Genomic DNA, 113,421 nt, shown 5'->3' with positions numbered 1-113,421 from the left:
CCGACGCGGATGAGATGATCGTGCGCGTTGACGACCCCGAGCGCCGCGGGATCCACGTCGCCGTTGATGGTGCGAACGATTGCCATGAGGATGCTCCCTTCTCTCGGACGAGTGCCCGGTGGAAGAGAGTTCTCCTCCCCTCAGACATGACATTCAAGAGAACCGATTCATATTTATGAATGAGCGACGACTAAGCCATTGACATCGCGCTGATTTCTAGTTAAAAATGACATGTTTTTATTACGCTAAACGCAAGAATGTGAATCGAATGATTGATCGGCAACGGGTCGAACTCCTCGTCGCGGTCGCGCGCCGCTACTGGATCGACCGAGCCGACCAGGGGACGATCGCCGAGGAGATCGGCTACTCGCGCTCGATGGTGTCGAGGCTCCTCGACGAGGCCCGGCGCGAGGGGGTCGTCACCTTCTCCGTCGGCCATCCCCTCGAGCGGGCGTTCGAGGCCGAGCGCGGCCTCGTTCGGGCCTTCGGGCTGGCCAGCGCCCGGGTCTGCCTCGCCGATCCCGGAGTCTCGGCGGTCGAGACCATCAGGCTCGGCGCGCAGGTCGTCGACGGCCTCCTCGAGCCCGACAGCGTCCTGTCCGTGACGAACGGGCGCACGGTCTCCGAAATCGCCGGGGCCCTATCGCGCGGCCGCCATCCCCACATGACGGTCGTCCAGGCGCTCGGAGTGATCGCCCACGACAACCACCTCATCGACTCGCCGCAGATCTGCGGCAGATTCGCCGACGCCCTCGGCTCCCCCTACCAGACCCTGCCTGCCCCCCTCGTCGTGTCGAGCAGGCAGATGGCCCGCGCTCTGCGCCGGGAGGGCAGGGTCGCGATGCCGCTGGCGATGGCCTCGCACGCGGACGTGCTCATCACGGGCATCGGCGCGACGACCCCGACCGGGGATGGGGCCATCTTCGACGGCTACATCGCCGCGGACGAGCACCGGGACCTCCTCATCGCCGGCGCGGTCGGGCATATCGTGGGCCACCACATCGACGCGTCGGGCCGGCACGTCGACCTCGACTTCTGCCAGCGTCTCATCGCCGTTCCCTTCGACAGGCTCGAAGCCATCCCGAACGTCGTCGCCGTCGCCTGGGGCGAGGAGAAGATCCCCGCCATCACGGCGTCCTTGCGCTCGGGGATCGTCGACCACTTCGTCACCGATCTGGCGACGGCGAACCGGCTCCTCCTCCACCGCCCCGAGGACTCGGGGCCCCCGCCCCCACCGACGGATCCCGACGACACCCGAAGCGCCCTCGCAGGAGCGCGCCCCGGCGCGCTCACCGCTGGCAGGACGGGCACCAGAAGAGCCGGCGGTTCTGCATGAGGGCCTCGCGGATCGGCGTCCCGCACCTCAGGCACGGGCGGCCCGTACGGTGGTACACGTACCAGCGCGACGCCTCCTGATCCCCCTCGATCGGCGGGACCGGAGCCTCGTCCGGGTCCATCGTCTCCAGCCGCCCGGCCGCCAGCCCCCGGTTCATCAGGTCGCAGATGAGGACCCACAGGTCCTCCAATCGCTTGACGGAGACGTTCGTCCCCTTGCGGTGCGGGGAGATCCCCGCGAGGAACAGGGCGTCGGCCCGGTAGATGTTGCCCACCCCGGCGATGATCGACTGATCCATGACGATCTCCCCGATCGCCCGTCGCTTGGCGTGGGCCACCGACGCGAAACGCTCGCGCGCCCGGGCGTCGTCGCGGGCGCCGGGCTCGAGCGGATCGGGCCCGAGTCGAGCCTCGACCGCCTCGCGCTCCTCGTCCGTGATGAGCTCGCACCGGTTGGGGCCCACCAGGTCGGCGACCGCATGATCGTTGACGAGGCGCAGGCGCACCTGGCCGACCGGTTCGGGAGGCTCCCACGCCCCCGCCTCGGCCGTCCCGTACCCTTCGCCCCAACGGGTCTCCGAATGGCCGTTCCACTGCCCCGAGGGCACGTCCGGGATCCGATGGGCGACGCCGTGCCCCTCGTCGACGAGGGTCTCGTCCCCGTTGAAGCGCCACCACCCGTACAGGCCCAGATGGATGTGGACCCATTGCTCGGGCCGGGATCCCTCCGCCCCCGGGCGCGCGAACCCCATGAACATGTGCTTGCCGTGGACGCGGACCCGTTCGAGCACCGCCCCGTCGAGGCGCGCCGCGGAGGCCGCGAAGCGCCCCTGCGGGGAGGAGGCGCGCACCCCCTCGCCGACGAACAGCTCGTCGAACGTGGCCGCCAGTCGGCGGATCGCATCTCCTTCGGGCATGGTCCCCTCCGTGCGTGTCGCGTACTCGTGCCGTGGACGGCCGACACCCGGATCCGCCGGGCCGGCGCGCTCCCCCTATGAGACCACGTCCCGGGCCCGCCCGCGCGGCCGGGGAGCCGGCGGGCCCGGGTCCGGGTCAGCGGGGAAGGACGACGTTGACCAGGCCGGGCGCCCGGACGATGACCTTGAGAGGCTCGCGCCCGTCGAGGGCCTTGATGATCGGCCCCTGGGCGAGGGCCCGCGAGCGCAACTCCTCCTCGTCGATCGACGGGGGCACGTCCAGCCGGGCGCGGACCTTGCCGTTGACCTGGACGATCGCCGTCACCTCGTCCTCGACGAGGAGCGACTCGTCGTCGACGACGGGGAAGGGCTCGCGGGCGAGCGACTCGGCGTGGCCCAGCCTCATCCACAACTCCTCGCAGATGTGCGGGGCGACGGGCGAGAGCATGAGGATCAGCGCCTCGATGGCCTCGCGCGGCACCGCGTCGAGCTGGGTCAGGTGGTTGTTGAGGACGATGAGCTTGGAGATCGCCGTGTTGATCCGCAGGTTCTCGTACTCGACGGTCGTCTCGGCGATCGTCCGGGCCACGAGGCGGCGCGTCTGCGGGTCGGCGGGCTCGTCGACGACCGTGACCTCGCCGGTCTCCTCGTCGACGGCGTTGCGCCACAGGCGCTGGAGGAATCGCTGGGATCCGACGACCGCGCGGGTGTCCCAGGGGCGCGAGACGTCCAGGGGGCCCATGCTCATCTCGTACACGCGGAAGACGTCGGCGCCGTAGGCGTCGTACATGTCGTCCGGCGTGACGATGTTCTTCAGGGACTTGCCCATCTTCCCGTACTCGCGGGTCACCTCCTGGCCCTGCCAGGTGAATCCGGAGGCCTCGTCGCCGATGACCTCGTCGGCCGGGACGTACTGGCCGCGCGCGTCCTTGTAGGCGTAGGCCTGGACGTAGCCCTGGTTGAAGAGCGTGTGATAGGGCTCGGAGTCGGGGACCTTGCCCAGGTCGAAGAGGACCTTCTGCCAGAAGCGCGAGTAGAGGAGGTGGAGGACCGCGTGCTCGACACCGCCGACGTACATGTCGGTGCCCCCCGATTCCTTGCCCTCGCGCGGCCCCATCCAGTAGTCGAGGTTCGCCTGGGAGGCGAAGGCGTCGGGATTCGTCGGGTCGGTGTAGCGCATCTCGTACCAGCACGAGCCGGCCCACTGCGGCATCGTGTTCGTCTCGCGCCGGTATCGCTTCGGGCCGTCGCCCAGGTCGAGCTCGACGTTCGCCCACTCCTCGGCCCGGCCCAGGGGGGCCTCGGGCGCGGTGTCGGCGTCGTCGGGGTCGAAGGTGCGCGGCGAGTAGTCGGTGACCTCCGGGAGCTCGATGGGGAGCATCTCCTCGGGCACGGCGTGGGGCAGGCCGTCCTCATCCCACACGATCGGGAAAGGCTCGCCCCAGTAGCGCTGGCGGGAGAAGAGCCAGTCGCGCAGGCGGTAGGTGACGGTCGCCCGCCCGTGGCCGCGCGCCTCGAGCCACTCGATCATCGCGGCCTTCGCCCGCTCCTTGTCGAGGCCGTTGAGGCTGATCTCGTCGTTCGCCGAGTCGACGGCCACGCCGTCGCCCGTATACGCGCCCTCGTCGAGGTCGTGCCCGTAGGGGTCGTCGGCCGGGCCGATGGTCCGGACGACGTCGAGGTCGTAGGCCCGGGCGAACTCCCAGTCCCGGTCGTCGTGGGCGGGCACAGCCATGATCGCGCCGGTCCCGTACCCCCACAGGACGTAGTCGGCGACGAAGACGGGGATCCGCCTCCCGTCGACCGGGTTGACGCCGAAGAGGCCGGTGAACACGCCGGTCTTCGCCCGCGCCTCGTCGGTGCGCTCGGCCTCGGTCTTGGCGGCGGCCTGGGCGCGGTAGGCGCCGACGGCCGCGCGCGGGCACGACGCCCCGCCGGTCCACGCCGGGCGCGCCCCCTCGGGCCACGCGTCGGGCAGGGCGAGGGCGGCCTCGTCGTCGGCGGCCCCGGCCGTGGTCCCGCCGAGGATCGGGTGCTCGGGGGCGACGACCATGAAGGTCGCGCCGAAGAGGGTGTCGGGGCGGGTCGTGTACACGTCGAGCCCGGCCCCCAGCCCGTCGTCCCCTGCGGCCCCGGGCACCTTGAAGCGCACGGTGGCGCCCTCCGAGCGGCCGATCCAATTGCGCTGCATCGACCGGACCTTCTCGGGCCAGTCGATGGTCTCCAGGTCGTCGGCGAGCCGCTTGCCGTAGGCGGTGATCCGCATCATCCACTGGCGCAGGCTGCGGGTGAAGACCGGGTAGTTGCCGCGCTCGGAGCGCCCCTCGGCGGTGACCTCCTCGTTGGCCAGGACAGTGCCCAGCCCGGGGCACCAGTTGACGGGGGCCTCGGACACGTAGGCGAGACGGAAGGAGTCGACGACTCGGGCGCGCTCGACCTCGTCGAGGTCGGCCCACGCGCGCCCGTCGGGGACGGCGACGTCGCCGGAGGCGAGTTTGGCGCGCAGCTCCTCGATGGGTCGGGCGGCGCCGACCGAGCCGTCGGGGGCCGTGGCGTCGGGGTCGAACCACGAGTTGAAGATCTGCAGGAAGATCCACTGGGTCCAGTGGACGTAGTCGGTGTCGGTGGTCGCCAGCGACCGGCGGGTGTCGTGCGACAGGCCCAGGCGCCGCAGTTGGCGGCGCATGTTCGCGATGTTCTCCTCGGTGGTGATCCGTGGGTGCTGGCCGGTCTGGACGGCGTACTGCTCGGCGGGCAGGCCGAAGGCGTCGTAGCCCATCGTGTACAGGACGTTGTCGCCCTTCATGCGGCGGAAGCGCGCGAGCGTGTCGGTCGCGATGTAGCCGAGGGGGTGCCCGACGTGCAGCCCCTTGCCCGACGGGTAGGGGAACATGTCGAGGAGGAAGTAGGCGGGACGCTCGGCCAGAGGGCCGGCGAGGTCGCCCTCGGGGTTGTCGGCGTGGAAGGTGCCGCGCTCGTCCCACCGGTCCTGCCACGCGGTCTCGATCCGCCCGGCGAGGTCGGCGGTGTAGCGATGAGCGGGTTCGGCTCCCGGGGTCTGGGTCATCGGGCTCCCCTTTGTCGTTGCGTGCTTCGGTGTTACTGACGGCCTCGCCAAGGATAGGCCATCGCTCGGGGGCCGCCGGGTCCCGGCCGGTGGCCGAGAACGCGCCGCGGGGCGACAATGGTCGCCATGAGCACCGTCTTCGAGAAGATCATCTCCGGCCAGTGGGCCGGCCGCTTCGCGTGGGCCGACGAGGTCTGCGTCGTCTTCGCCACGATCGAGCCGACCGCCCCCGGCCACGTCCTCGTCGTCCCCCGCGCCCCCTACGCCAAGTGGACGGACGCCCCCAGCGACGTCGCCGCCCATCTGATGACCGTCGCCCGCGTCATCGGCCTGGCGCAGGAGGCGGCGTTCGGCGTGGACCGGTCGGGCCTGGTGATCGCCGGCTTCGAGGTCCCTCACGCGCATCTGCACGTCATCCCCCTGCGCGACGAGTCCGACGTCCTCCTGTCGCGGGCCGCCCCCGCCTCGGACGAGGAGCTCGACCGGGCGATGGGCGCCCTGCGCGACCAGCTGCTGGCCTCGGGCCACGGGGCCCACGTCCCCGCGCGGATGTCGTCGGCCGCGCTGAGCTGACCCGTCAGACGAGCGGCTCGACCCAGATCGCCCGGGACGCCTCCTCGGCGATCGTCACGCGGGCGCCCCCGTCCCCGCGCGCGAGGGACACGCGGTCCCCGTCCCGATCGGCGACCTCGACGACGGTGTCGAGGACGAGGCCGGCCTCGTCGAGGTCGCGCAGGATCTGGGCGTCGCCGTCGGACAGGCGCACGATCCTGGCCCGGTCCCCGACGGGGATCTGCGCCAGGGGGACGCGCGGGCGCGCGCAGACGGTTCCGTCCTCGCGGGGGATGGGGTCGCCGTGGGGGTCCCGCGTCGGGTATCCCAGGACCGCGTCGAGACGGTCGAGGAGGCGGTCGGAGACGGCGTGCTCGAGGATCTCCGCCTCGGCGTGGACCTCGTCCCATTCGAAGCCGAGGGCCTGATGGAGATAGGTCTCGAGGAGCCGGTGGCGGCGGATCATCCCGATGGCGAGCCGCCTGCCCTTCTCGGTCAGGTGGACCTTCTGGTAGGGCTCGTGGGAGAGCAGGCCCTGGGCGGTCAGCCGCCGGACATTCTCCGAGGCCGTCGAGGCGACGACGCCGCTGCGCGCGGCGAGTTCGTTGACGGACATGCCCCGCGCCCCGGCCTCGTCGGCCGACCACAGCGCCTTGAGGTAGTCCTGGGCAACCGGCGTCAACCAGCCGTCGACGAGCGCGTCCATGGGCCCTCCTCCTCGGGTCGTCCCCCCTTCACGATAGGGGCACAACCGCCGGCCCGCCACGCGGCGGCGCCGACCGGACGAGGCGCCCGATTGTGGCGATCCCCGCACCCGGGTTTTTTGCGTTCGCCCCGACGAGCGGGTAAAGTTTGAGTCCGGCCGCACGGCCCCCGCGTCATTAGCTCAATTGGCAGAGCAGCTGACTCTTAATCAGCGGGTTGAGGGTTCAAGTCCCCCATGACGCACCGCTCGACATCGGACCTCCGATCGAGGGCGCCCGCGTCATTAGCTCAATTGGCAGAGCAGCTGACTCTTAATCAGCGGGTTGAGGGTTCAAGTCCCCCATGACGCACCAGTCGATTCGGTAGAGCCGGCGGGACAGGAGTCCCGCCGGCTTCGTCGTTCTCGCGCCTTCAGCCCTCGATGCCGAGCTCTCGGCGCAGACGGGCGACGTGGCCGGTCGCCTTGACGTTGTACATCGCGCGCTCGACGACGCCGTCGGGGGAGACGACGACCGTCGACCGGATGATCCCCGTGTATGTGCGGCCGTAGTTCTTCTTCTCGCCCCACGCCCCCCACGCGCCCAAGATCTCGTGATCGGGGTCGGAGACCAGCGGGAAGTTCAACGATTGCTTGGCGGCGAACCGTTCGAGCGCGACCATCGGATCGGCGCTCACCCCGATCACCGAGTACCCGGCCGCGGACAGGGAGTTGAGGGAGTCGCGGAAGTCGCAGGCCTGCCGCGTGCACCCCGGGGTCGAGGCCTTCGGGTAGAAGTAGACGACGACGCCCCTGTCGGACGAGGCCGCCGTCTCGGACAGGCGGATCGTGCCGGCAGTGGACTCGGCGGTGAAATCGGGGGCGGGGGCTCCGGGTTCAAGAACGGTCATGTGATTCATTCTAAGAAGCCCGACGCGGGCCCCGCGCGACGAGCGAGCCCGGGCGCAGCCCCCTAGTGTGAGTCCGTCCGACCGTGCACCTGAATGGAGTCCCGGTGATCGAGTCCGCCCCGATCCTCACCCTCATCCCGCCGATCCTCGCGATCGTCCTGGTCATCACGACGAAGAAGGTCGTCGTCTCCCTGGCGGCCGGCGTCCTCGCCGCGGGCGCGCTCATCCACGACCTCGACCCGGTGGCGTCCCTCGGCGCCGTCTGGGGCGCCTTCGCGCGGATCTTCTGGGACGAGGGGGCCGTCAACTCCTCGAACATCCTCATCCTCGCGTTCCTCCTGGTCCTCGGCGTCATCACGTCGCTCGTCCTCATGTCCGGGGGGACGTCGGCCTTCTCCGACTGGGCGATGACGCGGATCCGCTCGCGGCGCGGGGCGCAGGTGCTCGCCGCCGCCCTGGGCACCGGGATCTTCGTCGACGACTACTTCAACGCCCTGGCCGTCGGCCAGGTCTCCCGACCGGTCTGCGACCGCCAGCGGGTCTCACGGGCCAAACTCGCCTACCTCATCGACTCGTCCTCCGCGCCCGTCGCGGTCCTCGTCCCCCTGTCGTCGTGGGGGGCCTCGATCATCGGGATCATGGCGCCCATCGTCGCCGCGGTCGGTCTCGAGGTCTCCGACGCCGGCGCGTTCATCCGGGCCGCCGGGATGAACTACTACGCCCTGGGCGCCGTCGTCCTCCTGTGGCTCGTCGTCCTCCTGGGGGTCGACTTGGGCCCGATGCGCGGCGAGGAGCGGCGCGCGGTCACGCGCGGGCACGTCTACGACCCGGACCAGCAGATCCCCGGGCAGCTCGCCGACTCCCTCCCCCGCCACGAGCCGGGGGCGATGCGCGCCCTCATCGTCCCCTTCCTCGTCCTCGTCGTCGGCGTCGTCGGCGGGATCGTCGCGACCGGGCGGGCGGCCGCGGGGTCGTGGGACGCCCTCGCGATCCTCTCGGGCACCGACGTCGCCCTGTCCCTGACCATCGGCGGCCTGGCGGGCCTGGCCGCCGCCGCCTTCTACTACGTGCGCTTCACGCGCGCGGACCCGGCCTTCGAAGCGAGGACCTTCCTCACGGGCGCGTGGGAGGGGGCCCGGTCGATGCTCCCGGCCATCGAGATCCTCCTGTTCGCCTGGATGCTCGGGGCCCTGGTCTCCGACCTGGGCACCGGCGCCTACCTGGGCTCCCTCGTCGAATCCGCCGACGTCGCGCCCCGGTGGCTGATCCCGCTGCTGTTCCTCGTGGCCGGCGCCATGGCGTTCGCCACCGGGACGTCGTGGGGGTCCTTCGGCATCCTCCTGCCGATCGCCGGCGACGTCATGGGGGCGGTTCCCGACGGGGCGGAGCTGCTGATCCCCGCGTTCGGCGCGGTCCTGGCGGGCGCGGTCTTCGGCGACCACTGCTCCCCCATCTCCGATACGACGATCCTGTCGAGCACGGGCGCCGGCTGCAACCACATCGCCCACGTCAACACGCAGTTGCCGTATGCGCTCCTGGGCGCCGCGGGCTCCCTGATCGGCTACTGCCTCTTCGCTTTGACGGGATCCGGGCTCCTCGGCGCGGTCGCGTCCATCGCGGTGCTCACGGCGGTCGTCCTCGTCGTCCGCTGGAGGCTCCCCCTCATCGCGGTCGCCTGACCGTCGGGGCTCGCGTCGGCTCGGTGCGCGAGAGGGGATGAGGAGTGAAATTCTCGTCTATGTCGTCGCACAGTAGTCGCGGAGCGCGAGGAGCCTCGGCTCTTCCGCAGAATCCTGCGGCACAGTGTGGTGCGCGAGATGGGACTCGAACCCACACGTCAAGGACACTGGAACCTAAATCCAGCGCGTCTGCCAATTCCGCCACTCGCGCGCGCCCCCAGCATACGGGGCCGGGCCCCCGGGGCGCGCGTCCCCGGGTCGCCGAGCCGATCAGGCGTCGGGCCCCCGCCTGGTCGCCGACGCGATAGTCGCCTCCCCCAGGACCCGCGTCCCGCGGTAGACGACGAGTGATTGGCCGGCCGCGACCCCGCGCGTCGCCTCGGCCAGATCGACGACGAGACGCTCACCCGATCGCGTCAGACGCGCCACGGGGATCGGCTCCCCATGGGCCCGGATCTGCGCCGACAGCCCCTCGGCGCCCTCCCCCGGGTCGTCGGCGGCCAACCACACCGCGCGCTCGCACTCGATCCTCTCGACGCTCAGGAGCTGCGCGGCCCCGACGACGACCTCGTTCGACTCCGGGCGCGTCTCGATGACGTAGCGGGGCGCGCCGTCGGGCGCGGGCCTGTCGAGGCGCAGACCGCGGCGCTGGCCCACGGTGAAGTTCCAGTACCCCTGGTGGCTCCCCAGGACCCGCCCGTCGGGGCTGACGATCCTGCCCGTCTCCTCCCCCAGGCGCTCGCGCAGGAACCCCTGAGTGTCCCCGTCGGGGATGAAGCAGATGTCGTAGGAGTCCGGCTTGTTCGACACCCCCAGGCCCCGGCGCTCGGCCTCGGCCCGCACCCACGCCTTCGACGGGGCCTCGCCCAGGGGCAGGACGACGCGGCCCAGCTCCTGCGGCCCCATGACGGCGAGCACGTACGACTGGTCCTTGTCCGGGTCCGCGCCCCGGTGCAGCTCCGGCCCGGACGGTCCGTCGACGAGGGCCGCGTAGTGCCCGGTGCACACGGCGTCGAAGCCGAGGGCTCGGGCCCTGTCGGAGAGCTCGCGGAACTTGACGAACTCGTTGCAGCGCACGCACGGGTTCGGGGTGTGGCCCGCCCGGTACTGTTCGACGAAGTCGGCGATGACCGCCTCCTCGAACTCCTCGGCGAGGTCCCACACGTAGAACGGGATGCCGATGATCTCCGCGGCCCGCGCGGCGTCGCCCGCGTCCTCGACCGAGCAGCAGCCGCGCGAGCCGACCCGGCACGCGGCCGGCTGGGACGACAGGGCCATGTGGACGCCGACGACCTCGTGCCCCGCCTCCACGGCCAGGGCCGCGGCGACAGCGGAGTCCACTCCCCCGGACAGGGCCGCCAGGACCCTCATGCGCCCGCCGCCTCGCGGCCGCGCCCGTCGAGCCTGAGTCCCGCCTCGATCGCGGCGGGCAGGGCCGCGAGGAGGGCGTCGATGTCGGCCCGGGTCGTATCGAAGCCGGTCGAGACCCGCAGGACTCCGAGCGCCTCGTCCTGGGTGCGGCCCATGCGCATGAGGATCCGCGAGGGCCGGGCGACGCCGGCGTGGCACGCGGAGCCGACGGAGACGAGGACGCCGGCCATGTCCATGCTCATGAGGACCGCCTCGGGACGCGAAGTCGGCACCGTCAGGTGGATGATCGAGGCGAGGGACCGGTCGGCGGGGACGGTGGCGACGACTCCATCGGGCAGGGAGGCCAGCAGCCGGTCGCGCAGGCCCTCGGCCCGGGCGCGGGCCCGGTCGCGCCGGGCGACGACCGTTTCGAGGGCGGCCGCCAGGGCGCAGGCCCCGGCGACGTCCGGCGTGCCCGATCGCAGGCCGCGCTCGTGCCCTCCGCCGGGCCGATCGGTCGTCACCGGCAGGGAGCGCCTGACGAGGAGGGCGCCCGTGCCGACGGGGGCCCCGATCTTGTGGCCGCCGACGCTGAGCGCGTCGACGCCCAGTCGCGCGAAGTCGACGTCGTCGAGGGCAATGGCCTGGGCGGCGTCCGTGTGGATCGCCGGGCCGGAGTGGTCCGCGGCGCCCGCGCCGCCGGCGCGCAGGAGGGAGACGAGATCGCCGACGGGCTGGCGGGCCCCGGTCTCGGCGCACACGAGGGTCATCGACGCGCAGGCGATGGTGGGCGCGAGCCCGGCCAGGGCGGGGTCGAGGACGCTGACGCCGTCGCGGTCCAGGTCCAGGCGCATGACGTCGAATCCGTCGCGGGACAGGACCCGGGCCTGCTCGCCGACGGCGTCGTGCTCGGCGCCGGAGACGACGACGGTCCGTCGGCGCGGATCCCGTTCGCGCGCGGCGCGCGCCGCGCCGACGACGCCGAGGGCGTCGGCCTCGGTGGCTCCGGAGGTCAGGACGACCTCGTGGCGCTCGGCGCCGAGCGCGGCGCCGATCCTCTCGCGGGCGTCCTCGAGGGCGCGCTTGGCGCGCCTGCCGCCCGAGTGGAGGGAGGCGGGGTTGCCCGGGCTGGCGGCCAGGTCGCGCTGGGCCCTGGCCCATGCCTCCAGGGCCTCGGGCAGGATCGGGGCCGTCGCCGCGTGGTCGAGGTAGTGGGTCACTGTCCCGAGCGGATCCGGCGGATCTCCTCGAGCGCCTGCGGGACGACGTCGAAGAGGTCCCCGACGACGCCGAAGTCGGCGATCTCGAAGATCGGCGCGTCGGGGTCGTCGCAGACGGCGACGATGTGGGCGCTCGACTGCATGCCGACCGTGTGGTGGATCGCCCCGGACACCCCCAGGCCGACGTACAGGTTCGGGGACACGGACAGGCCGGTCTGCCCGATCTGGATGGAGCGCGGCACCCACCCCTCGTCGGAGGCGACGCGGGTCGCGCCGACGGCCCCCGACAGGGCGTCGGCCAGTTCCTCGACGATCCCGAAGTCCCCGTCGGTGCCTCGTCCGCCGACGACGACGGTCGAGGCGTCGGCCAGCGCCGGACGGCCGTCCCCCGATCCGGCGGCCCCCACGGAGGAGACGACCTGGATCGCGTCGGCCTCCGGGCTGAAGGCCACGTCGACGGGGACGACGGAGGGGGCGGTGGCGGCGGGGGCCGGCTCGTCCTCGAAGGCGCCGGAACGCACGGCGATGATCGGGGTCCCCCGTGTGATGGACAGCGATGTCGTCCACGACCCCGCCAGGGCGGTCTTCGAGACCCGCAGGCCCGAGTCGACGACCTCGACCCCGGCGGCGTCGACGACCGCGCCGGCCTCCGTCAGGGCGGCGAGCCGCGAGGCGATCTCGCGCCCCCGGTAGGTGGAGACGAGGAGGAGCGCGCCGTAGTCGTCGGCTCCGAGGCAGGCGAGGACGGCGTCCGCGGCGACGGCGGAGGGGCGCGCGGAGCGCCCGCCGAGGCCCGGCAGGAGGATCGTCCTGACGCCGTGGGCCGCGAGGGCCTGGGCGTCGGGGGCATCGACGAGGCTCACCGCGTCGACGGGGCCCGAGGTCAGGGATCGCGCGAGGGCGAGGACCTGGGCGGAGGCGGGTGTCAGCTCGTACCCGGCCGGGGCCTGGACATGGGTGACGAGGACGAGGAGGGGCTGATCGAGTCGGGGCATCGTCACTTCACCACTTCGAGGAGGTACTGGGCCAGGCGGACGCCGGCGTCGCCGGCGTCCGCGATGATCGTCCCGGCGCCGTCGCGCGCGTTCTCATGCGCCTCGACGACACGGGTGGCCGGGATCCGCTCGGCCAGATCGGCTCCTCCCGGGGTCGAGGCGAGATCGTCGAGGCCCCACTGGTCGAGGGGCTTGGAGCGGGCGGCCTTCATGGCGGCGAACGCCGGGTAGCGGGGCTCGTTGAGCTGATCGGTGATCGACACGACGACGGGAGCGGCGGCGCGCAGGCGGTCCTCGTAGCCGTCGGCGCTGCGCGAGACCTCGACGACGCCGGACTGCGGATCGACGTCGAGCGCGTGGGCCAGGCCGAGCAGCGGCAGGCGGAGCCTGGTCGCCAGGGCCGCGGGCAGCATCGAGGTCATCGCGTCGAGGGAGGCCATTCCGGTGATGACGAGGTCGACGGGGGCCTCCTCCCCCAGGCGGGTGATCGCCGCGGCCAGGACCGCCGCGGTGGTGACGACGTCGGATCCGGCGAGCCGGTCGTCGGTGACGAGGACGGCGCGGTCGGCGCCCATCTGGAGGGCGCGCATGAGGGCGTCCTCGGCGTCCTCGGGGCCCATGGTCAGGGCGATCGCCTCTCCTCCGTGCTCCTCGACGAGGCTGACGGCCGCCTCGACGGCGTTCTCGTCGAGCTCGTTGAGGACGTCGTCCTCTCCTCGGACCATCCGGCCGTCTTCGAATCTGCGCTCGGACTGCGCATCAGGGACGTGCTTGACGCACACGACAATTCTCATGCCACTAGCGTGCCACACCCCCGGGCCCCTCCCCCTTTGAGATTCCCCTCACCGGCGGAACCCCGAGTAGCCGCCCCACCAGCGCAGACGGGTATCATCGATGGACTGTACAGTCCTTCGAGGAGTTCCACGATGAGTCAGTCCCCCGCAGGCGGGCCCGCGTCCACGATCGACGTCACCGAGGCGAACCCGGTCCCCAGCCGCCTGGGCGTCCACCTCAACGGCTCCGGACTCGATGTCGCGGTCGTCGCCCGGTGGGCGACCCGCGTCGACTTCTGCGTCCTCGACGACGACGGCGCCGAGACCCACTACCGCCTCCTGGGGCCCGATACGGGGGTCTGGCACGGGCGGATCCCCTCGCTAGGAGAGGGCACCCGCTACGGGTTCCGCGTCCACGGCCCGTGGGACCCGGACAACGGCCTCTTCCACAACCCGGCGAAGCTCCTCATCGACCCGTATGCGCGCGGCCTGGAGGGGGAGGTCGACATGGGGCCGGCCATCTACGCGCACAGCGTCGACGACGACGAGTACCCGACGAGCTACCCCCTGGAGCGCTCGGGCATCGACTCGGCCGGCCACGTCCCGGTGTCGGTCGTCGTCGACTCCGACTTCCCCATCGCCCCCAAGCCCCGGACCCCCTGGTCCGAGACGGTGATCTACGAGATCCACGTCAAGGGGTTCACGAAGAACATGACGCAGATGCCCGAGGAGCTGCGCGGGACCTACGCGGGCCTGGCCCACCCCGCCTCGATCGACTACCTCAAGACGCTGGGGGTCACCGCCGTCGAGCTGCTCCCGGTCCACGCCAAGTGCGACGAGCCCTTCCTCACCGAGCGCGGGCTGACGAACTACTGGGGGTACTCGACCCTCGGCTTCTTCGCCCCCGAGCCCTCCTACGCCACGGCGTCCGCCCGCGAGCGCGGGGCCAGGGCGGTCGTCGACGAGTTCCGCGGCATGGTGTCGATCCTCCACGAGGCGGGCATCGAGGTGATCCTCGACGTCGTGTACAACCACACGTGCGAGGGCGGCGACTCCGGGCCGACCCTGTCGTTCCGGGGGCTCGACTCGGAGTTGTACTACCGGCGCACCCCCGGGTCCCCCAGTCATCCGATCGACGACACGGGCTGCGGCAACACCCTCAACGGGGACCACCCCAAGGCGATCAAGCTGGTCCTGGACTCGCTGCGCTACTGGAGCTCCCAGATGGGCGTCGACGGGTTCCGCTTCGACCTGGCGGCGACGCTGGGGCGCTTCGCCAGCGGATTCACCCCCCTGCACCCCCTGCTCATCGGGATGGCCACCGACGACGACCTGTCGATGGACAAGCTCATCGCCGAGCCGTGGGACATCGGGCCGGGCGGCTGGCAGACCGGGAACTTCCCGGCTCCGTTCTCCGAGTGGAACGACCAGTACCGCGGGAGCCTGCGGGGCTTCTGGTTGACGGACCTGCGGGCGATGGTCGAGGGCGGCCACCCCGCCGGGCCGACGGGGCTGGCGACGCGCCTGTCGGGGTCGCAGGACGTCTTCGACCACGGCATCGGGCGCCTGCGCGGCCCCCGCGCCTCGATCAACTTCATCACCGCTCACGACGGGTTCACGCTGGCGGATCTGACGGCCTACAACGGCAAGCACAATCTGGCGAACCTGGAGGACAACCGCGACGGGAGCGAGGACAACCGCTCGTGGAACCACGGGGTCGAGGGGACGGTCGCCGCGACGACCGACGGGCCGGACCCGGATCTCGACCTGTCCCCCAGCGGCCTCAACGAGACCGAGATCGCGGCGCTGCGCGCCAGGACCCGGCGCAACATCCTGACGACCCTCATGGTGTCGGCCGGCACGCCGATGCTCCTGGGCGGGGACGAGTTCGGGCGCACCCAGTACGGCAACAACAACGCCTACTGCCAGGATTCCCCGATCTCGTGGGTCGACTGGGATCTGGCCGCCGACCAGCGCGACTCGATCGCCTTCGTCTCGTGGCTCATCGCCCTGCGGCGCGCCCACCCGGTGCTGCGCCCGGTGGATTTCGCGACCGGCGAGCCGACGCTGTCCGACACGATCGCGGACCTGTCCTGGTACACGGCGGACGGGTCGGGCATGCCCGAGGACGGGTGGCACGACCCGGCCCACCGGGTCTTCCAGATGCTCCGGTCGGGGGTGCCCGCCGGCGACCACGACGCCCTCGTCGTCATCAACGCGACCCTCGACGACCAGGAGGTGCGCCTGCCCGCCGGCCACGGACTCGACTGGCTCGTCGCCGTCGACACCGCGTGGTCGTCGCCCGCCGACGGCGGCATCCTGCCCGACACGGATCCGCGCCGCCTCGGGGAGGGCCTGAGGAGGGTCCCCACCGGGTCGGTCCTCGGCGTCGAGGCCCATTCGATGCTCGTCCTCCTGTCGGACATCCCCACGCGCGCCCTCGACTGACCGGGGCGGCGGCCGGCTCCCGCAGCCCGGTAGGATCGGCCCATGAGCACTGCTGAAGACGCCCTCGCGAACTCGACATCCGACGCCTCCCTCGCGCGCTCGAAGGCCCGGTCGGCCCAGATCGACCTCGCCATCGACGAGGACCCCTCGAAGTTCCGGATCCTCACCGGGGACCGCCCGACGGGGCACCTGCACCTGGGCCACTACTTCGGGACCCTGCGCAACAGGGTCCTCCTGCAGGACCGCGGGGTGGAGACGTGGGTGCTCGTCGCCGACTACCAGGTCATCACGGACCGCGACGGGGTCGGCCCGATCCGCGAGCGCGTCCTGGGCCTCGTGGCCGACTACCTGGCGGCCGGCATCGACCCGGAGCGCTCGACGATCTTCAACCACTCGGCGATCCCGGCGCTCAATCAGCTCATGCTCCCCTTCCTGTCGCTCGTCACCGAGTCCGAGCTGCACCGCAACCCGACGGTCAAGTCGGAGCTGGAGGCGACGAACGGGCGGGCGATGACCGGCCTCATGCTGACCTACCCGGTCCACCAGGCGGCGGACATCCTCTTCTGCAAGGCGAACCTCGTGCCCGTCGGCCAGGATCAACTCCCCCACCTGGAGCAGGCCCGCGTCATCGCCCAGCGCTTCGACAAGCGCTACGGGCGGGCCGATGCCGATCGCCCCGTGTTCCCCAGGCCCGAGGCCCTCCTGTCTGAGACGCCCCTCCTGCTGGGCACCGACGGGCAGAAGATGTCGAAGTCGCGGGGCAACACCATCGAACTGGGGATGAGCGCCGACGAGACCGCGCGGATCCTCAAGAAGGCGAAGACCGACGCCGAGCGGGTCATCACCTACGACCCGCAGGGGCGTCCCGAGGTCGCCAATCTCCTGATGCTCGCGTCGCTGGCCTCGGGGCGCTCCCCGGAGGAGATCGCCGAGGGCATCGGGGACCGGGGGGCCGGAGCCCTCAAAGCCCTCGTCACCGAGGCCCTCAACGAGATGCTCGCGCCGATGCGCGCGCGCCGCGGCGAGCTCATGGCCGACGAGGCGCATCTGCTCGACGTGCTGCGCGCCGGCAACGCGCGCGCCGCCGAGCAGGCCGAGGCCACGCTCGACGAGGTGCGGCGGGCGATGCGGATGGACTACTGAGGGGCCGCCTGCGGGCGCACGCCGGTGGCGGGTCGGTTCCCGCCCCGGCGGCGGTCAGGGCGCCCCAACACGGGGCAGGAGAGCGTTCCCCAAGCCCGTTCAGGACAGCGTTCTCTTCGTGGAATCGTTGAGATTCCACGGTTATCGTGAGGCCATGGCACTCCTGGAACTCCCCCGTCCGGCATCGTCGGCGCCCCTGCGATTCGGGACCGGCGCTGCGCGGGCCGAGGACCGCCCGCCAGAGGCGGCGCCGGCCCGCTCCGGCGGCTCGCTGGCCGGCAGGCTCAATTGGCTGCGCGCCGGGGTCCTCGGAGCCAATGACGGGATCGTGTCGATCTCGGGGCTACTCGTCGGGGTCGCCGCGGTCGATCCGTCGAACACCCTGGCCATCGCGATCGCCGGTCTGGCGGGCATCGCGTCGGCGGCCGTGTCGATGTCGGTCGGCGAGTACGTCTCGGTGTCGACCCAGCGCGACACCGAGCGCCAAGTCGTCGCCTCCACGCGACGGCTCCTCGACGAGGACCCCGTCGGCCAGGAGCGCAGGCTGGTCCGGATGTGGCGGGACAAGGGGCTGAGCGAAGCGACCGCGACGGCCGTCGCCCGCGAGCTGGGGGCCCGCGACGCCCTCGGGGCCCACATGGCCGTCGAGCACAACATCGACGCGGAGGACCTGACGAACCCGTGGGCGGCCGCCCTGTCCTCCTTCCTCGCGTTCCTCGCCGGCTCGCTCCTGCCCCTGGCGACCATGCTCCTGCTGCCCCCGGGGCTTCGGATCGCGGGCACGATGGTCTCCGTGGTCGTGGCGCTGGCGGCCACGGGGTGGATCAGCGCCGTCCTGGGCCGCGCGCCGCGGGCGCGCGCCGTCGTCCGCCTCGTCGTCGGCGGGGCGGCGGCGATGGCGCTGACCTACGGCGTCGGGCACCTCTTCGGGGTGTCGGTCTGACCCGTCCGGCGTCCGCCCCGCCTCACGACCCACTACCCTGGGTGCTGTGAGCGACACTCTCCTGCCCCGCATCCCCGCCGTCGAGCTCTTCCCCGTCGTCGAGGACGGGACCCTGCCCGCCAAGGCCGCCGAAGCCGAGCCCTTCCCGATCCGGGCGACCGTGTTCCGCGAGGGCCACGACGCCTACGCCGCCGAAGCCGTGCTCATCGATCCGCGGGGGCGCGAGCACTCGCGGACGCCGATGGCCGACATCGCGCCGGGCCTGGACCGCTACGAGGCGTGGGTCGTCGCCGACCGTCCCGGCCCCTGGCGGTTCCGCGTCGACACCTGGTCCGACCCCTACGCGACGTGGCGCCACGACGCGACCGTGAAGATCGACGCGGGCGTCGACGTCGAGCTCATGCTCGAGGAGGGCGCCCGCCTCATGGACAGGGCCGCGGCCGGCCGGGCCCTCGGATCGGCCGCCCCCTCGCGCCCGAGCGCCGAGGACGCGAGCGTCCTGCGGGCTGCCGCCTCGGCGATGCGGGACCGCTCCCGATCGGACCAGCAGCGCCTCTCGGCCGGGGTCGCCTCGCGGGTGCGCGACGTGTTCTCGCGCCATCCGCTGCGCGACCTCCTCGGGTCGACCCGCTCCTACCCGCTGGCCGTCGCCCGCGAGAGGGCCCTGACGGGCGCCTGGTACGAGATCTTCCCGCGCTCGGCCGGCGCCTTCCAGCGCGCCGACGGCTCGTGGGAGTCGGGCACGCTGCGCACGGCGGCCGCCCAGCTCGACAGGATCGCCGCCATGGGCTTCGACGTCGTCTACCTGACGCCGATCCACCCGATCGGCACGACCCACCGCAAGGGCCGCAACAACTCGCTGACCGCCGGCGCCTCCGACCCGGGGTCCCCCTACGGGATCGGCTCGCCCGACGGCGGCCACGACGCGATCCACCCGGATCTGGGCGGATTCGACGACTTCGACGCCTTCGTCGCCGCCGCCCGCGGCCTGGGCCTGGAGGTCGCCCTCGACCTGGCCCTCCAGTGCTCGCCCGACCACCCGTGGGTCGCCGAGCACCCCGAGTGGTTCACCTCCCGGGCCGACGGGACCATCGCCTATGCGGAGAACCCCCCGAAGAAGTACCAGGACATCTACCCGCTGAACTTCGACAACGACCCCGAGGGCATCTACGCGGCCATCCGCGAGGTCGTCGAGGTGTGGATCGACCACGGGGTGACGATCTTCCGCGTCGACAACCCCCACACGAAGCCCGTGCGCTTCTGGCAGCGCTTCATCGCCGACGTCCAGGCCGATCATCCCGAGGTGTTCTTCCTCGCCGAGGCCTTCACCCGGCCGGCGATGATGCGGACCCTGGGCGCGGTCGGCTTCGACCAGTCGTACACGTACTTCGCCTGGCGCACCGGGAAGGAGGAGATCGAGGACTACCTGCGGGAGGTGTCGACCCGGACCGCCCACCTGCTGCGCCCCTCGTTCTGGCCGACGACCCACGACATCCTCACGCCGCAAATGACGACCGGGGGGATCGCGATCCACGCGATCCGGGCGATGCTCGCGGCCCTGGGCTCGCCGACGTGGGGCGTCTACTCCGGGTACGAGCTCGTCGAAGACGTCCAGCGGCCCGGATTCGAGGAGCACAACGACAACGAGAAGTACGAGTACCGTCCGCGCGACTGGAGCGCCGCCGAGCCCCTCGGCGTCTCGCGGCTGTTCTGCCTCCTCAACGCCGCGCGCGCCAAGCACCCGGCGCTGCGCCAGCTCCACGACCTGAGGATCCACCCGACCTCCCACCCCTCGGTCCTGTGCTTCTCCAAGAGGGTCCCGGCCCGCTTCACCGAGTCCGGCATCGCCGACGCGGTGATCTGCGTGATCTCCCTCGACCCCCACGCGGGGGTGGAGGCCACGGTGGACATCGACCTGTCCTCCCTCGGCGTGGAGACCACCGGAGGGCTCGTGCGCGTCGTCGACGAGCTCGATGGGATGAGCTACACGTGGGGGGCGAGCAACTGGGTGTCGCTGTCCCCCCTGACCAGGCTCGGGCACGTGTTCGCCGTCGAGCCGCTGACCGGCCCGCGCGCGGGGGCGTGATCCGGCGCCCAGATCGCCGATCGACCATGAGTCACGTCACACCGCCACGGGGATTCGTGCGACACTGAGGGCATGGAATCCGACCTCTCCCCCATCCCCGTCCCCCCCGACGTCCTCGACGCCATCGGGGCGGGCGCCCACTACTCGCCCCACTCGGTCCTCGGAGCCCACCTCGGCGAGTCCGGGGTGACGGTGCGGACCGTCCACCACCTCGCCGACGCCGTCGAGATCGTCACCGCGACCGGGGCCCATCCGGCGGTCCACGAGCGCGGCGGCGTGTGGACCGCCGTCCTGCCCCTCGACGAGATCCCCGACTACCGCGTCCGCGTCACCTACGGCGACCAGATCACCACGCTCGACGACCCCTACCGCTTCCTGCCCACGCTCGGCGAGATGGACATCTACCTCATCACCGAGGGCCGCCACGAGCAGCTCTGGAAGGTCCTCGGCGCCCACGTCAAGCACTACGAGGGCGAGATGGGCGAGGTCGAGGGCGTCGCCTTCGCCGTCTGGGCCCCCAACGCGCGGGCCGTGCGCGTCGTCGGCGACTTCAACTACTGGGACGGGACCGGATCGGCGATGCGCTCCCTCGGGTCGTCGGGCCTGTGGGAGCTGTTCATCCCCGGGGTCGGCGTCGGGGCCCGCTACAAGTTCGAGATCCAGGGCCCCGGCGGCACCTGGTTCCAGAAGGCCGACCCCCTGGCGCGGGCCACGGAGATCCCCCCGGCGACGGCGTCGGTCGTCACCGACCTCTTCCACGAGTGGACGGACGACGAGTGGATGGCCGCCCGGCGCGCGCGCAACCCCCACGTCGGCCCCATGTCCGTCTACGAGCTCCACGCCGGGTCGTGGAAGCAGGGGCTGGGCTATCGGGGGCTGGCCGACGAGCTCGTCCCCTACCTCAAGGACATGGGGTTCACCCATGTGGAGTTCATGCCCCTGGCCGAGCACCCCTTCGGGCCGTCGTGGGGCTACCAGGTGACGTCGTACTACGCGCCGACCTCGCGTTTTGGCACGCCCGACGACTTCCGCTACCTCGTCGACGCCCTCCACCGCGCCGGCATCGGCGTGATCCTCGACTGGGTGCCCGCCCACTTCCCCAAGGACGATTGGGCCCTCGCCCGCTTCGACGGCACCCCCCTGTACGAGGATCCCGACCCGCTGCGCGGCGAGCACCCGGACTGGGGCACCTACGTCTTCAACTTCGGGCGCCGGGAGGTCCGCAACTTCCTCGTCGCCAACGCCCTGTACTGGCTGGAGGAGTTCCACATCGACGGCCTGCGCGTCGACGCCGTCGCCTCGATGCTCTACCTCGACTACTCGCGTAAGGATGGCCAGTGGCGGCCCAACCAGTACGGCGGGCGCGAGAACCTCGAAGCCATCGAGTTCATCCAGGAGGCCAACGCGACGGCCTACCGCCTCCACCCGGGCATCGTCATGATCGCCGAGGAGTCGACCGCGTGGCCCGGCGTGACCGCGCCGACCAGCGGCGGCGGCCTCGGATTCGGCCTCAAGTGGAACATGGGGTGGATGAACGACACCCTGCGCTACCTGCAGGAGGATCCGGTCAACCGGCGCTGGCACCACGGGGAGCTGACCTTCTCCCTCGTCTACGCGTTCTCGGAGAACTACCTCCTGCCGCTCTCCCACGACGAGGTCGTCCACGGCAAGGGCTCGATCGTCTCGAAGATGCCGGGCGACGACTGGCAGCGGCTGGCGGGGGTCCGCTCCCTCTACGCCTACCAGTGGTCCCATCCGGGCAAGCAGCTCCTCTTCATGGGCCAGGAGTTCGCCCAGGGCCAGGAGTGGAACGACTCCTACTCCCTGGATTGGTGGCTCACGGACGATCCGCGTCATGCCGGGGTCCAGCGTCTCGTCGCCGCCCTCAACGACATCTACGTCCACGAGCCGGCCCTGTGGGACGACGACTACACGGGCTTCGAGTGGATCGACGCCTCCGACGGCGATCACAACCTCATCTCCTACATCCGCAAGGGGGCGTCGCACGACGGGGAGCAGCGCCTCCTCGTGTGCGTCTCGAACTTCGCGGGCACACCCCATGAGGGTCTGCGCGTCGGCCTGCCCTTCGCCGGCGTCTGGGAGGAGGTCCTCAACACCGACGCCGAGGAGTTCGCCGGTTCCGGGGTCGTCAACATCGGGCCGATCCTCGCCGAGGAGATCCCGTGGAACGGCCGGCCGGCGTCCGTCGAGCTCAGGGTCCCGCCCTTGGGGGCGCTCTGGCTGCGGCCGGTGCGCTGACGGCCCGCACCTCCACGACGCGCGGGGCCCGCAGCCGATCGGCTGCGGGCCCCGTTTGCTCCGGCATGCGGCTCCGCCGCCGGGGGTCAGACCATGAGGAGGCTGGCCAGGCGCATGCGCGCCCGGGCGACCTGCGGGGAGGGCCCGGCGACCCGGAAGAGGTCGAGGAGGCGGATGCGGGCCGCGTCCCTCTCCTGCTCGTCGGCGGTCCGCTCCATGATCCCCAGGAGGGCGTCGAAGGCCTCCTCCTGACGCCCCTCGGCGAAGAGGGCGTCGGCGCGCGCCGCCGGATCGGAGTCGTCGGCCTCCGCCGACCGCAGGGCGATGCGCACCCTGGCCAGATGCGATTTGGCGTCCTCGTCGCGGGGATTGAGGTCGATGAGGCGCTCCCAGGCGGCCCTGGCCGCGTCGAGGTCCCCCGCCTCCTCCAGGGCGAGGGGGCCCTCGTGCTCGGCGGGCGTGGGCGCGGCGACCTGCTGCTCGGTGACGGCGATGCGCCCGACGACGCCCATCTGGGCGGCGCCCTCGAGGAGCTGGGCGATGAGCGCCTGGATCTGCTCCTTGGTCGCCGGCCCCTGGAAGAGGGGCACGGGGCGCCCCGAGAGCAGGGCGACGACGGCGGGCACCCCTTGGAGGCCGAAGGCCTGGGCGATCTGGGGCGCCTGGTCGACGTCGATCTCGACGAGCTGGAAGGCGCCGGCGCCGGCGCGGGCGGCCTCCTCCATGAGGGAGACGACGGGCTTGGATTCGAGCGACCGGGACGACCACAGGGCGACGACGACGGGAACGACCTGGGAGGTCTGCATGACCGATTCGAAGGTCTCGACGCCGGCGGTCGTGATGAGCGGCAGGTCGAGTCCCGTCGCCTCGGGGGCCTCGGGGGAGGCGGCCGCGGGCGCCTGGGGGCCGGCGGACAGGTCGATCGCGCCGTGGCTATCGGCCGGATGGATCGTCGGTGAGTCGTTCATCAGTGGGGGTGCCTTTCCTTCGTTTGACGCCGGACGATGTCGCGGTCGACGCTCGGGAGCCAGTTCCCGCTAGTGGTCGGGGGTGGACGAGTCGTCCATCGTCACGGATTCGAGGACGCGCTCGGCGCCGACGACCTGCATGGCCCCGCCGGTCTGGGCGCTGGGGATCTGCAGGAGGACGGTGACGAGGTAGGTCGCGGCCGCGGTGCCGGCCACCGTGTCCTCGTCGCCCGGGTTCATCGCCGCGGTCTGCCCCGCCAGGCGCATGGTCGAGCCGGCGACGGTGCGCGCGTAGGTCAGCGTGTAGGTGAGGTTGGCGGCGAGCAGGGCGGAGCCGTCCTGCATGCGGATCCCGATGAGGGGGTCCTCGGTCCGTTCGGCGGCGGCGGTCACCGATCCGGCGGCGGCCAGGCTCGATGAGAGCTTCTCCGTGGTGTCGAAGTAGGTCTTCGTGAATTCGTCGCTCGCGAAGTCCTCGGATTGCCCGCTCCCGGAGTTGAGGAGGTCGACGTAGGCGGTGACGGCCGCGTCGGGGGTCATGACGTATCCGGTAGAGTCCGCCTCGACGACGCTCGCGCCCTGGTCGGCCGTGGGCAGGGTGATCTGGGTCCCGCCGAGGAGTCGGGCCCAGGAGCTGAGCTGGTAGGTCGATCGGGCGTCGTCCTGGACGACGACCTCGACGACGGGCAGGTTCGACGAGCTCGACTCGGTGATGTTGAAGACGGCGCGCGGCCAGGTCCCCGAGTTCGTGATGGCCACGGCCTGGGGGGTCAGGTTGAGGGCGGGAACGGAGTCGCCGGTGGCGGTCGCGTACGCGTACTGGGCCGCTCGGGTCCGGGCCGCCGCGTCGGAGACCCGGTCGCCGAGCAGTTCCGCGTCCTTCGCCTCGTCGGCGTCGGCCAGGGCCTCCTGGATCTCGGTGAGGACCGCGTCGATGCGCTCCTCGTCGAGGTTGGGCCCGGCTGCGGACTGGGGCGCGGCCTCGTCGACGACGATGGGGTCGGCGGCGCAGGCGGTGAGCGCCAGGGCGGTGGTCGCGGCGAGGGCGGCGGCGAGGGGGGCGACGGGCCTCATCGGTCTGCCCCCTTGCCCCGGGAGAACCAGGAGGACAGGACCGAGGTCCATCCGCCGCGGGCCGTGGACTCGGCGTCCTCGTCGGCGGTCCCGGCGGCGTCGGGCGTCTCCTGCGGGGTCGGGGTCTCGTCGCGGGAATCCTTCGACGGGGAGGGGACCACGGGGATCAAGCCGGTGTCGAATTCGTGGCCGTCGATAACGATCTTCTCCTCGCCTTTCTCCCGGGCCTCGCGCAGGGCGCGCCGGGTGGGCAGGGCGGCGCCGGGTCGGACCGCGGACAGGTCGATGATGCCGGTGTCGGTGGGGACCGTCTCCGGCGGGTCCTCGTCGATCGGGCCGTCGGTGGAGCCGTGACGGCCGCGGACCGTCGGCGGTTCGCCGGTCCGGCCCCTGTCGGGGTGCTCGTCCCCGCCGCCCGCGGCGGCCTCGCCGGCCGGCTCCCCTACGGGCCCGGTCGGCTCGTCGACGTGCTGGGCCGCCGGGGCGTCGATCGCGGGGAGGTCGGCGACGGGAGTCTCCTCGCGCTGCTCGTCGATCGGCTCCCCGACGGTCGGCTCACCGTTGGCGAGCGCCTCGTCGCCGGCGGCCCCGGCTCCTGCGGCGGGACCGTCCCCGGCCCGGTTGGCCCGCTCGGCCTCGGCCATCGCCGCGACCTGCGCGGTGTTGATCGACTGGGTGTCGGTGATGTCGGCCCCCGCCCGCCGGGCCAGGCGGTCCGCCCGATCGGCGCGATCGGCGAGGGTGCGGCGCCGACCGACCGCCAGGAGGACCGTGGCCAGGGCGAAGACCCCGGCCAGGAGGAAGGCGACGATCCCCAGGGTGTTCGGTCGCTCGACCGCCCACGTGAGCCGGAGCGTGAGGTCGCCGTCGCCGGCGGAGGACATCGCGATGATCGAGCGCCCCGCCGGGATGCTCCGCAGGTCGAGCTGCGCCGAGCCCGCTCCCGAGGCCCGATCGAGCCACATGTCGGACGCCTCGAGCTCCTCGGCCAGCGCCGCGGCCCGCGGACGAGGACCGGATCGGTCTGCTTCCCCGGACCCGGACTGGGGCTCTCCACCCGACTGCGGGTCAGCCCCCGACTGAGCCGCCTGCCCGGACTGGGCCGCCGACTGCGGGGCCCCGGACTGGGCCTCGCCGGACTGGGCCTCCCCCGACTGAGCCTCCCCCGACTGAGCCTCCCCCGACTGGGCGCGATCTGCGCCCGGACGCGAGGAGTGCTCCTGGAGCTTCAGGCTGTCGCGATCCGCGTCGATCCCGATGACCTCCGTGTACGAGTCGTCGCCGATCCAGCCGACGACATCGCTCGACGTGCCGAGGATCAGGTGGACGTCGGCGCCGCTGGCCGACTCGGCGCTGACCCGGACCGCATCCGAGAGCAGGGGGAGGACCCCGTCGCGGGTCATGACGAGCGTCGTCGGGACGAGCGCCCGGGAGCCCTGCTCCTGAGGGGGCGCGAGAACCGTCAGGGAGAGGACCCCGACGACCGCGGACACCAGGGCGACCAGTGCGGTCAGCGCTGCGGCGGAATACTGCTTGATGAGCTTCACGGGCGCCCACTCCTCATCCGGGAACGATCGAGACCCTTCGATTTTACGGGCATCGCCGGTCGGCGGGCACATCCTCGTCCGAGCCCGTGATGCATCGCATGGGACGGCGTGCTCGCGCGGACGCCGTCGCGCCGCCGATCACCCGGGGCTCAGCCGCCGCCTCCAGCACTCCGAATGCCAGTGCCGACGCGCCTCGACCCCCTGGGGCAGGCCGTAGGCGGCCTCCTCCGGCCAGGCGACGACATGGACGCTCCCCACGGGCACCGGCCGCAGGCACGCCGGGCACGTGTACTCCTTCGACGAGGAGCGCAGATGACGCACCTGGTACGACGACCCGTCCGGCCCCCGCTCCGAGTGGGGGATCGACGCGAGCGCGCCCATGCTCAGTTCCCGATGAGGGCCTCCCCAGGGCCTTTTCGAATGCCGTCTGGCCATCAGACGAGGACGCCCCGGCGCCACACCCTCAGCGGGCGCAGATCGGAGTCGACCTCGACGACGTCGGCGCGGACGCCCGCCTCGAGACGGCCGATCGTCTCGTCGGCGAGGATCTTCGCGCCCTGGGCGCTCGCCATGTAGACGGCGTCGACGAGGGGGATCCCCCCCTCAGCGGTGGCGACGCGCACGCAGTCGAGGAGGTGGGCGGTCCCGCCGGCGAGAGTCGTCGTCCCGGCGATGTAGGCGAAGCCGTCGGCGACGTCGACCCTCTGAGAGCCGAGCTCGTAGGTGCCGTTGGGCATGCCCGCGGCCTCCATCGCGTCGGTCACGAGGACGCAGGCGTCGCGCCCGAGCATCTCGTACACGTCGCGCACGAGGGTCGGGTCGAGGTGGACGCCGTCGCAGATCATCTCGGCGATCGCCCCGCCGCGCGTCGCGTCGGACAGGAACTCGGCGATGGGGCCGGTGTCGCGGTGGTGCAGGGGGCGCATGCCGTTGAACAGGTGGGTGATCGTCGCGTGGGCGCAGCGGGCCCCCGGGGTGGCGGCGATCTCCTCGCGCGAGTACTCCAGGGCCGCGCGCGCCGGGGCCGACCCCGAATCCGTGTGGCCCCACGAGGGCAGGGCGCGCCCGCGGATGAGGACCTCGGCGACCGAGCCCGGACCGTAGGCCCCGTCCTTCTCCGGGGCGAGGGTCATCGACAGGGCGTGGCCCTTGCAGATGTCGAGGAGCTCGCGAGTCAGGGCCGGATCCGGGTCGATGATGTACTGCGGGTCCTGGGCCCCGCAACGGGCGTGGGAGACGAACGGCCCCTCGAAATGGATGCCGGCGAGTTCGCCGTCCTCAGCCAGTTCGGCCAGGAGGGCCGCCCGTTCGCGCAGGACATCCGCATGAGCGGTGACGAGGGAGGAGACGAGCGTCGTCGTCCCGTGGCGGCGGTGCTCGTCGATGGCGACCTGGGCCTGCTCGCGGCTGGTCGAGTTCGGGAAGGAGCTGCCTCCCCCGCCGTGGCAGTGGACGTCGACGAGGCCCGGCAGGAAGGTCGACGAGGACGGGGCGGCCTCGTCGAGGAGGCGCTCGGCGCCGGCCCCGGGCTCCCGGGCATCGAGGACCCGGGTGATCGTGTCGCCCTCGAGGACGAGGACGCCGTCGTCGATGATCCGGTCGACGAGGACGAGCCGGCCGCGCAGGAGGGTCTGATGAGTGGACATGCCCCCATTGTGCCACCGCCCCGATCGCGCCGGCCTCACCTCCGCAGACGCGCCTCCATCCGGGCGATCGCCGACGCCACGTCGCGCTGCAGGCGCGCCGAGGGGGCCGGGGCGGCCATGATGAGGCCCTCGGCCACGGGGCGCACGCCGACGAGCCGCCCGGAGTCGACGAGCAGCGGGCGGAACATCCCGTTGCGCGCCGGGCAGATGAGGAGCTCCCCCGCCTCGTCCGTCAGGCAGGACCGGTCGCGGTAGCCGACGTGGAGCTCGTCGAAGGAGGCGAGGAAGAACGTCGCCGACGCGGCCCTCCGATGATCGGCGAGGAGGTCCGCCCAGTCGGCTCGGGCGTACAGGGCCTGCGGGTCGGGCCGGCGGACCGCCTGCGCCCGGTCGACGAGGCGCCCCCGCCCGCGGGGGTCGACGCCCAGGCGCGCGAGAGCGGGCGCTCCCCCGACGGCCCCGGATTCCACGGCGTCCTCGAGAGCCCCGTGGGCCGCGCCGACGGCCAGCCCCGTCCACCGGGCGAGGTCGTGGGCGCTGACCGGGCCGTGCCCCAGGGCGTAGCGCCGGGCGATCTCGGCGAGCGCCTGGCGGTGCCCCGGCTGCCCGTGACGGACGCCCTCGGCCCCTCCCGCCCCGGTCGAGGACGCCGGCAGGGCGGAGGCATCGACGATCAGGTGCTCGTTGGCGCCGACGGGCCCCTGCGCGAGAACGCCGGACAGATGGAGCCGGACGATCAGGTGACGCCGGTTGATCCCCTCGGGCCGCGGCCCGCCGCCGCTGGGGATCCATTCGGGCGAGGACGAGGCGAGTCCGGCCTCGCCCCACGCGCCGATGAGCCTCGCGCGGGTGACGGGCCCCTCGGAGGCGATGAGGTCGAGGGCGAGGCGAGCGGCCCGGTCGAGCGCCTCATCGCTCGTCCCCGCGCGCCGGGTCGAGTCGATCCACGCCCCGTAGCGGTGGACGAGGGCCTCGCGCAGCCAGTGGTGGTCGGCGCGGGTCGTCACGTGGACCGTGCCGCGCATCGGCCACGACCGGATGAGAGCCGACTGGTTGAAGGCGGCGGCGACGTCGGAGCCGGCCCCGTCGCAGCGGGAGAGGATCGCGTGCGGGATCGCGCCGACCTGCTGGCCTTGAACGGCCAGGAGCGAGGAGACGGCCTCGACGGGGCCGGGCGCCCGGGTCGGGCGGATCAGGCCCTGGCTGATGATCCGCACGAGGGAGGCCTCGCGGGGCAGGGGCGATTGCGCGCCCATGTCAGAAGAGCCTCGACTCGGGGTCGTCGAATCCGCGCATCGCGTCGTAGTCGAGGACGAGGCACCGGATCCCCCGGTCCTCGGCGAGTGTCCGGGCCTGCTTGGAGATCTCCTGGGCGGCGAAGACCCCGCTGATCCCCTCGAGGAGCGGGTCACGCCCGAGCAGCGACAGGTAGCGGGTCAACTGCTCGACGCCGTCGATGCCGCCGCGCCTCTTGACCTCGATGACGACGGGCGCCCCCCGGGGGGTGCGGACCATGAGGTCGACGGGGCCGATCGGGGTCGGGTACTCGCGGCGCTCGAGGGACCAGCCGTCCCCGAGGATCTGCGGGACCTGCTCGGCGAGGAGCTGCTGGAGATGCGTCTCGACACCGTCCTTGACGAGGCCGGGATCGATGCCGAGGTCCTCGACGACGTCGGCGACGACGTCGTGCAGGCGGATGACGAGGCGGTCGTCGCTCTTGGCGGCCTGAACGGTCCACACCTGGGTGACGCCGTCGAACTCCTCGGACTCCCCCGGCTCGTCGACGGCGATCGAGCACGGCGCGTTCATCCAGTTGAGCGGCTTGTACGACCCCCCGTCGGAGTGGATGAGGACGGAGCCGTCGGCCTTGACCATGATGACCCTCTTCGCGGGGTCGAGGTGGGCGGACAGGCGGCCGGAGTAATCGACCGTGCACGTGGCTATGAGGACTCGCACGGCGCGAGCCTACCAGTGCGGCTCCCCCGTTCAGCGCACGTGGGGAGGACCCGACTCGATCCACGACACGAGGCCGTTGTAGCTCTCCTGCGTCACCGCCATCTCGTAGCGCCGGTCGGCGTACTTCAAACGGATCTCGACGATGAGCCCGTCGGGCGAGTGGTCGATGGGCGCCGACAGCTCCAGGCCCCGGCGCGGCAGCGTGTACACGGCCCGGCTCGTCAATCCCACGAGCCGGTACCAGCTCAGCGTCTCGACGCCGTACATCCCGATGCCCGAGGTCCACCCCGAGTGCGTGTCCGGCCTCGACCACGCGCGGAAGGAGCCGACGTGGGAGATCAGCCGATTCGCGCGGATGTTGATGTACGCCCACAGGAGGACGCCCACGGCGGCGAGGACGACGAGCGCCCAGACCAGGACCGAGATCCATCCCGACATGCCGTCCTCCCTCCTCCTGACGCGGCTCCTGTGGCGGCGCCCCCGTCCGGGAGCGGACGGGGGCCTCCCGTGTCAGTGAAGTGTAGCGTGATCGGCCACGACGGTGACGAAATCGGAGTCGACGGACACGATGCCCCCGTCGACGTCGACCCGGGTGGGACGACCGCCGTCGGTCAGGACGACGACGCTGCCCGACCCGAGCATCGCCAGCAGCGGCTGGCGCCCCGGCAGGATGCCGAGCTGGCCGTCGACGGCGGGCACCTGGACGGACGCGGCCGCCCCGTGCCACAGGCGCCCCTCGTGGGAGACCACCTCGACCTGGAGATTGCCGCCGGCCATCAGGCGTCCTTGCTCAGTTCGTGCCAGCGCCGCTCGAGGTCCTCGATCCCGCCGATGTTGTAGAACGCCTGCTCGGGGACCTCGTCGTAATGCCCGTTGGCGATGCGCTTGAAGGCCTCGATGGTCTCCGACAGCGGGACGGTCGACCCGGCCACGCCGGTGAACTTCTCGGCCATGTACGTGTTCTGCGAGAGGAACTGCTCGATACGGCGCGCGCGGGCCACCGTGACCTTGTCGTCCTCGGAGAGCTCGTCGACGCCGAGGATCGCGATGATGTCCTGGAGCTCCTTGTTCTTCTGGAGGATCGCCTTGACGTGCGTCGCCGTGTCGTAGTGCTCGCGACCGACGATCGCCGGATCGAGGATCCGCGAGGTCGACGCCAGCGGGTCCACCGCCGGGTAGATGCCCTTCGCGGCGATCTCTCGGGCCAGCTCGGTCGTCGCGTCGAGGTGGGCGAAGGTCGTCGCCGGCGCGGGGTCCGTGTAGTCGTCGGCGGGCACGTAGATCGCCTGGAGCGAGGTGATCGAGTGCCCCCCGGCGGAGGTGATGCGCTCCTGGAGCTGCCCCATCTCGTCGGCCAGGTTCGGCTGGTAGCCGACCGCCGAGGGCATGCGGCCCAGCAGCGTCGACACCTCCGAGCCCGCCTGGGTGAAGCGGAAGATGTTGTCGATGAACAGGAGGACGTCCTGGTGCTGGACGTCGCGGAAGTACTCGGCCATCGTCAGGCCGGTCAGGGCGATGCGCAGGCGCGTGCCCGGCGGCTCGTCCATCTGCCCGAAGACGAGGGCGGTCTTGTCGAAGACGCCGGCCTCCTCCATCTCGCGGATGAGGTCGTTGCCCTCACGGGTGCGCTCGCCGACGCCGGCGAAGACGGAGACGCCGCCGTGGTCCTGGGCGACGCGCTGGATCATCTCCTGGATGAGGACGGTCTTGCCGACTCCCGCGCCGCCGAAGAGGCCGATCTTGCCGCCCTGGACGTAGGGCGTCAGCAGGTCGATGACCTTGATGCCGGTCTCGAACATCTGGGTGCGCCCCTCGAGCTGGTCGAAGGCGGGGGGCTGGCGGTGGATCGGCCAGCGCTCGGTGATCTCCAGCGTCTCGCCGTCGGCGAGGTTGAGGGGATCGCCGGTGACGTTGAAGACGTGGCCCTTGGTGATGTCGCCGACGGGCACCGAGATGGGGGCGCCCGTGTCGGTGACGGGGGCTCCGCGCACGAGGCCGTCGGTCGGCTTGAGGGCGATGGTGCGCACGAGGTTGTCGCCCAGGTGCTGGGCGACCTCCAGGGTCATCGTTAGGGCTCCCTCGCCCTCGCCCTGGCCGGCCAGATCGACGGTGACGAGGAGCGCGTTGTACAGCGGCGGGATGCGGTCGGGCGGGAACTCGACGTCGACGACGGGTCCGACGACGCGCGCGACGCGGCCTTCGGCGACGGTGTGTGCCTGGGTCATGGTGTTCTTCTCCGTATCCATGGGTCAGCTCGCGACCAGGGCGTCGGCCCCGCCGACGATCTCGCTGATCTCCTGGGTGATCTCCGCCTGACGGGCCGAGTTGGCCAGGCGCGTGTACTGGGTGATGAGATCCTCGGCGTTGTCGGTGGCCGTGTGCATCGCGCGCTGGCGCGACGCCAACTCGGAGGCCGCCGATTGGAGGAGGACGTTGTGGATGCGGCTCTGCACGTACAGGGGCAGGATCGCTCCCAGGACCGCCTCCGGCGAGGGGATGAACTCGTACTCGGGAATCGCCGACGACGGGTCGTCCCTGAATCCCCGCTCCTCGCCGCGCTCGCCGTCGCCCTGGGGGGCGTCGACGACGGTCAGCGGCAGCATCTGGCGCACTTGCGGGACCTGGGTCATCACCGTCTGGAACCGCGTGTAGACGAGATGGACCTCGGACACGCCGGATTCCTGGGACGGATCCGTGAACCGGTCGAGGAGCTCGCGCCCGATGGCGTGAGCCGTGGCCGGCGTCGGGGAGTCGGATTCCCCCTCCCACGACTGCTGGATCGGGATCGACCGGAAGCGGAAGTAGGCGCTCGCCCGTCGCCCGTAGGTGTAGACCACGGGGGTCTTCCCCTCCGATTCGAGGCGGGCGATGAGGCGCTCGGACTCGCGCAGGATGGTCGCCGCGTAGGCGCCGGCCATCCCCCGGTCGGAGGCGACGACGAGGACGGCGACGCGCGACGTGTCGTGGCGCTCGCGCGTCAGCGGATGATCGAGGTCCGTGTGGATCGCGACCGCGGCGACGGCCTGGGTCAGGGCCTTCTCATAGGGGCCCAGTTCGGTCGCCGCGCGGCGCGCCGCCCCGATGCGCGAGGCCGCGATCATCTCCATCGCGCGGAAGACCTTGGCGAGCGTGCGCGTCGAGGCGATGCGCTGCTTGTAGATCCTCTGCTGGCCGCCCACCGATCAGGCCTCCGCCCCGGGGCGGGCGCGGGTGATCTCCTCGCGCGCGTGCTCGGCCGAGACGTCCTCGGCGTCGAGGGGGCCCGTCGCCCGTCCGGAGACGATCCACTGGTCGTGGTAGGCGCGGACCTGCGCGTCGAGCTCGGCCTCCGTCTCCTCGTCGAGGAGCCCCGTGTCGCGGATCGTCGCCAGGGCCGTCGACTGGGCCCGCAGGTGGTCGAGGAGGCCGCGCTCGAAGTCGAGGACGTCGGCGACCTCGATGTCGTCGAGGTAGCCGTGGGTGCCGGCCCAGATCGACGCCACCTGGTCCTCGACGGCGTAGGGCGTCGACTGGGGCTGCTTGAGGAGCTCCATGAGGCGCTCGCCGCGGGTGAGCTGCTGGCGGGTCGCGGCGTCCAGGTCGGAGGCGAACATGGCGAAGGCCGCCATCGACCGGTACTGGGCGAGGGTGAGCTTGAGGGTGCCCGCGACCTTCTTCATCGCCTTGATCTGGGCGTCGCCGCCGACGCGCGACACGGAGATGCCGACGTCGACCGCGGGCCGCTGGTTGGCGTTGAACAGGTCCGACTGGAGGAAGATCTGCCCGTCGGTGATCGAGATGACGTTCGTCGGGATGTACGCCGACACGTCGTTGGCCTTCGTCTCGATGATCGGCAGCCCGGTCATCGAGCCGGCGCCGAGCTCGTCGGAGAGCTTCGCGCAGCGCTCGAGGAGGCGCGAGTGCAGGTAGAAGACGTCGCCCGGGTAGGCCTCGCGCCCCGGCGGGCGGCGCAGGAGGAGGGAGACGGCGCGGTAGGCCTCGGCCTGCTTGGACAGGTCGTCGAACACGATGAGGACGTGCTTGCCCTGGTACATCCAGTGCTGGCCGATGGCCGACCCCGTGTAGGGGGCCATGTACTTGTACCCGGCGGGGTCGGAGGCCGGGGAGGCGACGATCGTCGTGTACTCCATGGCCCCGGCGTCCTCCAGGGTCGAGCGCACGGAGGCGATCGTCGAGCCCTTCTGGCCGATGGCCACGTAGACGCAGCGCACCTGCTTGGACGGGTCGCCGGACGCCCAGTTCTCCCGCTGGTTGAGGATCGTGTCGAGGGCGATCGCGGTCTTGCCGGTCTTGCGGTCGCCGATGATGAGCTGGCGCTGGCCGCGCCCGATCGGGATCATCGAGTCGATGGCCTTGAGGCCGGTGGCGAGCGGCTCGTGGACGGACTTGCGGGCCATGACGCCGGGGGCCTGGAGTTCGAGGGCGCGGCGCCCCTCGAGGCCCTGGATCTCGCCGAGCCCGTCGATGGGGCGGCCCAACGGGTCGACGGTGCGCCCGAGGTAGCCGTCGCCGACGGGGACGGACAGGACCTCGCCGGTCCGGTGGACGGCCTGGCCCTCCTCGATGCCGCCGAAGTCGCCGAGGATGACGGCGCCGATCTCGCGCTGCTCGAGGTTCATCGCCAGGCCGAGGGTGCCGTCCTCGAAGCGCAGGAGCTCATTGGCCATGGTCCCGGGCAGGCCCTCGACGTGGGCGATGCCGTCGGCGGTCTCGGTGACGTGGCCGATCTCCTCGGTCGCGACCTCGGAGGGGCGGTAGGAGTCCATGAAGGAGTCCAGCGCTCCGCGGATCTCCTCGGGACTGATGGACAGGTCTGCCATGAGCATTCCTTCTGTCGGTGGGGCGAGTAGGCGGTGGTGGGGTCAGCCCACGAGTCGGCGGCGCATGTCGGCCATGCGGGTCGCCAGGGAGGCGTCGACGGCGGTCGTGCCCGCGCGCACGCGGAATCCGCCGACGACGTCGGGGTCGATGGACACGGACAGGGCGATCTCCTGCCCGAAGCGGCGGGCGAGGATCGACCGGAGCCGGTCGATCTGCTCGGGGGTCATCTGCGCGGCCGATTCGACGGTGACGAGCAGACGGCCCTCGAGGACCGCGGCCCACCGGGCGAAGCGGCGCAGGTTGTGCAGGAGCCTGCCGTGCTTCGAGCGGCCGACCGCCCGTCGCACGAGGCGCATCGTCCACCCGGTGATCCTGCCCTCAAGGAGGGCCTGGGCCAGGTCCCCTCGCCGGTGGGCGTCCCCGGTGGCCGGGTCCGCCAGGCGCAGGCGCAGCTCGCGCTGGTCGGCGAAGAGGCGGCGCACGTCGAAGAGCTCGTCGGAGACCTCGTCGAGGCGGCCGGCCCGATGGGCGTCGGTGAGGACCGACACGATCCCGAGGACCTCGAGGGCGTCGTGGACGTCCTCCGGGTGGGACCAGTGGGAGCGGGCCATCGCCTCGATCACGGACAGGGTCGCCTCCTGGACGTGGTTCCCGAAGGCGTCGCGTGCCAGGGCCGCCTTGTCGTCGCCGCTGCGAGCCGGATCGGTCAGCGCCCTGCGCAGGCGCGAGTCGGCCCGGATGAGGTCGGCGAGGCCGAAGAGGTCCTCGGCGACGCGCATGGCGTCGGTCCCCGGCCGCGCCAGCGCGCGGTCGAGGTCGGCCGCGTGGGCGACGGAGTCGATCCTCGTGGCCTCGGTCATCGCTGCGCGCCCCCGGGGACGGGCTGGGATTCGAGGTCGTCGAGGAACCGGTCGACGACGCGCGCGGTCAGCCCGGCGTCGGCGAGGTGCTCGCCGACGATCTTCTCGGCGAGCTCGGTGGCGAGCAGGCCGACGTCGGAGCGCAGGGTGATCTCGGCCGCCTGCTTCTCGGCGAGGATCTGGCGCTGGGCGTTGTCGAGGACCCGGGCCGCCTCGGCCTGGGCCTCGGTCCGTGCGGCCGCGACGATCCCCTTGGCGTCCTCCGCGGCCTGACGGCGGATCTCGGCGGCCTCCGCCTGCGCGACGCGGAGGATCTCGTCGCGTTCGCGCGCGGCGGCCGCCTGGTCGGCCTTGGCTCGCGCGGCGGCGTCGAGGCCCTCTTGGATCGCGGCCTGGCGCCGGTCCATCGTGTCGTAGAGGCGGGGCAGGGCGTAGCGTCCGACGACGAGCAGGACGACGAGCAGGACGAGGGCCGACCAGAAGATTTCATACAGCGGCGGCAGGACGACGGCGAGTCCGCCGGCCTCCTCGGCCGCGACGAGCATCTGGCGCATGCCGGTCACTTGACGATCAGCGGGAGGACGAAGCCGATGAGGCCGAGGGCCTCGACCATGCCGGCGCCGATGATCATGTTGGTGAACAGGCGGCCCGCGACCTCGGGCTGGCGGGCGGTGGCCTCCTGGGTCTTGCCGACGAGCATGCCGATGCCGAGGGCGGGGCCGAGGGTCGCCAGGCCGTAGCCGATGTACGCGAATGCTGCGGTTGCCATGTGTTTTCCTTCTGTTGGGTCGCCCGGGGGCGTGGGTGTGGAGGATGAGGGCTCAGTGGCTCTCGACGGACAGCTTGATGTAGACGGCGGTGAGGATCGTGAAGATGTAGGCCTGGAGGAAGGCGACGAACACCTCGAAGGCCGTCATGATGAACATCGCGGCCCCGGTGAGGACCCCGGCGGCCGACAGGGCCGACAGGTGGTGGAGGAGGATCGCGGTGCCGAAGTACGTCATCCCGAGCAGGAGGTGCCCGGAGATCATGTTGCACAGGAGTCGCAGGGTGAGGGTCACCGGTCGGATGACGAATGTCGAGAGGAACTCGATCGGCGTGATGAGCAGGTAGATCGGCGCGGGCAGGCCCGGCGGGAGCAGCTGCGACTTGAGGTATCCGAGGAGGCCCTGGGCGCGGATCCCCGCCCCGATGAAGACGGCGTAGGAGATCAGGGCGAACACCATCGGCACGGCGACGACCGAGGAGGCGGCGATGTTGATCCCCGGCAGGACTCCGGCCAGGTTCATCGCGAGGACACCGAAGAAGCAGAAGCCGATGAATCCCGCCCAGGCCCTGCCCCGCGCCGGCCCGAGCATCTCCAGCGCGACGTTCGATCGCACGTAGTCGGCGAGGAGCTCGACGGCCATCTGGCCGCGCCCGGGGACGAGCCGGGGCTTGCGGGCGACGAGGACCATGACGAGGCACAGGAGGGCGCCCATGATGACGCGCGCGAGGGTCAGGCGGGTGAACTCCAGCGGGGTTCCGCCGCCGGCGATCGCCTCGGGGAAGAAATCGGCCAGGCCCGGCTGATGGGGGTGCTCCGTGAATGCGGGCACCGCGGTCGCCGCGATGACCGCGACGAGGAGGACGAGGAGGACCCGGTACCACAGGGGTGTGGAGCGACGGCGGATCGCGCGGGCGGTCGGCGCGGACTGCACGGCTGTCATGGGCGACGCGTCCTCCTGCGGTGTGGGTATCGACGATCGGCTGTGGGCCGCGGCTGCGGCAGCCGGTTCATCGTATCAGTTGGTCGATCGGATGCCCGCTTGCGCAGGGGCCGGGAGCGGGCAGAGGCCATCGCCTCATCGGCCCTCTGGCGCCGGGTCGACGGCGGAGACTCGACTGCGGGCCAGGACGACGACCTCGACGAGCACCGCCACGAGGATCGCGGCGACGGCGGCCAGCGCGGGGACGCGGATGCCGAGGCCGACCGCGTCGGGGATCCTCAGACCGGCGACGAGGATCGTGATCTTCGCCGCGTAGGAGGAGGCGACCCAGGCGACGACCCGGCCGGGGTCGGCGACCTGTCTGTCGAGGAAGAACCACTGGGCGGCGAGGACGGCGCTCGTCAGCGAGACCCCGAGCCAGGCCTCGGCCCATTGCGAGGACGCCCAGGCGGCCCAGCCGATCTGAGCGGCGGCGAGGACGAGGGCGGCGGCGGCGAGGGCCCGGGCGGCTCGTCGCGGCGCCGAGGCGAGTCCCGGCTGGGTCATCTGCTGTCCTCCTGGTGGGCCTGGATGGGGAACTCGGTGGCGGTGATGATGCAGGCGACGACGACCGCCGGGAGGGCGAGGGCGACGACCCTCGTCCAGTCGACGATGAGGAGGCCGACGGCGGGAACGCACACGATCGCCGTCCACATCCACAGGATCGCGACGACCCCCCGGTGCGAGTGCCCCCGCAGGAGGAGGCGGTCGTGGAAGTGGGAGCGGTCGGCCTTGAAGGGGCTGTGCCCGCGGATCATCCGGCGGATCGAGGTGATGACGAGATCGGCGACCGGCATGAAGATCACCGACAGCGGCAGGACGAGCGGCAGGACGGATACGAGGATCTGCTGGCGCCCCAGGAGGGCCGGGTCGACCTGGCCGGTGACGATGATGCCGGAGGCCGCCAGGACGAGTCCGAGCGTCTCGGCCCCCCCGCCCATCATGATCGACGAGGGGTGGAAGTTGTACCAGAGGAACCCGAGGCACACGCCGAACAGGGCGATGACGATGAGCGAGGCGGTCGTCGCGTAGGAGGCCGCCCCCATGAGGCGGGTGAGGACGTAGGAGTAGACGAAGAACGCGCCGGCGCCGATGCCGACGACGCCCGCGGCCAGGCCGTCGAGCCCGTCGATGAAGTTGACGGCGTTGACGATCCCGACGACGAGGAACACGGTGACGATGAGGGATAGGCGCGACGATCCGATGGTCACCCCGAAGATCGGGAAGGTGACGAGCTGGACGCCGTTGAACGCCATGGCCCCGGCGATGAGGACCTGGCCGGCGAGCTTGGCGAGCCAGTCGAGCTCGACGACGTCGTCGATGACGCCGAGGACGCACATGCCCGCGGCCGCCCACATGACGGCCCAGGGGACGGAGTCGGCGAAGAGCGGGGCCATGTAGGGCACGCGCGAGGCCAGGGCGATCGAGACGAGGAGGCCGATGGTCATCGCGACGCCGCCCAGTCGGGGGATCGGCGTGCGCTGCAGGTCGCGGCTCCTCAGCTCGGGCAGGATCCCCCACCGTAGGCAGGCCCATCGGACGACGGGCGTCATCACCAGGGTGACGCCCATCGCGACGAGCATGAAGAGGAGGTAGACCTTCATCCGGCGTCGGCCCCCGGGGTCTGGGGGGCGGGGGCGATGGCCTCGCCCGCGGAGGCGCTGAGCTCGTCGAGGGACAGGGCGCCCAGGCGGATCGCCCGGGGGGCTCCGTGCGCCACGTCGATGATCGTCGAGGGCGTCGACGAGGCGGTCGGCCCGGCGTCGATGTAGGCGTCGACCGTCTCGCCGAAGGCGGCGATGGCCTCGTCGATCGAGGTGGCCGGGGGCCGCCCGGTGAGATTCGCGCTGGTGACGGCCATGGGGCCCGTGGCGGCGAGGAGGTCGAGGGCCTGCCGGCAGTCCGGCATTCGCAGGGCGACGGTCCCGCCGGTGTCCCCCAGGTCCCAGCCGAGGCCGGGGCGGGCGGGGAGGATCAGGGTGAGGCCGCCCGGCCAGTGGGCCGCGGCGAGGCGACGGGCCGCGGCGGGCGCGTCGACGGCGAGCCGGTCGATGGAATCGGGGTCGGCGACGAGGACCGGCGGGGGCATCTGGCGCCCCCTGCCCTTGGCCCTCAGGACGGCGGCGACGGCCGCGGGGTCGTCGGCCCTCGCCCCGATGCCGTAGACCGTGTCGGTCGGCAGGACGACGACGCCGCCGGTGGCGACGATCCGGACCGCGGCCCGAAGATCGGCCGGGGCCCACGCGGGCGTGCAGGCGAGGACGGGGACGTTCACCGGGGCATTGTCGCACGACGGGCGACGAGGGCGCGCGAGGCCCCCGCGAGGTCCGGCTCGGTGCGCGCGTCGGCGAAGCCGGCGGCCCGGGCCTCGCGGCGCATCTGCTCGGCCTGCGAGGGGGAGTGCTCGACGACGACGACGCCGCCGGGGCGCAGGAGTCGGGCGGCCGTGGCGAGGATCCGGCGGGGCGCATCCATCCCCTCCTCCCCGCCTCCGTACAGGGCCAGCGGCGGGTCGACGAGGGCCTCGGGCTGGACGGGGGACTCGGCGGCGGGGACGTAGGGGGGGTTGGAGACGACGACGTCAACGGTCCCGTCGAGGTCGGCGAGGGTCTGGGGATCGGCCGCGTCGGCCCGGAGCAGGCGGACCCGCCCGGGAGCGAGGGCGTCGATGTTGATCCGGGCCAGCGCGGCGGCGGCCTCGTCGATCTCGACGGCGACGACCTCGCACGAGGGGGCCTCGGTCGCCACCGCCAGGGCGATCGCCCCCGATCCGGTGCACAGGTCGACGACGCGCGGGCGCGGGCCCATCGCCCGGGCCGCGTCGACGGCGAGCCCGGCGACGACCTCGGTCTCCGGACGGCAGATGAAGACGCCGGGCCGGGCGGCCAGGACGAGCCCGCGGAAGTGCATCCTCGCGGTGATGTGCTGCACAGGCTCTCGCGCGGCGCGCCGTTGCACGCCGGAGAGGAATCGCTTCCGCGCCTCGTCCCCGACGGGGTCGGGCATCGTCCATCGCGAGGCGCCGGCGGCCCATTCGAGGAGCTCGACGGACTCCTGGGCGGGATTGGACGCCTCGATCCCGGCCAGGCGGGCGCGCGCCCATGCGAGGAGGACGGCGACGCGGGAGGAGTCGGGGGCGGTCGTCATGTCAGGAGGAGGCGGCCCGGGCGAGGCGCTCGGCCTCGTCGGCCTCGCGCAGGGAGGCGATGACCGGCCCCAGGGCGCCGGCGAGCACCTGGTCGAGGTTGTGGGCCTTGTAACCGGTGCGGTGGTCGGCGATGCGGTTCTCGGGGAAGTTGTAGGTGCGGATGCGCTCGGAGCGGTCGACGGTGCGCACCTGGGAGAGGCGCTGGGCGGAGGCCTCGGCCTCCTTGCGGGCCCGGGCCTCGGCGGCCAGGCGGGAGGCGAGGACCCTCAGGGCGGCCTCCTTGTTCTGCAGCTGGGACTTCTCGTTCTGCATCGACACGACGATGCCGGACGGCAGGTGGGTGATGCGCACGGCGGAGTCGGTCGTGTTGACGGACTGGCCGCCGGGCCCGGATGAGCGGTACACGTCGATGCGCAGATCGGCGGGGTCGATGACGATCTCCTCGTCGTCCTCGATCTCGGGCATGACGAAGACTCCGGCGGCGCTCGTGTGGATCCGGCCCTGGGACTCGGTGACGGGGACGCGCTGGACGCGGTGGACGCCGCCCTCGTACTTCAGGTGGGCCCACACCCCCTCGTCGGGCGCGGGGCTGCCCTTCGCGCGGATCGCCAGGGTGATGTCCTTGCAGCCGCCGAGGCCGGTCGGGGTCGACGACAGCTCGACGGCGCTCCATCCCTGGGATTCGGCGTAGCGGGCGTACATGCGGGCCAGGTCGGAGGCGAAGAGGGCGGACTCCTCGCCGCCCTCGCCGGCCTTGATCTCGACGATGGCGTCGAGCCCGTCCTGCGGGTCGCGGGGGGCGAGGATGGAGACGAGGGCGTCGTGGGCGGAGCGCTCGGCGGCGGCGAGGGCGGGGATCTCGTCGGCGAAGGAGGCGTCCTCGTCGGCCAGTTCGCGGGCGGCGCCCAGGTCGTCGCGGGCGGCGGCGAGGCGGTCGGCCGCGGCCTTGATCCGTCCGAGCTCGGCGTAGCGACGGCCGATGCGGCGCATGGCCCCGGGGTCGGCGAGGACGTCCGGGTCGGACATGCGGGCCTCGATCCGGGTGTACTCGTCGAGGAGGGGTGCCAGGGCTGTTGCTTCGTCGTCTACGGGAGGATGGGGGGTCATCGGCTCTCCTGGATCGGTCGGGGCGGATGCAGTGCGGCGTCGGCGACCAGAGGATCACCGACGCCGCAGCGGCCGTTGGCGCGGAGCGCGCCCTGCGATCAGGGACGGGTGCGCTTGCCGTAGCGGGCCTCGAACTTGGCGACGCGGCCGCCGGTGTCGAGGATCTTCTGCTTGCCCGTGTAGAACGGGTGGCAGGCCGAGCACACGTCGACGCGCATCTCGCCGGAGGCGAGGGTCGAGCGAGTGGTGAAGCTGTTGCCGCACGTGCAGGTCACGTGGGTCTCGACGTACTCGGGGTGGATGTCCTTCTTCACGGAGTCTCCTGGGTTCGTTGGTGCCCCGGGTCCCCCACGCGGAGTCCCCCGCATCTGACGGGGGCTCTCCTGCCGCCCGGCCGGGGCCGTCGGAGGCGAGGAGGTGAACCGGAAGCCGATGGGCCCATTGTGCCACCTGATGCGCCTTGACCCCCAACTCCGCCGGGCCCGTTCCCGGTGACCTCGCCGACACCGGGGCGCCCGGGTGCACGTGCGCGCCGGCCTCCTGCGTGCTTGTGCTCGTGTCGCACGCGGCGGGGCGCCGCGGGGAGTCGGGGCTCTCCGACGGGGGCGCCGCGCCCCGCATCCATCGACACCCCTCACAGTGGCGTCTCGGGGTGCCTCCCCGTGGCCTCCTGATGCCGCTCAGCGTCGCCGTGTTGGAAGCCGGGCGGGATCGGCTGGGGCTTGTGGGGGCCCGATCGTCGCGGGAGAATGAACGAATGGAATGCGGAGGGACGATGAGGGGCGATCGGAGGATCGCATGGGCGGCTGCGGGCAGCGGCATCCTCATCGTCGGGGTGGTCGTCGCGATCGTCGTGTTCCACCTGCCGTGGCACGTCCTGCCGGTCGGCCTCATGGTCCTGGCGGGCCAGTGGACGGGACTGCTGGTGGCGCGCCGTTCCAGTCGCGGCGGGACAGAGTAAGCCGACTCCCCCGCCTTCCGTGGGAGACGGCGAATCGTGCCCCGTGAGCGTCCGCCCACCGCGGCTTCGGAAGAAGCATCGTGGCGGGCGGACGCGGGCCGTTGAGCCTCTTCTAGCACTATTGGGAACGCGTTGTCCCGACGAGGAATCCGATGAGGGCGATTCCCATCAGGAGCGTCCCGATACTGGTCGCCAGGCGCCCGTAGGGGATGGACTGCGCGAGCACCACGCCGAGCGCCCAGCAGGCGGTACCCGCGCCCGCGATCATCACGACGAGCCACTTCGCCTTCTTGTTCTTCATGCCGATCACCGGCTCCAGCGCACCGGGAACCCGGCGGGTGTGGCATGAATACCGATTCCTCGCGCCCAGGAATTGCACAGCGAGCAGACGCTGCCGTGCACGGCGAGCACCCCTGCTCGGGTGCGCCCCGGAGCTAGGCTCCGGGGCGCACCCGTTGTACGGCGAGTGTCAGTCGACGCTCGGGGTCGTCTTCTGCACGAGCATGAGGAACTCGGCGTTCGACTGGGTCTCCTTGAGCTTGTCGAGGACGAGCTCGAGGGCGGGCTGCTGGTCGAGGGTGCCCAGGACGCGGCGCAGCTTCCACATGATCCGCAGTTCCTCGGGGGCGAAGAGCATCTCCTCGCGGCGGGTGCCCGAGGCATTGACGTCGATCGCGGGGAAGATCCGACGGTCGGCCAGCTGGCGCGACAGGCGCAGCTCCATGTTGCCGGTGCCCTTGAACTCCTCGAAGATCACCTCGTCCATCTTCGACCCGGTCTCGACGAGCGCCGAGGCGATGATCGTCAACGAACCGCCCTCCTTGAGGTTGCGGGCGGCTCCGAAGAACTTCTTCGGCGGGTACAGGGCCGAGGCGTCGACGCCGCCCGACAGGATGCGCCCGGAGGCGGGGGCCGCGAGGTTGTAGGCGCGCGACAGGCGGGTCAGGGAGTCGAGGAGGACGACGACGTCCTGGCCGAGCTCGACGAGGCGCTTGGCGCGCTCGATGGCCAGCTCGGCGACGATCGTGTGGTCGGAGGCCGGGCGGTCGAAGGTCGAGGCGATGACCTCGCCGTTGACGATCGAGCGCATATCGGTGACTTCTTCGGGGCGCTCGTCGACGAGGACGACCATGAGGTGCACCTCGGGGTTGTTGAGCTCGATGGCCTTGGCGATCTGCTGGATCACCATCGTCTTCCCGGCCTTGGGCGGGGAGACGATGAGGCCGCGCTGCCCCTTGCCGATGGGGGCGACGAGGTCGATGACGCGCGGCGTGTAGGCCTTCGCGGAGGTCTCCATGCGCAGCTGCTCGGCCGGGTAGAGGGGCGTGAGCTTACCGAACTCGCGGCGGGCCTTCGCCTCGTCGACGCTCATCCCGTTGACGGAGTCGACGCGCACGAGGGCGTTGTACTTCTGTCGCTGCTGGCGCTCGCCCTCGCGGGGCTGGCGGACGGCGCCCATGACGGCGTCGCCCGCGCGCAGGCCCCATCGTCGGACGTTGCCGAGGGTGACGTAGACGTCGTTGGGGCCGGGCAGGTAGCCGGAGGTCCGCACGAACGCGTGGTTGTCCTGGACGTCGAGGATGCCGGCGATGGGGGCGAGCTGCTCGTCGTCGCGCAGGGGCTGCTCGTCGCGCCCGTCTCGCTCGCGGGGGCGGTCACGGCGGTTGCCCTGCCGATCGCGGTCGCGCTCGCGACGGTTGCGCCGCCCGCGGTCGCGGCGTCCCCTCCCCCGGGAGTCGGAGTCGTCGCCGTCGGGCAGTTCGATGGAGTCGAGGGCCTCGGCGGGGCGTTGGGCGGCTTCGGAGCGGGGTTCCGGCTCCGAGGGCGGCACGGGGGCCGGCAGGTCGAGGGTCAGGCGCGCGGGGTCGACGACGTCCTGCGTGGCGGCGCGACGACGCCGCGACTTGCGGGGCTCGGGCGCGGGGGCGTCGGCGGGGCCGGCCTGCGCGGCCTGCTCCCCGGAGGAGGCCGCGGGCGCCTCCTGGGCCGGGGCACGGCGGGGCGCGCGTTCGGCGCGGGCGCGGGCGGGGGCGGTCGAGGCGGGAGCGGCGTCGCTGAGGGCCTCGATCAGTTGGGACTTGCGCATCTTGGAGATGCCCTTGAGGCCCCGGGACGAGGCCAGCGCCTGGAGCTCGGCGAGCTTCATCGCCGAGAGCGGGCTCTTCGCCTGGGTGGCGCCTTGTTCGTTGCTCACGAATGATCCTTACTGGATGTGCCCGATCCGGGCAGGTGAAAGCCCCCTGGAAAGCGGGGAAGGCGGACGCGGAGGAAAGAGGATCGTCCGACGTCGTGGGGATGCCGCTGGGCGGCCGGTCACGAGGACCTGTCTTCGGATCCTACCAATCCCGGGGCCTCATGCAAACATCGCCGGGGCCCGTGGGGGCGCGGCTGCGGACAAGATCACAGGCCGACTGATTCAGTCGGCGGCCCCCGTCGGGCCCGCGAGGCGCCCGCGGGTGATCCTCACGCCCGACGCGGCCACGGGGGCGTCGAGGACCCGCCACCCGGCGGCCTCGGCGTCTCGGCGCACGCTCGCGGGGACGGCCTCCAGGCTGACAACGGTCGGCCCCGCCCCGGAGACGACGGCCGCCATCCCCGCCCCCCGCAACCAGTCGACGAGGGCGAGGGAGGGCTCCATCGAGGCCCGTCGCTGCTCCTGGTGGAGCCGATCGAGCGTCGCCTCCATGAGCAGGTCGTGGAAGGAGACGGGGCCCGCGGGCCGGGCCGCGCCCGTCAGGAGGGCCGTCAGGAGGGAGGCGCGCGCGAGGTTGAACCGGGCGTCCTCGTGGGGCACGACGTCCGGCAGGACTCGACGGGCCGTCGAGGTCGGCAGGTCGAAGCCGGGGATGAAGGCGACGGGGGCGATGCTCTCGGGCGGGTCGACGCGGACCGCGCCCGCTCGGTCCCCGTCCATCCACGAGACCGTCGCCCCGCCCAGGACGGCGGGCGCGACGTTGTCCGGGTGCCCTTCGACCTGGGATCCGAGGTCGAGGATCTCCTGGGGGCTCAGGACCTCCTCCTCGCCGACGAGGGCGCGGGCCAGGGCGATGCCGGCGACGATCGCCGAGGCCGACGACCCCAGCCCTCTCGAATGGGGGATGCGGTTGAGGCAGCGCATCCGGATGCCGATCTGCGGTGCGCCGATGCGATCGAGGGCCATGCGCAGGGAGCGAACGACGAGGTGGTCCTCGCCGTCGGGGACCGATCCGGCCCCCTCCCCCTCGACGGTCACCGCGGTCGCGCCCGCGGTCGCGTGGACGCTGATCTCGTCCCACAGGTCGAGCGCCATGCCCAGGGAGTCGAACCCGGGGCCGATGTTCGCCGTCGACGCGGGGACGCGGACGGCGACGAAGTCCTCGCGCAGGCGCATGCTCACTCCCCCTCGACGCGGATCGCCGAGGCGACCTCCCGAACCGCGGGCGACTGGCCGAGCGCGCGGGTCACGGCCCGCAGGTCGGCCTCGCGGGCCAGGTGGGTCGTCGCGACGATGACGCAGGCGCCGGGCTCCTTGTCGTCGCGCTGGTGGACGGAGTGGATCGACACCCCATGGCGGGCGAAGATCCCGGCGACGTCGGAGAGGACCCCGAGGCGGTCCTCGACCTGGAGACGGATCTGGTAGCGGGTCCGCGCGATCCCCGGGTCGAGGATCGGGAGGCGGGCGTAGACGGATTCGCGCGGCGCGTGCCCGCCGTAGGCGCGGTGGTGCGCGGCGGCCACGAGGTCGGAGAGGACGGCCGAGGCCGTCGGGGCCCCTCCGGCCCCCTGCCCGTAGAACATCAGGCGCCCGGCGGCCTCCCCTTCGACGAGGATCGCGTTGAAGGCTCCGTCGACGCTGGCGAGCGGGTGGTCGAGCGGCAGAAGGGCGGGGTGGACCCGCATGGCGACGCCCTCGGCCCCGTCCTCGCCGATCCGGCGCTCCGCGATGGCTAGGAGCTTGATCGTCCGGTTGAAGAAGGCGGCCTCGGCGATGTCCTCGGCGGTGATCGAGGCGATGCCCTCGACGGCGACGTCGTCGAGGCCGACGCGCGAGTGGAAGGCCAGGGACGCGAGGATCGAGCACTTGGCGGCGGCGTCGAGGCCGTCGACGTCGGCGCTGGGGTCGGCCTCGGCGTAGCCGAGCTCCTGGGCTCGCGCGAGGGCCTCCTCGTAGCTCAGGCCCTGGGCCGACATGGCGTCGAGGATGAAGTTCGTCGTCCCGTTGACGACGCCCATGATCCGGGTGATCCGGTCGCCGGCGAGCGATTCGCGCAGCCCGTAGACGACGGGGATCGCCCCGGCGACGGCGGCCTCGTAGTAGAGGTCGGCGCCCGAGGCCGCGGCGGCGTTGTAGAGCTCGGGCCCGTGGGCGGCCAGGAGGGCCTTGTTGCCGGTGATGACGGAGATCCCCTGCTCGAGGGCGCGCAGGACGTGGGAGCGGGCCGGTTCGATCCCGCCGATGAGCTCGATGACGATGTCCATTCCGTCGATGGCCTCGACGGGGTCGGTCGTCAGCAGCGCCGGGTCGATCGGGACGTCCCGGGGGGCGCCGGGGTCGCGCACGAGGACCTTCTCGACGCTGATCGCCACGCCGGAGCGGGCGGCGAAGTCGTCGTGCTGGTCGTGCAGGAGGCGGATCACCTGGGACCCGACGGTTCCTGCTCCGAGGACGGCGATGCGCAGGGGGGCGGGGGACTCGGGCACGCGGGCTCCTCGGGTTGTTCCATCGGGCGGGGGCGCCCCGAGTCTACGGCTTCGCCGCGTCGTCGGGGACCGCTCCCCGCCATGCGGTCATCACCGCGCGCGGGTCGGCGCGGCGGGCTCGTCGGCCGGGTCGGGGTCGATGGCCCTCCTGAGCGCGGCGACCTGTTCGCGCCAGCGCGTTCTCGACTCGCGGCGCTCTTTCCTGCCCATCGCTCGCCGGGCGCGCCGGGCGTCCCTCCACGAGGAGAAGGGCAGGCCGGCCTCCTGGGCGCGGGCGGCCAGACCGCTCCCCTCGTCGGCGTTGACCCAGGAGGCGAGGACGAAGAAGGCGGCGAAGACGAGGACGGCCTTGACGAGGATGAAGAGCGGGTCGATGAAGGTCTCCGTCGGGGAGTTCCACAGGAAGTGGAGTCCCCAGCCGGTGAGCATCAGGGCACCGCCTCGGACGGGTGAGCGGCGCGCGAGGACGAGGGCGATCCCTGTCCCCACGAAGGCGGAGAACACCCAGTGGGAGCACAGGCTGGTCGCCAGGCGGATCGCCGAGACGAGGAGGGCTCCCCTGATGTCCGACGTCAGGTTGGAGCTCATGCCGGCGATCGCGTAATAGAGGTCCTCGGAGATCTGGAATCCGAGGCCCGCGAAGGCGCCGACGAGGAATCCGTCGATCGTGCGGATCCGCGAGCGCCCGATGAGCAGGAGGACGGCGAGGATCCCGACCCCCTTGATCCATTCCTCGTCGAGGGGGCCCATGATCGCCGGCCCCCAGGTCGAGGCGGTGCGCTCGCCGAGGAGGCGCTTGACGATCGTCTCGAACGAGTCGTTGGCGAAGGACGACAGCCATGGGGCGAGCGTCCCGCCGATGAGCGCGCCCAGGACGAGGGCGCTCCAGCGGCGCGCGCGGTAGACGTCGACGCCGACGATGATCCCGATGAGGAGGAGGCCGAGGAGGACGACCGCGGTCGCGGCGAGGATCGGCCAGGAGAAGCCGTGGGCGATCGAGCTGAGGACCCAGGACAGGCCCGCCGTTCCGACCAGGACGAGGCAGCAGTAGGTGATGGCCAGTGCCGGGGCGTTGCGCCACGAGTCGAGCGTCATTCCGTTTCCTCCTCGATTGCGTCGGAGTCCTCGCTGATCTGCGCGGTCTCGACGAGATGCTCGCCGACCCCGGCGCTGTCGGCGCCTGAGACGAGGGCGACGAGGAGGGCCGACCCCTCGATCCTGCGAGCGCAGGTCCCCTCCTCGTTGTTCGCGGGGTCGATGGTGACGCACCGGCCCGAGGCGTCGTCGTAGTAGACGGCGAATCCGGTGGCGGCGAGCTGGGCGACGTGGCGCGGCCATGCGGTCTGCGGATCCTCGACGGTTCCTCGCAAGTTGACCCGCGCGTGGACGCCGTCCTTGACGAGGGTCACCCAGTCCTTCCCGTGGTCGCCTTCGACCTGCCACCCGTCGGCGGGAACGATGGTCGCGATCGAGCTGGCGTCCTCGAGCGTGATCGAGTCGACGCTCCGGGCGGTCGCCTCGGGCTGGGGGGTCAGGGCCGCGCCGATGCCGAGGATCGTCGGCAGGAGCGCGAGGAGTCCGACGATTCTCACGGCGTCCGCGATCCCCTCGCGCCGTCGCCCGGCTCCTTCCGTCCCCCCTTTCACACCGAGGGGGGCGGGCTCGGCGTCGGCGCCGGGGCGTCCGTGCCCGAGTGCTCGCATGTGCTCCATCCGTTGTGCTCTCCGTTCTCGTTCTTTCGTTGCGCGGGTGCCGTGTCGGCACGACGGGATGAGAGTTGTATCGCCTCTTCCTGAATGTTTCATGCATACCCGGGCTCATCGGGGCCTCCTTCATCGCGCGGTCGCGTTCGGCGCCTCCCGGCGCGCTCGCCGAATCGGCGGGGCCCGCGGTCTCGTGCGGGGATCGAATGGAGCGAACGATCAATCAAGGACCTAAGTCCCATCACTGAGGGGTCGCGCGCGCCGATCAACGACTCCTGAGAGGTACCGCATAGGACACTCGACCCAGCCGCCTAGCGGATTGTCAACAGCCGGAGGACAATGGACCCAGATGCCCACGAGGCACGACGACGGAGTCCCGATCCTCCGCCCGCCGCCCCGGACCGGGGAGGCGCCACCACACCGAGAAGAGGAAACATGACGAACGAGCAGACCACTGCCGACGACCTCACCGCGGAGGCCTGGGCCGGATTCGACAGGGGCGCGTGGGACCACGAGATCGACGTCCGCGACTTCATCCAGCGCAACTACACGCCCTATGAGGGCGACGCCTCCTTCCTCGCCGGGCCGACCGACAAGACCCTGCGGGTCTGGGACGTCCTCGAGAAGGAGTACCTGTCCGAGGAGCGCAAGGTCCGCATCCTCGACGTCGACACCCACACGCCCGCCGACATCGACGCTTTCAAGCCCGGCTACATCTGCGACGACGACGATGTCGTCGTCGGCTTGCAGACCGACTCCCCGCTCAAGCGCGCGATGATGCCCAACGGCGGCTGGCGCATGGTCGAGACCGCGATCAAGGAGGCCGGCAAGGAGGTCGATCCCGAGGTCAAGAAGATCTTCACCCAGTACCGCAAGACCCACAACGACGCGGTCTTCGACATCTACACCCCGCGCATCCGCGCCGCCCGCTCCTCGCACATCATCACCGGCCTGCCCGACGCCTACGGCCGCGGGCGGATCATCGGCGACTACCGCCGCGTCGCCCTCTACGGCGTCGACCGCCTCATCGAGGAGAAGCAGGAGTCCAAGGACCGCTACGTCGACCAGCCCTTCTCCGAGCACTGGGCCCGCTACCGCGAGGAGCACTCCGAGCAGATCAAGGCCCTCAAGAAGCTCAAGAAGATGGCCGCCGACTACGGCTTCGACATCTCCGGGCCGGCCCGCACCGCCCAGGAAGCGGTCCAGTGGACCTACTTCGGCTATCTCGCCTCGGTCAAGTCCCAGGACGGCGCCGCGATGTCGATCGGCCGCCTGTCCGGCTTCTTCGACATCTACTTCGAGCGCGACCTGAAGAACGGCGTCCTCGACGAGTCCGGCGCGCAGGAGATCATCGACGCCCTCGTCATCAAGCTGCGCATCACCCGCTTCCTGCGCACCATCGACTACGACCAGATCTTCTCCGGCGACCCCTACTGGGCGACCTGGTCGGACGCCGGCTTCGGCGACGATGGCAGGACCCTGGTCACCAAGACCTCCTTCCGCCTCCTCCAGACGCTGCGCAACCTCGGCCCGGCCCCCGAGCCGAACATCACGATCTTCTGGGACGAGAACCTGCCCAAGGGCTACAAGGAGTTCTGCGCCGCGATCTCGATCGAGACCTCCTCCATCCAGTACGAGTCCGACGGTCAGATCCGCGAGCACTGGGGCGACGACGCCGCCATCGCCTGCTGCGTCTCCCCCATGAAGGTCGGCAAGCAGATGCAGTTCTTCGGCGCGCGCGTCAACGCCGCCAAGACCCTGCTCTACGCGATCAACGGCGGCCGCGACGAGATGAGCGGCAAGCAGATCGTCACGGGCATGGACCCCGTCGTCGGCGACGGCCCGCTCAACTTCGACGAGGTCTGGGCCAAGTACGAGGACATGCTCGACTGGGTCGTCGGCACCTACGTCGAGGCCCTGAACATCATCCACTACTGCCACGACCGCTACGCCTACGAGTCCATCGAGATGGCCCTGCACGACTCGGAGATCATCCGGACGATGGGCTGCGGCATCGCGGGCCTGTCGATCGTCGCCGACTCCCTGTCGGCCATCAAGTACGCGAAGGTCACGCCGGTGCGCGACGAGACCGGCCTCGTCGTCGACTACACGACCGAGGGCGAGTTCCCGACCTACGGCAACGACGACGACCGCGCCGACGACATCGCCGCGACCATCGTCCACACGATCATGGACAAGATCCGCGCGATCCCGATGTACCGCGACGCGATCCCCACCCAGTCGGTGCTGACGATCACCTCGAACGTCGTCTACGGCAAGGCCACCGGCAACTTCCCGTCCGGGCACCGCGCCGGCACCCCGTTCGCGCCGGGCGCCAACCCGGAGAACGGCATCGACACGCACGGCATGGTCGCCTCCATGCTGTCGGTCGGCAAGCTCGACTACAACGACGCGCTGGACGGCATCTCGCTGACCAACACGATCACCCCCTCGGGCCTGGGCCGCACCAAGGACGAGCAGGTCGCCAACCTCGTCGGCATCCTCGACGCCGGGTTCGTCCCCGACGACGAGTGCGCCGTCGAGATGACCCCCCAGCACTGATCCCCGGGCTGCGGGGCGGCCCATGCGCCCCGCAGCCCCTCCCGCCTCGATATCCGCACCACCCAACCACTGAAGGAGAAGCACCATGGCCACCAAGACGTACGAGGAGCGCCTCGCCGACATGAAGGCCGCCCGCGCCGAGCGCGGCGATTCCGACGGCCTCTACCACGCCAACATCAACGTCCTCGACCGCTCGACCCTCGAGGACGCGATCGAGCACCCCGAGAAGTACCCGAACCTCACCGTTCGCGTCTCCGGCTACGCGGTCAACTTCGTCAAGCTCACCCGCGAGCAGCAGCTCGACGTCCTGTCGCGTACCTTCCACCACTCGGCCTGACAGGCCGCGGCGCGCAGCCCGCTCGATCGGGGCGCGGGACGTATCGTCCCGCGCCCCGATCCGCGCCCCACCCGGAACTTCGCACCCCTACCCGGAAGAGGACCCATGTCGCAGACCGAGACCGTGATCCCCCTGGGCGACGGCTCCAGCATCGTCCCTCGCACGAGCGCGGACCCCTCGTCGGCCAGACTGCGCGACCAGGACTTCCAGGCCCCGATGTCGCGCGCCGTCGGGCTGGGGACCGCCGGCCTCGTCGAGCTCACCGATGTCGAGCGCCACGAGCGCCTCAGGCGGATGCACGACGGCACCCTCGGCTCGGTCCACTCCTGGGAGCTCGTCACCGCCGTCGACGGCCCCGGCACCCGCCTGACCGTCTTCCTCAACGGCTGCGGCCTGCGCTGCCTGTACTGCCACAACCCGGACACCTTCCTCATGAAGGACGGTGCCCCCGTCTCCATCGACGAGATCCTCGGGCGGATCCGCCGCTACCGCAGGATCTTCCGCACCACCGGCGGAGGCGTGACGATCTCCGGCGGCGAGGCGATGATGCAGCCCGAGTTCGTCCGGCGCATCGTCCACGGCGCCAAGGAGATGGGCGTCCACACCTGCCTCGACACCTCGGGCTTCCTGGGCGCGGCCTGCGACGACGACATCCTCGACCACCTCGACCTCGTCCTCCTCGACGTCAAATCCGGCCTCCCCGAGACCTACACGCGCGTGACCACCGGCGACCTGCAGCCGACCATCGACTTCGGCGACCGGCTCGCCGCCCGCGCAGACACCCGCGTGTGGATCCGGTTCGTCCTCGTCCCCGGCCTGACCGACGCCCCGGAGAACATCCGCGCCATCGGCGACATCATCATCAAGTGGAAAAACGTCATCGACCGGGTCGAGGTCCTCCCCTTCCACCAGATGGGCCGCGACAAGTGGAAGAACCTCGGTCTGGCGTACGCCCTCGACGACACCCTCCCCCCCACCCCCGAGGCCACCGAGGAGGTCCGCGACTACTTCCGCTCCCTCGGCTTCGAGGTCCACTGATCCACCCGCCCTTCGCTGCACTTTTTTCCACGCGAGCCAAACAGATGCTCAATTTGGGCCTAAGGTCCCGATGTGTGATCTTTTCGACGTAGGGTGACGCCGAGCCTGACGCAGAGGTCAGGCCATCCCCCACACGAACGAGGTCATCGCCCATGGCTCGAGTGATCGTTCTCGGCGCCGGGGTCGCCGGGCACACAGCGGCCCAGCACCTGCGCCGAATGCTCCCCCGACAACACGACGTCATCGTCGTCAGCCCCAACTCCCAATGGAACTGGATCCCGTCGAACATCTGGGTCGGAACCGGCCGGATGACGAAAGACCAGGTCCTCTTCCCCCTTGCCCCCGTCTACCGGAAGAAAGGCATCGACTTCCACCAGGCCAAGGCCGTCGCCATCTATCCCGAGGGGCTCGGCCCCGATTCCACCCCGCACGTCGAAGTCGAATACACCTCGCCCGAGCAGAAAGGCCGGACCGCGAGGATCGGCTACGACTACCTCATCAACGCCACCGGCCCCAAACTCAAATTCGAGGCCACCCCCGGCCTGGGCCCCGACGCGGGCCATTCCCTGTCGGTATGCACCGCCGCCCACGCCGAACAGGCCTCTCAACGACTCGCCGCGATCATCGACGCCGCGAAATCCGGGCGCAGGCAGCGCCTCGTCATCGGCATGGGCAACGGCACCTGCACCTGCCAGGGGGCCGCATTCGAATACACCTTCAACGTCGAGTTCGAACTGCGCGAAGCCGGGGTGCGCGACGCCTGCGAGATCGTCTACCTGACCAACGAGGCCGAACTCGGCGATTTCGGCGTCGGAGGCATGCGCTTCAAGCAGAACGGGTTCTTCACGACCTCCCAGCTGTGGACCGAATCCCTGTTCCGCGAACGCGGAGTCAAAGCGATTTCGGGCGCCGCGGTGACAAGGGTCGACGAGGGCGAGCTCGTCTACGAGACCCTCGACGGCGTCGAGCACGCGCTCGACTTCGATTTCGCGATGCTCCTGCCTCCCTTCTGCGGCCAGCCGATCGCGGCCTACGCCAACGACGGCACGGACATCACCGACACGATCTTCGCGCCCTCGGGATTCATGAAAGTGGACGCCGACTACTCCAAGACCTCCTACGAGGAGTGGTCGGCCGAGGACTGGCCGAGAACGTACCAGAACCCGACCTACGACACACTCTTCGCCGCGGGGATCGCCTTCGCCCCTCCCCACCCGATCTCGAAGCCGCGAGCATCAGCCGGCGGAACGCCCATCGCTCCGGCGCCCCCGCGCACGGGCCAGCCCTCGGGCACGATCGCGCGCGCCGTCGCCGAGACGATCGTCGACCGCATCAAGGGCCGTGACAAGCCGGCCCATCAGGCGTCGATGGCCGACATGGGCGCCTCCTGCGTCGCCTCGACCGGCGCCGACCTCATGCACGGCTCAGCGGCGGCCATGATCATGTACCCGGTCGTCCCCGATTACCGGAAGTACCCGCTGACTGGACGCCACCCCCGCCACACGCGCGGCGAGATCGGCCTGTTCGGGCACTGGGTCAAGCACATGCTCCACTACCTGTTCCTCCACAAAGCCAAGGGCCGCTTCGGCTGGTCCCTGATCCCCGAGTGACGTCCACCAGCCCCCTGAGGAGAGAGCATGACCACCACCCACCGCGCATCGATCGACGAACTCGACCCCGAGCAGCAAGAGCGCATCGCGCGAGCACCCCTGCCGACAGCAGGAACCCTGCGCGCCCGCTCGCTCATCCCGCTCCAGCTCGGCAAGTTCGCGGTCATCAACCTGCGCATCATGGACATCGTCCTGCGCGAGAGGCTGGCAGCCACCGCGCGCAAGGCCCGATGAACAGCCGCGCGACCCTCCCATGATCCCGGAGGGTCGCGCGACCCATCGGGCCGATCGGCGTCAGTTCTCGGCGAGGAAATCGTCGAGCCGGCCGATGAGACGGGCCCGCTCGTCCCCGTCGACCCACGCGACCTCCAGGGAGTTGCGGGCCAGACGCGCCAGGTCGTCGCGGTCCAGGCGGCAGTGCTCGGCCAGCGCGAGGTAGTTGTCGGCGACGTATCCGCCGAAGTACGCCGGATCATCGGAGTTCACGGTGACGTTGACGCCGCGGCGCATGAGATCGACGATCTGAGCGCCCTTCATGTCCTCGGTGACGAAGGAGTTCGACATCGGGCAGCACGTCAGGCCGATGCCCCTGTCGCGCACGAACTCGACGAGGGAGTCGTCCTCGACAATGTTCGTCCCGTGGTCGAGCCGCTCGGCGCCGAGCTCGGTGAGGGCCCGGCGGATGTTGTCGATGGACCCGACCTGGTCGATGTCGCAGTGCATCGTCACTCGCAGCCCGTTCTCCCTGGCCAGGTCGAAGACCTCGGCGAATTTCTCCGGCGGGTTGTCGCGCTCGTCGGAGTCCAGGCCCACGCCGATGAACATATCCGCGTAGGGCAGGGCGGCGCGCAGCGTCTCCATCGCGGATTCGGCGGGCAGATCGCGCAGGAAGCACAGGATCAGATCCGCCGACAGCCCCTCTTCTCTCGCCTCCTCGACGGCCCGGTGGTAGCCGCGGATCACGGTCTCGATCGCGACGCCCCGGGAGGTGTGGGCCTGCGGGTCGAAGAAGCACTCGGCCCGAACCACCCCGTTGCTCCTGGCCCGGGCGAAGTAGGCGGCCGCCAGGTCGTGGAAGTCGTCCTCGTCCTGGAGGACCTCCATCGCCGGGTAGTAGACCGCCAGGAAGGAGGTCAGGTCGTTGAATCGGTACGAGGCCTGGACCTCCTCGATCGTCGACTGGCCGATGTCGACGCCGTTCTTGGTGGCCAGGGCCAGTTTGAGATCGGGCTCAAGGGTGCCCTCCAGGTGCAGGTGGAGCTCGGCCTTGGGCAGTCCATAGGCGAATTCACGGGTCACGGGTGCGGTCACGTTTCCTCCAGGTGCTCACGGGCTGTTCGGGCACGTCCCCGCCCCCTCCTCGCATGCGCGAGGATTCGTCTCCCGGACGTGTTCCTGGCGGAGGTGCGTCCCCGCCCCATCCTCGCACGCACCAGTCCCCCGCCGCATCGGGGTCCCAGGCGTCCCCGCCCGCGCGGGCGGGGACCGCCCCCGGTCAGGCGAGGGTGCCCATCGGGTCCCACGCCGGCAGGTGGACCGGCTCGTCGCCGAGAACGGCGCGCAGCTCCTCGGGCAGGGCGTCGACGCGGACGACGACCTCGAACACGTACTCGGTGAACCACGCGTCGTCCATCGTGAAGAAGCCCTTGTCGCCGGGCTCCTCCCCCCACGAGTTCTCCACCCGCCAGCGCCTCGGCGCGCCGTCGTCGCCCAGGTCGACGCCGGTGAAGAGCATCGCGTGGTTCATCGCCGATTCTCCGGTGACGACCCGCTGCTCCTTCGTCGTCGACAGGTCGACGCCGAAGAGCCCGGAGTAGTCGTGGAGCCCCTCGACGAACAGGCCCCGGTCGCGGTCGGACTGCTGGGAGCAGTCCGCGCCGAACCAGACGGGCTCACCGGCGCGCAGCGCATCGGCGGCCAGGCGCTTGATGAGGTCGATGTCGACGTTGAGGTAGCGGATCGGGCGCCCGCCGACGACGTTGCCCAGGTGGTCGACGGTCATCATCGTGCCCTTGGGGTGCTCGGCGCGCGGGTCGTCGACGAGGCACACGTAGTCGGTCAGGTCGATGTCGACGTAGCGGGCGTAGAACTCGCGGGGGGTGAGGACGCCGTCGCGGTGGAAGGCCCCCTCGTCATCGCGCCACTGCCACTCGACCTGCGTGGGGGGCTCGCCCAGGCAGATCGACAGGATCCTCCACACCGCGGCCAGGGCCTCCTCCTTGGCGGCGCGCACCCGGGCGTCGTCGGCGCCCGAGGCGATGAGGTCCCGCAGCTCGACGGCGGTGCGGCGCAGGAGGACCTGGAGTCGGCGGTTCATCGGGTCGGTGTTCGACGAGGACTCCGTCTCCGGCATCGCGTCCTTGGGGACGAGGCCGTGAGCGAGGTAGAGGGACACGGCCATATCCCACTGGCCGCCGTCGCCGAGGACGTCGGCGAGGAGGAACTGGAGGAGCCGCCCGTCCAGGGGCTCGTCGGCGGTGGCGATGACGTCGGAGAGGAACCAGTTGGCGCGCTCGAACTTGTCCCAGAACAGGACGTAGTTCTGGGAGAACTCGAAGTCGGTCAGGCCCATTTTCGTGCGGGCGCGCGAGCGCAGGAGGTTGAGGGACGAGAAGAGCCAGCAGCGGCCGGACTTCTTCTGCCAGGTGGCCTTCCAGTCGTCGATCTTGTCGGAGACGCAGGTCGTGGCGGCGACGACGGCCTCGCGGTCGAAGGAGGACGGGTCGACGCCGGAGACGGTGACGGCGTTGCGGGCCAGGCGGGCCGTGGGGTCCAGGGCGGCGGAGCGCACGTCGGCGAGGAGATCGTCGGTGACGGCGTGGCGGATGTCTGTCATGGGTGTCGGGTCCTTTCTCGTCGGATGCCGGGCGGGCGCGAGTCGCCTCGATGGTACTCGCCTCGCGCGGCCTGGCCGCCCGGCGGGTACTAGGCTGGTCGTCGCCACCCCATCGAGTCGAGGAGGACGCATGAGCGCGCCGAGCGCATCGGGAACCCAGATCACCCTGGCATCGGGCAGGTACGAGGCGAGGATCGTCACCGTCGGCGCCGCCCTGGCGGGCCTGCGCTTCGACGGCCACGACCTTGTCGTCGGGCACGGGGTCGACGAGATCGCCACGTCCTACTCGGGCAAGACCCTGATGCCCTGGCCGAACCGGATCGCCGGCGGGGTCTACCGGTGGGAGGGCGAGACCCACGAGGTCCCGATCAACGAGGCGTCGACGGGCGCCGCCCTTCACGGGCTCATGTGCTGGACCGACTGGACGGTGATCCACGCCGACCGGGACTCGGCGACGCTCGGGGCGTTCATCGCCCCCCGCTACGGGTACCCGTGGGCCCTGTCGGCCTCGGCCACCTACGCCCTGGACGACGTCCGGGGGCTGACGGTGTCCCTGACGGCCCGCAACGTCGGGTCACGGCCGGCCCCCTACGGCGTCTCCTCCCACCCCTACCTCACCGTCGACGAGGCGCCCTCGGACGTCTACGAGTTGACGTGCCCGGCGTCGACCGTCCTGGAGACCGACGAGCGCCTCTCCCCCATCGCCTCGACGCCGGTCGACGCGGCGGGCATGGACTTCCGGGGGACCCGGGTCATCGGGAGCCAGCACGTCGATCACGCCTTCGGCGGCCTGCCCGACGGGGAGTGGACGACGACGCTGCGCGACCCGTCGACGGGGATCGCGTCGAATCTGCGCGCCGACGCCCGGTGGGTGCAGGTGTACACGGGCGAGAACCTCGGGCGCCGCGGCGTCGCCGTCGAGCCGATGACGTGCCCGCCCGACGCCTTCAACTCCGGGGACGACGTCGTCGTCCTGGAGCCCGGCCAGGAGCACACGCTGACGTTCAGGATCTACGGGACGCGGGACTGACTGCCCCGTCGTCGCCCGCCGATCACATCCTCCCGGCGGCGGCGACGACGAGCGTCAGGGCGACGGCCCCGGCCGTCGATGAGCGCAGGACGGTAGGGCCCAGGCCGATGAGGCGCGCGCCGGCGCCCGTCAGCGCCTCGACCTCCTCCGGGGCGATCCCGCCCTCGGGGCCGACGACGAGGAGGACCCGGGGGCAGTCCGGGCCGATGGGGGTGTCGGCGAGGAACCGGGTGAGGGATCCGGTCGCCTCCTCGTGGCAGACGAGGGCGAGGCCGCCTCCGTCGACGCAGTCGGCGACGAGACCGGCCAGGCCCCGCGAGTCGACCGCCTCGCGCACGCGCGGGACCCGGGCTCGTCGGGCCTGCTTGGCGGACGCCCTGGCCACGGCCTCCCACTTGGCCCGTCCCTTGGCGGCTCGTTGGCCCTCCCACTTGACGATCGCGCGCGTCGACTGCCACGGGACGACCTCGTCGACGCCGATCTGAGTGCACACATCGACGGCCTGCTCGTCGCGCCCGCCCTTGGCGAGGGCCTGAACGAGGACGATGCCGGGTGAGGGCGCGCCCTCGTCGACCCGGTCGAGGACCAGCAGGTCGAGGCCCTGCTTGTCGGCGCCCTCGACGCGACAGGTCAGCCTCGTTCCCTCGCCGTCGACGACATCGACCTCCTCACCGACGCGGATGCGTCGGACCTGGGCGGCGTGACGGCCCTCGTCGCCGTCGAGTCTGACGCGGTCCCCGGCCGTCCGGTCGGCCGTCCCCTCGCGCTCGTCGGCGAGGAACACGGGGCGGGTCATTGGCCGGTGAAGGTCTCGCGCAGGCGCTCGAAGAACCCCTGCTCGCGGTGGTGGGGCTGGACGTGCTCCTCGCCGCGGATCTCGGCGAGCTGCTCGAGGAGCTCGCGGGAGCGGGCGTCGAGCTTCGTCGGCACCTCGACCTCGATGTGGACGTGGAGGTCCCCGCGCCCGGGCCGCTGGAGGCGGCCGACGCCCAGCCCGTCGAGGACGATCTCCTCGTGGGGCTGGGTTCCGGGGCGGATCGTCACGGCGGTCGGCCCGTCGAGAGTGTCGAGCTGGAAGTCGGTCCCCAGGGCGGCGGTCGTCATCGGGATGGTGATCCACGTGTGCAGGTCGTCGCCGTGGCGGTCGAAGACCGGGTGTTTCTTCTCGCGGATGACGATGTACAGGTCGCCGGCGGGGCCCCCGCCGGGGCCGACCTCCCCCTGGCCGGTCTGCCTGAGCTGGACGTCGGAGGCGGCCCCCGCGGGGATCTCGACGCTCAGGGTCCGGGTAGTCCTGACCCTCCCGGTGCCCGAGCACTCGTGGCACGGGCTGGGGATCGTCGTCCCGTACCCCTGGCAGGCGGGGCACGGGGCCTGGGTCTGCATCCGCCCCAGGAGGGTGTTCTGCACCTGGACGACGACGCCACTGCCCCGGCAGTTGGCGCAGGTCGCGGGCTCGGTGCCGGGCTCGCACATGGAGCCGGAGCAGGCGTGGCACAGGACGTAGGAGGGGATCGTGATCTCCTTGACCCCGCCGAAGGCCGCTTCCTCGAGGGTGATCTCCAGCGCGACGCGCTGGTCCTTGCCGCGCTGGGTGCGCGACGGGGGTGCGGAGGAGCCGAATCCGGCGGAGAAGCCGCCGCCGAACATGGCGTCGAAGAAGTCCCCGAATCCGAAGCCCGCACCCTGGGCCCCGCCTCCGCGCAGGGCATCGGGGCCGCCGAGGTCGTACATCCGGCGTTTCTCGGGGTCCGAGAGGGTCTCGTAGGCGACCGACAGCTCCTTGAAGGCCTCCTCTGACTCCGGTCCGGCGTAGTCGGGGTGGAGCTGTCGGGCCTTCTTCCGGTAGGCCTTCTTGATCTCGGCCTGGTCGGCGTCGCGATCGACGCCGAGGATCTCGTAGTAGTCGTTCACTCGGGGCTTTTCCTCATCGGTGGGCGCACTCGGTCAGTGCGCGAGGTAGCGGGACAGGTAGGCGGCGACGGCGCGCACCGACGACATCGTGCGCGCGTAGTCCATGCGGGTGGGGCCGACGACCCCGAGGTGGGCCCGGGGCCCGTCGGAGGCGCCGTAGGTCCCGGTGACAACGGAGGCCTGGGCGAGCGCGTCGTGGGGGTTCTCCGCGCCGATCGTCACGCGGACGCCCTCGTCGGAGTCGAGTTCGGCGAAGAGCCGCATGAGGACGACCTGCTCTTCGAGCGCGTCGAGGACGGGGGCGATGTCGCGGAAGTCGACGGCCCCCCGGGCCAGGTTCGATATCCCGGCGATGGCGATGCGCGACGAGGCGGCGGGGCGCATGAGGTCGAGGAGCGTCTCGACGACGACGGGGATTCCTACGCGGGTGGGGGCCTGGGCGGCGAGCGCGTCGAGGGCGGGCCGCATCTCGTCGGAGGTCAGTCCCTCCCCCGCCTCGTTGAGCCGGGTCCTCAGATCGTCGAGGTCGTCGGGGTCGAGGTCGTCGAGGCCCTCAACGATGCGCTCGTGGACGAGACCGGCCTCGGTGATGACGATGACGAGGAGGCGCCCCGGGCCCATTTCGACGATCTCGACGCGGCGCAGCCTCTGGGCGTCGGGCGTCGGGTACTCGACGACGGCGACCTGCCGGGTGACTTGGGCGAGGAGGCGGACGGTGCCGGTGACGACCTCGTCGAGGTCGGTGCTGCGGGCGAGGAAGGATTCGACGGCCCGGCGCTCGGGGGCGCTCATCGGCTTGAGGGCGGAGAGCCGGTCGACGAAGACGCGGTAGCCCTTGTCCGTGGGGACCCTCCCGGCGCTCGTGTGGGGCTGGTAGATCAGGCCGGCCTCCTCGAGGAGGGCCATGTCGTTGCGGATGGTGGCCGAGGAGACGCCCAGGTCGTGGGATTGGGCGATGACCTTGGACCCGACGGGCTCACGGGTGTGGACGTATTCGCTGACGATGGCGCGCAGGACGTCGAGACGGCGCTCCTCGCTCATCTCGTCCCCCTTCCCGCCGGCTGCGGCCCGCGCCTGGCACTCGATTTATTCGAGTGCCAATCGTACTCCTCGTCGGAGGCCGGAGCGCGCCGATCGGCTATTCCAGGTCCGGTGCTGTGACGAAGTCGATGAGCTCCTCGACCCGTCCCAGCAGGGCCGGCTCGAGGTCCTTGTAGGTGCGCACGCGCGAGAGGATCCGCTTCCACCCGCGGGCGATGTCCGCCTGGGTGGCGTGGGGCCATCCGAGGGCGTCGAGGGTGCCGTGCTTGATGTCGGTACCGCGGGGGACATCCGGCCAGGAGGCCAGTCCGAGGCGCTCGGGCTTGACGGCCTGCCAGATGTCGACGTACGGGTGACCGACGACGAGGACGCCCCCGCCCCATCGCCGGGCGGCCGCCTCGGCGATGCGGGACTCCTTCGACCCGTCGACCATGTGGTCGACGAGGACGCCGGCGCGGACCGCGCCCGTCGGGCGGAACTCCTCGAGGACCTCCTCCAGCCGATCGACGCCGTCGAGGAGCTCGACGACGATGCCCGCTTCGGCTAGGTCGTCCCCCCACACGTGCTCGACGAGCTCGGCGTCGTGGCGTCCTTCGACCCAGATCCTGCTCGCCCGCGCGACCCGGGCCGGGCCTCTGGGGGCGGCGATGGACCCGGAGTTCGTCAGGGCCCTGCCTCCCGGCGTCGTTCTTGTCGGCCGGGCGCCCGCGGGCGGGGGGCCGACCGGGGGCAGGGCGATGATCGGGCGGCCGTCGAGCCAGAATCCGCCGCCCAGGGGGAAGGAGCGGCGGACCCCCCGCCGATCCTCCAACTCGACGAGGTGGATGCCGCCGGATTTCTCGACGCGGGTGACCGCTCCGACCCATCCGGAGGAGACGTCCTCGAGGACCATGCCGATCTCGACGCGGACGTCGCGCGAGCGGGGGCGCCGGGCGTTCGGCCCGTCGCGGTGGGGGTCCTCGCGAAGGACGTCGGCGCCGTAGGGGTCCAGGGGGGTGAAAGGCACCTGCTTACCCTAGGGGAGGCGCGCATCCGGGGCTCGCCACCCCGCCGGCCGCGCGCGGATCCGGGGATAGCCCTAACCGCGCCGCCTCGGCTCTAACGCACCCCGCCGGCCGCGCGCGGATCCGGGGGATCGGCCGAGTCCAGTCGCTCGTGCCCGGCCCCACCCCGCTGTCGCGTGCGCGCCGATCGGGGCGGGCCGGGGCGCGGCCGCCTACCGGCGGGAGCCGTCGCGGCGCATCCGCGAGTAGAGGGTGGCGACGATTCCGGCGAAGAGGATGACGCCGATCCACCGACCCGCGGCGGCGAACGACTCGGGGACGAGGGCGAGCGGGGCGTCGGACCCGGTGAATCCGACGATGCCGGCGTAGACGACCCCCCACAGGGACTCGCCGACGATGAGACCCGTGGCGACGAGCGTGCCGATGCGCCTGGCCCGTTCCGGATCGTCCTGCCGACCGGCCCACCGGTCGTGGAGCACCCCCAGGAGGGCGCCGATGGGGACCATCACGGTGACGGACATCGGCAGGTACATGCCCATCCCGACGGCCAGAGCCGGCAGGGACAGGTTCCTCGTCGTGCGCGTGAGGACCTCGTTGACGGCGATGACGACGGCCCCGATGAGGGCGCCGATCCCCAGGAGGCGCCAGTCGAGGTCCCCGCCGAAGACCCCCTCGATGAGACTGGAGATCAACGAGGCCTGGGGGGCGGCCAGCGCGTTGGGCCCGGCCCCGGGGGCTCCGACGAAGCCGAACGCGGTCTGCATGAGGTTGAGGACCGGGGGGATGATGATCGCCCCGAAGAGGACGCCGATGACGAGCGCGACCTGCTGCTTCCAGGGGGTCGCGCCGACGAGTTGACCGGTCTTGAGATCCTGGAGGTTATCGTTCGAGATCGTCGCGATCCCGAAGACGACGGCCGCGGTGAACAGCGTGTAGGCGACGAGGGCGGAGAGCTGATCGCCCTCGATGGTGCCGTGGACGGCCTTGACGACGAGGGCCGCGGCGATGGCGACGATGATGCCGACCCCGGAGATCGGCGAGTTCGACGCCCCGATGAGGCCCGCCATGTAGCCGCACACGGAGGCGACCGCCAGTCCCGTCACGAGGATGAAGAGCACGGAGATCGCGACGAGTCCGAGCCTGTGGTCGGCGAGCGCCGAGTCCTTGAGGAAGAGCCACAGGAGCACGCCGATGGGCGGCATCGAGGCGAGGGTCACGCCGATGACGACCCGGCCCGACAGGTCCTGCTCGGTCAGGGGCAGCGCTTCACCGGCGCTGCGCCGCGCCGAGGACGCCAGGGAGTCCCGGATGCCGCCGATGATCGGGACGATGAGCTTGATGAGCGTCCACACGGCGGCGACGGCGATGGCGCCGGCGCCCATGAGGCGCACCTGAGAGCGGAACGCCCCGGAGACCGCGTCGGCGAACGCCGCGGAGTCCCCCACCGGGACCGACCCCCAGGTCTGCATCGGCAGGAGGACCCCGTAGGAGATGAGGACGCCGACGATCATCGCGACGCCGACGCCCAGGCCGACGAGGTGGCCGATGCCGATGAGGGCGAGGGACAGGGAGCCGGAGAGCATCGTCCCCCCGGCGCCGACTTTGATGGTCGCGCCGATCTCGGTGCCGATCGCCCGGAGCGATCCGAGAACGGTGAAGGCCGTGGATGACAGGGCGCCCCAGATGATCGCCATGAGCCCGCGGTGGGATTCCTCGCCGGCCTCGGCGGCGTCCCCGACGCGCAGGACCTCGGCGGCGGCCACTCCCTCGGGGTAGGGCAGGTCGGATTTGGACACGAGGGCGCGTCGCAGCGGCACGGAGTACATGACGCCGAGGACGCCTCCCAGGGCGATGACGAACACCGACTGCCAGTAGGGGAAGCCCTGCCACCAGCCGACCATGACGAGGCCCGGCAGGATGAAGATGATCGCCGACAGGGTCCCGGCAGCCGAGGCGATCGTCTGGACGATGTTGTTCTCCTGGACCGTGTGGTCCTTGAAGGAGCGCAGGACCGCCATGGAGATGACGGCCGCGGGGATCGACGTGGCGAAGGTCAGGCCCGCCTTGAGCCCGAGGTAGACGTTCGCGGCGGTGAAGACGAGCGTGATGAGGCCGCCGATGCACACGCCCCGGAGCGTGAGCTCTTTGACGGAGGGGGCGGCGGCCTGGGTCGGGGCGGACATGCGCGGATCTTTCGTCAGGGACTGAGGACGCCTGTCAGGCTACGCCGATGTATCGCTGACGGCATCACGAGAGTGACCGAAGCCTTAGAATCCCATGGCCTCGCGAACGACGTGATCGGCGAGGAGCCTGCCCCGCAGCGTGAGGACGAGGCGCCCGACCCCGGCGGCCGCCGGGTCGACGAGGCCCTCCGCGACCATCCTCCCCACCGCCTCGGGGCGGGCGATCTGGGAGACGTCGACGCCCTCGGCGGTGCGCACGGCGAGCATCACCCGTTCGAGACGGCGCGTCCGGTCGTCGAGGACCTCCCCCGCGGCGCCCGGCGATCCGGCCCGCGCCCGGGCGGCGTACGCCCGGGGGTGCTTGACGTTCCACCACCGGTACCGCCCGACGTGGGAGTGGGCGCCGGGCCCCAGTCCCCACCAGTCCCAGTCCCGCCAGTACGCGAGGTTGTGGCGCGACGCGTGGGCGAGGTCGGCCCCGGCGTCGCCGCCCTCGCCGTCCGCGAGGCGGGCGAAGTTCGAGATCTCGTACCAGCGGTAGCCCGCCGCCCCCAGGGCGGCGTCGGCGGCCTCGTATTTGGCGGCCTCGTCGTCGGGGTCGGGGTCGACGAGCTCTCCTCGGGCGATGCGGGCCGCCATCCGGGTCCCCTCCTCGACGACGAGGGCGTAGGCGCTGATGTGGTCGGGGGCCAGGTCCAGGGCCGCGTCGAGGGAGGCCCGCCAGTCGTCGAGGGACTCGCCGGGCGCCCCGTAGATCAGGTCGACGCTGACGTCGAGGCCCGCGTCGCGGGCGGCGGCGACCACCTCGGGGACCCTCTCGGGGCGGTGCGTCCGATCGAGGATGGACAGGACCGAGGGGACCGCCGACTGCATGCCGAAGGACACGCGGGTCGCCCCGGCCCGCGCCAGGCGGGCGAGCCCGGCGGCGTCGACGCTGTCGGGATTGGCCTCGACGGTGACCTCGGCCCCGGCGGCGACGCCGAGGGTCTCGCGCAGTCCGTCGAGGATCTCGGCGAGCTCATCGGCGTCGAGGAGGGTCGGGGTCCCCCCGCCGAAGAACACGGTCGAGGCCGGTCGCGCGGGCAGCCCCGCGTCGGCGAGGACCCGGACGGCCGTGCCGGCCTCGGCGAGGACCGAGGGGGCGTAGGACCCGGGCTCGGCGCCGGGCCCGAATCCCGTCGTGTACGTGTTGAAGTCGCAGTAGCCGCAGCGCACCGAGCAGAAGGGGACGTGGACGTACACGCTCAGGGGGCGCCCGGCGTCGGCCTCGACGAGGGCGGGGTCGAGCCGCCCGTCGTCGGGCCAGGGCGTGCCCTCGGGCTGGGCGGGGCTCACGGGGCCTGCTCTTCTCCGGCCAGTGCCGACACGTCGATCGGCCGACGGGCGATGACCTGGGAGCAGGCCGTCATCACCGTCAACGAGGCGATCAGGGCGAGGAACGACGCTCCCCAACCCCCCGTCGAGGCCCGCAGCCAGCCGACCGCCACCGGTCCGACGGCGGCCGCGCAGTAGCCGACGGACTGGACGAAGGCGACGATGCGGCGGTTGACGTCGATATCCGGGGCGGCCTCGATGACGAGGGTGAAGAGCGCGGTGAACAGGCCGCCGTGCCCGATCCCGCACAGCGCCGACCACAGGGGCCACCACCCGTCGGCGAGCAGGAGCCCCACCGGCATCGACAGCCAGCATCCGCTGATGAGGAGGAGGACCCGCCCCGGGCGCCAGCCGAATCGCCCCGCCAGCAACGGCGGCACCAGGGAGCCGACGATCCCCGTGAGATGGAACACCGAGGAGGCCGCGCCGGCTGCGGCCTCGGTCATCGTGCGCAGCGACAGGAGCATCGTCGGCAGCCACGACGCGAACGAGAAGTAGGAGAAGGTGTGCCCGGCGAAGGAGACCGCCAGGAGCCACACGACGGGGGATCTCCACACCCGCCCGCTCCGGGAGGAGGCGGGGGGCTGCGGGCCCGGCGCCGACGGCGGGAACGCCCGGCGCCACGCGAGTCCGACGACGAGGATCGGGACGACGACCCACACGAGGGACGAGCCCCTCCACCCCAGGACGGCGGCCGTCGGCACGGCGGCGGCCGTCACCAGGGTGACCCCGACATTCGTCGACACCGTGTACAGGCCCGTCATCGTCGCGGCCCGACGGGCGAAATCACGGCCGATGATCATCGGGACGACGAGGTTGCCGACGGTGATCGCCAAGCCCATGAGGATCGTTCCGGCGAAGAGCGCTCCGACTCCTCCCGTCGAGCGCGCCACCGCCCCGACGGCCAGCAGGCCCAGGCACCCCACGGCGGCCCCGTCCGGACCGGTCCTGCGCACCCACGCCGATCCCATCGGCGTCAGGAGGCCGAAGCACAGGACGGGGGCCGCGGTCAGGGCGCCCTGGCCGACCCCGTCCATCGACAGCTCCGAGCCGATCCGGCCCAGCAACGGCGGGACGACGGCGATCGGCGAGCGCAGGAGCATCGCGAATCCCAGGAGGACGAGGGCCGCGACGAGCGCCTGACGGGCGGTGCGCCGATCCCGCGGGTCGACTCCCCCGCCCCGGACCGCAGCAGCCTCCCCGCCCCCGGTCATCGGGGCCCCGGCCCCGCGGGGTCGTCGCCGGGGCGCGCGCCCCCGCGCGGCAAGCGGATCGCGAGGACGTCGTGGACGGCCCGGCCCGCGTCGATCCCCCGGGTCTCGAAGTGGGTGACGACCCGCCCGGCGAAGCGGGGGGCGAACCCCCCGCGGCCCGGCTCGGGGTCGGCCGCATCCGGGCGCTCGCCCTCGTGGGGGTTGGCCAGCGGCGGGCAGTCCTCGACGACGTCGCGCATCTGCCACGCGTAGTCGTCCCAGTCGGTCGCCAGGCGCCACGCCCCGCCGTCGACGAGGACGCGCGCGGCCTCGCGGGCGAAGGGCCTCGACACGAGGCGGCGCTTGTGATGACGGGTCTTGCGCCAGGGGTCGGGGAAGAACGTCCACATCTCGTCGACGCTCGCCTCGTCGAGCAGATGGGGGATCGCCTGGGCGGCGTCGGCCTCGACGACCCGGATGTTCGACGCCCCCGCGTCCACGGCCTTGGAGATCAGCTTGGCGATGCCCGGGACCCACACCTCGAGGGCGAGGTAGTCGCGGTCGGGGTGGGCCGCGGCCGCGGCGACGAGCTGCTCGCCCGTTCCCGAGCCGATCTCGACGGTCAGCGGGGCGGACCTGCCGAAGAGGGCCGCAGGGTCGAGGCGGACCCCCTCGGCGACCGTCGTGTAGCCGATGCCGCGCTCGACCTCGACGACGTAGTCGCCGGCCCATCGCTCCCACGTGCGCCGCAGGTTCGCGGGCAGGTCCCGCGAGCGCCTCGTGAAGGACTTGGTGCGCGCGAGGTACACCTGCCCCTCGGGGGCCTCGCCGGCGCGGGAGGGGCGGGCGGGCACGCCGGGCGCGCTCACTTCTTGCCCGTGGGCACGTCGGACGTCAGGGCGGCGATGAAGGCCTCCTGGGGGACGTCGACCCGTCCGATGGACTTCATGCGCTTCTTGCCCTCTTTCTGCTTCTCGAGGAGCTTGCGCTTGCGGGTGATGTCGCCGCCGTAGCACTTGGCGAGCATGTCCTTGCGCAGTGCCTTGATGGTCTCGCGCGAGATCACGCGGGCGCCGACGGCGGCCTGGACGGGGATCTCGAACTGCTGGCGGGGGATCAGGTCCTTGAGGCGCTTGGTCATGCGCACCCCGTAGGCGTACGCCTGGTCCTTGTGGACGATCGCGCTGAAGGCGTCGACGCGGTCGCCGTTGAGGAGGATGTCGACCTTGACGAGGTCGGCGGTCTGGCTGCCGGACTCCTGGTAGTCGAGGGAGGCGTAGCCCCGGGTGCGGGACTTGAGCTGGTCGAAGAAGTCGAAGACGATCTCGGCCAGCGGCAGCTGGTAGTGGAGCTCGACGCGCTCCTCGGACAGGTAGTCCATGCCTTTCATCGTTCCGCGCCGCTCCTGGCACAGCTCCATGATGGTGCCGGTGAAGTCCGTGGGGGTCAGGATCGTCGCATTGACGACGGGCTCGTGGACCTCGGAGATCTTGCCCTCGGGGAAGGCCGACGGGTTGTCGACGCGCACGCTGGCGCCGTCCTCGGTGACGACCGTGTAGACGACGTTGGGGGCGGTGGCGATGAGGTCGAGGCCGAATTCGCGTTCGAGGCGCTCGCGGATGATCTCCAGGTGGAGGAGTCCGAGGAATCCGCAGCGGAATCCGAACCCCAGGGCGGCGGAGGACTCGGGCTCGTAGGTCAGGGCGGCGTCGTTGAGCTGGAGGCGCTCGAGGGCGTCGCGCAGGTCGGGGAAGTCGGTGCCGTCGACCGGGTAGATCCCGGAGAAGACCATCGGCTTGGGGTCCTGGTAGCCGGCCAGGGGCTCGTCGGCGCCGCGGACCTGGGCGGTGAGCGTGTCGCCGACCTTGGACTGGCGCACGTCCTTGACGCCGGTGATGAGGTAGCCGACCTCGCCTGCGCCGATGCCCTCCGCGGGGACGGGTTCGGGAGAGATGACGCCGATCTCGAGGAGCTCGTGGGTGGCGTTCGTCGCCATCATGCGCACGCGCTGGCGGGTCGACAGGGAGCCGTCGACGACGCGCACGTAGGTGACGACGCCGCGGTAGGTGTCGTAGACGGAGTCGAAGATCATCGCGCGCGTGGGCGCGTCGGGGTCTCCGTCGGGGGCGGGGACGACCTCGACGATGCGGTCGAGGAGCTCGGGGACGCCCTCTCCGGTCTTGCCGGAGACCCGCAGGACCTCGGACTCGTCGCAGCCGATGAGCTGGGCGACTTCGCGCGCGTACTTCTCGGGCTGGGCGCCGGGCAGGTCGATCTTGTTGAGGACGGGGATGATCGCCAGGTCGTTCTCCATGGCCAGGTAGAGGTTGGCGAGGGTCTGGGCCTCGATGCCCTGGGCGGCGTCGATGAGGAGGACGGCCCCCTCGCAGGCGGCCAGGGAGCGGGAGACCTCGTAGGTGAAGTCGACGTGTCCGGGGGTGTCGATCATGTTGAGGGCGTAGGGCTGGGAGTCGACGGCCCAGGGCATGCGCACGGCCTGCGATTTGATGGTGATGCCGCGTTCGCGTTCGATGTCCATGCGGTCGAGGTACTGGGCCCTCATCTCGCGCTGCTCGACGACGCCGGTGAGCTGGAGCATCCGGTCGGCCAGGGTCGATTTCCCGTGGTCGATGTGCGCGATGATGCAGAAGTTGCGGATGCGGGCCTGCTCGGTGTGCGCGGGGCGGATGAGCGCGCTGTGCGCCGGCATGGGGATGGGCACGGGTACCTCCATCGGACTGGTCGTCCCCATCGTCCCATTGTCGACGGCTCCGGCGCCAACCCGGGTGCTGACGGGTCGCGCACACCGGCGGGGGCCCGGCCCAACCCCTATCGAGAGTCTGCCCGCCGTCGTCGCGGGCGCCGGCGGGGGAAGCGCCCCCTGTTGCTACCCTGGCGGCATGTCGGTGTCGGATCTGTCGGCGAGCAGCCAGAACTACCTCAAGGCCGTGTGGACCCTGCGCGAGTGGTCGGACGAGCCGGTGACGGCCTCGACGCTCGCGGCTCGCACGGGGGTGCGCCTGTCGTCGGCCTCGGACGCGGTCCGCAAGCTCACCGATCGGGGGCTGCTCTCCCACTCCCCCTACGGGTCGGTGGAACTGACCGCCGAGGGCGAGCGCCTCGCCGTCGAGATGGTGCGGCGCCATCGCCTCATCGAGGCGTTCCTCGTCGAGGCCCTGGGGTATTCCTCCGACGAGGTCCACGCCGAGGCGGAGGTTCTCGAGCACGCCGTGTCGGACCTGCTCGTCGAGCGGATCGACGAGCGGCTGGGTCGTCCCGAGCGGGATCCGCACGGGGACCCGATCCCCTCTGAGTCCGGGCGGGTTCTTCTGCCGGCGACGATCCTCCTCGCGGATCTGGGCGTGGGGAGGCGGGGGCTGGTCGAGAGGGTCTCCGATTCCGATCCCCTGCTCGTGCGCTTCCTGGACGAGCGCGGTATCCGCTTCGGCGCCGAGGTCGAGCGGGTGGCCTCTCCCCCGTTCTCCGACACGATCGAGGTTCTCGCGCCGGCCTCGGCGGAGGCGTGCTCCCTGGGGGCGGCTGCGGCCCGGGCGGTGCGGGTGCGCCCCCTCGGCGACTGAGGCCCCGATCTCGCGCCGTCGTTCGGCCGGACCCCTCCCCGTCATCGGCCGGCATCGACGCCCGGCTCACCGTTCTCCCGCCCCTTCCCGATGGGCCCTGCGGACGACGGCGCCCCCGCCCGTGATGGGAGGCGGGGGCGCCGCGGCGCGAGCCCTCGTCGGGCCGCGGGTCCGTCAGCCCTCGTCGGACTCCAGTCGGGCGGCGATGGCGTCGTGGACGGCGCTGATCGCCTCGGGCAAGGAGTCGAAGGCGTCGAGGTGGGCCTTGCGGTGGGCCATCTCCTCGCGCCAGCGCGCGGTGTCGATGGTCAGGAGGCGCGCGAGGTCGTCCTCGGCGATGTCGAGGCCGTCGAGGTCGAGCTCCTCGACCGCGGGGACGACGCCGACGGGAGTCTGGACGCCGGCGGCTTTTCCGTCCTGGTAGTCGATGAGCCACAGGAGGGCGCGCAGGTTCTCCCGGTACCCGGGCCAGAGGAAGCGCCCGTCCTCGGGGTCGCGCTGGAACCAGTTGACGTGGGCGAAGACCGGCGGGGCGCTCAGGCGTCCGAGGACGTCGAGCCAGTGGGCGGCGTAGGCGCCCTCGGGGTAGGACATGAAGGGGCGCATCGACATGGGGTCGTAGCGCAGCTTGCCCTCGACGCCCTCGGCGGCGAAGGTCGCCTCGGCTCCGAGGGTGAGGCCGTCGTAGACGCCCTCGGCCGGGTCGGTCATCGCGCGGATCAGCGGTTCGCGGTCGCGGGTGCGCCCGCCGAAGATCACGGCGTCGATGGGGACGCCCGCGGGGTCGGCGATGTCGGGGGCGACGGTGGTGACGTTGGTCAGGGAGGTGGCGAAGCGGCTGTTGGGGTGGGCCCAGGGCGCGCCGATCTCGTCGCCGGTGCGCTCGTCGATGCGCGCGCCGGTCCAGTCGCACCAGCCGTCGAGGTCGGCCGGCGGCTCGGGGGTCTTGCCCTCCCACCAGACCTCGCCGGTGAGGGCGTTGTGGGCGACGTTGGTGAACAGGGCCCCCGATCCCTCTCGGATCGCGCTCAGGGCGGCGGGATTGGTCGTCTCGTTGGTGTCCTTGGCGACGCCGAAGACGCCGTTCTCGGAGTTCATGCCGTACAGGCGCCCGTCCTCGCCGACCCACAGCCAGGTGATGTCGTCGCCGTAGAACTCGACGCGATAGCGGTCGCCGAGGGCGTCGGGGGGCAGCGTCATCGCGAGGTTCGTCTTGCCCGAGGCCGAGGGGAAGCCGCCGCACACGTGGTAGGTGCGGCCGGTCTGAGTGTCGACGATGCCCAGGAGCATGAACTGCTCGGCGAGGAACTCTCCGGAGGTCCACCCGTCGTAGGCGGATTGGCGCAGGGAGTGGGCGATCTTGCCGAGCATCGCGTTTCCGCCGTAGGCCGAGCCGTAGTGGAGGATCAGGCGCTGGTCGGCGATGGTGGCGAAGAGCCGGGAGTCGGCGTCGGTGCCGTGGGCGATGGCGTCGAGGTCGCCGGTGACGTGGACGGCGCGCACGAAGTACGAGGGGTCGTCGAGCCCGTCGAAGAGGTCGAGTCCGACGCGGGCCATGCGGATCATCTGGAGGACGACGACGCGGTTGTCGGAAAGCTGGACGCCGGCGGCGTACTTGGCCAGGGGGGAGCCGGGGACGGCCATGAGGTACGGGATGACGTACATGGTCTTGCCCTCCAGGGCGCCGGTCATCTTCTCGCGCTGGGAGGCGACGACCTCGTCGGAGGGGCGCCAGTTGTTGTAGACGCCGCGATCGGCCGGGTCCGCGGTGGCGACGACGGTGCGCTCCTCGGAGCGGGCGGTGTCCTTGACGTGGGAGCGCGAGTAGTAGCGTCCGGGGCCGGCCGGGAGGATCTCCCCGGCGTCGAGGGCCTCGGCGAGGAGGCGCTCGTCGTCGGCGGCGCCGATGACCTCGATGCGCTCGGGTCGGGTGATGAGGGCCCATTCGCGGACGAAGTCGCGGATGGCCTCGTTGGAGACTCCGGCGTCGTCGAGCGCGCTGGTGATGGCGTCGTCGGTCATGTGTTTCCTCCTTGTGTCGGACGGGACCGGTTCGGCCCCGCTTCTGGACAGAACTCTAACTACGTTGGGGCGTAATCATGAATGACGTTGGTCCGTACTCGGCTTTTCCTCGCACCTCGTCACGTGCGAGAGCGCGCGTGCGCGCACGCCCTCGGACGATCGCCTACAGTCGTCTGCGTCTGCGATGCCGCGAACCGACGGCTCGACCGAACCTGTGGGAGGACTCATGGCCTCACCGAGCGAACGCCTGGTGGCCCTCGCGGTCTCAGTGCTGCGCGACCTCGTCGGAGCGAGCGCGAAGCCGCGCCCCCTCCGGGAGCGCGATCGCGATGGGCGCCCCCGTCCCGAGCCCCGCACGGCGCGCGCCGGCGCGGCGGAGCCGACGCCCACCGGGCAGCGGCGGATCCGTCAGGTCGAGGTCGCCGAGGCCCTGACCCACGCCCGGTACGCCCCGCAGGCCGATGGCGCCGCCGATCCCGGAGAAGTCGTGTGGACATGGGTCCCCTACGAGGAGGACGCGAGCCGCGGGAAGGATCGTCCGGTCGTCGTCATCGGGCGCGAGGGCCGGGGCGTGTACGTCGCCCAGTTGACGTCGAAGGATCACGACCGGGACGCCGCGCAGGAGGCCCGGTGGGGCCGGCATTGGCTCGACATCGGCTCGGGACCGTGGGATCCGCGGGGGCGCCCCTCCGAGGTCCGCCTGGACAGGGCCCTGTGGGTGCCGGTCGAGGAGGTCAGGCGCGAGGGCGCGGCGCTGCCGCGCGCGACGTGGGAGGCCGTCGTCGAGGCGATGCGGGCCCGCGCGTAGCGGACCGGCGGGGCCGGGGCCCGACCGCCTGGGCGTGAGCGCCTTCACTCCCGAAGGGCCGTGCGCGATTGGAGAGGACGCGGCGGTCGCTGGTATCGTTAGCGGTCGGACTCCCGCGCCTGGTCGGGCAGGGGGTCTGGTCTGAGCCGTTCACGGATGTCCCCACGTCCCAGTCCCGGCTCCGACACAGCCCTCACCGACCCTGTACGTTTTCCAATCAAGGAGTGACCCGACTGTGGCGAATATCAAGTCCCAGATCAAGCGGATCCGCACCAACGAGAAGCGCCGCGTGCGCAACCAGGCGGTGAAGTCCGAGCTCAAGACCCTGGTCCGCAAGACCCGCGAGGCCGTCGAGGCCGGCGACAAGGAGCAGGCCCTCGAGGCCCTGAAGGTCGCCTCGCGCAAGCTCGACAAGGCCGTTTCGAAGGGCGTCATCCACAAGAACCAGGCCGCGAACCGCAAGTCGAAGCTCGCCAAGCGCGTGTCGAAGCTCGGCTGACCGAACAGTCCTGTCGACGTCGGGCCGCCCCCAGTGGGGGCGGCCCGACGCGTTGTACGAGGACCGCGAGGCCCCGTTCAGGAGGTGAGCCGGCGGGTCGGCTTGTCAGCGGGCGCCGCGCAGTCGGCAGATCGTGATGACGGCCTTCTCGACGGCCCTGTGGGGGTCGCGCGACGCCCCTTTGGTCTCCTCGTCGGCGACGGCGAGCGCCCGGATCGCGCCGGCGAGCGATTGGTCGGTCCACCCGCGCAGCTCGCGCCTAGCCCGGTCGATCTGCCAGGGAGCCATCTTGAGCGCCCCGGGGCCCTTGGAGCCGGCGACTGAGACCTTCGCCAGGGCCCGGAACTTCATCGCCAGGGCGATGATGATCGGTTGGGGGTCGACCCCGGTGGCGTAGGCGTGGCGCAGGAGGGTCAGGGCCCGGGCCGTGTCCCCCAGGACGGCGGCGTCGGCGACGTCGAACCCGGTGGCCTCGATGCGGCCGGCCTGGTAGCGGCGGACGTCGTCGATGGTGATCCTCCCCTGGACGTCGGACAGGAGCTGGGACACGGCGGCGCACATCGAGCGCAGGTCGGAGCCGAGGGCGTCGACGAGGGCCTGCATGGCCTCGGCGTCCATCTGGCGTCGGGCGGCGCGCACGTCGGCGCGGACCAGGTCGAGCTTCTCGGAGTCCCGTTTGATCGGATCGGCCGGGATCACCGGCCATCGGGCCTTGGCGACGGCGTCGACGACCTTCTTGCCGCGGGCGTTGCCGCCGGGGTGGACGAGGAGGAGCCAGACGTCGTCGGCGGGATCGGCGATATAGGCGAGGAGGTCCTCGGCGAGGGCGTCGCTCATCGCCTCGAGATCGGGGACGATGATGAGCCTCGACTCCCCGAAGAGGGACGGGGAGGCGATGACGCCGAGTTGGCCGGACTGGTAGGAGGCGGCCGACAGGTCGGTGCGCTCGACGGCGGGATCGGCCTGGAGGGCCTGGGCGCGCAGGGAGTCGAGGGCGCGGTCGACGAGGACGCCCTCGGATCCCTTGACGAGGACGACGGGGGCGAGCCGGATCTCCACCGGGCCGCGGTCGGCCTGCTTCCTCGTCGGCATCTGTCCCCTCCGGATCGGTGCGCCCGGTACCGGGCCCGTCAGGGCACCAGTGTCCCACGCGCCTGCCTCGTCTGCGTCACCCGCGCCGGCCGGGGCCCCGCCCGTCAGTCCCGACTCCCGCGACCGCCGCGTCCCCTGTCGATCACGGCTCCGCGCGGCGTCGGCGCTCGGCGGCACGCCGCCTCCTGCGCGTCGCCGAGCCGACGAGGACGAGGACCGCCGCGGCGGCGTATCCCGCGAGAGCCCCGGCCGGCCCCCCGGGGACTTCGACCTCAGCCCCCGGCCATTCGGCGAGGGTTCGGGCCACTCCCGCCACCCATCCGGTGAACAGCGACGCGATCCCCGCGAGTGATTCGGCCGCGCCCGGCGCCACGGGCGAGACGAGGGCGCACGCCAGGGCGAGGATCGTCGCCGGGGCGACGGCGGGCCCGGCGAGGACGTTGGCGAGGACCGACCAGACCGGGGCGCGGTTGTCGAGGGCCAGGAGGATCGGCAGGACGCATCCCTGGGCGCAGACGGGCACCGCGATGAGGCCGACGAGGCGCCGGCAGGCCCTGCCCGGGGCCGTGTCGTCCCGGAGCCTCGCGTCCGCCCAGGCGGTCAGTCGGGCCGCCGGGCCGACGACCCCGGCGGTGGCGCCGACCGACAGGGCGAAGCCGACACTGCGCGACGCCCAGGGGCTCCAGACGAGGGCGGCGACGACCACGGCCGCCAGGGCCGTCATCGACTGCCCCGCCCGTCCCAGGGCGAGGCCGGCGACGCCGACGGCCGCGACCGCGACCGAGCGCAGGACCGACGGCTCGGGGCCGACGAGGGCGACGACTCCGGCGAGCACCACGAGGGTCGCCGGCGCCCGCCACGCGCGCCGGGACGGCAGGAGGTGGGTCACCGCCCCCAGGACGACGGCGATGTGGGAGCCGGAGACGGCGACCAGGTGGGTCAGGGAGGTGCGGCGCATCGCGGTCGCCAGGTCCCCAGTCATCGCCCGGTCGTCCCCGACCGCCATCCCCGCGACGAGGGCCCGCCCCTGGTCGGGAAGCCCGGCGCACGCCCGGACGAGCCCCGAGCGGGTCGCCCTCGCCCACGACTCCCATCCCTGTGGTCGTTCGATCAGTGTCTCCGCTTGCGCGCGGAGCTCGCCGATGAAGGGCGCGTCGGAGTGGAAGGAGGGGTCGACGCGCCCACGGACGCGCAGTCGGTCCCCGCGCGCGTAGGGCCCCCAGTCGCGCGCGCGGATCCGGACGAGGGCGCGCGAGGGCCGCCGCAGGCCCGACCCGTCGACGACGGCGAAGACCCTGGCGTCCGCGGAGAAGAAAGAGGCGTCGATGGGGCGCCCGCCCGGCGCGGGGTCCCCGGCCAGCTCGACGAGGAGGTCCAGGCCTCCCCCGCCCGCGGCGGCGACGACGGCGGGGTCGGCGTCGTGGCGGGCGCGGGCAGCCGCCCCCGTCAGGGCGCAGCACAGGGCGACGGCGCAGGCGAGGGCGGCGGCCATCCGGACGGATCCTCCCGGCGTCAGAGCGTGAGCGCCTCCGCGGGGCCCGCGCCCGGCCGTCGCCCACGCGCACAGGACGAGGCAGACGACGGCCAGGCAGGCGCCGATCCACAGCGACGCCCTCCCGTCGACGAGCGGGGACGTGGTCGTCCACGACGCCGCCCACCCCAGGCACGCGGCGGGGACGAGGCGCAGGTCGATCATGTCGGGAACGGGGCGCGGCGGGGTCATGGGCAGGCCCCCGCCCCGATCCGCTCGACGAGGGCCGGTCCGATCCCGGGGACGTCATCGACGTCCCCGACCGACGCGAAGGGCCCGTGCGCCTCCCGATGGGCGACGATCCGGGCTGCCAGGGCCGGCCCGACTCCGTCGAGGGACTCGAGGGCGGCGGCGTCGGCCGTGTTCAGGTCGACGCACGGAGCAGGCGCCCCTCCTACCCCGCCTCCCGGGGCGCTCGGCGCGGCGCCCTCCTCGCCGGCCGTGGGGACGACGATCTGCTCCCCGTCGACGACCGGCCGGGCGAGGTTGATGGCCGCCGTGTCCGCCTCGGGCAGGGCTCCCCCGGCCGAGGCGATCGCGTCCTGCGCCCGGGACCCGGGGGGCAGCCGGACGACGCCCGGCGCGGCGACCGCCCCGACGACGTGGACGACGATCCCCTCGGCGCCGGACTGCTCGGCGGCAAGCGGTTCCCCTCGCGGCGATGGGGGCGCCGGGCCCCGGTCCCGGGCCGTCGGCTCCGCCGCGTCCTCGCCCGCCGAGTGCGGGGCGTCGGCGACGGGCTCCCCAGGTGCTCCCGACAGGCGCCACAGGGACAGGAGGCAGAGCCCGGCCACGACGGCCAGGAGCACCATCACGGACCGCGCCGAGGGGAGGAGCCGATGGATCCGGTCCGGCCGAGGGGCGGCCGACGGGGAGGAGTCGTAGACGGCGCGCGTCAGGGCGCGCAGCCTGATCCTCGTCGCTCGATCCATGCGGGCACAGTAGGACGCGGGCCGCCGACACGACGAGCGGGTCCCGGCCCCCTGTGGATCGAATGGGCCCACCGCCGCCTGTGGAGGCCACTGCGGCTGCGCAGTCAATCGGCCAGATCGTCGATGAGGACCGCCCCTGTGAGCGGACCCGCCCCGCGAGCACCGCGCATCGCCCGCGAAGAGGGCGAGCCTCCGGTTCTTGCCCGTCCGCCCCGGCGTCGGGCGCCGCGGCGGCCCCGTGGGGCCAGACTCCTCTAGGATCGTCCCAGCACCACCGACCCGAGGGGAACACGATGAGCGAGGACATCGAGGAACTGCGCGCCCAGCTCGCCCAGGCCGAGGCCGAGGCGAAAGCCGCCCAGGCCGAAGCGGCCCAGGCCAAAGCGGAGGCCCTCCGGGCCCGGCTCGCCGCCGCCGACCACGCCTCGGCACCCGCTGGGGACTCTTCCGCGAGCGCGGATCCCGCGCCCCAGGACCCGGCGCCCGTCCCGGAGCCCCACGCCCCCCTGTCCCCGTTCGCCGAGGGGATCCGCGGCGCCTACTCCTTCGAGAGGCCCTCGATCACCCTCGGCGCGCTCATCGAGGACGGCGCCCGGCTGCCCGGCGTGACGACCTCGATGCCCCTGTCGACGGTCAACCGCCACCTGCTCGTCGCCGGCGCGACCGGCACCGGGAAGACCCGCACCCTCCAGCTCCTGACCGAGGGTCTGTCCGCGGCCGGCTCGTCCGTCGTCCTCTGCGACGTCAAGGGCGACCTGACCGGCTTGTCCGAGGCCGGCTCCCCCTCGGACAAGCTCCTGGCCCGCACCTCGGCGAACGGGCAGGCGTGGGCGCCGGACTCCTTCCCCCTCGAACTCCTCGACCTGGGAGGGCTGTCCGTCCAGTTCCCCGGCACCCCGATCCGCGCCCGCGTCTGCGACTTCGGCCCGATCCTCCTGTCACGCGCCCTTGGCCTCAACACCACTCAGGAGCAGGCCCTCCAGCTCGTGTTCTCCTGGGCGGACGAGCGAGGCCTGGAGCTCGTCGATCTGGCGGACCTGCGCGCCGTGATCTCGTTCTTGACCAGCGCCGACGGGAAGGCCGAGCTCGAGGGGATCGGCGGGGTCTCCAAGGCCACCGCCGGCGTTATTCTGCGCACCCTGACCGCCCTCGAGTCCCAGGGAGCCGATCGTTTCTTCGGCGATCCCGGATTCGACACGGCCGACCTGCTGCGCGTCGACGCCTCCGGGAAAGGGGTCGTCTCCCTCCTGGGCGTCGGCGACATCTCCTCCCGCCCGGCCCTGGTGTCCGCGGTCATCATGTGGCTCCTCGCAGACCTCTTCTCCACCCTCCCCGAGGTCGGCGATCCCGACAGGCCCCGCCTCGTCTTCTTCTTCGACGAGGCCCACCTCCTCTTCGCCGACGCGACGAAGGAGTTCCTCCGCCAAGTCGTCCAGACCGTCCGCCTGATCCGTTCGAAGGGGGTCGGCGTCGTCTTCGTCACCCAGACCCCCAAGGACATCCCCTCCGATGTCCTCGCCCAGCTGGGGTCGCGCATCCAGCACGGGCTGCGGGCCATCACCCCGGAGGACCACAAGAAGCTCAAGGCCACCGTCCAGACGTTCCCGCAGACCGACCTCGTCCTCGACGAGGTCCTGACGAACCTGGGCACCGGCGAGGCCGTCGTCACCGTCCTCGGGGAGGACGGCCGCCCCACCCCGGTGGCGCCGACGGCCCTGTGGGCCCCGGCTTCCGTCATGGGGCCGGCGACCGAGCAGACGATCGCGCGCCTGAACGCCTCCTCGTCGCTGATGCCGCGCTACGCCGACGCCGTCAACCCCGAATCGGCCGAGGAGAAGCTCGCGGCGCGCGCCGCCCTCGCCGAGGAGGAGCGCCGCCGGGCCGAGGCCGCCGAGGCCGCACGCAAGCAGGCCGAGAAGGACGCAGCCGACCTGGAGAAGCGCCTGGCCAAGGAGCGCGCGGCGGCGGCCAAGGAGGCCGAGCGGGCCGCCCGCGACGCCCAGAGGCAGCGGGAGAAGGAGGAGGCCGCCCGGCGCAGGGCCGCCGAGCGGCGCACCCGACAGGTCGAGTCCGTCCTCGGGTCGGTTCTGCGCACCGCGGGCCGCGAGATCACCCGGTCGATCTTCGGCACCCGCAGGCGCTAGGGGCGGCGGGCCGGCATGCCCCGGCTCGGCGCCCGCAGACGCGGGTGGCCGGACGCTCCGACGAACCCCTCCCCCATCGGGTTAGATTGGCCCATGCGGGACCTGGTCAGGACCCATCACGACGAGGAGCGGAAATGCGCATCGGATTCATCGGCGCGGGCCACATGGCCGCGGCCATCGCACGGGGAGCCGTCTCAGCGGGGCTTGCGGCATCGGATCTGACGTTCACGAGCCTGAGCGGGGACTCCGCCCAGCGCCTGGCGGACGAGCTCGGCGCCCGGACCGCCCGTTCGAACGGCTCGCTCGCCCACCAGGTCGACATGCTCGTCCTGGCCGTCAAGCCCGGCGTCCAGCCCGCGGTCATCGAGCAGGTCTCCCACATCGTCCGCGATCGCCCCGAGATGTTCGTCGTCTCGCTGGCCGCCGGGCGCACCCTCGACGCCATCTCCGACGACTTCGGGGCCCGAGTCCCCCTCGTCCGCGTCATGCCCAACGTCAACGCCCAGATCGGCCAATCGATGAGCGCGATCTGCGCGGCCGGCGCCTCCGAGGAGCAGATCGAGGCCGTCGCCTCGCTGATGGCCTCCGTCGGCTCCGTCGCCCGCATCGCGGAGCGGGATTTCCCCGCGTTCCAGGCCATCGCCGGCTGCTCGCCCGCGTGGGTGTTCCAGATCATCGAGGCCCTCGCGCGCGCCGGGGTCAAGCACGGCCTGACGAAGGCCGCGGCCACCCAGTTCGCGGCCCAGTCCGTCCTCGGGTCGGCGGGACTCGTCCTGGCGGCGAGCCGCGACGGGGAGATCCCGTCCCGGCTCATCGACCAGGTGTGCTCCCCCGGGGGCACGACGATCGCGGGCCTCCTCGCCGCCGAGGACGCCGGACTGTCCTCCGCCCTCGTCGCCGCCGTCGATGCCGCGGTCGCGCGGGACGCCGACCTCGCCTGACCCGACGCCCGTCCCGTACCATCGCCTCGGCCCCGCGCTCCCGCGCGGACCGCCCGCTGCCGTCACACGATCCAGGAAGCCATGAACGCCGTCCTCCTCTCCGTCATCGTCATGCTCGTGCTCTCCGTCGCTCGGGTGCACGTCGTCATCTCCCTCTTCGTCGCCGCCCTCCTCGCGGGCCTGACCGCGGGGATGGGTCTGGAGGGGACGATGGTCGCCTTCCAGGACGGCCTGTCCGGGGGCGCCCGGATCGCCCTGTCGTACGCGCTCCTCGGGGCGTTCGCGATGGCCGTCGCCCACTCGGGCCTGCCCCGACTCCTCGCGGACTGGCTCATCGGCAGGACCGGGGGCTCCGACGGGGCCTCCGGTCGCGCCGCGCGCTGGACCCGCTGGGGGATCCTCGGCGGCACCGTCGCCATGGGCGTCATGGCCGAGAACGTCATCCCCATCCACATCGCCTTCATCCCCCTGCTGATCCCCCCGCTCATCGGCGTGATGACCGCCTTGCGGATGGACCGTCGGGCCGTCGCCTGCGCGATCACCTTCGGCGTCGTCACCGCCTACATGTTCCTGCCCGTCGGATTCGGCCGGATCTATCTGCACGACATCCTCTTGAAGAACATCGAGGACGCGGGCATGGACCTGACGGGGGTGTCGCCGGTCTCGGCGATGGCGATCCCCGCGGCGTCGATGCTCGTCGGCCTGCTCATCGCCCTGTTCTTCTCCTACCGCAGGCCCCGCGACTACGCGGTCGTCGACGGTGAGTTCTCGCGCCGGACGGACGAGCCCGTCGAGATGCGCAAGGTGTGGGCGGCGGTCGTCGCCCTCGTCGCCTGCTTCGTCATCCAGACGTGGCTGACCCTCATCGGCACTGAGGCGGACCCGCTCCTCGTCGGCTCGCTCGTCGGCCTGTGCCTCCTCCTGTTCATGCGGGTGGTCCCGTGGGCCAGGGCCGACGACGTCTTCACCGGCGGGATGAAGATGATGTCCCTCATCGGCCTCATCATGATCACCGCCCAGGGGTACGCCTCGGTCCTCAAGGCGTCGGGGGACATCGACCCCCTCGTCCAGCACACGGCGGACCTCTTCGCGGGCTCCCGACTCGTCGCCTCCTTGGCGATGCTCCTCGTCGGGCTTGTCATCACCATGGGCATCGGCTCGTCGTTCTCGACGCTGCCGATCATCTCGGCGATCTACGTGCCGCTGTGCGCCTCCCTCGGCTTCTCCCCGCTGGCGACCGTGGCCCTCATCGGCACCGCCGGCGCCCTGGGCGACGCGGGGTCGCCGGCCTCGGACTCGACGCTCGGCCCGACGACCGGCCTGAACGTCGATGGCCAGCACGATCACATCCGCGACACGGTGATCCCGACGTTCCTCCACTTCAACGTCCCCCTCCTCGTCGGCGGGTGGCTCGCGTCGATGGTCCTGTGACGCCGACCGCTCCGGGTGTGGACGGAGGCGGCACCTCCTCCTAGTACGCTGGGCGGGTACAGGTCCACGACTCGGATGGAGAGCACACGACATGGCACAGCGCCCCGACATCACCCCCACGACCGTCGCCCCTCCGCAGGTTCCCGATCGGGTCGGGGCCGAGGGCCTGGAGGCCAAGTGGGGCGAGCAGTGGGATGCTCAGGGGACCTACGCCTTCGATCGGACGGCCGATCGGGCCGACGTCTACTCGATCGACACTCCTCCGCCGACCGTCTCGGGCTCGCTGCACGTCGGCCACGTCTTCTCCTACACGCACACCGACGTCATCGCCCGCTACCAGCGGATGACCGGGAAGTCCGTGTTCTACCCGATGGGCTGGGACGACAACGGCCTGCCGACCGAGCGCCGCGTCCAGAACTACTACGGGGTCCGCGTCGACCCGACCCTGCCCTACGTCGAGGGCTTCGTGCCGCCGCACGAGGGCGGTGACGGCAAGTCGATCAAGGCCCGCGACCAGCAGCCGATCTCGCGCAAGAACTTCGTCGAGCTGTGCGAGCGCCTGACCGTCGAGGACGAGGCCCAGTTCGAGGCGCTGTGGCGCCACCTGGGCCTGTCGGTCGACTGGACGCAGAACTACCAGACGATCGGGCGGCGCGCCCGCAAGGTCGCCCAGGCCGCCTTCCTGCGCAACCTCGCGCGCGGCGAGGCCTATCAGGCGGAGGCCCCGGGCCTGTGGGACGTGACCTTCCAGACGGCGGTCGCCCAGGCCGAGTTGGAATCCCGCGAGTACCCGGGCTTCTACCACCGCATCGCCTTCCACCTGACGGATGCGGACGCCGCGGCTCGCGCCGCTGCCGCCGGCGCGCCGGTCGAGGACGGCGTCGACGTGTGCATCGAGACGACCCGTCCCGAGCTGCTCGCCGCCTGCGTCGCCCTCATCGCCCATCCCGATGACGAGCGCTACCAGCCCCTGTTCGGCACGACGGTCGCCTCGCCGGTCTACGGCGTCGAGGTGCCGGTCCTCGCCCACCCGGAGGCGGAGATGGACAAGGGCGCGGGCATCGCGATGTGCTGCACCTTCGGCGACACCACCGACATCGACTGGTGGCGCGACCTGGGGCTGCCGCTGCGGGCGATCCTGCGCAAGGACGGGCGCATCCAGGGCGACGTCCCGGAGTGGATCGTCTCCGACGAGGGCGCCGCCGCGTTCGCCGAGATCGCCGGGAAGACGACGTTCTCGGCCCGGGAGGCGGTCGTCGAGAGGCTCCGCGCCTCGGGCGAGCTGCGCGGCGAGCCGACGAAGACGCTGCGTCAAACGAACTTCTTCGAGAAGGGCGACAAGCCCTTGGAGATCGTCACGTCGCGCCAGTGGTACATCCGCAACGGCGGGCGCGAGTGGACGAACCCGGCGACGGGCGGGGACCTCAACGCCGAGCTCGTCGAGCGCGGGCGCGAGCTGGATTTCCACCCGGACTTCATGCGGGTGCGCTACGAGAACTGGGTGACGGGCCTGAACAACGACTGGTTGATCTCGCGCCAGCGCTTCTTCGGGGTCCCCTTCCCCCTGTGGTACAGGGTCCGCGAGGACGGCGAGGTCGATTACTCCGACATCCTCACGCCCTCGGAGGACTCGCTTCCCGTCGACCCGTCGACGGACGCCCCCGAGGGGTTCACGGAGGATCAGCGCGGCGAGCCCGGCGGTTTCGTCGGCGAGCTCGACATCATGGATACGTGGGCGACCTCTTCCCTGTCGCCGGAGCTGGCGTGCGGTTGGCTCGACGACGAGGATCTGTTCTCCCGCACGTATCCGATGGATCTGCGCCCCCAGGGCCAGGACATCATCCGCACGTGGTTGTTCTCCACCGTCGTGCGCGCCCACCTGGAGTTCGGCGCCCTGCCGTGGCGGCACGCGGGCATCTCCGGGTGGATCCTCGACTCCGACCACAAGAAGATGTCGAAGTCGAAGGGCAATGTCGTCACCCCCATGGGACTGCTCGACACGTACGGTTCGGACGCCGTGCGCTACTGGGCGGCGTCGGCGCGCCTGGGGCTGGACCCGGCGTTCGACGAGTCGCAGATGAAGATCGGGCGGCGCCTGGCGATCAAGGTGCTCAACGCCTCGAAGTTCGCGCTGACGATGGGCGGGGAGGGCGTCGCCCTCGACCTGGATCCGTCGCATGTGACCGAGGCCCTGGACCGCTCGGTCCTCGCCGAGCTGCGCGAGGTCGTCGCGTCGGCGTCGGCGTCGTTGGCGTCCTACGATCACGCGCGGGCCCTGGAGGTCACCGAGTCGTTCTTCTGGACGTTCTGCGACGACTACCTGGAGCTGGTCAAGGAGCGCGCGTACAACCGCGAGGGCGCGTGGTCGTCCGAGCAGGCCAGGTCCGCTCGCGCGGCGCTGGCGATCGTCATCGACACCGTGGTCCGCCTCTTGGCGCCGTATCTGCCGTTCGTCACCGAGGAGGTGTGGAGCTGGTACCGGCCCGGCTCGGTGCACCTGGCGGCGTGGCCGACCGTCGAGGCCCTCGACGAGGCGGGCGGGCAGCGGGAGGTCCTGGCGGCGGCGTCGGGCGCTCTCATCGCCCTGCGCCGCGTGAAGTCGGAGGCGAAGGTCTCCCCGCGCACCCCGTTCCTGTCGGTCACCGTCGAGGCCCCCGAGTCCCATCTCGACGCCCTGGCGACGGTGGTCGCGGACCTGGAGGCGGCCTCGAAGACGGTGCCGGGGGCCCTGGTGCTGACGGCGGCGGGCGATTCGGACGATGCCGATCAGGCGGCCCGCGTCAGCCTCTTCGAGTTGGGCGAGGCCCCGGCGAGGAAGAAGGGCTGATCCGTCGGATCGTGCGCCCGCGGGGCGTCCATGAGGGACTCCCCGCCCCGATTCTTCTCATCGCATAGGCGCGCCCTGCGGGGTTAGCCTGGACGCGGACCGATGACCGACCCGGATAGGAGCGACGATGAGCAGCGAAGACACCACCGACCGCGCCGAGTGGCCGACCGACGAGACACCCGCCCCGGCCGTCCCGCAGGAGGGGGCGGGCGCCGACGAGGAGGTGGGCACGACTGCCCTCGAATGGCACGCCCCCACCCTCGTGCGCATCGACGAGTCGACGACGATCCCCCTCCTGCTCAAGCAGCGCGTCCAGCGCTCGGCGCGGCGCCCCCTGATCCTGCGCAAGCAGTCCCTGTCGAACACGTGGCAGCCCGTTTCCGCCCGCACCTTCTACGAGGAGGTCCAGGCCGTGGCGGCGGGCCTCATCGGGATGGGCCTGGAGGCGGGCGCTCGCGTCGCCATCATGTCGCGGACCCGGTACGAGTGGACGCTCCTCGACTTCGCCTGCTGGAGCGCCGCCCTCGTCCCCGTCCCCATCTACGAGACGAGTTCCATCGACCAGATCGAATTCGTCCTGACCGACGCCGACGTCGACCTCGTCGTCGCCGAGACCGTGACGATGGCCGAGCTCGTGCGCGCCGCCGCCCAACGCTGCGGACGCGACCGCCTGACCGTCCTGTCCCTCGACTCCGAAGCCGTCGAGACCATCACCGACACGGGAGCGACCGTCGCCCGAGCCGAGGTCGCGGCCCGCACCGAGTCCCTGACGACCGCGTCGATCGCCACCATCGTCTACACGTCGGGCACGACCGGGGCGCCGAAGGGGACGGTCCTCAACCACGGCAACTTCACCGAGCTGTGCGTCAACTCGCACGCGTGGATGCCCGAGATCGCTATGCACGACGGGTCGCGCCTGCTCCTGTTCCTCCCCCTGGCCCACGTCTTCGCCCGATTCCTCCAGGTGTTCCAGCTCACCGGGCACGGCGTCCTCGGCCACGTCCCGAACATCAAGTCGCTCCTGCCCGACCTGGCGTCGTTCCGCCCGAGCTACCTCCTCGTCGTCCCGCGCGTCCTGGAGAAGATCTACAACTCCGCGGACGCCAAGGCCTCGCGCGGCGCGAAGAAGAAGGTGTTCCGCTGGGCCGCCCAGGTCGCCATCGACTACTCCCGGGCCCTCGACACGCCCGAGGGCCCGTCCCAGGCGCTCAAGGCCCAGCGCGCCCTCGCCGACCGCCTCGTGTACCAGACGATCCGGGGGCTCGTCGGGGGCAACGCCGAGTACATCATCTCCGGCGGCGCCCCCCTGGCCCCCTGGCTCGCCCACTTCTACCGGGGGATCGGCATCCCCGTCCTCGAGGGCTACGGCCTCACCGAGACGGTCGGCCCCGTGTCCGTGTCGACTCCCCGCCTGGCGAAGATCGCGACGGTCGGCCCTCCCCTGCCGCCGATGTCGGTGAAGATCTCCGACGAGGGCGAGGTCCTCCTCATGGGGCCGTCGATCTTCGTCGGCTACCACCATGATCCGGAGGCCACCGCCCGCGCGTTCACCGAGGACGGGTGGTTCCGCACGGGCGACCTCGGCTCCCTCGACCGGGACGGGTACCTGCGGATCACCGGCCGCGCCAAGGAGATCATCGTCACCGCCGGCGGCAAGAACGTCGCTCCCGCGGCCCTGGAGAACCACCTGCGCGCCCACCCGCTCATCAGCCAGGCCCTGGTCGTCGGCGATCAGCGTCCGTTCATCGCGGCCCTCATCAGCCTCGACGCCGAGATGCTCCCGACGTGGCTGCACGCCCGGGGGCTGCCGTCGATGTCGGTCGGCGAGGCCGCGACGAACATCGAGGTCCTCGCCTCCTTGGAGAAGGCGGTCGAGGCGGCGAACACCCACGTGTCGCGGGCCGAGTCGATCCGCAAGATCAAGGTGTTGACGACGGACTTCACGGAGGCGAACGGCCTGCTCACCCCCTCGTTGAAGGTCAAGCGCACTACGGCTCTGGAGCGCTTCGCCGCCCAGATCGACGAGATCTACGGCGGGCCGCTCGAGGAGTCGGGGCGCTAGCGGTTCATCGGCCGGGCGGCTGCGCCGTCGTCGGCGGCGTCCGGGCGCTCGCGTCAGGAGTCGGAACGGTATTCGGCCCGAATCGCCTCGTGGTGGCGGATCACCTCGGTCACCATGAACGCGAGGAAGGTCTCGGCGAAGTCGGGGTCGAGGCCGGACTGGGCGGCCAGGGCCCGCAGGCGCTCGACCTGCCGGGCCTCGCGGGCGGGGTCGGCGGGCGGCAGGCCGAAGGCGGCTTTGATGTGCCCGACCCGCTGGGTGCAGCGGAAGCGCTCGGCGAGGATGTGGACGAGGGCGGCGTCGATGTTGTCGATGGTGCGGCGGGCCTCGGCCAGTTCGGCGGGCACGTCGACCCCCGCGGGGTCGGCTGGGCCCGCGACCTGCGCGTCGTTCATCGTGGGGCTCCCTGGCTCAGGCGGTGAGGACCTCGGCGGAGCGCTCGGCGTACAGCTCGGCGGCGCCGGTGCCGGCGACGTGCTCGGCGGTGATGACGACGCGGGCGACGTCGTCGCGGCTGGGCAGGTCGAACATGAGGTCGGAGAGGGTCTGCTCCATGATCGACGAGAGGCCGCGGGCGCCGGTCTTGCGCTCGTTGGCCTGGGAGGCGATCGCCATGAGCGCCTCGCGGGTGAACTCCAGGTCGATGCCGTCGAGTTCGAAGAGGTGCTGGTACTGGTGGACCAGGGAGTTGCGGGGCTCGGTGAGGACGCGCACGAGGTCCTCCTCGGTGAGCTCCTTCGTCGAGGTGAGGATCGGCAGGCGTCCGATGAACTCGGGGATCATGCCGAACTTGTGGAGGTCCTCGGCGGTGATCGCCTCGTAGAGGTCGCCCATTTCGGCGGCGGACTTCAGGTCGGAGCCGAATCCGGTGGAGCGTTGGCCCAGGCGGGCTTTGACGATCTCCTCGATGCCGGCGAAGGCGCCAGCGGCGATGAACAGGATGCCGGAGGTGTCGATTTCGAGGAACTGCTGATGGGGGTGCTTGCGCCCGCCCTGGGGCGGGACGGAGGCGACGGTGCCCTCGATGATCTTCAGGAGGGCTTGCTGGACGCCCTCGCCGGAGACGTCGCGGGTGATCGAGGCGTTCTCGCCTTTGCGGCCGATCTTGTCGATCTCGTCGACGTAGATGATGCCGCGCTCGGCCTTCTTGATGTCGCCGTCGGCCTCTTGGATGAGGCGCAGGAGGATGTTCTCCACGTCCTCGCCGACGTAGCCGGCTTCGGTCAGGGCGGTGGCGTCGACGATGGCGAAGGGCACGTGGAGGAGGCGGGCGAGGGACCGGGCGAGATGGGTCTTGCCGGTGCCGGTGGGGCCCAGGAGGAGGATGTTCGACTTGGTGCCGAGCATGTCCTCGTCATTGCCGGCCTCGCGCGAGCGCACGCGCTTGTAGTGGTTGTACACGGCGACGGCGAGCGCCCTCTTGGCGCGGTCCTGGCCGATGACCCACGAGTCGAGGAAGTCGTTGATCTCCCGGGGCTTGGGCAGGGGCGTGGCGGCCGTCTGGGCGGGCTGATCGCCGAGCTCCTCCTCGATGATCTCGTTGCACAGGTCGATGCATTCGTCGCAGATGTACACGCCGGACCCGCCGATGAGCTTGCGGACCTGCTTCTGGCTCTTCCCGCAGAAAGAGCACTTGAGCAGTTCCGCTCCGTCGGTGAGCCGTGCCACTCGGGCCTCCATCGTTTACTCGTCGACACCCCGTTTCGGGCATCATCACAGGGGTCAGGATATTGCAGGCGAGTTCGGTCCGCCATTGGGCGCGCGGCAGCGTCGCATCGACGATGCATGCCGGTACTTCCACGCCATTGGCAGAGCGCGAGGCGTGCGAGCGCCCCCATCTACTCCTCACCTCATTCGCCCATCCCCCACACGTGATTCTCAGCCTGGACCGATGGTACCCGCCCCTGGTCGAAACACAGATCGCTCCCCGCCACCGACGTGGACGGGGAGCGATCGTCGATCCGAGGTCAGGCCCCCTTGCGGGAGTCGAGGACCTGGTCGATGAGCCCGTACTCCTTGGCCTGGGCGGCCGTGAGGATCTTGTCGCGCTCGATGTCGCGCCGGATCTGCTCGACAGGGGTCCCCGAGTGGCGCGAGAGCGTGTCTTCGAGCCACAGGCGCATCCGGTCGATCTCGTCGGCGACGATCTGGATGTCCGAGGCCTGCCCGTGCATCCCCTCCATCGCGGGCTGGTGGATGAGGACGCGCGCGTTGGGCAGGGCCAGGCGCCGACCCGGGGAGCCGGCCGCGAGGAGGACCGCCGCGGCGGAGGCCGCCTGTCCCAAGCACACCGTCTGAATGTGCGGCTTGATGTACTGCATCGTGTCGTAGATCGCGGTCAGCGCCGTGAAAGAGCCGCCGGGGCTGTTGATGTACATCGTGATGAGCGAGTCCGGGTCCTGGGACTCGAGGACGAGGAGCTGGGCCATGACGTCGTCCGCGGAGGCGTCGTCGACCTGGACGCCGAGGAAGACGATCCGGTCCTCGAAGAGCTTGGCGTAGGGGTCCTGGCGCTTGAACCCGTAGGCGGTGCGCTCCTCGAAGCTCGGCAGGACGTAGCGGGCCTGGGGCATCTGGCGCGCGACTGCCTCGAAGTAGGGGGCGGTGCTCATCGGTTCTCTCCGTCCTGGTGGGTGCCGATCTCCTGGGGGGATTCGATGACGCGGTCGACGAACCCGTAGTCGAGGGCCTCGTAGGCGCTGAACCAGTGGTCGCGGTCGGCGTCGGCCTCGATCTGCTCGACGGACTTGCCGGTGCGCTCGGCGGTGATCTCGGCGAGCTCCTTCTTCATCTTGAGGATGAGGTCGGCGTTGATGCGGATCTCCGTGGCCGATCCCCCGGCGCCGCCGAGGGGCTGGTGGAGGAGGACGCGGGTGTGCGGGGTGATGAAGCGCTTCCCGGGGGCGCCGGCGGTCAGGAGGAACTGGCCCATCGACGCGGCCAGCCCCATGGCGACGGTGACGACATCGGGCTTGATGTACTGCATCGTGTCGTAGATGGCCATTCCCGCGGTCACGGATCCGCCGGGGCTGTTGATGTACAGGTAGATGTCCCGGTCCGGGTCCTCGGCGGCGAGCAGGAGCATCTGGGCGCAGATCGCGTTGGCGTTCTCGTCGCGGACCTCGCCGCCGAGCCAGATGATGCGCTCTTTGAGCAGGCGCTGGTACACCGAGTCCCCCAGGCCCATCGGGGTCTGGTCGCCGCCGCCGGCGGTCGTCTGCACGTCGTTCACGTGCCCTCCTCCATGTCCGGGTCCGCCTACCGGACCCCACTGGCCTCCAACCTAGCCGGTGGTGGGCGGCCCGGCCTCGTCCAACCGGGCCTTTTCGCTGTCGGCGCACCGCCTGCGCCCCCGAGCCCCGCGCCCCGCGCTCGCCAGGCACGTCGGCCCGCCCAGCGGGAACGACGAGAGTGGAGAGGGGCCCGGGCCCCTCTCCACTCTCGTTCGATCAGGCGATCAGCGAGACGCGCTCACTGCTCGTCGGCGGTATCCTCGGCGGATTGAGCGGCCTGCGGGTCGGCCTCGTCCTGCGCGTCCTCGTCCGCGTCGACGGCGTCCTGCCCGAGGAACGCCGACAGGTCGACGTCGTTGCCGTCGGAGTCCTTGACGGTGACGACGCGCAGCGCCTCGATGAGGGCCTTGGCGCGCCCCAGGTCGGCGACGACGTTCGCCATCTGCTGGGAGGAGGAGAAGAGCTGGTTGATGTCGACGCCGAAGTTCTGCGACATCTGGATCGCGTAGTCGATGAGCTCCTGCTGGGAGACCTGGACCTCGAGCTTCTTGGCGATGGCCTCGGACAGCAGCTCGGTGCGCAGCTCCTTCTCGACGGCCTCGCGGGCCTCCTTCTTCTCCTTGGGCTTGGCGCCCTCGTCGACGCGGTGGCCGACCTCGTGCTCGACGACGGACTCGGGCAGGAGGATCTCCGTCTTGTCGAGGAGGAGCTCGACGAGCCGGTCGCGGGCCTGGAGGGCCTGCTGGGAGGTCTTCGTCGCCGCCGCCTGGGTCCGCAGGTCGTCCATGAGCTCGTCCATGGTGTCGAACTCGGAGACCATCTGGGCGAAGTCGTCGTCGGCCTTGGGCAGTTCGCGGGCCTTGACCGACTTGACGGTGATCGTCACCTCGGCCTCCTCGCCCTCGTGGTCGCCGCCCTTGAGGGTCGATGCGAAAGTGACGACCTCATCGGCCTTGGTGCCGCGCAGCGCCTTGTCCTGCCCGTCGAGCATGGTGCCCGAGCCGATCTCGTAGGAGACGTCGGAGACCGAGTCGATCTCCTCGCCGTCGATGGTGGCGACCATGTCGATGGTCGCGAAGTCGCCGGTCTTGGCCTTGCGGGTGATGGTCTTGAGGGTCGCGAAGCGGCCGCGCAGCTCGTCGAGCTCCTTGTCGACGTCCTCGTCGGTGACCTCGGCGGTGTCGACGGTGACGACGGTGGACTCGTCGAATTCGGGCAGGTCGAAGTCGGGGACGACGGGGACCTCGGCGGTGAACACGAGCTGGCCGGAGAAGGCGCCGGTGACGGCGGGGATCTCGGTGACCTCGATCTCGGGCTGGGCCATGGGGCGCAGGCCGTTCTCCCCGACCGCGTCGGAGTAGTGGCCGGGGAGGACCTCGTTGACGACCTGCTCGATGACGGCGGCGCGGCCGAAGCGCTGGTCGATGATGCGCGCCGGGACGTGGCCCTTGCGGAAGCCGGGGATGGTGACCTGGCCGGCGATGTCCTTGTAGGCCTTGTCCATCTCGGACGCGAGGTCCTCGGCGGGGACCTCGACGGTCAGGCGAACCTTGGTCGGTTCGAGAGTCTCAACGGTGCTCTTCACGGGCGTGCACTCCAAAACGTCGGCAAATGGGGCGCCTCACCGGGCGCATGACAACTCGCCCAGTCTACGCCAGGCGATCGACGATGTCGCCGCCCTCCCGGTGTCGGGCCTCACACGGGCCGCCCTCCCCTCGCCTGGGCCCGTGCTCCGATTCTCGTGCGTCGAGGTCGCGGATCGAGCACACTGGGGCCATGGGAGCAACGACGCTGATGTTCCTCGGGGGCGCGGGCACCGTCACCGGGTCGAAGTACCTCGTCGAGGTCGACACGGACGCCGGCCTGCGCCGCATCCTCGTCGACGCCGGCATGTTCCAGGGGGTCAAGAGGCTCCGTCTCCTCAACTGGTCGGATTTCCCCGTCCCGCCCTCGTCGATCACCGACGTCCTCGTGACTCACGCGCATATGGACCACACGGGCTACCTCCCGCGCCTGGTGAAGAACGGGTTCTCCGGCTCGATCTGGGGGACGGACGCGACCCTGGCCCTCGCCGAGATCGTCCTGAGGGATTCGGCGTTCCTCCAGGAGCGCGACGCCGACTTCGCCAACGCCCACGGGTTCTCCCGGCACGCTGTCGCCCAGCCGCTCTACCGGATCGGCGACGTCGAGCGGACCCTGCCCCTGATGCGCTCGGTCGAGTTCGACCGCCCCCTCGACCTGGGGGACGGCGTGGAGGCGACGTGGACGCGCGCCGGGCACATCCTCGGTTCGGCGTCGATCCGGGTGGCGACCCCCGACGGGGCGATCCTCTTCTCCGGCGACCTGGGGCGCGCGTCCCACCCCGTTCTGCGTCCGCGCGAGGTGCCCGAGGGCGCCGACGTGCTCCTCATCGAGTCGACGTACGGGGACCGCGAGCACATGGATCCCGAGGGGCCCGCGCATGAGGCGTTCGCCTCGGCGATCAACGAGGCGGTCTCGTCCGGCGGATCGGTGCTCGTCCCGGCGTTCGCCGTCGACCGGACCGAGGTGGTGCTCCTCGCGCTCGACGAGATGGTCGCCGAGGGGAGGATCCCGAGCCTGCCGGTGTACGTCGATTCGCCGATGGCGTTGGCGTCCCTGTCGATCTATCGGGCGCGCGGTCAGGCCGGGGAGTTGAATCCGCAGGCCCGGGGGCTGACGATGCCCCATCTGGAGGTCCACGAGGTGCGCGGCGTCGAGGAGTCGAAGGCGCTGAACTCTCTGGGGCGCAGCGCGATCATCATCTCCGCGTCGGGGATGGCCACGGGCGGGCGGGTCCTCCACCATTTGGAGCGGATGCTGCCCGACCCGCGTCATTGCGTCGTCTTGACCGGATACCAGGCGGTCGGCACCCGCGGGCGGGCGCTCGCGGACGGGGCGACCTCGTTGAGGATGCACGGGATGGAGGTCGCGGTGCGGGCGAGGATCGTGCGCGACGAGGAGTTCTCCGTGCACGGGGACGGGTCGGATCTGACGCAGTGGGCGGCGGCGCTGGAGCCGCGGCCGAGCCGGGTGTTCTGCGTCCACGGGGAGGAGTCGGCGCTGGCGGCGCTGGCCGGACGGTTGAGTAAGGAGCTGGGGGTCGAGTCGGTGGCGGCCGAACCGGGCCAGCGGGTCGACGTCGGGGCGATCTCGGCGTCTCGGGGCTGAGGCCGGGGAGGCGGGCGCCGGGTCGGCTCGTGATGGGCCCGATCAGTCGAGGAAGGCGCTGCGACCGGCGCGGACGAGGGCGAGGCGGGCCCGTGGGACGTCCGCGACGGCGGCGACCGCTCGGAGGAGGTCGGCGTGGGTGCGACGAGCGGTGTACTCGTCGGGCGCGGTGAAGCGGAGGATGATTCTGGCCTGGCCGGAGGCGACGCCGATGTCGAAGGAGTCGAGGCGCGTGGTCGCCCGGGCGGCCTTCTCGACGTCGCGGGGCCTCTCGTGGGGGCCGCCGGGCTCGCGGCCTTCACGGCTGCCGGCCGGACGAGCATCCCCGGCCTCGTCCTCGTCCACGTCGGCGCGGGGCTCACGGGTCTGGGGATCATGCTCCATCAAGCCCTTGCCGCGGGGCTGCGACAAGCGCTCGCCCCGGCCTCGGCACGGGGACGAGTCCTCGGGACCCTGCGCTTCGCCGAGTGGGGCGCCATGCCCGCGGGCTCCCTCCTCGGCGGCTTCGTCTCCGAGCGCTGGGGGCTCGGCGTCGGCCTCCTCATGGCGGCGACGGTCGTCGCCTGCGCGGCCCTTCCCGCACTGGCCACTCCCCTGGCGTCGATGCGCTCCATACCGACGCCGGCGAACGACGCCGCACCAGCGGTTCCGTGACAGTTGACGAAGACGAGAAATGGGGCGGTGGGCGCTCCCGTACGAAGCGCCCACCGCCCCATTGGCATCCGGCGGATCAGATGGTTCGCTTGATCCGCAGCGAGGCGAATCCGACGAGGGCGAGCAGGCACGCCCCGGTCAGGACCAGCCACACATCATTCGCGCCGGTCGACGCCAGGCTCGGGTCCATGCCGGCGGCCAGGAGGTCGGCGGCGGTGGGGACGCAGGGCTTGCCGTCCTTCGTCTTCCACACGATCGACGAGCCGGCGGCGCCGACCTCGGGCCCGAGGTCGAAGTGGCCGTCGGTGACGCCATCGCCCGAGCCGACGTTGAAGGTCAGCGTCGTCGAGCCGGAGAGCTCCTTGCCGTCCTTCGTCGTCGCGCTCATGGTGATGCCGACCGTGTAGGTGCCGGCCTTGGTGAACACCCAATTGGGGTGGACGTGGGTGTTCGCGGGGATGGAGACCGATCCGGAGCCCTGGCCGCCGTTGCCGGAGAACCAGTGGTCTCCGACGGCCATGCCGAGGGTCCCGGAGGTGAAGACCTCCATGGTGCCGGGTCCGGAGAAGGAGGTGACGGACATCGTCATCGGACCGGAGACCCGTTCGAGGTAGCTGGGCGACTGCGTGTTGGCGCCGAGCCACGGGATGCCGGACTTCTGGGCCGAGCCGATCATCCACACGGTGGTTCCCGAGGGGATGGATCCGGCGGCCTGGTTGGTCGTCACCTTGCTGGCGTCGCCGACGGCGAATGCGAGTCCGGCGGGGTCGACCCACTGGGCGGGGACGGTGCGATCGTCCTTAACACGGGGCAGGAGCGTCTCCTCGCCGGAGCCCTCCGTCTTCGTCGGGAAGCACTGGGCGGCGGCTGCCGAGCCCGCGCGCCCGGCGGCCGCGGTCGTCGGCTTCGCGCCGGCGTTCCCGGTCGGGGCGGAGCCGGCCTCGGAGGCGGTTCCTCCGGGCTGCTGCGTGTTCGTCGACTGGTCCTTCTTCCCGTCGGAATCGGCGGCCGCGTCCTTCTCCTTCTTCGCGTCCGCGTCATCCTTGTCGGACTCGGCGGGCCCTTGGCCGCCGACGACCCAGGTGTACGTCGCGGGCTGCGAGGAGACCTTGGGTCCGCCGTTGACGGGGGTGGCCTCGGCCTGGACGGTCATCGTGTATTCACCGGGGGCGGTGAACAGCCAGCTGGCGTGGACGTGGCCGGGCGTGTCCTGGTGGATCATCTCCCCGGAGGCGAGTTCGTAGGACTTCGAGGCGAGGACCGGCGAGAGCCCTTGGAAGACGATGTCCTTGAAGAGGTAGGCCTTGCCTCCTTCGGGGGCGGTGACGTTGAGGAACTTGATGTCGACCGCGCCGAAGTCGGGGCGCACCCCGTTGGTGTCCCATCCGGGCCACAGCATCTTGCTCGTGTTCTTGACGCTCTCGGGCAGGTAGTAGCCCGAGGGCGCGAGGTTCTGGTGGAGGTTGTCGGGCAGGTTCGCCTTCGACGCCTCGGTCACTTCGAGGATGAGGTTCTCGGGACGGTGCGTCTTGGGCGTTCCGGTCGTGTCCTCCTTGGCGTTGAGGAGGATCTTCCCCTTGTCGGCGACGACGTTGAAGAGGTCGAAGTGCCCGGCGGAGAAGCGCTGCTTGCCGGTGTCCTTCGGCTTCTCCGGCTCACCCTTGGGGGCCTTGCCGGTGTTGTCGTCGTTGGTGTTGTCTCCCGCGCTTCCGGGCTTGTCAGCCCCCGGCTTGGAGTCGGAGGAGCTGTCGGTGCCGAATCCGGGGGGCAGTGGCGTGTTGTCGCCGACGACCCAGGTGAAGGTCTCGGTGTTCGACGTCGCAGGCGCGGCCAGGCCGCTGCGTCCCAGGAGCTTCTCGCCCTCGGAGACGCGCACCGTCATCGAGTACACGCCCGGGTCGGTGAAGAGCCAGTGCGCGTGTTGATGGCCGGGCTCCTCCTGGTGGATGAACGTGCCGGGGCCGATCTTGTAGGTCAACGCCTGGTCGGCATCGCGCAGAATCTGGGTGGGCGAAGAACCCGCGTTGTCGAAGAGGAATGCGCTGCCGGGGCCGGAGACCGACAGGAACTTGATATCGATGGGCGGGCAGGACTGCGGTGCCTTGGGGCACAGCATCTGCCGCAGGGCAACGGTATCCCACCCGGGGTAGGGCAATCCCTTATCGCCGTTCTTGTCGAGGAAGTACCCCCGAGGGGCCAAATTCGACGCGTAGTCGCCCGGAAGATCCATCAGGGCTCGATCCGACACCTTGATGACGACATCGGAGGGCTTGTGTATCGCCTCGCGAGTGGGGGTGTCCTCCTTGACGGCCAGTACCATCTTCCCATCGACCGGGGTGACGTTGAAGAGGTCGATATGTCCGCTGTCGAGGACGACTTTCTTCGTTTCCGTCGGCGGTTCCGGCTTGGGCAGGACGGGGCCGGTGGACGGGGGCACCGGCTTGTCGCCAGGGGTGGCGCCGGGCTTGCCGCCCCGTCCGTCGGGCGTGTCACCGGGCGTGTCCGGGGGCGCGGGAGCCGAGGGGGAATCCGCCGGGCCCGCGGGATTGGGGTCCTGGTCGTTGTGCTCGACCTCCCACGTGTACGTCACCTCGGGCGAATAGCCGGTTGTGCCATCGGGGTCGGTGCCGACGAGTCGGGCCTTCATCGTGTAGGTGCCGGCGCGAGTGAAGAACCACGTCGGATGCTTGTGGCTATCGATCTTCACCTTGGTGCCAGTCTCGACGTAAGGACGCCCGTCGTCGAGATACGAGAAGAATGTGTTATCGATGGTCCGAGAGCCCAGGACGATCTTCCCGGGACCCGAGACCTCAGTGAATTCGACCTTCGTCGTCTGATACCCGTTGCCACTGGTGCTGTTGAGGGTCCAGCCGGGCGAGAAGCTCGCCTTCCTGCTGCCAGCCGTCGTGTAGCCGGCGGTCTCCGGGACCGTCCCTCCGAAATCGAGACCGGTCTCGTACGTGAACGACTGGATGACGAAGACGACGTCCTCGGGCCTGCGCAGCACATTACCGCTGGAATCGTCCTTGACGAGCAGGCGCATATCGTCGCGATTGTTGTAGAGGTAGAAGGCGTCCACGTGCCCGTCGCTCAGGCGGCGAATCCCATTGGAGGGCGCGATGTACAAACCGGAAGAACCCGCATCGCCATTGGGCTCAGCCGGCTCTTCAGCGTCGGAGTCCTCATCGTCGGTATCGGCATCGCCCGGGTCGGCGCCCTCGTCCGCGCTCTTCTCGACATGGAACCGAAGAGTGATCGTGTCCCCCTCGCCGGTGACGGGGGAAAGATCGACCTCGTAGTCGCCGCTCGCCGAGAAGAGCCAGACAGAACTCGCCTCCTGAGCGGACAGGGTGAGAACCGCCCCTTCCTCGACGATCGTCACCGGCTTGCCGTCCTTGGTGAGGATCTGCTGGTTATCGCCTTCCTCAGTCTGCCCGTAGACAGCGAGAGAGGCATCATCGGAGGGGCCGCGCACCTTATCGAAGCGCAGCGACGAGGCGTCCGCCTCGTCGAGTCCCCGCGCGCTGTAACGGATGTATCCGGCGTATCCAGGACCCGTCTGCTCGGGCAGGTCCTCGCGAGTATAGGTCGACGCCGGAAGGACGATGCGGACGTTCTGAGCGGGATGCTCCTGCTTGGAGGCGCCGACCCCCGTCGAGACGAGGAGGCCGCTGGTTCCGCCTTCGGAGGTCATCGTCAAAGTGACGGGAGTCTTTACGTCGACCGGTTGAGGGTCGGCGGCATGAGCGATAGGGGCGACGAGGGCGAGCAGGATGCCTGCTACGAGCGTCACCACCGCAGATCGCACGGAGCGGTGTTTCATCTGAATCTTTCCGAATCAGTGCGGCCTCGGCCGCCGACGATGGTGCGGTCGCCTCTGCTGGCACGTCGAGAGTCGCATCAGGCTGATATGGGCACGCTAATCTTAACTGATAATCATTCCCGATTTCAATCGGCGAGGCTCTCCCCCGCCCACCACTCATGCGCCGCTCATGTGCCGCCGCAACACCGCGAGACCTCATGCGCACCGCCGTCCTCACGTGCGAGCCCCTCGCCATCCGGACAACCCGCCTGCGCGCTGAGGAAGTCTCGCCCGAACCCGCTTCGCGGTGGCAGTCCGGGACAACGCCGCCTCCACCCGCGCGCCCGAGAAAGCCTCCGTCTCGCGCGCCGCCAGCGGTTCTCACCGCTTACCCCACCAGCACCGCCCAAGAAAGCCTCCGAGTGGTCGGAAGCGCACGACTGGGCACGAGAACCCCACCTACGCGCCCGAGAAGACCTCACGTCAACAGGATCGCCGTGTCGCTGAACAGTCCCGCCCGCGCGCCCGAGGAGCCTCGATCACGGGCCAGGCCGAGGAAACCCTCGCACCACCCCATCCACACGCCCAAGAAACCCTCCGCCTCGCGCGCCCGAGAAAGCCTCCGTCTCGCGCGCCGCCAGCGGTTCTCACCGCTTACCCCACCCGCACCGCCCAAGAAAGCCTCCGAGTGGTCGGGAGCGCACGACTGGGCACGAGAACCCCACCCGCGCCAAGTCACACAAGAACGGCCCCGCACCGGCTATCGGCTCTGTCTGGTAAACGGTGTGTGGGGTCCGACGGTTTTATCAGCGAGTGGTTCTCTCGAAGCGTCCGGCGAAGGTGATCGCGAACGCGTCCAGTGCGGGCTTCCACCTCATCACCCCGCGCGCCCTGCCGCCGCCGGGAGAGCCAAGCGACCGAGTCACGAGGCAGAGGCGCTTGAGAGCCGCGGCCTCGTTCGGGAAGTGCCCGCGGGCGCGAACTGCTCGGCGATACCTCGCATTGATCGTGCAGATCACGCGGCGGACCTCGACGGCGTACTCCAGGAACAGCACGAACTCCGCCCAGGAGGCCCGCCATAGCTGCACGATCGCCGGATACCGGTCACCCTACTTCGGCCCGAACTCCTCGAACCGATCCTTCGCAGCCTGCTCGGACGGGTCCGTATAAACGGGGCTTGAGGGACTTCACGATCGCATCACGATGCTGCCGCCCGGCGTAACAGAACGAGTTGCGGATCAGGTGCACGATCCACTGCTACACGACCGCCTGCCCCCCACGTAATGGTCATCGCCTCCGACAGCCCCTTCAACCCGTCACAGACCGCGATGAACACGTCCTCGACACCGCGGTTCTTCAGCTCGGTGAACACCCTGCAACCAGAACCGGGCGCCTTGCGCCCCGTCACCAGCCCAGATCCGAGGATGTCACGTTCCCCATTGGTGGTGACGCCCATGACGACATAGAACAGGGTGTTACGCCCCTGCCCCCCATCACGGACTTTCACCACGATTGTGTCAACGAAGAACATCGGTGAGAATCGCATCCAGTGGCCTGCTCGCCCACTCGGCGAGCTCGCCGGCGATTTTCTCGGTGATCCGACTGGTCATGTCCTTGAAGACCTTCGCCCCATAGACCTCCTCGACGTGCGCGGCGATCTCCCCGGTCGTCAAACCTCTTACTCTGAGGGAGAGCACGATCTGGTCAATGCCGTCCAGACGCCGCTTCCGCTCAAGCACGATCACCGGCTCGAACAAGCCGTCACGATCCCTGGGGACCTCGATCTCGACCGGGCCGATCTGCGTAAGCACCGTCTTCACACGGATTCCATTGCACATGTTCTGCGCGATCGGGGTGCCCCGTGATCGTGTCCGAGGCGCTCGGCCAGCTCGGCGTCCAGCGCGGTCTCAAGGACGTTCTTCGTGAGCTGATTCAGCAACCCTCCCGGGCCGACCAAGCTCACGCCCTGTTCCTTCGCCTGCGCGAGCCGCTCGGCGAGTTCTTTCCGATCAATAATCTCCCCAGTCACAGGATCGATCATCTCGCCGTCCAATAGTTCGGTCGCGTCAGCCACGGCCATCTCCTCTCGGATCAAGCCAAACCCTCACACACCGTTATTCAGACAGACCCGATGCCGACGGCTACGAATGCGCCTTCTACGAGAAGGACTAGGCCGGGTTGCGTCGGATTACTTCACTCACGGTAGAGGTGGTCGCGATGTAAGTGGCCAGTTCGGGCAGGAGCATCTCGGCGACCTCGATGATCGCATCCTCTGCCCGGACAACCTCTGCCTGGCGACGCACGTCAAACATCTGCTCGTGGTGGGAGGCACGGTTTCGCACGCTGTTGATCAAGGTGAGCTTGCGTTCAATCTGTCTGCGATCCGCGCGGTGCGGAAACGCCCAACTCAGAATCGGAATCCACAACGTCTTCTCATGGGCGGCATCGGTGAGATGCCTCCAGAATCCAAACGGAAGCTCAGTAATCACCTGCCCAGGCGTTGGTGACGACGAACGAACCCGACGGGTAGCATCACTGATGCTCGCTCTATTCCGCGCATTCAGGTCGAGGGTTCTGCCGCCTCGGCTTCGCAGCAGTGGAGCGTTTACCGGAGATGCGCCGTCGAACAGCCAATGCCGATTGCCCTGCCAACGGGAGCTGATGGTTTGGTCGTAGACGTTGCGGAGCGCAACTTCGATGTGCGCGATATCGTGCATCACCGCGCCCGACAGGCTGACGTTCCACTCGTAGAGTTCCAGCGCCTGATCGGCATCGCCGCCGCAGTGGTCAAGGTAGCGCTGCCAGCGCCCCGGTGACAGCCACGCCTGAACCCAGTCGATAGGCTCAGCAGCAGCGGGCACCTGTGGCTCCTCGCAGTCTGGTAGAAACGTCAATGCCCCGGCGAGAATACCTCGTCAGTCGAGACTGACAGGTAGCGCTCCACCGGGGCTTCACGAAGATTCTAGCATGTGTGGGCTGGTATCTGAAGTTACAGTCGGGAGACTTGCCTCTGAGTCAACACGCTGGTAGCTCCTCACTCCTAACCAGCTTCCACACCTAGAAACTCGTTGATTCGCGTAGCGATGAGTTCGAGTCGTCGGTCGATGAACTCCTCATAGTTGTCTGGTTGATCCTTGCCGTCAGAGAAGTCAATCAGCTGGGCATCGAAATGGTGCTCGGCAAACTTGGAGCGGTACGCGCTCGGTGCGCTCGCTGAGATCTTCTTATTGGTTCCAGCGCCGATGAACGCCATGTTCCCGATCTGGTTGATCTGTTGGCTATCGAGGTGTGGACGAACTTTCTCGAGGTATGCCTTCGGGAAGATGTGGTGGTACTCGATCTTCGAGGTCTTGCCCTTGTGCGTTGGGGCAATGACCAGGTCGGAAGCCCAGTCTTTTGCGCCGTCAGAGCGATCGGCAGCCCGACGCAATGACCAGCCCTCCTCGACGACAATGACCGCAAAAGGACCGCAAGACGGCGACGCCCTTCAGGTGTCAACGGTGCATTAGCGTGAACCATGAAGACCTCCGGTTTCAGATTGTGAGTGTGCTAACCCATAACCTGTCGGAGGTCTTCACTCACCCGCGAACCGTTCACAACCTCCCAGGAAAATACAACTAGGGCGCACGACCTCACCACTAGAGGGCGGGATAAACCAACTGGTCAAAGAGCTTCTGCGCAAGCATCGCGGGCTCAGTGGCGACCACGCTCGACGCGCTGCGGAATGGCTACTGAACACCAAGAGCGAACACCCCTACCGCATCGAAGACCTCGCCCGCCCCGAACACGTCAACCCACCCCGCACCCGCCAGCACCACGAACCCGAACCCAAACCCCAACCACGCTACGGCACAACCCTCAGCTGGGAAGACGGAGGCCGCATCCAACACGGCTGGGCAGGACACTCACTACGATGACAAGCCCACGACACGTCGAACCCATGCACACATTCCGGCCTTGAACCCGAAAACCGCTTGATTTCAACGAAAACCCGGTATCCATGCCGGTCAGAAGAACAACAACCGCCTTGTATCCAAGGCGGTGTCCACGTGGAGCGGATGACGGGAATCGAACCCGCGTGATCTGCTTGGAAGGCAGAGGCTCTACCATTGAGCTACATCCGCAGCGCCCATGGGCACGGGACGATCATAGCCAGTGCTCATCGGGATCGCGAATCCTGCCCCGCACCGTCTATGATTTTGAGCGCGGTCGTCGTTCGCGCCGCGCCGGGGTGTGGCGCAGTTTGGTAGCGCACCTGCTTTGGGAGCAGGATGTCGCAGGTTCAAATCCTGTCACCCCGACTTGTGTGAAGTCCCAGGACATCCTTCCGGTTGTCCTGGGACTTTTGCCTGTGTTGGGTGTTCATGTACTCGGAGTTTTCACGTGCCCGGCTGAAGCCGGCGAGTCGTCCCGCAGCGGCGCTCAGGGGCCTCGGTGGCATGGGTGTCCTGGCCACCGCCTAGCGGTTTCCCCGGAAAACGAAATTCTGGGCCCGTTTTCCGCAGGAAATGTTCGTTTTCGGGGGAAATGAGGGCTGGGGCGAATGGTGGCGACCACGACACGTTCGTTTTCGGGGGAAATGAGGGCTGGGGCGAATGGCGGCGACCACGACACGTTCGTTTTCGGGGGAAAACGCGAGGAGAGAACGCCGCCTCACCCGCCCAGATCGCGCCCATCGAAGACTCGCAACGACACGATGAGGCAGGCTCCCACCACGGCCGCGCTTGAGGCGACCACCGCCCATGCTCCCTCGCCCATCCCGGCGCCCGACGCCAGGTCCTCCATCAGGAGCGGCAGCCCCACCGGGCTGGTCTTCGCCGCCGCCGACCACATCGACCCGACGACGATCAGCAGGTAGGCGCCGAACGCCGCCCCCGCCGAGGACGCCACCCGAGGCGAGACGACCGCGGCGAGCACCGCCGCCCCGACGACCACCGACGCCTGGAGGAACCAGGCGAGCGAGGCGCCCAGGACCGCCGCAAACGAGCCGTCGCCGAAGACCAGGAGCGTCACCGCCCACGCGGCGCACGCTCCCCCGACGGAGACGATGAGGAGGCTCGCGTGCAGGCCGAGGACCCGACTGGTCAGGAACGCCCTGCGCGAGACGTCGCGGGTCAGAACGAGCAGGAGGCTTCCGCGCGTCAGGTCGGCGACGATGCTCGTCGCCGACACGATGATGACGGCGACGGACATGATCTGCATGAGGTTCTTCACCCACTGGGCGTTGGCCTCACGCCAGGACGGGTCGGGCAGCGCCGTTTCGAGGACCTGGGCGAGGCCGTCGCCGGCGAGCGCGGAGAGGATCCGTTGGGAGTGGGCGGCGGTCAGCGGGGAGGCGACGGCCAGGAGGAGGCCGATGAGGATGAGGAATCGAATCGGGCCGCTGGCCAGCGCGCGTTCGATCCCGTTGATGATGACGAGCACGCGGGTCGATCGGGGGTCAGTCATCGCGGCCTCCTCTGGTCAGGTCCTCATAGATGCTGTGGAGGGTCGAGGTCTCGACGTCGAGGCGCGCGTCGACGCCCTCGTCGATCAGGAGGGCGTCGATCCTCCTGCGCAGCCGATCGGCGTCGGCCGCATCGGCGGTCACTGTGATCGTCGCGCGACGGCCCCGGTGGGCGGCGAGGAGCTCGGCGGTGGGGCCTTCGAGGAGCAGTCGGCCTTCGCTGAGCATCCCGACGCGGTCGCACACGTCCTGGACATCGCCGAGCAGGTGGGAGGTGAAGACGATGGTCGCCTGGCCGCGCAGGGCGCGGATCAGGGCGAGGACGTCGGCTCGTCCCAGGGGGTCGAGGGCGCTCGTCGGCTCGTCGAGGATGAGGAGGCGCGGCGCTGCGACGAGGGCGGCGGCGATCCCCAGGCGCTGCTTCATCCCGCGCGAGAACCCTCCGATCCGGCCCCGCGCCCGGGACAGGCCCACGGCGTCGAGGAGGTCGGCGGCGCGTTGGCGGGCGAGGTCGGGGGCGGTGCCGCAGAGCCTTGCGAGGTAGACGAGGGCGTCGTCGGGGCGCATCCACGGGTCGAGGTCGGGGACGTCGGGCAGGTAGGCGATGTCGGGGCTGGGCCGGGGCGGCAGTGTTCCGCGTTCGAGGTCGAGGACGCGGGCCGTCCCGGAGGTGGCGGCGATCAGTCCGAGGAGGATCCTGATGGTCGTCGTCTTGCCGGCCCCGTTGGCTCCGATGAGGCCGTAGGTCGAGCCGGTGGGGACTTTCAGATCGATCCCGTGGAGCACGTCGACGCGCCCGTAGCGCTTGCGCAGCGCCCGGGTCTCGATGGCGAGGTCAGCGCTCATAGAGTCCCTCGACGATCCGGTCGACGTCGACGCGGGCGGCGCTCCGGCGGGCGCTGCTCTCCCATTGGGCGCGTTCGCGCTGTTCGCGCAGGGCGCGGTGCCGCAAGGTGAGGAAGACGAGGGGCCCGATGATCTGCCCGAGGATGATGATCGCGGCCCATGCGATTGCGGGGAGCGCGGCGACGCGAGGTTCGGGCCGGCGGATCAGGAGGATGAGGCTTCCGGCTTGGAGGAGGAGTTGGCAGCAGACGAGTACGGCGAGTCCGATCTGGGCGGGCCCGGGGAGTGCGCTCCACGCGGTCAGGGGGTCATTCATCGGGGTTCTCCTGGGGAGTCGTGCGGACTGGGGCCTCGTCGGTGGCGTCGTGGCGGGCGCGTGCGAGGTCTTCGGCGATCTGGTCGAGGGCGCTGGTGACGGTGGCAACGAGGAGTCCGGTGGTGACGACGACGGGGGCGACCATGGCGACGGCGGCGAGGACGGATGGGTGGTCGGTGGTCGGTTTTCGGGCTGCTCGTGCGGCGGCGAGGAGCAGGAGGACCGAGGAGGAGTGGAGCCCGGCGGTCAGCGCTGAGGCGACGGGGTCGACACGGCCGTCGGTCTGGTCGGCCCATTCGGCCCATGCGGCGAGGAGGCCGGCGACGCCGAGGTGTTGGAGGCCGACGCGGCGCGCGGGCTTCCAGGTTTTCGGTCGGAGCGTGGGGGTCCATCGGCTGGGGAGCTCGGGGTGGTTGTGCGCGGCGAGGACGGTGCCGGCGACTGCGCACAGCCCGAGGACGGGGGCGAGGGCGAGGGCGCGGGAGACCCGTTCGGGGATGTGGTCTCGCAGATCGGGCAGGGAGTCGTCGGGGCGGATCAGTCCGAGACGGACGGCGAGAGCCCCGAAGTTGAGGTCCCATCCGACGCCGACGGTCCGGGGGACGAGGAGCCGGGGGTTCTCCGGTTCGAAGATGTCCTGCCGGGCGTCGGCGGAGAGGAGCCCGTCGAGGGAGGCGGGGATCGGGAGGGCGCGACGGGGGCGGCCGACGGCGTTCATCGTTCACAGTCCTTTCAGGTGGGTGTCGACGATCGAGGCGAGGGCGCGCCATTGCGAGGCGAGGTGGTGTGCTCGTGCGCGCCCGGCGGGGGTGAGGGAGTAGACCTTGCGCGGGGGGCCGGAGGGGGATTCCTCCCAGTGGCTGGTGATGTGCCCGGTCTTCTTCATGCGGGTGAGCAGCGGGTAGAGGGTCCCGGCGCTGAGGGCGAGCCCAGTGGCGGTCAGGCGATCGAGGAGGGCGCCGCCGTAGGCGGGCTCGTGGGCGAGGGAGGCGAGGACGATGAGTTCGAGGGCGCCTTTTTTGAGTTGAGAGTCCATGCCTTCTCCTATGTTCCACCAACTACTATGCATCACACAGTACCCCATCGCGGCCTTTTCATCCCCTCTTCGAGCACCCCTCCCCCACCCCACCTGTTGCGGGGCTCACATGCTCATGGGACAGTGGAGAGGCACGACGAAACTCGACGACACTCATCAGGAGGACGACATGACCGACGACAACGGGATGCTCGACAAGATCTCCGGCACCGCCAAGGAGGCCGCCGGGAAGGTGACCGGCGACGAGAAGCTCGAGGCCGAGGGCAAGCTCCAGAAGCTCGAGGGCAAGGTCAAGGACGCGGTCGACGACCTCAAAGGCGGCATCGCCGCCCTCGGCGAGCGCGCCAAGGACGCCCTCGACGGCGACGACGAGGCCCGCTGACGCTCCCCCCTCCCCCACCGGGGCTGCTCGACCGAAGAGGCCACTCCCGGAGCCGATCCGAACGGGCGCGTGATTCACATTCACCTAGGACGGATTCGTCACTCCCCTCGGCCCTGTTCGGCGATGAATCGCTGAACGGACGTCCCGCGCGAGGGGCAGCCATCGAGTCCGCCGGCGTCCCCGGACCGTATTCTTGGAGCGCGCGACGCGCTCCCCGACGAACGAGGAGGCCACGATGGCCGAAGACACCGGCACGCTCAACCAGCGCGAGGGCGAGGCGAAGGAGGCCGCAGGCAGGCTCACCGGCGACGAGAGCCTCGAAGCCGAGGGCGCCGTCCAACGCCTGGCCGACCGCGCCCAGGAGGAGGTGGGCCGCGAGTCGTACGATGCGTCCTCGGCCCACCCCGACGAGGCCGACGAAACGCCAGCCTGACACCTGACACCCCGCGCGCACGGCGGCCCCGCATCGTCAGGATGCGGGGCCGCCGCCTCGTGCGCATCCCGTTGGAACGTCGACATGCCGATGACGTACCGGTAGCGGGCCTTCGAGGCGACGACACCGTCGTCGCGCCGGAACGGCGACTAGCGAGAGCGAGAGCTCGGGTGAGGTAAGCCGGAGGAATACGAGCCGGGCGGCGTCGGCGACCATCGCGATCACCGATTCACGGTCGTTCACTTGTGGTGAAGAGCCACCCCATCGTCTGCCTCGTAGCCTCGGCCACGAGGGTCCATCTGCGCCAGGTCGAACGCTTCTCACCGACCGTCTCGATGACGGAGAAACCGATGCCGCGGATCACCTGGAGGGGATATCGTCGGCCAACAGCTCCAGCAGCAGCGCGTGGCTGTGTCACTCGCCCCCGGCGCGCCAGGTTGCATCTGTCAGTCGTCGTCTGCTGAGGGGAGCTCTCGTCGCGCGAGCCGTTCGCGGGCCTCGCGGAGCATGAGTTGGAGTCGCTGTTCGAGTTCGTGCTTGGGCGGCAATGCTGTCCAGTACTCGGCGACGACGATGCCATCCTTATGCATCTCCAGCAGTTCGACCTGCTCGCGGCTGGTCTCCGCGCACAGGATCAGACCGACGGGCGCTTCCTCACCGTCGTGGCGCTCATGCCGGTTGAGCCACTTCAGGTAGAGCTTCATCTGACCCTCGTAGCGGGCGTCGAACTCGCCGATCTTGAGCTCCACTGCAACGAGCCGCCTCAGCGGCCGGTGGTAGAGGAGCAGGTCAAGGTGGAAGTCCTTGCCATCGATCACCATCCGCTTCTGGCGCTCAACGAAGGTGAAGCCTGTGCCTACCTCCAGTAGGAACGCTTCCAGGTCACGGAGAATCGCCACTTCCAAGTCCGCTTCGAGGTAGCCGTCGTGGAGACCGAGGAAGTCGAGCAGGTACGGGTCGCTGAACGTGTCTGCGGGAACCAGTGACCCCGGCCCGAGCTGTGAGTCTGCGAGTTCGCGACGTTCATAGACTTTGCGGCTGATCGCGCGACGCGGCTCTCGCACTGTCCACCGCCCCGCGACCGCTGCCTCGGCGTAGAATTCCCGCGCATCGTCGCTGCGCACAACGGCAGGAGGGCGAGGAAGTGCGACCAGCTCAATTTGTGTGACAGCGTCGCAACAATCTCGCGGTCAGGGAACAGCCTGGCGAAGGCGACCATCCGGCTCAGGTTCGGTCGATCGAACCCCTTGCCGTAGCGCACGGTCAATTCGTGTGACAGCGTCACAAGAGTCTGCGCCCCGTACTCTGCTCGTTCCTCGCGCAGCACCTCGGAGTCAATGATCGACCCGATCTGCCAGTAGGTCATCGTCAAGGTCGCGTTGGCGTAGGACGCGATCGAGTCGCGAGCATCGTCGATCAGTGCTGACACTCGGGCTAGCAGGTCTTGCCCTGACGACGGCAGCCCAGCCGCAGGACGCCGCGCGAGATCATCGCCGCGCGGTCGACTCGACTCTGTGAGCTCACTCATACTTCAAGTTTCCCAGAACCGCCCGACAAGCACCAGGCGGCGCGGGGTGCAGGGCGCGCCTGTGGCGTGTACCCCGGCTGCGCGTCCACGCTACCGGGCCGCCGCTCGCCAAGGAACCTATCGAGTTCGATCTGCTCACCACTACCGTTTTGCCCGCCGTCGGGCGGATGCCGATGGACATCGACATCGACCCCAGCACCAACGGGCTGCCGGGGATCAACCAGTTGAGCACCATCGTCGGCGCGGTAATGACCATCGGCCTGATCGGTGTCACCCGGCCGGTCCACGTGAGCGTCTACAACCTGTTGTTCGGTGTCGCGATCACCCAGGTCTCAGCATTCATCGACGCCGCCCTCGCCTCGATCAGCGCCCCCGAAACCCGCACCGCCCGCGCCGCGAGCGCCGAAGGAGTAGTAGATCGTGTCCACGAAGTTCTGGCCATCGTCTTGCCGCTCCGGCCGCGTCGCCACGCTGCAAGTCTTGGAGCGGACCCTGCCGGACTCCGGCACCGGACTGGCCGAGTGGTGGGCCGCCCATGGCCCCCCGACGGATCGTGGGCCGCCGACACCTACGCCGAACTCATCGAACGTGCCGGACCTGCAGGCGAACGACCCGATATCATGCTCTCCCTCTCCTTGGACATGAAGGCGGCCGCACGGCAGATCAGAATCGTCGTCGGCGGCATCCGGGGCCCGGCGAACATCCTGCGCCAAGAGATGAACGCCCTCGTCGCCGCGCTCCGCTCCGCCGACCTTGCGCCCTCCCCGTGGCTGACCAGCGGACAGATCACTGTCATCCTGTGCTCCGCCTGCGACCCCGCCATCGCCGCCGCCCTGGAATGCCACCATCGAACAAGCCACCATCCAAGCCTCCTGCGAGACCCGGCTCTTCGTCGGACAGCAAGTCCAAGCATTCACCGCCGCAGCGTTGCCGCTATGCCGACGGGCCTAAGAGTCGATGGCGGCGTTCGATGGAGCGGGCCGGACGATCGCCGACGGGGCTGGGATTGCGCAGGAGGTTAACTCGGAGAGAACCGCAGCCAAGCTGTCGATGTCCTCGTGAGCGGCGGCGTCAGGGAACATCCAGTGGAGGTCCCGCTGCTCGGTGGTCACATCGATGGTCGGTCGAATGCCCCCTCTACGATTGGACCGAGGGCGCACGTATCGTACGTCGTTCAGTGAGTAGATCGGTCCGAGCTCGCCTTGCCTCAGGAGTTTGCCCGGATGCGCGGTGACGATCCGTCGATCGGTGACAGCTACGAAGGTGCTCGATGCGAATTTCTCAACGACTGCGCCAACCTTTCCTGGCGTGAGCGAATCCCAGGTCACGTCAACCCGTTTAGCAAGAATCGCTGGCACGGCTCCGGCGAAGTTGTGAGTTCCCACTTCGTAGGGGAACGCCACGCTGCGAAGCGTCTCACCGTCCTCAAGAAACCACCGGAGGATGCGCAGGTAGGGATCGAGCTTAAGATCCTTCGGCGCGCATACGGTCTCTGGGACCACTGGCATCTCTACTGCTGGCTGGAGCATATTGGCCAAGGGATTGATGGCTTTGAGGAGTTGCCTGCATGTGAACTGGGACGCCTTCGCGTCCTTCCGTTTCTTCGCGAGAGGCATGGCGGCGCGACCGGGGAGTTCGGCGATGATCCGCAACTCGCGCACGAGTGACTCGGTCAGCGATCGGATTTCGGAGAGCGACTCGTCGATCTCGGCTGGCGTGTTTCGGACAATCCGGTCGAAGAGCTGCGCTTCGCTCTCGTCCTTAGTGCTTCGTGTTCTGGCGAGGGCGGCCCGGACAGATTGATACTCGGCGTGGGTCTTCAGCGAGCTGAGAAGCGCGTAGGTATCGAAGACGATTGCTTCGGCGTTGGTTTCGAGGTATTCGCGGCGAGCACGACCATCCAACTTCCTTAGTTCTTGGATGTGGCCGGCCACGTTCTTGCGGTACAGATTCAGTTGCTTGCGGATGTTGGAGCCACTGGAAGCGATGGGTTCCCAGACAGAGTCTGTGATGGCGTCGAGTTCACGGGTCTCCTTGACCGCTTCATCGACGGACTCCGCCAGCCCTTCAAGCTCTGCCCATTGCTCATTTCGGATGGCCTTGAGTGTTTGTGTCGTGAGTTGGATATTGGAGCGGACGAGGCCGGAAATTTCATCGAGCTGTATTTGGAGGGCGATCATGGCTACGGCCGGGCCGATGGCTGCGATCGCCGCAGCGGGTGTCATCGAGGTGGGGACGAAACGCGCCTGGGCGACCAGTTTACCGTTCTTGAAAATCGCCCCGAGCTTGGCGCCGTCCTTCACCGCCATCTGCCCACCGCTCCTCAGCACAGACAAAGTCGCTTCACTGACGCGAAAGAGGCCTTGCGCGTTCGACACTGCCTCCGCGATGTTTCCGACGATCGTGCTCGCGTTGCCGAGCAAACCAAGGGCGGTGGAGAGCTGAGCGCGATCGAATGATGGCACCATGTCAAGACTGATGAGTTCAAGGCCGTCGGGCACTTCGCCGAACACGACTGCGACACCAGGCGTCACTTCGACGAGGGTCGTAGACGCTGCGAGTTCAAGCGCGTCGGACCTGATCTGACCGTCATCCTCAACCTGCCTACCAATGGCCTCGTCGCTGCTGGACTCGTCGCGCGCGTTGTCCATGTGGGCTCTCCTTCTCGCCGGTGACTGCCTCGTGGCTTCCTCCGACGCTTCCATCAAGTATGTAAGCCGCCTCCGACGCTGAGGTTTTCTCGTCAGGGGTGAGGGTCTGAGGAAGAATTGTTGGGGTAGTGCGGGAGGGACGGGGTGCACGCGGGGCTGGTCCAGGAAGATGGGTTTCAATCAAGATTCCCTGGTATTCCCTGAAAGTCCCCACATGTCATCTCATCATGCCACTCTTGATGTGCCCCAAGCCAACTAGGTTGTTCCGAGTTTGTTGGAGGGGATGATTGCACGGAAGGATCGTTGTTATTGGCGCACCGGGGAAGTACCCGGCGAAGTTGGGTGAGCGGGCCCCAGGACGGTAGTGGAGGCGCGTCGGGACCCGGTGCGGGCTAAGGGTGCGATCAAGCGGATCGCCGACGAGCTGGGTATCCCCCGCTCGAGCCCGAGGCTCTGCGCACCTGGATCAAGACAGCCGAGATCGACGGAGGAATCCGGCCGAGAACCGCCACGACGAGTACCCCTTCGTCCACACGAACCTCGATGACTCGCCGACCCTGCTATCGAACACGGCCGACATCGACAAGACGGCAGACGATGCGAACCGCCGAGGCTTGGGTTATAGGGCAGAACGTGTTGCTGGGGGTTTAGTCCCAGGGGTTCGCGTACGAGGTGGCGTGGTGGAGTTCGTTCCAAGCGATGGCGTCTCCCCATTGTTGGACGAGGCCGGGATCTTTGCCGGTTTGGGCGTTGCGGTAAGCGCTTTCGATGTCGGCATCGGTGGGCATGACCTTGAGGATCTGCGCGGCCGGCAGCGGGTTATCCGAGTGCTGGTAGCACCACCAGAAGATCGCTTTGATCCGGCGCATCAGGCTCAGTCCTCGACTGGTCACCCAGCATCTGACGCAACGGCGCGTTCACACCCCCCTTCGATCCGATTGTTCATCGAAGGCATCGGCGTACGCCACGCACTGTCGAGGAAGGTGAAGAACAAACCCTGGCCGATCAGGCGGTTGACGCTGTTACGGACCTTCACGATGGGCTCATGCGCGTAGCACCACCCGCCCTCAGGCACAGGGGTCTTCTCGGCAAGGAAAGACTCCCAGCAGGCGGCCCACACCAACCCAGTCCTCCACCCAGATCTCGGCCTGGCTCCGCGTGGTGACCCGGATCAGGCGCAGGCCCAACTGGTAGAGCTCCCCAGACGCCTGAAGTCTGGGACGAGTGGTCATGGCGGTCTTGATCTGGGAGAACACGTGGAAGAAGCAGCGCTGGACCCAAGTGTCAGGCCAGCACGCCTGCTTGGCTTTGGCGAACCCGCCCCCCACCATCGGAGACCACCATGAGCGGTGGCCCGATCCTCGCCAGGAGAGCCTGCCAGGCCCTGAAGTTCTCGTTCCTGGCCGCATACCAGCCCCGCACGCGCGTATCCGTGCACGCGATAAGGACGACGGCTTTGCGGCCCAGATGGATGCCGTCGACGTAGACCACGTCATGGACCTCATCAACGATGGGAGCTAGGGGCCAGATCTGCCACAACGGCTGGCAGCGGCACCGAAATGACCGCCCCCCTGCCGGGCATCTGGGCCATCACCGTCCGACAGCAACCACGCGAGGAACGCGTCCAAGGCCTTCGCCGTGGCCTCGATGCGACCAACGCTCGTGACCTTGCAAGCCCGGCACCGCCAACGTTGGGCTCCCGAGGCGGCCTTGCCGTGACGAGTCATCACCCACTGACAGGAAGGGCATTTCGCAGTATTCATCCCCCAACGCCGCCCACACCAACTTCAACCCCGACTTTGGTCCACCACCAAGCCGAAAAATCGATGCCAGAACAACGCGATTTGACCTATAACCCCGACTTTCCGCACCTAACGACTCACCATCGGCCGAAAAGGCGTGAGACGAGAAAACCCGGCCCCAGAGGGGCCGGGTGATATGGCTCCAGCATAGCAGCACGAATGCTCTGGCTACCACTCCTGCGGCTTAACGATTCTCGAGCCGATGGCCGACGGCAGCTGGTGGTCGTACCAGTCAGAAGGCTGCATCTGGTACCACCAGTGGTTGCCGACGCCATCGGTGTGATCGCCGGCGAGTTTGCCAGCGAGGTACCCCTTGGTGGGGTTGACGAGTCCGATCGGCACTCGGCCTCGGCTGAAGGCGACGGGGTAGGCCAGGTCGCTGTCGTTGGAGATCACCACGGCGGCATCCACCGTATCGGTGAGCACATCGATGAGGAGATGCGAGGCAACATTGACGTCGGAGCCCTTCTCCTCCCGGCGCGCAACAGAGGCCATGAACCGAGCGTCAGGGACGTCTTGCCCGGCTCCGTCCTGCACCATCAGCGGCCACTGCGGGTGGCTGATGATCGGTTTGCCATTCCGGCCAGCAGTGGCAAGCGGTGCCGTGGCAACCCGTGCCACGTAGTTGCCGTAGCTGATCCGAGTGGCCGAGCCGGAGCGCTCCAGGGCGCGCAGATAGACGTCCTGTTCACGTTGACCGACGGGGTTGCTCGCTCCGCTCACTCTCGCAGTGCAATAGGTGACTGTCTTGATGACTGGGCTCTGCCAGCGAGAGTGCGTGACGATCAGATCAGACGCGAGAGCCTCCAGATCGAGCCAGCGCCATCCGGGCGTCGATCGGCCGCACAGTCCTCGACCGCCGTAGTACAGGTTATATCCGTCGATGTAGACGCCGACCCTCATGAGATCAAGTGTAGGCGCCACTACTGAAAGAGATCAGGGGCGCGCACCGCCAACTGGAGCGATGCGAGCATTGCTGCACGAGTGCATCGCGAATGCCCACGGCCGGTTCGGGACTGCCTGCTGACGCACCGCGATCCTTATTGGATTCCTTGGAACGTCCCACTTCGACGCTCGCCCGGTTTCTCGCGATCGCATGATCACCGGAGAGTTTGTTCACGTGGCTGCGGAAGCACTTTGCCCCCGGACCGGAAGCCGGGGACAAACACTGGGGTGGCTGACGGGACTCGAACCCGCGACGTCCTGGACCACAACCAGGTGCTCTACCAACTGAACTACAGCCACCGTCGTCGCCGCATGTGCAACGCAGGGAACTCTAGCATCCGACACCCCCGGAGGCGAAATCACCGCAGGACGCCCCTCGTTGCGCCCGCGTCGACGGCGCGGCGCGGCCCCGTCCCTACGCCCACCCCATCTCGTGGAGCTGCTCGTCGTCGATGCCGAAGTAGTGGCCGAACTCGTGCAGGACCGTGATCCGCACCTCCTCGGCGACCTCCCGCGCGTCCCGGCACATCGCCAGCGTCGGATTGCGGAACACGAGGATCCGATCGGGCAGGACGCCCGCGTAATCG

The 113,421-nt window shown here is 70.5% G+C and carries 102 protein-coding genes, 6 tRNA genes and 2 pseudogenes (2 of these 110 running past the window's edge); 31 read left to right on the top strand and 79 right to left on the bottom strand.

What is annotated here, in order from left to right; translation table 11 throughout:
* A protein-coding gene (locus tag M3T53_RS04030) for a phosphotriesterase family protein (RefSeq protein ID WP_272433169.1) crosses the window boundary here: on the bottom strand, positions 1-86 show its beginning. The gene continues 907 nt to the left of window position 1, outside the view; 86 of the gene's 993 nt are visible here — the first part of the coding sequence; it begins with the start codon at positions 84-86; its stop codon lies off the left edge, out of view.
* 182 nt (positions 87-268) lie between these two features.
* Here M3T53_RS04030 and M3T53_RS04025 point away from each other — a divergent pair, with 182 nt between their 5' ends.
* Positions 269-1,336, top strand: a complete 1,068-nt coding sequence (locus M3T53_RS04025; RefSeq protein ID WP_272433168.1) for a sugar-binding transcriptional regulator — start codon at positions 269-271, stop codon at positions 1,334-1,336.
* On the opposite strand, the gene M3T53_RS04020 is transcribed toward M3T53_RS04025, so the two are convergent.
* Positions 1,290-2,252 carry an Fpg/Nei family DNA glycosylase gene (locus M3T53_RS04020; protein WP_272433167.1) on the bottom strand — a complete coding sequence of 321 codons (963 nt, stop codon included), beginning with the start codon at positions 2,250-2,252 and terminating at the stop codon, positions 1,290-1,292. The genes M3T53_RS04025 and M3T53_RS04020 overlap by 47 nt on opposite strands.
* 136 nt (positions 2,253-2,388) lie before the next feature.
* On the bottom strand, positions 2,389-5,319 hold the full coding sequence (locus M3T53_RS04015; RefSeq protein WP_272433166.1) for a leucine--tRNA ligase: 2,931 nt from the start codon (positions 5,317-5,319) through the stop codon (positions 2,389-2,391).
* Between the two features lie 126 nt (positions 5,320-5,445).
* On the opposite strand from M3T53_RS04015, the gene M3T53_RS04010 reads away from it, so the two are divergent.
* Complete coding sequence (locus tag M3T53_RS04010; RefSeq protein ID WP_272433165.1) at positions 5,446-5,892, top strand: HIT family protein; 447 nt, start codon at positions 5,446-5,448, stop codon at positions 5,890-5,892.
* A gap of 4 nt (positions 5,893-5,896) precedes the next feature.
* Here M3T53_RS04010 and M3T53_RS04005 read toward each other — a convergent pair whose 3' ends face one another.
* Complete coding sequence (locus tag M3T53_RS04005) at positions 5,897-6,577, bottom strand: metal-dependent transcriptional regulator (protein WP_272433164.1); 681 nt, start codon at positions 6,575-6,577, stop codon at positions 5,897-5,899.
* Between the two features lie 169 nt (positions 6,578-6,746).
* On the opposite strand from M3T53_RS04005, the gene M3T53_RS04000 reads away from it, so the two are divergent.
* A tRNA-Lys gene (locus tag M3T53_RS04000) sits at positions 6,747-6,819 on the top strand.
* A 34-nt stretch (positions 6,820-6,853) separates the two neighbouring features.
* Positions 6,854-6,929, top strand: a tRNA-Lys gene (locus M3T53_RS03995).
* A 58-nt stretch (positions 6,930-6,987) separates the two neighbouring features.
* On the opposite strand, the gene M3T53_RS03990 is transcribed toward M3T53_RS03995, so the two are convergent.
* Positions 6,988-7,464 carry a peroxiredoxin gene (locus M3T53_RS03990; protein WP_272433163.1) on the bottom strand — a complete coding sequence of 159 codons (477 nt, stop codon included), beginning with the start codon at positions 7,462-7,464 and terminating at the stop codon, positions 6,988-6,990.
* 104 nt (positions 7,465-7,568) lie between these two features.
* Between M3T53_RS03990 and M3T53_RS03985 the strand changes: the two genes are divergently transcribed.
* Complete coding sequence (locus tag M3T53_RS03985; protein ID WP_272433162.1) at positions 7,569-9,143, top strand: Na+/H+ antiporter NhaC family protein; 1,575 nt, start codon at positions 7,569-7,571, stop codon at positions 9,141-9,143.
* Between the two features lie 127 nt (positions 9,144-9,270).
* Here the strand turns inward: M3T53_RS03985 and M3T53_RS03980 are convergent.
* The 5 genes from M3T53_RS03980 to M3T53_RS03960 all read right to left on the bottom strand — a co-directional run bounded on the left by M3T53_RS03980 (position 9,271) and on the right by M3T53_RS03960 (position 13,502).
* Positions 9,271-9,354, bottom strand: a tRNA-Leu gene (locus M3T53_RS03980).
* Between the two features lie 59 nt (positions 9,355-9,413).
* Positions 9,414-10,514 carry a tRNA 2-thiouridine(34) synthase MnmA gene (mnmA, locus tag M3T53_RS03975; RefSeq protein ID WP_272433161.1) on the bottom strand — a complete coding sequence of 367 codons (1,101 nt, stop codon included), beginning with the start codon at positions 10,512-10,514 and terminating at the stop codon, positions 9,414-9,416.
* Positions 10,511-11,713, bottom strand: a complete 1,203-nt coding sequence (locus M3T53_RS03970; protein ID WP_272433160.1) for a cysteine desulfurase family protein — start codon at positions 11,711-11,713, stop codon at positions 10,511-10,513. Before M3T53_RS03970 ends, mnmA begins: the two co-directional genes overlap by 4 nt.
* Positions 11,710-12,708, bottom strand: coding sequence for an electron transfer flavoprotein subunit alpha/FixB family protein (locus M3T53_RS03965; protein WP_272433159.1), 999 nt, complete (start codon positions 12,706-12,708; stop codon positions 11,710-11,712). The genes M3T53_RS03970 and M3T53_RS03965 overlap by 4 nt, the downstream gene beginning before the upstream one ends.
* Before the next feature lie 2 nt (positions 12,709-12,710).
* Positions 12,711-13,502: an electron transfer flavoprotein subunit beta/FixA family protein gene (locus M3T53_RS03960; RefSeq protein ID WP_272433158.1), complete on the bottom strand. Its 792-nt coding sequence runs from the start codon at positions 13,500-13,502 to the stop codon at positions 12,711-12,713.
* Positions 13,503-13,634: 132 nt separating this feature from the next.
* Between M3T53_RS03960 and glgX the strand changes: the two genes are divergently transcribed.
* The 5 genes from glgX (at position 13,635) to glgB (ending at position 22,360) form a co-directional block, all read left to right on the top strand.
* Positions 13,635-15,929, top strand: a complete 2,295-nt coding sequence (gene glgX, locus M3T53_RS03955; RefSeq protein ID WP_272433157.1) for a glycogen debranching protein GlgX — start codon at positions 13,635-13,637, stop codon at positions 15,927-15,929.
* Positions 15,930-15,971: 42 nt separating this feature from the next.
* The gene (gene trpS, locus M3T53_RS03950; RefSeq protein ID WP_272433156.1) at positions 15,972-17,072 is read left to right on the top strand and encodes a tryptophan--tRNA ligase; all 1,101 of its coding nucleotides are present in this window, start codon (positions 15,972-15,974) and stop codon (positions 17,070-17,072) included.
* A 154-nt stretch (positions 17,073-17,226) separates the two neighbouring features.
* Entirely contained in the window at positions 17,227-18,015 is a 789-nt protein-coding gene (locus M3T53_RS03945) for a VIT1/CCC1 transporter family protein (protein ID WP_272433155.1), read from the top strand.
* 46 nt (positions 18,016-18,061) lie between these two features.
* Positions 18,062-20,101: an alpha-1,4-glucan--maltose-1-phosphate maltosyltransferase gene (locus tag M3T53_RS03940; protein ID WP_272433154.1), complete on the top strand. Its 2,040-nt coding sequence runs from the start codon at positions 18,062-18,064 to the stop codon at positions 20,099-20,101.
* A gap of 72 nt (positions 20,102-20,173) precedes the next feature.
* Entirely contained in the window at positions 20,174-22,360 is a 2,187-nt protein-coding gene (glgB, locus tag M3T53_RS03935; RefSeq protein WP_272433153.1) for a 1,4-alpha-glucan branching protein GlgB, read from the top strand.
* An 86-nt stretch (positions 22,361-22,446) separates the two neighbouring features.
* Here the strand turns inward: glgB and M3T53_RS03930 are convergent, their stop codons facing one another.
* The 22 genes from M3T53_RS03930 to rpmE form a co-directional block, all read right to left on the bottom strand.
* Positions 22,447-23,328 (bottom strand): tetratricopeptide repeat protein, encoded by an 882-nt coding sequence (locus M3T53_RS03930; RefSeq protein ID WP_272433152.1) that lies wholly within the window; start codon positions 23,326-23,328, stop codon positions 22,447-22,449.
* A gap of 69 nt (positions 23,329-23,397) precedes the next feature.
* Positions 23,398-24,402, bottom strand: a complete 1,005-nt coding sequence (locus M3T53_RS03925; RefSeq protein ID WP_272433151.1) for a hypothetical protein — start codon at positions 24,400-24,402, stop codon at positions 23,398-23,400.
* On the bottom strand, positions 24,399-25,949 hold the full coding sequence (locus M3T53_RS03920) for a hypothetical protein (RefSeq protein ID WP_272433150.1): 1,551 nt from the start codon (positions 25,947-25,949) through the stop codon (positions 24,399-24,401). Before M3T53_RS03920 ends, M3T53_RS03925 begins: the two co-directional genes overlap by 4 nt.
* Before the next feature lie 138 nt (positions 25,950-26,087).
* Positions 26,088-26,330 carry a hypothetical protein gene (locus M3T53_RS03915; RefSeq protein ID WP_272433149.1) on the bottom strand — a complete coding sequence of 81 codons (243 nt, stop codon included), beginning with the start codon at positions 26,328-26,330 and terminating at the stop codon, positions 26,088-26,090.
* 53 nt (positions 26,331-26,383) lie between these two features.
* Entirely contained in the window at positions 26,384-27,595 is a 1,212-nt protein-coding gene (locus M3T53_RS03910) for an N-acetylglucosamine-6-phosphate deacetylase (protein ID WP_272433148.1), read from the bottom strand.
* Positions 27,596-27,630: 35 nt separating this feature from the next.
* Positions 27,631-28,851 carry a DNA glycosylase AlkZ-like family protein gene (locus M3T53_RS03905; protein ID WP_272433147.1) on the bottom strand — a complete coding sequence of 407 codons (1,221 nt, stop codon included), beginning with the start codon at positions 28,849-28,851 and terminating at the stop codon, positions 27,631-27,633.
* A gap of 1 nt (position 28,852) precedes the next feature.
* Positions 28,853-29,551 carry an endonuclease NucS gene (gene nucS, locus M3T53_RS03900; RefSeq protein ID WP_272433146.1) on the bottom strand — a complete coding sequence of 233 codons (699 nt, stop codon included), beginning with the start codon at positions 29,549-29,551 and terminating at the stop codon, positions 28,853-28,855.
* Positions 29,552-29,581: 30 nt separating this feature from the next.
* Positions 29,582-29,989, bottom strand: a complete 408-nt coding sequence (locus M3T53_RS03895; RefSeq protein WP_272433145.1) for a DUF2550 family protein — start codon at positions 29,987-29,989, stop codon at positions 29,582-29,584.
* Positions 29,990-30,061: 72 nt separating this feature from the next.
* Complete coding sequence (locus tag M3T53_RS03890) at positions 30,062-30,328, bottom strand: F0F1 ATP synthase subunit epsilon (protein ID WP_272433144.1); 267 nt, start codon at positions 30,326-30,328, stop codon at positions 30,062-30,064.
* Positions 30,328-31,776 carry a F0F1 ATP synthase subunit beta gene (gene atpD / locus M3T53_RS03885; RefSeq protein ID WP_272433143.1) on the bottom strand — a complete coding sequence of 483 codons (1,449 nt, stop codon included), beginning with the start codon at positions 31,774-31,776 and terminating at the stop codon, positions 30,328-30,330. Before atpD ends, M3T53_RS03890 begins: the two co-directional genes overlap by 1 nt.
* A gap of 24 nt (positions 31,777-31,800) precedes the next feature.
* Entirely contained in the window at positions 31,801-32,730 is a 930-nt protein-coding gene (locus M3T53_RS03880; protein WP_272433142.1) for a F0F1 ATP synthase subunit gamma, read from the bottom strand.
* Positions 32,731-32,733: 3 nt separating this feature from the next.
* Positions 32,734-34,371, bottom strand: a complete 1,638-nt coding sequence (gene atpA / locus M3T53_RS03875) for a F0F1 ATP synthase subunit alpha (RefSeq protein WP_272433141.1) — start codon at positions 34,369-34,371, stop codon at positions 32,734-32,736.
* Between the two features lie 42 nt (positions 34,372-34,413).
* Complete coding sequence (locus tag M3T53_RS03870) at positions 34,414-35,232, bottom strand: F0F1 ATP synthase subunit delta (RefSeq protein WP_272433140.1); 819 nt, start codon at positions 35,230-35,232, stop codon at positions 34,414-34,416.
* A complete protein-coding gene (gene atpF / locus M3T53_RS03865; RefSeq protein WP_272433305.1) occupies positions 35,229-35,786 on the bottom strand; it encodes a F0F1 ATP synthase subunit B in 558 nt (185 codons plus the stop codon). The genes M3T53_RS03870 and atpF overlap by 4 nt, the downstream gene beginning before the upstream one ends.
* Positions 35,787-35,791: 5 nt before the next feature.
* On the bottom strand, positions 35,792-36,001 hold the full coding sequence (gene atpE / locus M3T53_RS03860; RefSeq protein ID WP_272433139.1) for an ATP synthase F0 subunit C: 210 nt from the start codon (positions 35,999-36,001) through the stop codon (positions 35,792-35,794).
* Positions 36,002-36,053: 52 nt separating this feature from the next.
* Complete coding sequence (gene atpB, locus M3T53_RS03855) at positions 36,054-36,941, bottom strand: F0F1 ATP synthase subunit A (protein ID WP_272433138.1); 888 nt, start codon at positions 36,939-36,941, stop codon at positions 36,054-36,056.
* Between the two features lie 135 nt (positions 36,942-37,076).
* Positions 37,077-37,487, bottom strand: a complete 411-nt coding sequence (locus tag M3T53_RS03850) for a hypothetical protein (protein ID WP_272433137.1) — start codon at positions 37,485-37,487, stop codon at positions 37,077-37,079.
* Positions 37,484-38,584, bottom strand: a complete 1,101-nt coding sequence (locus M3T53_RS03845; protein WP_272433136.1) for an MraY family glycosyltransferase — start codon at positions 38,582-38,584, stop codon at positions 37,484-37,486. The genes M3T53_RS03850 and M3T53_RS03845 overlap by 4 nt, the downstream gene beginning before the upstream one ends.
* Positions 38,581-39,255 carry an L-threonylcarbamoyladenylate synthase gene (locus tag M3T53_RS03840; protein WP_272433135.1) on the bottom strand — a complete coding sequence of 225 codons (675 nt, stop codon included), beginning with the start codon at positions 39,253-39,255 and terminating at the stop codon, positions 38,581-38,583. Before M3T53_RS03840 ends, M3T53_RS03845 begins: the two co-directional genes overlap by 4 nt.
* Complete coding sequence (gene prmC, locus M3T53_RS03835) at positions 39,252-40,127, bottom strand: peptide chain release factor N(5)-glutamine methyltransferase (protein WP_272433134.1); 876 nt, start codon at positions 40,125-40,127, stop codon at positions 39,252-39,254. The genes M3T53_RS03840 and prmC overlap by 4 nt, the downstream gene beginning before the upstream one ends.
* Position 40,128: 1 nt before the next feature.
* The gene (prfA, locus tag M3T53_RS03830; protein WP_272433133.1) at positions 40,129-41,235 is read right to left on the bottom strand and encodes a peptide chain release factor 1; all 1,107 of its coding nucleotides are present in this window, start codon (positions 41,233-41,235) and stop codon (positions 40,129-40,131) included.
* Positions 41,236-41,333: 98 nt separating this feature from the next.
* Positions 41,334-41,549 (bottom strand): 50S ribosomal protein L31, encoded by a 216-nt coding sequence (gene rpmE / locus M3T53_RS03825; RefSeq protein ID WP_272433132.1) that lies wholly within the window; start codon positions 41,547-41,549, stop codon positions 41,334-41,336.
* Positions 41,550-42,010: 461 nt separating this feature from the next.
* Here rpmE and M3T53_RS03820 point away from each other — a divergent pair, with 461 nt between their 5' ends.
* Positions 42,011-42,196 (top strand): hypothetical protein, encoded by a 186-nt coding sequence (locus M3T53_RS03820; RefSeq protein ID WP_272433131.1) that lies wholly within the window; start codon positions 42,011-42,013, stop codon positions 42,194-42,196.
* A 118-nt stretch (positions 42,197-42,314) separates the two neighbouring features.
* Here M3T53_RS03820 and M3T53_RS03815 read toward each other — a convergent pair whose 3' ends face one another.
* The 6 genes from M3T53_RS03815 to M3T53_RS03790 form a co-directional block, all read right to left on the bottom strand.
* On the bottom strand, positions 42,315-42,497 hold the full coding sequence (locus M3T53_RS03815; protein WP_272433130.1) for a hypothetical protein: 183 nt from the start codon (positions 42,495-42,497) through the stop codon (positions 42,315-42,317).
* 168 nt (positions 42,498-42,665) lie between these two features.
* Positions 42,666-44,390, bottom strand: coding sequence for a transcription termination factor Rho (gene rho / locus M3T53_RS03810; protein ID WP_272433129.1), 1,725 nt, complete (start codon positions 44,388-44,390; stop codon positions 42,666-42,668).
* Positions 44,391-44,612: 222 nt separating this feature from the next.
* Positions 44,613-45,566, bottom strand: coding sequence for a homoserine kinase (gene thrB, locus M3T53_RS03805; RefSeq protein ID WP_272433128.1), 954 nt, complete (start codon positions 45,564-45,566; stop codon positions 44,613-44,615).
* A gap of 2 nt (positions 45,567-45,568) precedes the next feature.
* Positions 45,569-46,876, bottom strand: coding sequence for a homoserine dehydrogenase (locus M3T53_RS03800; protein ID WP_272433126.1), 1,308 nt, complete (start codon positions 46,874-46,876; stop codon positions 45,569-45,571).
* 90 nt (positions 46,877-46,966) lie between these two features.
* Positions 46,967-47,971 (bottom strand): PrsW family intramembrane metalloprotease, encoded by a 1,005-nt coding sequence (locus M3T53_RS03795; RefSeq protein ID WP_272433125.1) that lies wholly within the window; start codon positions 47,969-47,971, stop codon positions 46,967-46,969.
* A complete protein-coding gene (locus M3T53_RS03790) occupies positions 47,968-48,468 on the bottom strand; it encodes a hypothetical protein (RefSeq protein ID WP_272433124.1) in 501 nt (166 codons plus the stop codon). Before M3T53_RS03790 ends, M3T53_RS03795 begins: the two co-directional genes overlap by 4 nt.
* Positions 48,469-49,014: 546 nt before the next feature.
* On the opposite strand from M3T53_RS03790, the gene M3T53_RS03785 reads away from it, so the two are divergent.
* From M3T53_RS03785 to M3T53_RS03765, 5 genes are all read left to right on the top strand, one after another.
* Positions 49,015-51,141, top strand: coding sequence for a pyruvate formate lyase family protein (locus tag M3T53_RS03785; protein ID WP_272433123.1), 2,127 nt, complete (start codon positions 49,015-49,017; stop codon positions 51,139-51,141).
* 85 nt (positions 51,142-51,226) lie between these two features.
* Complete coding sequence (grcA2, locus tag M3T53_RS03780) at positions 51,227-51,478, top strand: autonomous glycyl radical cofactor GrcA2 (RefSeq protein WP_272433122.1); 252 nt, start codon at positions 51,227-51,229, stop codon at positions 51,476-51,478.
* A gap of 216 nt (positions 51,479-51,694) precedes the next feature.
* Positions 51,695-52,516, top strand: a complete 822-nt coding sequence (pflA, locus tag M3T53_RS03775) for a pyruvate formate-lyase-activating protein (protein ID WP_272433304.1) — start codon at positions 51,695-51,697, stop codon at positions 52,514-52,516.
* A 152-nt stretch (positions 52,517-52,668) separates the two neighbouring features.
* Complete coding sequence (locus tag M3T53_RS03770; RefSeq protein WP_272433121.1) at positions 52,669-54,126, top strand: NAD(P)/FAD-dependent oxidoreductase; 1,458 nt, start codon at positions 52,669-52,671, stop codon at positions 54,124-54,126.
* Between the two features lie 27 nt (positions 54,127-54,153).
* A complete protein-coding gene (locus M3T53_RS03765) occupies positions 54,154-54,360 on the top strand; it encodes a hypothetical protein (protein ID WP_272433120.1) in 207 nt (68 codons plus the stop codon).
* 60 nt (positions 54,361-54,420) lie between these two features.
* On the opposite strand, the gene add is transcribed toward M3T53_RS03765, so the two are convergent.
* Both add and M3T53_RS03755 read right to left on the bottom strand, forming a co-directional pair.
* Positions 54,421-55,437, bottom strand: a complete 1,017-nt coding sequence (gene add / locus M3T53_RS03760) for an adenosine deaminase (RefSeq protein ID WP_272433119.1) — start codon at positions 55,435-55,437, stop codon at positions 54,421-54,423.
* 184 nt (positions 55,438-55,621) lie between these two features.
* Positions 55,622-56,962: an aminopeptidase C gene (locus tag M3T53_RS03755; RefSeq protein WP_442866917.1), complete on the bottom strand. Its 1,341-nt coding sequence runs from the start codon at positions 56,960-56,962 to the stop codon at positions 55,622-55,624.
* A 130-nt stretch (positions 56,963-57,092) separates the two neighbouring features.
* On the opposite strand from M3T53_RS03755, the gene M3T53_RS03750 reads away from it, so the two are divergent.
* Positions 57,093-57,992: an aldose-1-epimerase gene (locus M3T53_RS03750; protein ID WP_272433118.1), complete on the top strand. Its 900-nt coding sequence runs from the start codon at positions 57,093-57,095 to the stop codon at positions 57,990-57,992.
* A 22-nt stretch (positions 57,993-58,014) separates the two neighbouring features.
* Here M3T53_RS03750 and M3T53_RS03745 read toward each other — a convergent pair whose 3' ends face one another.
* From M3T53_RS03745 to lepA, 9 genes are all read right to left on the bottom strand, one after another.
* Complete coding sequence (locus M3T53_RS03745; protein WP_272433117.1) at positions 58,015-58,788, bottom strand: 16S rRNA (uracil(1498)-N(3))-methyltransferase; 774 nt, start codon at positions 58,786-58,788, stop codon at positions 58,015-58,017.
* Complete coding sequence (dnaJ, locus tag M3T53_RS03740) at positions 58,785-59,906, bottom strand: molecular chaperone DnaJ (protein WP_272433116.1); 1,122 nt, start codon at positions 59,904-59,906, stop codon at positions 58,785-58,787. The genes M3T53_RS03745 and dnaJ overlap by 4 nt, the downstream gene beginning before the upstream one ends.
* A gap of 33 nt (positions 59,907-59,939) precedes the next feature.
* Complete coding sequence (gene hrcA, locus M3T53_RS03735; RefSeq protein ID WP_272433115.1) at positions 59,940-60,947, bottom strand: heat-inducible transcriptional repressor HrcA; 1,008 nt, start codon at positions 60,945-60,947, stop codon at positions 59,940-59,942.
* A 97-nt stretch (positions 60,948-61,044) separates the two neighbouring features.
* On the bottom strand, positions 61,045-61,839 hold the full coding sequence (locus M3T53_RS03730; RefSeq protein WP_442866924.1) for a DUF3097 family protein: 795 nt from the start codon (positions 61,837-61,839) through the stop codon (positions 61,045-61,047).
* Between the two features lie 324 nt (positions 61,840-62,163).
* Positions 62,164-64,134, bottom strand: coding sequence for an OPT family oligopeptide transporter (locus M3T53_RS03725; protein WP_272433113.1), 1,971 nt, complete (start codon positions 64,132-64,134; stop codon positions 62,164-62,166).
* An 84-nt stretch (positions 64,135-64,218) separates the two neighbouring features.
* On the bottom strand, positions 64,219-65,469 hold the full coding sequence (hemW, locus tag M3T53_RS03720) for a radical SAM family heme chaperone HemW (RefSeq protein WP_272433112.1): 1,251 nt from the start codon (positions 65,467-65,469) through the stop codon (positions 64,219-64,221).
* A complete protein-coding gene (locus tag M3T53_RS03715; protein WP_272433111.1) occupies positions 65,466-66,722 on the bottom strand; it encodes an MFS transporter in 1,257 nt (418 codons plus the stop codon). Before M3T53_RS03715 ends, hemW begins: the two co-directional genes overlap by 4 nt.
* Positions 66,719-67,555, bottom strand: a complete 837-nt coding sequence (gene trmB, locus M3T53_RS03710; RefSeq protein WP_272433109.1) for a tRNA (guanosine(46)-N7)-methyltransferase TrmB — start codon at positions 67,553-67,555, stop codon at positions 66,719-66,721. The genes M3T53_RS03715 and trmB overlap by 4 nt, the downstream gene beginning before the upstream one ends.
* 11 nt (positions 67,556-67,566) lie before the next feature.
* Positions 67,567-69,435 (bottom strand): translation elongation factor 4, encoded by a 1,869-nt coding sequence (gene lepA / locus M3T53_RS03705; protein WP_272433301.1) that lies wholly within the window; start codon positions 69,433-69,435, stop codon positions 67,567-67,569.
* A 166-nt stretch (positions 69,436-69,601) separates the two neighbouring features.
* Here lepA and M3T53_RS03700 point away from each other — a divergent pair, with 166 nt between their 5' ends.
* Positions 69,602-70,282: a metal-dependent transcriptional regulator gene (locus M3T53_RS03700; protein WP_272433108.1), complete on the top strand. Its 681-nt coding sequence runs from the start codon at positions 69,602-69,604 to the stop codon at positions 70,280-70,282.
* A gap of 174 nt (positions 70,283-70,456) precedes the next feature.
* On the opposite strand, the gene M3T53_RS03695 is transcribed toward M3T53_RS03700, so the two are convergent.
* Positions 70,457-72,304 (bottom strand): phosphoenolpyruvate carboxykinase (GTP), encoded by a 1,848-nt coding sequence (locus M3T53_RS03695; protein WP_272433107.1) that lies wholly within the window; start codon positions 72,302-72,304, stop codon positions 70,457-70,459.
* 226 nt (positions 72,305-72,530) lie between these two features.
* Here M3T53_RS03695 and M3T53_RS03690 point away from each other — a divergent pair, with 226 nt between their 5' ends.
* Together M3T53_RS03690 and rpsT are read left to right on the top strand one after the other, a co-directional pair.
* Complete coding sequence (locus M3T53_RS03690; RefSeq protein ID WP_272433106.1) at positions 72,531-73,112, top strand: type II toxin-antitoxin system PemK/MazF family toxin; 582 nt, start codon at positions 72,531-72,533, stop codon at positions 73,110-73,112.
* A gap of 235 nt (positions 73,113-73,347) precedes the next feature.
* Positions 73,348-73,611, top strand: a complete 264-nt coding sequence (rpsT, locus tag M3T53_RS03685) for a 30S ribosomal protein S20 (RefSeq protein WP_272433105.1) — start codon at positions 73,348-73,350, stop codon at positions 73,609-73,611.
* 105 nt (positions 73,612-73,716) lie between these two features.
* Here the strand turns inward: rpsT and holA are convergent, their stop codons facing one another.
* The 3 genes from holA to M3T53_RS03670 all read right to left on the bottom strand — a co-directional run bounded on the left by holA (position 73,717) and on the right by M3T53_RS03670 (position 77,166).
* Positions 73,717-74,703 (bottom strand): DNA polymerase III subunit delta, encoded by a 987-nt coding sequence (gene holA, locus M3T53_RS03680; RefSeq protein WP_272433104.1) that lies wholly within the window; start codon positions 74,701-74,703, stop codon positions 73,717-73,719.
* A gap of 142 nt (positions 74,704-74,845) precedes the next feature.
* Complete coding sequence (locus M3T53_RS03675) at positions 74,846-76,426, bottom strand: ComEC/Rec2 family competence protein (RefSeq protein ID WP_272433103.1); 1,581 nt, start codon at positions 76,424-76,426, stop codon at positions 74,846-74,848.
* Positions 76,423-77,166, bottom strand: coding sequence for a ComEA family DNA-binding protein (locus M3T53_RS03670; RefSeq protein ID WP_272433102.1), 744 nt, complete (start codon positions 77,164-77,166; stop codon positions 76,423-76,425). Before M3T53_RS03670 ends, M3T53_RS03675 begins: the two co-directional genes overlap by 4 nt.
* Before the next feature lie 293 nt (positions 77,167-77,459).
* Between M3T53_RS03670 and M3T53_RS03665 the strand changes: the two genes are divergently transcribed.
* The 5 genes from M3T53_RS03665 to M3T53_RS03645 all read left to right on the top strand — a co-directional run bounded on the left by M3T53_RS03665 (position 77,460) and on the right by M3T53_RS03645 (position 86,571).
* Positions 77,460-79,310: a helicase HerA-like domain-containing protein gene (locus tag M3T53_RS03665; protein ID WP_272433101.1), complete on the top strand. Its 1,851-nt coding sequence runs from the start codon at positions 77,460-77,462 to the stop codon at positions 79,308-79,310.
* 134 nt (positions 79,311-79,444) lie between these two features.
* Positions 79,445-80,251: a pyrroline-5-carboxylate reductase gene (proC, locus tag M3T53_RS03660; RefSeq protein WP_272433099.1), complete on the top strand. Its 807-nt coding sequence runs from the start codon at positions 79,445-79,447 to the stop codon at positions 80,249-80,251.
* 81 nt (positions 80,252-80,332) lie between these two features.
* A complete protein-coding gene (locus tag M3T53_RS03655; protein WP_272433098.1) occupies positions 80,333-81,682 on the top strand; it encodes a Na+/H+ antiporter family protein in 1,350 nt (449 codons plus the stop codon).
* A 91-nt stretch (positions 81,683-81,773) separates the two neighbouring features.
* Entirely contained in the window at positions 81,774-84,509 is a 2,736-nt protein-coding gene (gene valS / locus M3T53_RS03650; protein ID WP_272433097.1) for a valine--tRNA ligase, read from the top strand.
* A gap of 127 nt (positions 84,510-84,636) precedes the next feature.
* Positions 84,637-86,571: an AMP-dependent synthetase/ligase gene (locus M3T53_RS03645; RefSeq protein ID WP_272433096.1), complete on the top strand. Its 1,935-nt coding sequence runs from the start codon at positions 84,637-84,639 to the stop codon at positions 86,569-86,571.
* Between the two features lie 53 nt (positions 86,572-86,624).
* Here M3T53_RS03645 and M3T53_RS03640 read toward each other — a convergent pair whose 3' ends face one another.
* From M3T53_RS03640 to tig, 5 genes are all read right to left on the bottom strand, one after another.
* Positions 86,625-86,966 (bottom strand): chorismate mutase, encoded by a 342-nt coding sequence (locus tag M3T53_RS03640; RefSeq protein ID WP_272433095.1) that lies wholly within the window; start codon positions 86,964-86,966, stop codon positions 86,625-86,627.
* 16 nt (positions 86,967-86,982) lie between these two features.
* On the bottom strand, positions 86,983-88,239 hold the full coding sequence (clpX, locus tag M3T53_RS03635) for an ATP-dependent Clp protease ATP-binding subunit ClpX (RefSeq protein ID WP_272433093.1): 1,257 nt from the start codon (positions 88,237-88,239) through the stop codon (positions 86,983-86,985).
* A 299-nt stretch (positions 88,240-88,538) separates the two neighbouring features.
* The gene (locus M3T53_RS03630) at positions 88,539-89,183 is read right to left on the bottom strand and encodes an ATP-dependent Clp protease proteolytic subunit (RefSeq protein WP_272433091.1); all 645 of its coding nucleotides are present in this window, start codon (positions 89,181-89,183) and stop codon (positions 88,539-88,541) included.
* Positions 89,180-89,758 carry an ATP-dependent Clp protease proteolytic subunit gene (locus tag M3T53_RS03625; protein WP_272433300.1) on the bottom strand — a complete coding sequence of 193 codons (579 nt, stop codon included), beginning with the start codon at positions 89,756-89,758 and terminating at the stop codon, positions 89,180-89,182. The genes M3T53_RS03630 and M3T53_RS03625 overlap by 4 nt, the downstream gene beginning before the upstream one ends.
* A gap of 284 nt (positions 89,759-90,042) precedes the next feature.
* Entirely contained in the window at positions 90,043-91,389 is a 1,347-nt protein-coding gene (gene tig, locus M3T53_RS03620; protein ID WP_272433090.1) for a trigger factor, read from the bottom strand.
* Between the two features lie 191 nt (positions 91,390-91,580).
* On the opposite strand from tig, the gene M3T53_RS03615 reads away from it, so the two are divergent.
* Positions 91,581-92,993 (top strand): MBL fold metallo-hydrolase RNA specificity domain-containing protein, encoded by a 1,413-nt coding sequence (locus M3T53_RS03615; protein WP_272433089.1) that lies wholly within the window; start codon positions 91,581-91,583, stop codon positions 92,991-92,993.
* Positions 92,994-93,035: 42 nt separating this feature from the next.
* Here M3T53_RS03615 and M3T53_RS03610 read toward each other — a convergent pair whose 3' ends face one another.
* A complete protein-coding gene (locus M3T53_RS03610) occupies positions 93,036-93,377 on the bottom strand; it encodes a hypothetical protein (protein ID WP_272433088.1) in 342 nt (113 codons plus the stop codon).
* Here M3T53_RS03610 and M3T53_RS03605 point away from each other — a divergent pair.
* Positions 93,369-93,647, top strand: a complete 279-nt coding sequence (locus M3T53_RS03605; protein ID WP_272433087.1) for an MFS transporter — start codon at positions 93,369-93,371, stop codon at positions 93,645-93,647. The genes M3T53_RS03610 and M3T53_RS03605 overlap by 9 nt on opposite strands.
* A gap of 76 nt (positions 93,648-93,723) precedes the next feature.
* Here M3T53_RS03605 and M3T53_RS03600 read toward each other — a convergent pair whose 3' ends face one another.
* From M3T53_RS03600 to M3T53_RS03570, 8 genes are all read right to left on the bottom strand, one after another.
* Positions 93,724-97,440, bottom strand: a complete 3,717-nt coding sequence (locus M3T53_RS03600; protein WP_272433086.1) for a TIGR03773 family transporter-associated surface protein — start codon at positions 97,438-97,440, stop codon at positions 93,724-93,726.
* Positions 97,441-98,255: 815 nt separating this feature from the next.
* Positions 98,256-98,504: a transposase gene (locus tag M3T53_RS09880; protein WP_442866923.1), complete on the bottom strand. Its 249-nt coding sequence runs from the start codon at positions 98,502-98,504 to the stop codon at positions 98,256-98,258.
* Positions 98,505-98,647: 143 nt separating this feature from the next.
* Entirely contained in the window at positions 98,648-98,980 is a 333-nt protein-coding gene (locus M3T53_RS03595) for a transposase (RefSeq protein ID WP_272433085.1), read from the bottom strand.
* Positions 98,967-99,269 carry a transposase gene (locus tag M3T53_RS03590; RefSeq protein ID WP_272433084.1) on the bottom strand — a complete coding sequence of 101 codons (303 nt, stop codon included), beginning with the start codon at positions 99,267-99,269 and terminating at the stop codon, positions 98,967-98,969. Before M3T53_RS03590 ends, M3T53_RS03595 begins: the two co-directional genes overlap by 14 nt.
* A complete protein-coding gene (locus M3T53_RS03585) occupies positions 99,266-99,523 on the bottom strand; it encodes a hypothetical protein (RefSeq protein WP_272433082.1) in 258 nt (85 codons plus the stop codon). Before M3T53_RS03585 ends, M3T53_RS03590 begins: the two co-directional genes overlap by 4 nt.
* Before the next feature lie 94 nt (positions 99,524-99,617).
* Positions 99,618-100,310 (bottom strand): Abi family protein, encoded by a 693-nt coding sequence (locus tag M3T53_RS03580; protein ID WP_272433081.1) that lies wholly within the window; start codon positions 100,308-100,310, stop codon positions 99,618-99,620.
* 179 nt (positions 100,311-100,489) lie between these two features.
* The gene (locus tag M3T53_RS03575) at positions 100,490-100,879 is read right to left on the bottom strand and encodes a GmrSD restriction endonuclease domain-containing protein (protein WP_272433080.1); all 390 of its coding nucleotides are present in this window, start codon (positions 100,877-100,879) and stop codon (positions 100,490-100,492) included.
* 620 nt (positions 100,880-101,499) lie between these two features.
* Positions 101,500-101,573 (bottom strand) — tRNA-Gly (locus tag M3T53_RS03570).
* Positions 101,574-101,676: 103 nt separating this feature from the next.
* On the opposite strand from M3T53_RS03570, the gene M3T53_RS03565 reads away from it, so the two are divergent.
* Positions 101,677-101,750: transfer RNA gene (locus M3T53_RS03565), tRNA-Pro, on the top strand.
* A 352-nt stretch (positions 101,751-102,102) separates the two neighbouring features.
* Here M3T53_RS03565 and M3T53_RS03560 read toward each other — a convergent pair.
* From M3T53_RS03560 to M3T53_RS03540, 5 genes are read right to left on the bottom strand one after another with little or no spacing between them, the layout of a single operon-like run.
* The gene (locus tag M3T53_RS03560; protein WP_272433079.1) at positions 102,103-102,897 is read right to left on the bottom strand and encodes a hypothetical protein; all 795 of its coding nucleotides are present in this window, start codon (positions 102,895-102,897) and stop codon (positions 102,103-102,105) included.
* Positions 102,890-103,741 carry an ABC transporter ATP-binding protein gene (locus tag M3T53_RS03555; protein ID WP_272433078.1) on the bottom strand — a complete coding sequence of 284 codons (852 nt, stop codon included), beginning with the start codon at positions 103,739-103,741 and terminating at the stop codon, positions 102,890-102,892. The genes M3T53_RS03560 and M3T53_RS03555 overlap by 8 nt, the downstream gene beginning before the upstream one ends.
* The gene (locus M3T53_RS03550) at positions 103,731-104,057 is read right to left on the bottom strand and encodes a hypothetical protein (protein WP_272433077.1); all 327 of its coding nucleotides are present in this window, start codon (positions 104,055-104,057) and stop codon (positions 103,731-103,733) included. Before M3T53_RS03550 ends, M3T53_RS03555 begins: the two co-directional genes overlap by 11 nt.
* Entirely contained in the window at positions 104,050-104,775 is a 726-nt protein-coding gene (locus M3T53_RS03545) for a DUF5808 domain-containing protein (RefSeq protein WP_272433076.1), read from the bottom strand. The genes M3T53_RS03550 and M3T53_RS03545 overlap by 8 nt, the downstream gene beginning before the upstream one ends.
* A 3-nt stretch (positions 104,776-104,778) precedes the next feature.
* A complete protein-coding gene (locus M3T53_RS03540; RefSeq protein ID WP_272433075.1) occupies positions 104,779-105,093 on the bottom strand; it encodes a PadR family transcriptional regulator in 315 nt (104 codons plus the stop codon).
* A gap of 169 nt (positions 105,094-105,262) precedes the next feature.
* Between M3T53_RS03540 and M3T53_RS03535 the strand changes: the two genes are divergently transcribed.
* Both M3T53_RS03535 and M3T53_RS03530 read left to right on the top strand, forming a co-directional pair.
* Complete coding sequence (locus tag M3T53_RS03535) at positions 105,263-105,475, top strand: CsbD family protein (RefSeq protein ID WP_272433074.1); 213 nt, start codon at positions 105,263-105,265, stop codon at positions 105,473-105,475.
* A 235-nt stretch (positions 105,476-105,710) separates the two neighbouring features.
* Positions 105,711-105,908: a CsbD family protein gene (locus M3T53_RS03530; protein WP_272433073.1), complete on the top strand. Its 198-nt coding sequence runs from the start codon at positions 105,711-105,713 to the stop codon at positions 105,906-105,908.
* A gap of 446 nt (positions 105,909-106,354) precedes the next feature.
* On the opposite strand, the gene M3T53_RS03525 is transcribed toward M3T53_RS03530, so the two are convergent.
* Entirely contained in the window at positions 106,355-107,032 is a 678-nt protein-coding gene (locus tag M3T53_RS03525) for a PDDEXK nuclease domain-containing protein (RefSeq protein ID WP_272433072.1), read from the bottom strand.
* Positions 107,033-107,091: 59 nt separating this feature from the next.
* Positions 107,092-107,337 (bottom strand): annotated as a pseudogene (locus tag M3T53_RS09875) (DUF1016 N-terminal domain-containing protein); the annotation flags it as partial.
* A 272-nt stretch (positions 107,338-107,609) separates the two neighbouring features.
* Here M3T53_RS09875 and M3T53_RS03520 point away from each other — a divergent pair.
* Positions 107,610-108,458: a hypothetical protein gene (locus M3T53_RS03520; protein WP_272433071.1), complete on the top strand. Its 849-nt coding sequence runs from the start codon at positions 107,610-107,612 to the stop codon at positions 108,456-108,458.
* Here M3T53_RS03520 and M3T53_RS03515 read toward each other — a convergent pair.
* From M3T53_RS03515 to M3T53_RS03495, 5 genes and pseudogenes are all read right to left on the bottom strand, one after another.
* Positions 108,384-110,087: a hypothetical protein gene (locus M3T53_RS03515; protein WP_272433070.1), complete on the bottom strand. Its 1,704-nt coding sequence runs from the start codon at positions 110,085-110,087 to the stop codon at positions 108,384-108,386. The genes M3T53_RS03520 and M3T53_RS03515 overlap by 75 nt on opposite strands.
* A gap of 647 nt (positions 110,088-110,734) precedes the next feature.
* Positions 110,735-111,850, bottom strand: a pseudogene (locus tag M3T53_RS03510) (IS1249 family transposase).
* Positions 111,851-112,057: 207 nt separating this feature from the next.
* Entirely contained in the window at positions 112,058-112,792 is a 735-nt protein-coding gene (locus M3T53_RS03505) for an NYN domain-containing protein (protein WP_272433069.1), read from the bottom strand.
* 266 nt (positions 112,793-113,058) lie between these two features.
* Positions 113,059-113,134 (bottom strand) — tRNA-His (locus M3T53_RS03500).
* Between the two features lie 115 nt (positions 113,135-113,249).
* Positions 113,250-113,421, bottom strand: the 3' end of a protein-coding gene (locus M3T53_RS03495) for a metallopeptidase family protein (protein ID WP_272433068.1). It continues 182 nt past the right edge of the window; only the last 172 of its 354 coding nucleotides appear in the window; its start codon lies beyond the right edge, outside the window; its stop codon occupies positions 113,250-113,252.

The sequence above is a fragment of the Actinomyces sp. B33 genome, assembly GCF_028437565.1.
In the GTDB taxonomy this organism is placed as follows: domain Bacteria; phylum Actinomycetota; class Actinomycetes; order Actinomycetales; family Actinomycetaceae; genus Pauljensenia.
Note: the sequence above shows the minus strand (reverse complement) of the source record. Positions and strands in the feature narration are given on the sequence as shown.

Bases quoted from the DNA above. Each gene is read 5' to 3' on its own strand.
- M3T53_RS04025 (WP_272433168.1), top strand. From the start codon at position 269: ATGATTGATCGGCAACGGGTCGAACTCCTCGTCGCGGTCGCGCGCCGC.
- M3T53_RS04020 (WP_272433167.1), bottom strand. From the start codon at position 2,252: ATGCCCGAAGGAGATGCGATCCGCCGACTGGCGGCCACGTTCGACGAG.
- M3T53_RS04015 (WP_272433166.1), bottom strand. From the start codon at position 5,319: ATGACCCAGACCCCGGGAGCCGAACCCGCTCATCGCTACACCGCCGAC.
- M3T53_RS04010 (WP_272433165.1), top strand. From the start codon at position 5,446: ATGAGCACCGTCTTCGAGAAGATCATCTCCGGCCAGTGGGCCGGCCGC.
- M3T53_RS04005 (WP_272433164.1), bottom strand. From the start codon at position 6,577: ATGGACGCGCTCGTCGACGGCTGGTTGACGCCGGTTGCCCAGGACTAC.
- M3T53_RS03990 (WP_272433163.1), bottom strand. From the start codon at position 7,464: ATGACCGTTCTTGAACCCGGAGCCCCCGCCCCCGATTTCACCGCCGAG.
- mnmA (WP_272433161.1), bottom strand. From the start codon at position 10,514: ATGAGGGTCCTGGCGGCCCTGTCCGGGGGAGTGGACTCCGCTGTCGCC.
- M3T53_RS03965 (WP_272433159.1), bottom strand. From the start codon at position 12,708: ATGCCCCGACTCGATCAGCCCCTCCTCGTCCTCGTCACCCATGTCCAG.
- M3T53_RS03960 (WP_272433158.1), bottom strand. From the start codon at position 13,502: ATGAGAATTGTCGTGTGCGTCAAGCACGTCCCTGATGCGCAGTCCGAG.
- glgX (WP_272433157.1), top strand. From the start codon at position 13,635: ATGAGTCAGTCCCCCGCAGGCGGGCCCGCGTCCACGATCGACGTCACC.
- trpS (WP_272433156.1), top strand. From the start codon at position 15,972: ATGAGCACTGCTGAAGACGCCCTCGCGAACTCGACATCCGACGCCTCC.
- M3T53_RS03945 (WP_272433155.1), top strand. From the start codon at position 17,227: ATGGCACTCCTGGAACTCCCCCGTCCGGCATCGTCGGCGCCCCTGCGA.
- glgB (WP_272433153.1), top strand. From the start codon at position 20,174: ATGGAATCCGACCTCTCCCCCATCCCCGTCCCCCCCGACGTCCTCGAC.
- M3T53_RS03930 (WP_272433152.1), bottom strand. From the start codon at position 23,328: ATGAACGACTCACCGACGATCCATCCGGCCGATAGCCACGGCGCGATC.
- M3T53_RS03925 (WP_272433151.1), bottom strand. From the start codon at position 24,402: ATGAGGCCCGTCGCCCCCCTCGCCGCCGCCCTCGCCGCGACCACCGCC.
- M3T53_RS03915 (WP_272433149.1), bottom strand. From the start codon at position 26,330: ATGGGCGCGCTCGCGTCGATCCCCCACTCGGAGCGGGGGCCGGACGGG.
- M3T53_RS03910 (WP_272433148.1), bottom strand. From the start codon at position 27,595: ATGTCCACTCATCAGACCCTCCTGCGCGGCCGGCTCGTCCTCGTCGAC.
- M3T53_RS03905 (WP_272433147.1), bottom strand. From the start codon at position 28,851: ATGGGCGCGCAATCGCCCCTGCCCCGCGAGGCCTCCCTCGTGCGGATC.
- M3T53_RS03895 (WP_272433145.1), bottom strand. From the start codon at position 29,989: ATGTCGGGATGGATCTCGGTCCTGGTCTGGGCGCTCGTCGTCCTCGCC.
- M3T53_RS03890 (WP_272433144.1), bottom strand. From the start codon at position 30,328: ATGGCCGGCGGCAATCTCCAGGTCGAGGTGGTCTCCCACGAGGGGCGC.
- atpD (WP_272433143.1), bottom strand. From the start codon at position 31,776: ATGACCCAGGCACACACCGTCGCCGAAGGCCGCGTCGCGCGCGTCGTC.
- atpA (WP_272433141.1), bottom strand. From the start codon at position 34,371: ATGGCAGACCTGTCCATCAGTCCCGAGGAGATCCGCGGAGCGCTGGAC.
- M3T53_RS03870 (WP_272433140.1), bottom strand. From the start codon at position 35,232: ATGACCGAGGCCACGAGGATCGACTCCGTCGCCCACGCGGCCGACCTC.
- atpF (WP_272433305.1), bottom strand. From the start codon at position 35,786: ATGCGCCAGATGCTCGTCGCGGCCGAGGAGGCCGGCGGACTCGCCGTC.
- atpE (WP_272433139.1), bottom strand. From the start codon at position 36,001: ATGGCAACCGCAGCATTCGCGTACATCGGCTACGGCCTGGCGACCCTC.
- atpB (WP_272433138.1), bottom strand. From the start codon at position 36,941: ATGACAGCCGTGCAGTCCGCGCCGACCGCCCGCGCGATCCGCCGTCGC.
- M3T53_RS03850 (WP_272433137.1), bottom strand. From the start codon at position 37,487: ATGACCCAGCCGGGACTCGCCTCGGCGCCGCGACGAGCCGCCCGGGCC.
- M3T53_RS03845 (WP_272433136.1), bottom strand. From the start codon at position 38,584: ATGAAGGTCTACCTCCTCTTCATGCTCGTCGCGATGGGCGTCACCCTG.
- prmC (WP_272433134.1), bottom strand. From the start codon at position 40,127: ATGACGACCGCCCCCGACTCCTCCCGCGTCGCCGTCCTCCTCGCATGG.
- prfA (WP_272433133.1), bottom strand. From the start codon at position 41,235: ATGACCCCCCATCCTCCCGTAGACGACGAAGCAACAGCCCTGGCACCC.
- M3T53_RS03820 (WP_272433131.1), top strand. From the start codon at position 42,011: ATGAGGGGCGATCGGAGGATCGCATGGGCGGCTGCGGGCAGCGGCATC.
- M3T53_RS03815 (WP_272433130.1), bottom strand. From the start codon at position 42,497: ATGAAGAACAAGAAGGCGAAGTGGCTCGTCGTGATGATCGCGGGCGCG.
- thrB (WP_272433128.1), bottom strand. From the start codon at position 45,566: ATGCGCCTGCGCGAGGACTTCGTCGCCGTCCGCGTCCCCGCGTCGACG.
- M3T53_RS03795 (WP_272433125.1), bottom strand. From the start codon at position 47,971: ATGACGCTCGACTCGTGGCGCAACGCCCCGGCACTGGCCATCACCTAC.
- M3T53_RS03785 (WP_272433123.1), top strand. From the start codon at position 49,015: ATGACGAACGAGCAGACCACTGCCGACGACCTCACCGCGGAGGCCTGG.
- grcA2 (WP_272433122.1), top strand. From the start codon at position 51,227: ATGGCCACCAAGACGTACGAGGAGCGCCTCGCCGACATGAAGGCCGCC.
- pflA (WP_272433304.1), top strand. From the start codon at position 51,695: ATGTCGCGCGCCGTCGGGCTGGGGACCGCCGGCCTCGTCGAGCTCACC.
- M3T53_RS03770 (WP_272433121.1), top strand. From the start codon at position 52,669: ATGGCTCGAGTGATCGTTCTCGGCGCCGGGGTCGCCGGGCACACAGCG.
- M3T53_RS03765 (WP_272433120.1), top strand. From the start codon at position 54,154: ATGACCACCACCCACCGCGCATCGATCGACGAACTCGACCCCGAGCAG.
- M3T53_RS03755 (WP_442866917.1), bottom strand. From the start codon at position 56,962: ATGACAGACATCCGCCACGCCGTCACCGACGATCTCCTCGCCGACGTG.
- M3T53_RS03750 (WP_272433118.1), top strand. From the start codon at position 57,093: ATGAGCGCGCCGAGCGCATCGGGAACCCAGATCACCCTGGCATCGGGC.
- M3T53_RS03745 (WP_272433117.1), bottom strand. From the start codon at position 58,788: ATGACCCGCCCCGTGTTCCTCGCCGACGAGCGCGAGGGGACGGCCGAC.
- hrcA (WP_272433115.1), bottom strand. From the start codon at position 60,947: ATGAGCGAGGAGCGCCGTCTCGACGTCCTGCGCGCCATCGTCAGCGAA.
- M3T53_RS03730 (WP_442866924.1), bottom strand. From the start codon at position 61,839: ATGGTCCTCGAGGACGTCTCCTCCGGATGGGTCGGAGCGGTCACCCGC.
- M3T53_RS03725 (WP_272433113.1), bottom strand. From the start codon at position 64,134: ATGTCCGCCCCGACCCAGGCCGCCGCCCCCTCCGTCAAAGAGCTCACG.
- M3T53_RS03715 (WP_272433111.1), bottom strand. From the start codon at position 66,722: ATGACCGGGGGCGGGGAGGCTGCTGCGGTCCGGGGCGGGGGAGTCGAC.
- lepA (WP_272433301.1), bottom strand. From the start codon at position 69,435: ATGGAGGTACCCGTGCCCATCCCCATGCCGGCGCACAGCGCGCTCATC.
- M3T53_RS03700 (WP_272433108.1), top strand. From the start codon at position 69,602: ATGTCGGTGTCGGATCTGTCGGCGAGCAGCCAGAACTACCTCAAGGCC.
- M3T53_RS03695 (WP_272433107.1), bottom strand. From the start codon at position 72,304: ATGACCGACGACGCCATCACCAGCGCGCTCGACGACGCCGGAGTCTCC.
- M3T53_RS03690 (WP_272433106.1), top strand. From the start codon at position 72,531: ATGGCCTCACCGAGCGAACGCCTGGTGGCCCTCGCGGTCTCAGTGCTG.
- holA (WP_272433104.1), bottom strand. From the start codon at position 74,703: ATGCCGACGAGGAAGCAGGCCGACCGCGGCCCGGTGGAGATCCGGCTC.
- M3T53_RS03675 (WP_272433103.1), bottom strand. From the start codon at position 76,426: ATGACCCCGCCGCGCCCCGTTCCCGACATGATCGACCTGCGCCTCGTC.
- M3T53_RS03670 (WP_272433102.1), bottom strand. From the start codon at position 77,166: ATGGATCGAGCGACGAGGATCAGGCTGCGCGCCCTGACGCGCGCCGTC.
- M3T53_RS03665 (WP_272433101.1), top strand. From the start codon at position 77,460: ATGAGCGAGGACATCGAGGAACTGCGCGCCCAGCTCGCCCAGGCCGAG.
- proC (WP_272433099.1), top strand. From the start codon at position 79,445: ATGCGCATCGGATTCATCGGCGCGGGCCACATGGCCGCGGCCATCGCA.
- M3T53_RS03655 (WP_272433098.1), top strand. From the start codon at position 80,333: ATGAACGCCGTCCTCCTCTCCGTCATCGTCATGCTCGTGCTCTCCGTC.
- valS (WP_272433097.1), top strand. From the start codon at position 81,774: ATGGCACAGCGCCCCGACATCACCCCCACGACCGTCGCCCCTCCGCAG.
- M3T53_RS03645 (WP_272433096.1), top strand. From the start codon at position 84,637: ATGAGCAGCGAAGACACCACCGACCGCGCCGAGTGGCCGACCGACGAG.
- M3T53_RS03640 (WP_272433095.1), bottom strand. From the start codon at position 86,966: ATGAACGACGCGCAGGTCGCGGGCCCAGCCGACCCCGCGGGGGTCGAC.
- M3T53_RS03630 (WP_272433091.1), bottom strand. From the start codon at position 89,183: ATGAGCACCGCCCCCTACTTCGAGGCAGTCGCGCGCCAGATGCCCCAG.
- M3T53_RS03625 (WP_272433300.1), bottom strand. From the start codon at position 89,758: ATGGGCCTGGGGGACTCGGTGTACCAGCGCCTGCTCAAAGAGCGCATC.
- M3T53_RS03615 (WP_272433089.1), top strand. From the start codon at position 91,581: ATGGGAGCAACGACGCTGATGTTCCTCGGGGGCGCGGGCACCGTCACC.
- M3T53_RS03605 (WP_272433087.1), top strand. From the start codon at position 93,369: ATGCTCCATCAAGCCCTTGCCGCGGGGCTGCGACAAGCGCTCGCCCCG.
- M3T53_RS03610 (WP_272433088.1), bottom strand. From the start codon at position 93,377: ATGGAGCATGATCCCCAGACCCGTGAGCCCCGCGCCGACGTGGACGAG.
- M3T53_RS03595 (WP_272433085.1), bottom strand. From the start codon at position 98,980: ATGTTCTTCGTTGACACAATCGTGGTGAAAGTCCGTGATGGGGGGCAG.
- M3T53_RS03560 (WP_272433079.1), bottom strand. From the start codon at position 102,897: ATGACTGACCCCCGATCGACCCGCGTGCTCGTCATCATCAACGGGATC.
- M3T53_RS03555 (WP_272433078.1), bottom strand. From the start codon at position 103,741: ATGAGCGCTGACCTCGCCATCGAGACCCGGGCGCTGCGCAAGCGCTAC.
- M3T53_RS03550 (WP_272433077.1), bottom strand. From the start codon at position 104,057: ATGAATGACCCCCTGACCGCGTGGAGCGCACTCCCCGGGCCCGCCCAG.
- M3T53_RS03545 (WP_272433076.1), bottom strand. From the start codon at position 104,775: ATGAACGCCGTCGGCCGCCCCCGTCGCGCCCTCCCGATCCCCGCCTCC.
- M3T53_RS03540 (WP_272433075.1), bottom strand. From the start codon at position 105,093: ATGGACTCTCAACTCAAAAAAGGCGCCCTCGAACTCATCGTCCTCGCC.
- M3T53_RS03535 (WP_272433074.1), top strand. From the start codon at position 105,263: ATGACCGACGACAACGGGATGCTCGACAAGATCTCCGGCACCGCCAAG.
- M3T53_RS03530 (WP_272433073.1), top strand. From the start codon at position 105,711: ATGGCCGAAGACACCGGCACGCTCAACCAGCGCGAGGGCGAGGCGAAG.
- M3T53_RS03520 (WP_272433071.1), top strand. From the start codon at position 107,610: ATGGACATCGACATCGACCCCAGCACCAACGGGCTGCCGGGGATCAAC.
- M3T53_RS03515 (WP_272433070.1), bottom strand. From the start codon at position 110,087: ATGGACAACGCGCGCGACGAGTCCAGCAGCGACGAGGCCATTGGTAGG.
- M3T53_RS03505 (WP_272433069.1), bottom strand. From the start codon at position 112,792: ATGAGGGTCGGCGTCTACATCGACGGATATAACCTGTACTACGGCGGT.